The sequence below is a fragment of the Pseudomonas sp. LS2P72 genome, from assembly GCF_054897865.1.
The window spans coordinates 1,136,248-1,251,590 of the sequence record NZ_CM142708.1 but is presented as its reverse complement, the minus strand read 5'-3'; the positions used below and the strand labels follow the sequence as shown (position 1 = coordinate 1,251,590).

General features: G+C 57.5%; 107 protein-coding genes, 6 tRNA genes, 3 rRNA genes and 1 pseudogene (2 of these 117 only partly in view). 31 read left to right on the top strand and 86 right to left on the bottom strand.

Annotation, left to right across the window (positions count from 1 at the left end):
- Positions 1-698: the 5' portion of a sugar nucleotide-binding protein gene (locus ACYZUA_RS05720; RefSeq protein WP_046053235.1), read on the bottom strand. It extends 187 nt beyond the left edge of the window; 698 of the gene's 885 nt are visible here — the first part of the coding sequence; it begins with the start codon at positions 696-698; its stop codon lies off the left edge, out of view.
- A 329-nt stretch (positions 699-1,027) separates the two neighbouring features.
- Between ACYZUA_RS05720 and ACYZUA_RS05715 the strand changes: the two genes are divergently transcribed.
- Positions 1,028-5,344, top strand: a complete 4,317-nt coding sequence (locus tag ACYZUA_RS05715) for a DEAD/DEAH box helicase (RefSeq protein ID WP_461962351.1) — start codon at positions 1,028-1,030, stop codon at positions 5,342-5,344.
- A gap of 106 nt (positions 5,345-5,450) precedes the next feature.
- Here the strand turns inward: ACYZUA_RS05715 and ACYZUA_RS05710 are convergent, their stop codons facing one another.
- A complete protein-coding gene (locus ACYZUA_RS05710) occupies positions 5,451-7,574 on the bottom strand; it encodes a mechanosensitive ion channel family protein (RefSeq protein WP_461962350.1) in 2,124 nt (707 codons plus the stop codon).
- Between the two features lie 483 nt (positions 7,575-8,057).
- On the opposite strand from ACYZUA_RS05710, the gene ACYZUA_RS05705 reads away from it, so the two are divergent.
- The 4 genes from ACYZUA_RS05705 to ACYZUA_RS05690 are packed head-to-tail and all read left to right on the top strand — an operon-like array spanning position 8,058 to position 12,044.
- Positions 8,058-8,984 carry a DUF72 domain-containing protein gene (locus ACYZUA_RS05705; protein ID WP_461962349.1) on the top strand — a complete coding sequence of 309 codons (927 nt, stop codon included), beginning with the start codon at positions 8,058-8,060 and terminating at the stop codon, positions 8,982-8,984.
- Positions 8,981-9,778 carry an endonuclease/exonuclease/phosphatase family protein gene (locus tag ACYZUA_RS05700; RefSeq protein WP_461962348.1) on the top strand — a complete coding sequence of 266 codons (798 nt, stop codon included), beginning with the start codon at positions 8,981-8,983 and terminating at the stop codon, positions 9,776-9,778. The genes ACYZUA_RS05705 and ACYZUA_RS05700 overlap by 4 nt, the downstream gene beginning before the upstream one ends.
- Positions 9,775-11,058, top strand: a complete 1,284-nt coding sequence (gene clsB, locus ACYZUA_RS05695) for a cardiolipin synthase ClsB (protein ID WP_461962347.1) — start codon at positions 9,775-9,777, stop codon at positions 11,056-11,058. The genes ACYZUA_RS05700 and clsB overlap by 4 nt, the downstream gene beginning before the upstream one ends.
- Positions 11,058-12,044, top strand: a complete 987-nt coding sequence (locus ACYZUA_RS05690) for a lysylphosphatidylglycerol synthase domain-containing protein (protein ID WP_461962346.1) — start codon at positions 11,058-11,060, stop codon at positions 12,042-12,044. The genes clsB and ACYZUA_RS05690 overlap by 1 nt, the downstream gene beginning before the upstream one ends.
- A 127-nt stretch (positions 12,045-12,171) precedes the next feature.
- Here the strand turns inward: ACYZUA_RS05690 and ACYZUA_RS05685 are convergent, their stop codons facing one another.
- The 3 genes from ACYZUA_RS05685 to ACYZUA_RS05675 all read right to left on the bottom strand — a co-directional run bounded on the left by ACYZUA_RS05685 (position 12,172) and on the right by ACYZUA_RS05675 (position 15,331).
- Positions 12,172-12,939, bottom strand: a complete 768-nt coding sequence (locus tag ACYZUA_RS05685; protein WP_461962345.1) for an alpha/beta hydrolase family protein — start codon at positions 12,937-12,939, stop codon at positions 12,172-12,174.
- The gene (locus tag ACYZUA_RS05680) at positions 12,929-14,038 is read right to left on the bottom strand and encodes a DUF3182 family protein (RefSeq protein ID WP_461962344.1); all 1,110 of its coding nucleotides are present in this window, start codon (positions 14,036-14,038) and stop codon (positions 12,929-12,931) included. Before ACYZUA_RS05680 ends, ACYZUA_RS05685 begins: the two co-directional genes overlap by 11 nt.
- 300 nt (positions 14,039-14,338) lie before the next feature.
- A complete protein-coding gene (locus ACYZUA_RS05675; protein WP_461962343.1) occupies positions 14,339-15,331 on the bottom strand; it encodes a GlxA family transcriptional regulator in 993 nt (330 codons plus the stop codon).
- Between the two features lie 101 nt (positions 15,332-15,432).
- On the opposite strand from ACYZUA_RS05675, the gene ACYZUA_RS05670 reads away from it, so the two are divergent.
- Both ACYZUA_RS05670 and ACYZUA_RS05665 read left to right on the top strand, forming a co-directional pair.
- On the top strand, positions 15,433-15,987 hold the full coding sequence (locus ACYZUA_RS05670) for a cysteine hydrolase family protein (protein ID WP_461962342.1): 555 nt from the start codon (positions 15,433-15,435) through the stop codon (positions 15,985-15,987).
- A 153-nt stretch (positions 15,988-16,140) separates the two neighbouring features.
- A complete protein-coding gene (locus tag ACYZUA_RS05665; RefSeq protein WP_461962341.1) occupies positions 16,141-18,345 on the top strand; it encodes an OsmC domain/YcaO domain-containing protein in 2,205 nt (734 codons plus the stop codon).
- Between the two features lie 65 nt (positions 18,346-18,410).
- Here ACYZUA_RS05665 and ACYZUA_RS05660 read toward each other — a convergent pair whose 3' ends face one another.
- A complete protein-coding gene (locus ACYZUA_RS05660) occupies positions 18,411-18,941 on the bottom strand; it encodes a single-stranded DNA-binding protein (RefSeq protein ID WP_008145505.1) in 531 nt (176 codons plus the stop codon).
- A 9-nt stretch (positions 18,942-18,950) separates the two neighbouring features.
- On the bottom strand, positions 18,951-20,348 hold the full coding sequence (locus ACYZUA_RS05655; protein WP_461962340.1) for an MFS transporter: 1,398 nt from the start codon (positions 20,346-20,348) through the stop codon (positions 18,951-18,953).
- Positions 20,349-20,539: 191 nt separating this feature from the next.
- Between ACYZUA_RS05655 and uvrA the strand changes: the two genes are divergently transcribed.
- Positions 20,540-23,374 carry an excinuclease ABC subunit UvrA gene (gene uvrA / locus ACYZUA_RS05650; RefSeq protein WP_123365586.1) on the top strand — a complete coding sequence of 945 codons (2,835 nt, stop codon included), beginning with the start codon at positions 20,540-20,542 and terminating at the stop codon, positions 23,372-23,374.
- Positions 23,375-23,439: 65 nt separating this feature from the next.
- Here the strand turns inward: uvrA and bfr are convergent, their stop codons facing one another.
- The 56 genes from bfr to tyrS form a co-directional block, all read right to left on the bottom strand.
- The gene (gene bfr, locus ACYZUA_RS05645) at positions 23,440-23,904 is read right to left on the bottom strand and encodes a bacterioferritin (RefSeq protein WP_007943775.1); all 465 of its coding nucleotides are present in this window, start codon (positions 23,902-23,904) and stop codon (positions 23,440-23,442) included.
- Between the two features lie 149 nt (positions 23,905-24,053).
- On the bottom strand, positions 24,054-25,508 hold the full coding sequence (locus ACYZUA_RS05640; protein ID WP_461962339.1) for a catalase: 1,455 nt from the start codon (positions 25,506-25,508) through the stop codon (positions 24,054-24,056).
- A gap of 210 nt (positions 25,509-25,718) precedes the next feature.
- Positions 25,719-26,105: a 50S ribosomal protein L17 gene (rplQ, locus tag ACYZUA_RS05635; protein WP_008145500.1), complete on the bottom strand. Its 387-nt coding sequence runs from the start codon at positions 26,103-26,105 to the stop codon at positions 25,719-25,721.
- Between the two features lie 42 nt (positions 26,106-26,147).
- Positions 26,148-27,149 carry a DNA-directed RNA polymerase subunit alpha gene (locus tag ACYZUA_RS05630; protein ID WP_003186012.1) on the bottom strand — a complete coding sequence of 334 codons (1,002 nt, stop codon included), beginning with the start codon at positions 27,147-27,149 and terminating at the stop codon, positions 26,148-26,150.
- A 22-nt stretch (positions 27,150-27,171) separates the two neighbouring features.
- Positions 27,172-27,792: a 30S ribosomal protein S4 gene (gene rpsD, locus ACYZUA_RS05625; RefSeq protein WP_003210056.1), complete on the bottom strand. Its 621-nt coding sequence runs from the start codon at positions 27,790-27,792 to the stop codon at positions 27,172-27,174.
- 18 nt (positions 27,793-27,810) lie between these two features.
- On the bottom strand, positions 27,811-28,200 hold the full coding sequence (gene rpsK, locus ACYZUA_RS05620; RefSeq protein WP_002555466.1) for a 30S ribosomal protein S11: 390 nt from the start codon (positions 28,198-28,200) through the stop codon (positions 27,811-27,813).
- A gap of 30 nt (positions 28,201-28,230) precedes the next feature.
- Positions 28,231-28,587 (bottom strand): 30S ribosomal protein S13, encoded by a 357-nt coding sequence (gene rpsM / locus ACYZUA_RS05615; protein WP_003186020.1) that lies wholly within the window; start codon positions 28,585-28,587, stop codon positions 28,231-28,233.
- Between the two features lie 130 nt (positions 28,588-28,717).
- Positions 28,718-28,834, bottom strand: coding sequence for a 50S ribosomal protein L36 (gene rpmJ / locus ACYZUA_RS05610; RefSeq protein WP_002555468.1), 117 nt, complete (start codon positions 28,832-28,834; stop codon positions 28,718-28,720).
- Positions 28,835-28,861: 27 nt separating this feature from the next.
- Positions 28,862-30,190: a preprotein translocase subunit SecY gene (secY, locus tag ACYZUA_RS05605; RefSeq protein ID WP_008073883.1), complete on the bottom strand. Its 1,329-nt coding sequence runs from the start codon at positions 30,188-30,190 to the stop codon at positions 28,862-28,864.
- The gene (gene rplO / locus ACYZUA_RS05600) at positions 30,191-30,628 is read right to left on the bottom strand and encodes a 50S ribosomal protein L15 (RefSeq protein ID WP_007896782.1); all 438 of its coding nucleotides are present in this window, start codon (positions 30,626-30,628) and stop codon (positions 30,191-30,193) included.
- Between the two features lie 3 nt (positions 30,629-30,631).
- Positions 30,632-30,808 carry a 50S ribosomal protein L30 gene (rpmD, locus tag ACYZUA_RS05595; RefSeq protein ID WP_003186033.1) on the bottom strand — a complete coding sequence of 59 codons (177 nt, stop codon included), beginning with the start codon at positions 30,806-30,808 and terminating at the stop codon, positions 30,632-30,634.
- 2 nt (positions 30,809-30,810) lie between these two features.
- Entirely contained in the window at positions 30,811-31,311 is a 501-nt protein-coding gene (rpsE, locus tag ACYZUA_RS05590) for a 30S ribosomal protein S5 (RefSeq protein WP_007943782.1), read from the bottom strand.
- Between the two features lie 3 nt (positions 31,312-31,314).
- A complete protein-coding gene (rplR, locus tag ACYZUA_RS05585) occupies positions 31,315-31,665 on the bottom strand; it encodes a 50S ribosomal protein L18 (RefSeq protein ID WP_003186037.1) in 351 nt (116 codons plus the stop codon).
- A 10-nt stretch (positions 31,666-31,675) separates the two neighbouring features.
- Positions 31,676-32,209 carry a 50S ribosomal protein L6 gene (gene rplF / locus ACYZUA_RS05580; protein ID WP_003176412.1) on the bottom strand — a complete coding sequence of 178 codons (534 nt, stop codon included), beginning with the start codon at positions 32,207-32,209 and terminating at the stop codon, positions 31,676-31,678.
- A 12-nt stretch (positions 32,210-32,221) separates the two neighbouring features.
- A complete protein-coding gene (gene rpsH / locus ACYZUA_RS05575) occupies positions 32,222-32,614 on the bottom strand; it encodes a 30S ribosomal protein S8 (protein WP_003186040.1) in 393 nt (130 codons plus the stop codon).
- 209 nt (positions 32,615-32,823) lie between these two features.
- The gene (rpsN, locus tag ACYZUA_RS05570) at positions 32,824-33,129 is read right to left on the bottom strand and encodes a 30S ribosomal protein S14 (protein WP_003176414.1); all 306 of its coding nucleotides are present in this window, start codon (positions 33,127-33,129) and stop codon (positions 32,824-32,826) included.
- Between the two features lie 13 nt (positions 33,130-33,142).
- On the bottom strand, positions 33,143-33,682 hold the full coding sequence (rplE, locus tag ACYZUA_RS05565; protein ID WP_003176415.1) for a 50S ribosomal protein L5: 540 nt from the start codon (positions 33,680-33,682) through the stop codon (positions 33,143-33,145).
- 20 nt (positions 33,683-33,702) lie between these two features.
- Complete coding sequence (gene rplX, locus ACYZUA_RS05560; RefSeq protein WP_008145498.1) at positions 33,703-34,017, bottom strand: 50S ribosomal protein L24; 315 nt, start codon at positions 34,015-34,017, stop codon at positions 33,703-33,705.
- A gap of 11 nt (positions 34,018-34,028) precedes the next feature.
- Complete coding sequence (gene rplN, locus ACYZUA_RS05555; RefSeq protein WP_002555479.1) at positions 34,029-34,397, bottom strand: 50S ribosomal protein L14; 369 nt, start codon at positions 34,395-34,397, stop codon at positions 34,029-34,031.
- A gap of 23 nt (positions 34,398-34,420) precedes the next feature.
- Positions 34,421-34,687 (bottom strand): 30S ribosomal protein S17, encoded by a 267-nt coding sequence (gene rpsQ / locus ACYZUA_RS05550; RefSeq protein WP_003176419.1) that lies wholly within the window; start codon positions 34,685-34,687, stop codon positions 34,421-34,423.
- Between the two features lie 2 nt (positions 34,688-34,689).
- Complete coding sequence (rpmC, locus tag ACYZUA_RS05545; RefSeq protein WP_008030901.1) at positions 34,690-34,881, bottom strand: 50S ribosomal protein L29; 192 nt, start codon at positions 34,879-34,881, stop codon at positions 34,690-34,692.
- Positions 34,881-35,294 (bottom strand): 50S ribosomal protein L16, encoded by a 414-nt coding sequence (rplP, locus tag ACYZUA_RS05540; protein WP_008145497.1) that lies wholly within the window; start codon positions 35,292-35,294, stop codon positions 34,881-34,883. Before rplP ends, rpmC begins: the two co-directional genes overlap by 1 nt.
- A 12-nt stretch (positions 35,295-35,306) precedes the next feature.
- A complete protein-coding gene (gene rpsC, locus ACYZUA_RS05535; RefSeq protein ID WP_003176422.1) occupies positions 35,307-35,993 on the bottom strand; it encodes a 30S ribosomal protein S3 in 687 nt (228 codons plus the stop codon).
- A gap of 13 nt (positions 35,994-36,006) precedes the next feature.
- Positions 36,007-36,339: a 50S ribosomal protein L22 gene (gene rplV, locus ACYZUA_RS05530; RefSeq protein ID WP_003103908.1), complete on the bottom strand. Its 333-nt coding sequence runs from the start codon at positions 36,337-36,339 to the stop codon at positions 36,007-36,009.
- Between the two features lie 13 nt (positions 36,340-36,352).
- Positions 36,353-36,628 (bottom strand): 30S ribosomal protein S19, encoded by a 276-nt coding sequence (gene rpsS, locus ACYZUA_RS05525; RefSeq protein ID WP_002555486.1) that lies wholly within the window; start codon positions 36,626-36,628, stop codon positions 36,353-36,355.
- Between the two features lie 16 nt (positions 36,629-36,644).
- Complete coding sequence (gene rplB / locus ACYZUA_RS05520; protein ID WP_003176423.1) at positions 36,645-37,469, bottom strand: 50S ribosomal protein L2; 825 nt, start codon at positions 37,467-37,469, stop codon at positions 36,645-36,647.
- 14 nt (positions 37,470-37,483) lie between these two features.
- Positions 37,484-37,783 (bottom strand): 50S ribosomal protein L23, encoded by a 300-nt coding sequence (gene rplW / locus ACYZUA_RS05515; protein ID WP_002555488.1) that lies wholly within the window; start codon positions 37,781-37,783, stop codon positions 37,484-37,486.
- Positions 37,780-38,382 carry a 50S ribosomal protein L4 gene (gene rplD / locus ACYZUA_RS05510; RefSeq protein ID WP_007896707.1) on the bottom strand — a complete coding sequence of 201 codons (603 nt, stop codon included), beginning with the start codon at positions 38,380-38,382 and terminating at the stop codon, positions 37,780-37,782. The genes rplW and rplD overlap by 4 nt, the downstream gene beginning before the upstream one ends.
- 12 nt (positions 38,383-38,394) lie before the next feature.
- Positions 38,395-39,030, bottom strand: coding sequence for a 50S ribosomal protein L3 (gene rplC, locus ACYZUA_RS05505; protein WP_003186059.1), 636 nt, complete (start codon positions 39,028-39,030; stop codon positions 38,395-38,397).
- Positions 39,031-39,110: 80 nt separating this feature from the next.
- Positions 39,111-39,422, bottom strand: coding sequence for a 30S ribosomal protein S10 (rpsJ, locus tag ACYZUA_RS05500; RefSeq protein ID WP_003186070.1), 312 nt, complete (start codon positions 39,420-39,422; stop codon positions 39,111-39,113).
- 141 nt (positions 39,423-39,563) lie between these two features.
- Positions 39,564-40,757, bottom strand: coding sequence for an elongation factor Tu (gene tuf / locus ACYZUA_RS05495; protein WP_046047317.1), 1,194 nt, complete (start codon positions 40,755-40,757; stop codon positions 39,564-39,566).
- A gap of 31 nt (positions 40,758-40,788) precedes the next feature.
- Entirely contained in the window at positions 40,789-42,894 is a 2,106-nt protein-coding gene (gene fusA / locus ACYZUA_RS05490) for an elongation factor G (protein ID WP_046047316.1), read from the bottom strand.
- A gap of 30 nt (positions 42,895-42,924) precedes the next feature.
- The gene (rpsG, locus tag ACYZUA_RS05485) at positions 42,925-43,395 is read right to left on the bottom strand and encodes a 30S ribosomal protein S7 (protein WP_002555493.1); all 471 of its coding nucleotides are present in this window, start codon (positions 43,393-43,395) and stop codon (positions 42,925-42,927) included.
- 118 nt (positions 43,396-43,513) lie between these two features.
- Positions 43,514-43,885 (bottom strand): 30S ribosomal protein S12, encoded by a 372-nt coding sequence (gene rpsL / locus ACYZUA_RS05480; RefSeq protein WP_002555494.1) that lies wholly within the window; start codon positions 43,883-43,885, stop codon positions 43,514-43,516.
- 216 nt (positions 43,886-44,101) lie between these two features.
- Positions 44,102-48,301: a DNA-directed RNA polymerase subunit beta' gene (gene rpoC / locus ACYZUA_RS05475; RefSeq protein WP_046047315.1), complete on the bottom strand. Its 4,200-nt coding sequence runs from the start codon at positions 48,299-48,301 to the stop codon at positions 44,102-44,104.
- Between the two features lie 64 nt (positions 48,302-48,365).
- Positions 48,366-52,439, bottom strand: a complete 4,074-nt coding sequence (gene rpoB / locus ACYZUA_RS05470; RefSeq protein ID WP_461962338.1) for a DNA-directed RNA polymerase subunit beta — start codon at positions 52,437-52,439, stop codon at positions 48,366-48,368.
- 220 nt (positions 52,440-52,659) lie between these two features.
- Positions 52,660-53,025, bottom strand: a complete 366-nt coding sequence (gene rplL / locus ACYZUA_RS05465; protein ID WP_461962337.1) for a 50S ribosomal protein L7/L12 — start codon at positions 53,023-53,025, stop codon at positions 52,660-52,662.
- 74 nt (positions 53,026-53,099) lie between these two features.
- Entirely contained in the window at positions 53,100-53,600 is a 501-nt protein-coding gene (gene rplJ, locus ACYZUA_RS05460; RefSeq protein ID WP_038981297.1) for a 50S ribosomal protein L10, read from the bottom strand.
- A gap of 198 nt (positions 53,601-53,798) precedes the next feature.
- Positions 53,799-54,494 carry a 50S ribosomal protein L1 gene (gene rplA, locus ACYZUA_RS05455; protein ID WP_007896626.1) on the bottom strand — a complete coding sequence of 232 codons (696 nt, stop codon included), beginning with the start codon at positions 54,492-54,494 and terminating at the stop codon, positions 53,799-53,801.
- A complete protein-coding gene (gene rplK / locus ACYZUA_RS05450) occupies positions 54,494-54,925 on the bottom strand; it encodes a 50S ribosomal protein L11 (RefSeq protein WP_003210097.1) in 432 nt (143 codons plus the stop codon). Before rplK ends, rplA begins: the two co-directional genes overlap by 1 nt.
- A 116-nt stretch (positions 54,926-55,041) precedes the next feature.
- Positions 55,042-55,575: a transcription termination/antitermination protein NusG gene (gene nusG, locus ACYZUA_RS05445; protein WP_007896622.1), complete on the bottom strand. Its 534-nt coding sequence runs from the start codon at positions 55,573-55,575 to the stop codon at positions 55,042-55,044.
- Positions 55,576-55,584: 9 nt separating this feature from the next.
- Entirely contained in the window at positions 55,585-55,953 is a 369-nt protein-coding gene (gene secE / locus ACYZUA_RS05440) for a preprotein translocase subunit SecE (RefSeq protein ID WP_008145488.1), read from the bottom strand.
- A gap of 45 nt (positions 55,954-55,998) precedes the next feature.
- Positions 55,999-56,074, bottom strand: a tRNA-Trp gene (locus ACYZUA_RS05435).
- Between the two features lie 53 nt (positions 56,075-56,127).
- Positions 56,128-57,321 carry an elongation factor Tu gene (gene tuf, locus ACYZUA_RS05430; protein ID WP_461963886.1) on the bottom strand — a complete coding sequence of 398 codons (1,194 nt, stop codon included), beginning with the start codon at positions 57,319-57,321 and terminating at the stop codon, positions 56,128-56,130.
- Between the two features lie 84 nt (positions 57,322-57,405).
- Positions 57,406-57,481 (bottom strand) — tRNA-Thr (locus ACYZUA_RS05425).
- Positions 57,482-57,507: 26 nt separating this feature from the next.
- Positions 57,508-57,581: transfer RNA gene (locus tag ACYZUA_RS05420), tRNA-Gly, on the bottom strand.
- Between the two features lie 23 nt (positions 57,582-57,604).
- Positions 57,605-57,689: transfer RNA gene (locus tag ACYZUA_RS05415), tRNA-Tyr, on the bottom strand.
- Between the two features lie 142 nt (positions 57,690-57,831).
- Entirely contained in the window at positions 57,832-58,272 is a 441-nt protein-coding gene (locus ACYZUA_RS05410) for a hypothetical protein (RefSeq protein WP_461962336.1), read from the bottom strand.
- A 7-nt stretch (positions 58,273-58,279) separates the two neighbouring features.
- A complete protein-coding gene (locus ACYZUA_RS05405) occupies positions 58,280-59,029 on the bottom strand; it encodes a pantothenate kinase (RefSeq protein ID WP_461962335.1) in 750 nt (249 codons plus the stop codon).
- Positions 59,019-59,978, bottom strand: a complete 960-nt coding sequence (gene birA / locus ACYZUA_RS05400) for a bifunctional biotin--[acetyl-CoA-carboxylase] ligase/biotin operon repressor BirA (protein WP_461962334.1) — start codon at positions 59,976-59,978, stop codon at positions 59,019-59,021. Before birA ends, ACYZUA_RS05405 begins: the two co-directional genes overlap by 11 nt.
- Before the next feature lie 135 nt (positions 59,979-60,113).
- A 5S ribosomal RNA gene (rrf, locus tag ACYZUA_RS05395) occupies positions 60,114-60,229 on the bottom strand.
- Positions 60,230-60,379: 150 nt separating this feature from the next.
- Positions 60,380-63,271 (bottom strand): 23S ribosomal RNA (locus tag ACYZUA_RS05390).
- A gap of 248 nt (positions 63,272-63,519) precedes the next feature.
- Positions 63,520-63,595: transfer RNA gene (locus ACYZUA_RS05385), tRNA-Ala, on the bottom strand.
- A gap of 27 nt (positions 63,596-63,622) precedes the next feature.
- Positions 63,623-63,699 (bottom strand) — tRNA-Ile (locus ACYZUA_RS05380).
- Between the two features lie 161 nt (positions 63,700-63,860).
- A 16S ribosomal RNA gene (locus ACYZUA_RS05375) occupies positions 63,861-65,399 on the bottom strand.
- Together the 16S, 23S and 5S rRNA genes with 2 tRNA genes alongside form the textbook arrangement of a ribosomal RNA operon.
- Before the next feature lie 552 nt (positions 65,400-65,951).
- Positions 65,952-67,151: a tyrosine--tRNA ligase gene (tyrS, locus tag ACYZUA_RS05370; protein ID WP_461963884.1), complete on the bottom strand. Its 1,200-nt coding sequence runs from the start codon at positions 67,149-67,151 to the stop codon at positions 65,952-65,954.
- A 212-nt stretch (positions 67,152-67,363) separates the two neighbouring features.
- Here tyrS and ACYZUA_RS05365 point away from each other — a divergent pair, with 212 nt between their 5' ends.
- Both ACYZUA_RS05365 and ACYZUA_RS05360 read left to right on the top strand, forming a co-directional pair.
- Positions 67,364-68,788, top strand: coding sequence for a peptidoglycan DD-metalloendopeptidase family protein (locus ACYZUA_RS05365; RefSeq protein WP_461962333.1), 1,425 nt, complete (start codon positions 67,364-67,366; stop codon positions 68,786-68,788).
- Between the two features lie 3 nt (positions 68,789-68,791).
- Positions 68,792-69,883 (top strand): anhydro-N-acetylmuramic acid kinase, encoded by a 1,092-nt coding sequence (locus ACYZUA_RS05360; protein ID WP_461962332.1) that lies wholly within the window; start codon positions 68,792-68,794, stop codon positions 69,881-69,883.
- 65 nt (positions 69,884-69,948) lie between these two features.
- Here ACYZUA_RS05360 and erpA read toward each other — a convergent pair whose 3' ends face one another.
- Together erpA and argC are read right to left on the bottom strand one after the other, a co-directional pair.
- Positions 69,949-70,299: an iron-sulfur cluster insertion protein ErpA gene (gene erpA / locus ACYZUA_RS05355; RefSeq protein WP_007947969.1), complete on the bottom strand. Its 351-nt coding sequence runs from the start codon at positions 70,297-70,299 to the stop codon at positions 69,949-69,951.
- Positions 70,300-70,467: 168 nt separating this feature from the next.
- Complete coding sequence (gene argC, locus ACYZUA_RS05350; protein ID WP_046045401.1) at positions 70,468-71,502, bottom strand: N-acetyl-gamma-glutamyl-phosphate reductase; 1,035 nt, start codon at positions 71,500-71,502, stop codon at positions 70,468-70,470.
- Between the two features lie 135 nt (positions 71,503-71,637).
- Between argC and hemJ the strand changes: the two genes are divergently transcribed.
- The 6 genes from hemJ (at position 71,638) to coq7 (ending at position 76,180) form a co-directional block, all read left to right on the top strand.
- The gene (hemJ, locus tag ACYZUA_RS05345; RefSeq protein ID WP_046045400.1) at positions 71,638-72,066 is read left to right on the top strand and encodes a protoporphyrinogen oxidase HemJ; all 429 of its coding nucleotides are present in this window, start codon (positions 71,638-71,640) and stop codon (positions 72,064-72,066) included.
- Between the two features lie 33 nt (positions 72,067-72,099).
- Positions 72,100-73,068: an NAD(P)H-dependent flavin oxidoreductase gene (locus ACYZUA_RS05340; protein ID WP_461962331.1), complete on the top strand. Its 969-nt coding sequence runs from the start codon at positions 72,100-72,102 to the stop codon at positions 73,066-73,068.
- Between the two features lie 56 nt (positions 73,069-73,124).
- Positions 73,125-74,090, top strand: a complete 966-nt coding sequence (locus ACYZUA_RS05335; protein WP_461962330.1) for a DUF805 domain-containing protein — start codon at positions 73,125-73,127, stop codon at positions 74,088-74,090.
- A gap of 62 nt (positions 74,091-74,152) precedes the next feature.
- A complete protein-coding gene (locus ACYZUA_RS05330) occupies positions 74,153-74,941 on the top strand; it encodes an SDR family NAD(P)-dependent oxidoreductase (protein WP_461962329.1) in 789 nt (262 codons plus the stop codon).
- Positions 74,942-75,022: 81 nt separating this feature from the next.
- Positions 75,023-75,361, top strand: a complete 339-nt coding sequence (locus ACYZUA_RS05325) for a histidine triad nucleotide-binding protein (protein WP_008147240.1) — start codon at positions 75,023-75,025, stop codon at positions 75,359-75,361.
- A gap of 171 nt (positions 75,362-75,532) precedes the next feature.
- Positions 75,533-76,180: a 2-polyprenyl-3-methyl-6-methoxy-1,4-benzoquinone monooxygenase gene (gene coq7, locus ACYZUA_RS05320; protein WP_008147238.1), complete on the top strand. Its 648-nt coding sequence runs from the start codon at positions 75,533-75,535 to the stop codon at positions 76,178-76,180.
- A 62-nt stretch (positions 76,181-76,242) separates the two neighbouring features.
- Here the strand turns inward: coq7 and ACYZUA_RS05315 are convergent.
- Positions 76,243-76,326 (bottom strand): annotated as a pseudogene (locus tag ACYZUA_RS05315) (adenosylmethionine decarboxylase); the annotation flags it as partial.
- A gap of 8 nt (positions 76,327-76,334) precedes the next feature.
- Positions 76,335-76,757 carry an OsmC family protein gene (locus tag ACYZUA_RS05310; protein WP_008061600.1) on the bottom strand — a complete coding sequence of 141 codons (423 nt, stop codon included), beginning with the start codon at positions 76,755-76,757 and terminating at the stop codon, positions 76,335-76,337.
- A gap of 231 nt (positions 76,758-76,988) precedes the next feature.
- Here ACYZUA_RS05310 and crp point away from each other — a divergent pair, with 231 nt between their 5' ends.
- On the top strand, positions 76,989-77,633 hold the full coding sequence (crp, locus tag ACYZUA_RS05305) for a cAMP-activated global transcriptional regulator CRP (RefSeq protein ID WP_461962328.1): 645 nt from the start codon (positions 76,989-76,991) through the stop codon (positions 77,631-77,633).
- On the opposite strand, the gene ACYZUA_RS05300 is transcribed toward crp, so the two are convergent.
- From ACYZUA_RS05300 to ACYZUA_RS05285, 4 genes are all read right to left on the bottom strand, one after another.
- Positions 77,630-78,331 (bottom strand): lipoate--protein ligase family protein, encoded by a 702-nt coding sequence (locus ACYZUA_RS05300; RefSeq protein ID WP_223431297.1) that lies wholly within the window; start codon positions 78,329-78,331, stop codon positions 77,630-77,632. The genes crp and ACYZUA_RS05300 overlap by 4 nt on opposite strands.
- A gap of 67 nt (positions 78,332-78,398) precedes the next feature.
- Positions 78,399-79,235 (bottom strand): indole-3-glycerol phosphate synthase TrpC, encoded by an 837-nt coding sequence (trpC, locus tag ACYZUA_RS05295; RefSeq protein WP_461962327.1) that lies wholly within the window; start codon positions 79,233-79,235, stop codon positions 78,399-78,401.
- A complete protein-coding gene (trpD, locus tag ACYZUA_RS05290; RefSeq protein ID WP_046045390.1) occupies positions 79,232-80,281 on the bottom strand; it encodes an anthranilate phosphoribosyltransferase in 1,050 nt (349 codons plus the stop codon). Before trpD ends, trpC begins: the two co-directional genes overlap by 4 nt.
- A 9-nt stretch (positions 80,282-80,290) precedes the next feature.
- A complete protein-coding gene (locus ACYZUA_RS05285) occupies positions 80,291-80,884 on the bottom strand; it encodes an aminodeoxychorismate/anthranilate synthase component II (RefSeq protein WP_033056198.1) in 594 nt (197 codons plus the stop codon).
- Between the two features lie 405 nt (positions 80,885-81,289).
- Between ACYZUA_RS05285 and estP the strand changes: the two genes are divergently transcribed.
- Positions 81,290-83,197: an esterase EstP gene (gene estP / locus ACYZUA_RS05280; RefSeq protein WP_461962326.1), complete on the top strand. Its 1,908-nt coding sequence runs from the start codon at positions 81,290-81,292 to the stop codon at positions 83,195-83,197.
- A gap of 176 nt (positions 83,198-83,373) precedes the next feature.
- On the opposite strand, the gene trpE is transcribed toward estP, so the two are convergent.
- The 10 genes from trpE to ACYZUA_RS05230 form a co-directional block, all read right to left on the bottom strand.
- On the bottom strand, positions 83,374-84,855 hold the full coding sequence (gene trpE / locus ACYZUA_RS05275) for an anthranilate synthase component I (protein WP_461962325.1): 1,482 nt from the start codon (positions 84,853-84,855) through the stop codon (positions 83,374-83,376).
- Between the two features lie 71 nt (positions 84,856-84,926).
- Positions 84,927-85,745: a phosphoglycolate phosphatase gene (locus ACYZUA_RS05270; RefSeq protein WP_461962324.1), complete on the bottom strand. Its 819-nt coding sequence runs from the start codon at positions 85,743-85,745 to the stop codon at positions 84,927-84,929.
- Positions 85,742-86,416 (bottom strand): ribulose-phosphate 3-epimerase, encoded by a 675-nt coding sequence (gene rpe, locus ACYZUA_RS05265; RefSeq protein ID WP_461962323.1) that lies wholly within the window; start codon positions 86,414-86,416, stop codon positions 85,742-85,744. Before rpe ends, ACYZUA_RS05270 begins: the two co-directional genes overlap by 4 nt.
- 79 nt (positions 86,417-86,495) lie before the next feature.
- Positions 86,496-87,644, bottom strand: coding sequence for an iron-containing alcohol dehydrogenase (locus tag ACYZUA_RS05260; protein WP_461962322.1), 1,149 nt, complete (start codon positions 87,642-87,644; stop codon positions 86,496-86,498).
- Positions 87,645-87,966: 322 nt separating this feature from the next.
- Entirely contained in the window at positions 87,967-88,791 is an 825-nt protein-coding gene (locus tag ACYZUA_RS05255; protein ID WP_461962321.1) for an ABC transporter permease, read from the bottom strand.
- Positions 88,792-88,803: 12 nt separating this feature from the next.
- Entirely contained in the window at positions 88,804-90,051 is a 1,248-nt protein-coding gene (locus ACYZUA_RS05250; RefSeq protein ID WP_095127227.1) for an ABC transporter permease, read from the bottom strand.
- Positions 90,052-90,257: 206 nt separating this feature from the next.
- On the bottom strand, positions 90,258-91,301 hold the full coding sequence (locus tag ACYZUA_RS05245; protein WP_134104578.1) for an ABC transporter substrate-binding protein: 1,044 nt from the start codon (positions 91,299-91,301) through the stop codon (positions 90,258-90,260).
- 49 nt (positions 91,302-91,350) lie between these two features.
- Entirely contained in the window at positions 91,351-92,475 is a 1,125-nt protein-coding gene (locus tag ACYZUA_RS05240) for an ABC transporter ATP-binding protein (RefSeq protein WP_461962320.1), read from the bottom strand.
- A 366-nt stretch (positions 92,476-92,841) separates the two neighbouring features.
- Positions 92,842-93,471, bottom strand: a complete 630-nt coding sequence (locus tag ACYZUA_RS05235; protein ID WP_003210977.1) for a response regulator — start codon at positions 93,469-93,471, stop codon at positions 92,842-92,844.
- A complete protein-coding gene (locus ACYZUA_RS05230) occupies positions 93,472-95,871 on the bottom strand; it encodes a PAS domain-containing sensor histidine kinase (RefSeq protein ID WP_461962319.1) in 2,400 nt (799 codons plus the stop codon).
- Positions 95,872-95,944: 73 nt separating this feature from the next.
- On the opposite strand from ACYZUA_RS05230, the gene ACYZUA_RS05225 reads away from it, so the two are divergent.
- Complete coding sequence (locus ACYZUA_RS05225; protein WP_461962318.1) at positions 95,945-96,940, top strand: alpha/beta hydrolase family protein; 996 nt, start codon at positions 95,945-95,947, stop codon at positions 96,938-96,940.
- Positions 96,941-97,111: 171 nt separating this feature from the next.
- Here the strand turns inward: ACYZUA_RS05225 and ACYZUA_RS05220 are convergent, their stop codons facing one another.
- Genes ACYZUA_RS05220 through ACYZUA_RS05210 form a run of 3 tightly spaced genes read right to left on the bottom strand, consistent with a single transcriptional unit; the run spans position 97,112 to position 99,568 of the window.
- Positions 97,112-97,879: a TerB family tellurite resistance protein gene (locus tag ACYZUA_RS05220; protein WP_461962317.1), complete on the bottom strand. Its 768-nt coding sequence runs from the start codon at positions 97,877-97,879 to the stop codon at positions 97,112-97,114.
- Position 97,880: 1 nt separating this feature from the next.
- Entirely contained in the window at positions 97,881-98,552 is a 672-nt protein-coding gene (gene murU / locus ACYZUA_RS05215; RefSeq protein ID WP_461962316.1) for an N-acetylmuramate alpha-1-phosphate uridylyltransferase MurU, read from the bottom strand.
- A complete protein-coding gene (locus ACYZUA_RS05210) occupies positions 98,549-99,568 on the bottom strand; it encodes an aminoglycoside phosphotransferase family protein (RefSeq protein ID WP_461962315.1) in 1,020 nt (339 codons plus the stop codon). Before ACYZUA_RS05210 ends, murU begins: the two co-directional genes overlap by 4 nt.
- Before the next feature lie 130 nt (positions 99,569-99,698).
- Here ACYZUA_RS05210 and ACYZUA_RS05205 point away from each other — a divergent pair, with 130 nt between their 5' ends.
- From ACYZUA_RS05205 to ACYZUA_RS05155, 11 genes are all read left to right on the top strand, one after another.
- Complete coding sequence (locus ACYZUA_RS05205) at positions 99,699-102,515, top strand: LPS-assembly protein LptD (RefSeq protein ID WP_461962314.1); 2,817 nt, start codon at positions 99,699-99,701, stop codon at positions 102,513-102,515.
- Positions 102,496-103,812, top strand: coding sequence for a peptidylprolyl isomerase SurA (gene surA, locus ACYZUA_RS05200; RefSeq protein ID WP_461962313.1), 1,317 nt, complete (start codon positions 102,496-102,498; stop codon positions 103,810-103,812). Before ACYZUA_RS05205 ends, surA begins: the two co-directional genes overlap by 20 nt.
- Complete coding sequence (pdxA, locus tag ACYZUA_RS05195) at positions 103,809-104,798, top strand: 4-hydroxythreonine-4-phosphate dehydrogenase PdxA (RefSeq protein ID WP_461962312.1); 990 nt, start codon at positions 103,809-103,811, stop codon at positions 104,796-104,798. Before surA ends, pdxA begins: the two co-directional genes overlap by 4 nt.
- Positions 104,795-105,613, top strand: coding sequence for a 16S rRNA (adenine(1518)-N(6)/adenine(1519)-N(6))-dimethyltransferase RsmA (rsmA, locus tag ACYZUA_RS05190; protein WP_415758913.1), 819 nt, complete (start codon positions 104,795-104,797; stop codon positions 105,611-105,613). Before pdxA ends, rsmA begins: the two co-directional genes overlap by 4 nt.
- A 121-nt stretch (positions 105,614-105,734) precedes the next feature.
- Positions 105,735-106,115 (top strand): Co2+/Mg2+ efflux protein ApaG, encoded by a 381-nt coding sequence (gene apaG / locus ACYZUA_RS05185; RefSeq protein ID WP_008147202.1) that lies wholly within the window; start codon positions 105,735-105,737, stop codon positions 106,113-106,115.
- On the top strand, positions 106,115-106,996 hold the full coding sequence (locus ACYZUA_RS05180; protein WP_150658503.1) for a symmetrical bis(5'-nucleosyl)-tetraphosphatase: 882 nt from the start codon (positions 106,115-106,117) through the stop codon (positions 106,994-106,996). The genes apaG and ACYZUA_RS05180 overlap by 1 nt, the downstream gene beginning before the upstream one ends.
- Before the next feature lie 33 nt (positions 106,997-107,029).
- The gene (gene glpE, locus ACYZUA_RS05175) at positions 107,030-107,359 is read left to right on the top strand and encodes a thiosulfate sulfurtransferase GlpE (RefSeq protein ID WP_046045372.1); all 330 of its coding nucleotides are present in this window, start codon (positions 107,030-107,032) and stop codon (positions 107,357-107,359) included.
- 296 nt (positions 107,360-107,655) lie between these two features.
- A complete protein-coding gene (locus ACYZUA_RS05170) occupies positions 107,656-109,578 on the top strand; it encodes a PrkA family serine protein kinase (RefSeq protein ID WP_033056218.1) in 1,923 nt (640 codons plus the stop codon).
- Positions 109,579-109,780: 202 nt separating this feature from the next.
- Entirely contained in the window at positions 109,781-111,052 is a 1,272-nt protein-coding gene (locus ACYZUA_RS05165; RefSeq protein WP_095127215.1) for a YeaH/YhbH family protein, read from the top strand.
- Positions 111,049-112,611 (top strand): SpoVR family protein, encoded by a 1,563-nt coding sequence (locus ACYZUA_RS05160; protein ID WP_008147197.1) that lies wholly within the window; start codon positions 111,049-111,051, stop codon positions 112,609-112,611. The genes ACYZUA_RS05165 and ACYZUA_RS05160 overlap by 4 nt, the downstream gene beginning before the upstream one ends.
- A gap of 63 nt (positions 112,612-112,674) precedes the next feature.
- A complete protein-coding gene (locus ACYZUA_RS05155; protein WP_461962311.1) occupies positions 112,675-113,904 on the top strand; it encodes a multifunctional CCA addition/repair protein in 1,230 nt (409 codons plus the stop codon).
- 80 nt (positions 113,905-113,984) lie between these two features.
- Here ACYZUA_RS05155 and folK read toward each other — a convergent pair whose 3' ends face one another.
- Positions 113,985-114,503: a 2-amino-4-hydroxy-6-hydroxymethyldihydropteridine diphosphokinase gene (gene folK, locus ACYZUA_RS05150; protein WP_461962310.1), complete on the bottom strand. Its 519-nt coding sequence runs from the start codon at positions 114,501-114,503 to the stop codon at positions 113,985-113,987.
- Positions 114,494-114,850 carry a dihydroneopterin aldolase gene (gene folB / locus ACYZUA_RS05145; protein ID WP_008008297.1) on the bottom strand — a complete coding sequence of 119 codons (357 nt, stop codon included), beginning with the start codon at positions 114,848-114,850 and terminating at the stop codon, positions 114,494-114,496. Before folB ends, folK begins: the two co-directional genes overlap by 10 nt.
- Before the next feature lie 74 nt (positions 114,851-114,924).
- On the opposite strand from folB, the gene plsY reads away from it, so the two are divergent.
- Positions 114,925-115,343, top strand: the 5' portion of a protein-coding gene (plsY, locus tag ACYZUA_RS05140; RefSeq protein WP_461962309.1) for a glycerol-3-phosphate 1-O-acyltransferase PlsY. It continues 151 nt past the right edge of the window; 419 of the gene's 570 nt are visible here — the first part of the coding sequence; the start codon lies at positions 114,925-114,927; its stop codon lies beyond the right edge, outside the window.

Here is a 115,343-nt window from a genome sequence, read left to right as displayed (position 1 = left end):
CGTGCTTCGGTGAGGATCGCCTGCCCAAGCGCCAGCGGCGTGGTCGCCTCATGACCGGCGTAATGGTAGGTGCCCCACAGCGGCGCCGAGCAATCGAGTTGCTTGAGGACCGAGATGATCACCCGGGCGGCATCATCCACCGGCGTCGGATTGCCCCGACGATCGTCGGCCATCAGCAATTCTTCAGGCAGTTCGGCGCGGCCGAGGAAACGCCCGAGGGTGCCGTCGGGGCTGTCATCCAGCAGCCAGCCGAATCGCAGCAACACGTGTTGCGGGCAGGTGGCGCGCACGCTTTGTTCGATCCGCCACAAGGCCTGACCGCGCAGACCCAAGGGCACCGGTTCGTCTTTTTCGCTGTAGGCCGTCGCCCGGGAGCCATCGAACACCCGATAGCTCGACGGTTGCAGCAGCACAATGTTGTGATGCTGGCACAGTTCGGCCAGACGCTCGATCGCCCGTTCCTGCCCGGCCAGACGCTGTTCGCTGACCGTCTCCGCCTGAAACCAGTCGAAGTAATAGGCGAGGTTGATCAACGCGTCCGGACGGGTATCGTCGAGCAGTTGCGTCAGGGTCGCGGCGTCCCAGCCGTCTTGCGGTGGGCGGGGGGCGAGGAAGCCGATGTCTTCCTCCGCACCGAGGCGAATCAGCGCCTGCCCAAGGGCATTTCCGCCGCCCAGTAACATAAGGCGCATTCGCATAGAGTCAGCAGGCCCAGTCTGATTGAAACAATGGCTTTATCGACACCGCTCGCGGGCGATGCCGTCGATAGTTGCCGGAATCGTTGCATTTTGCGGGTTTAGTGCGCAACCGTCATCCGTAAAGTGTAGATACCTGAGAACGGCGGCGCCTGTTCCGGCCCTATCGCGAGCAAGCTCGGCTCCTACAGTTAATCTCTGTGAGATACAGATTTTGTGTACGACGCAAATCCACTGTAGGAGCTGAGCTTGCTCGCGAAGGGGCCCGAATGACCACCAGAGGGCTTGAGCGGTACTTGCATCTTCAGCCCTCCGCCCGCATAAATTACTGCATGAATCTGCCAATCCCGACGGACAGCGCCCTGGCAGGCTTCCACCCCGCCGTCAGCGCCTGGTTCAACAACACCTTCCCGACGGTCACCGCCGCCCAGGCCCGGGCGTGGCCGTTGATCCGCCAGCACCGTTCGACCCTGGTCGCCGCACCCACGGGCTCCGGCAAGACCCTCACCGCGTTCCTCGCGGTCATCGACGACCTGGTCCACCGCGCAATGGCCAACGGCGGCCATCTGCCGGATGAAACCCTGGTGGTCTACGTCTCGCCTCTTAAAGCCTTATCCAACGACATACAAATCAACCTGCAAAACCCGCTGGCCGGCATCACCGAGCAGTTACGCGAGATGGGCCTGCCGCAATTGCAGATCAACACCGCCGTGCGTACCGGCGATACCCCGCAAAAAGACCGCTCGGCGATGCGCAAGACCTCGCCGCATATCCTGGTGACCACACCGGAATCCCTTTACGTGCTGTTAGGTTCCGACTCCGGCCGACAAATGCTCAGCACTGCCCGTACGGTGATCGTCGACGAAATTCACGCGATCGCCGCCAGCAAGCGCGGCAGTCACCTGGCCCTGAGCCTCGAGCGGCTGCAAGCGTTATGCGCGCAACCGCTGATGCGGATCGGCCTGTCGGCCACACAAAAACCCATCGAAGCCGTCTCGCAATTTCTGGTGGGCCGTGGTCGCGTGTGCGAAATCATCGACATCGGCCACGCCCGCCCGCGGGATCTGGACATCGAAGTGCCGCCCGTGCCGTTGTCGGCGGTGATGGCCAACGACATCTGGGAACTGGTCTACGACCGCCTCGCCGCCCTCGCCCGCGAACACCGCACCACGCTGATTTTCGTCAACACCCGACGCCTCGCCGAACGCCTGAGCCGTCACTTGAGCGAACGCCTCGGCAAGGAGGCGGTAGCCGCCCACCACGGCAGTCTGGCCAAGGAGTTTCGTCTCGACGCCGAACAGCGGCTCAAGCGCGGCGAGCTGCAAGTGCTGATTGCCACGGCGTCCCTGGAACTGGGGATCGATATCGGCGATGTCGACCTGGTCTGTCAGATTGCTTCGCCGCGTTCGATTGCCGGGTTCCTGCAACGGGTCGGCCGCTCCGGGCACCAGGTCGGCGGCACGCCCAAGGGCCGTTTGTTCGCCACCACCCGCGACGACCTGATCGAATGCGCCGCCCTGCTCGACTGTGTGCGTCGCGGCGAACTCGACACGCTGCTGATCCCCAAGGCACCGCTGGACGTGCTGGCCCAGCAGATCATCGCCGAGGTCAGTTGCCAGGAATGGCACGAGCAGGCACTGCTGGAGATGTTCCGCAACGCCTCGCCCTACCGCGAACTCGACGACAAACACTATCAAGCGCTGCTGCAGATGCTCGCCGAAGGCTACAACGGACGCCTGGGCATCCGTAGCGCTTACCTGCACCGCGACGCCGTGACCCGCACCTTGCGCGGTCGCCGGGGCGCCAAACTGACGGCCGTGACCAGTGGCGGGACGATCCCGGACAACGCCGACTACAGCGTTTTACTCGAACCCCAAGGGCTGAACATCGGCAGCGTCAACGAAGACTTTGCGGTGGAAAGCATCGCCGGGGATGTCTTCCAGTTGGGCAACACCTCCTACCGGATTCTGCGGGTCGAAACCGGCAAGGTCCGGGTCGAAGACGCGCAGGGCCAACCGCCGACCATTCCATTCTGGCTCGGCGAAGCGCCGGGACGCAGCGCTGAACTGTCGTTCGCCGTGGCGCGCCTGCAAGCGCAACTCGATGAGCTGCTCGGCGCCACGCCCGGCAACCTGCAGCCTGCAATCGACTGGCTGACCGACACCCTCGGTCTGAACCTCGCCAGCGCAGAACAACTGGTCGATTACCTGGCCCGTGCGCGCCTGACATTGGGCGCCCTGCCGTCACAAGACACGCTGCTGATGGAGCGGTTTTTCGACGAGTCCGGCGGCACGCAATTGATCATTCACACGCCGTTCGGCAGCCGCATCAACCGCGCCTGGGGCCTGGCCCTGCGCAAGCGTTTCTGCCGCACCTTCAACTTCGAACTGCAGGCTGCCGCCAGCGAAGACGCCATCGTCCTGTCGCTGTCCACCAGCCACAGTTTTGAACTCGATGACGTCTGGCGCTATTTGCACAGCAACAGCGCCGAGCACACCCTGATTCAAGCCGTGCTCGATGCGCCGCTGTTCGGTGTGCGTTGGCGCTGGAATGCCGGGGTCGCGCTGGCGCTGCCGCGCTACAGTGGCGGCCGCAAAGTCCCGCCGCAGATCCAGCGGATGAAAAGCGAAGACCTGATCGCCTGCGTGTTTCCCGACCAGATCGCCTGCGTGGAAAACCTCGCCGGCGAGCGCGAAATTCCCGACCATCCGCTAGTGGAACAGACCCTCGACGATTGCCTGCACGAAGCCATGGACAGCGAAGGCTGGCTGGCGTTGTTACGGCGCATGGAACGTGGCGACATCCGCCTGATCAGCCGCGATTTACCAGCGCCCTCGCCGCTGGCAGCGGAAATTCTCAGTGCCCGGCCCTACACCTTTCTCGACGACGCGCCGCTGGAAGAGCGCCGCACTCAAGCGGTACTCAACCGTCGCTGGAGCGACCCGCAGTCCACCGACGACCTCGGTGCGCTGGATGCGGACGCGATTCAAGCCGTGCGCGAGGAAGCCTGGCCAACGCCGACGGGCGTCGATGAAATGCATGAGGCGTTGATGAGCCTTGCGTGCATCTCCGACGCCGAGGCCCAGGCCAATCCAGACTGGCTCGACTGGCTGAACGCCTTGGCCGGCAGCGGTCGCGCCAGCCGCTTGCAAGTCAATGCCGGGCACGCGCTGTGGTTGGCACTGGAGCGGCTGACCTGTTTGCGGGCGATTTATCCACAAGCGATTTTGCAGCCACCGCTGGAGGCGCTGCCCGGGTTCGATGAAGTCTGGGCGCCGGATGACGCGGTGCTGGAAGTGATTCGTGCGCGGCTCAGTGCGTTCGGTCCGTTGCCGCTGAACGCGATTGCCGAACCGCTCGGTTTACCGGCGACTCAAGTCACCCAGGCGTTGGCGCAACTGGAACGCGAAGGCTATGTGCTGCGCGGTCAATTCACGCCCGGCACAGCTGAAGAAGAATGGTGCGAGCGGCACCTGCTGGCGCGGATTCACCGCTACACCGTCAAGCGGCTGCGGCGGGAAATCGAACCCGTGGCGTTGCAGGATTTCATGCGCTTCCTGTTCGACTGGCAGCACCTGTCCGCCGCAACACAAGGACAAGGCAGCGCAGTGTTGCCCGCGATTGTCGGTCAGTTCGAAGGCTACCCCGCCGCCGCTTCAGCCTGGGACAGCGATATTTTGCCGGCGCGAATAAAAGACTATTCGGCCAGTTGGCTGGATGACCTGTGCCGCAGCGGCAAACTGGTGTGGACTCGCCTGACCGCGCGCAACAAGAGCGCCAGCACGGCGCTGCGCAGCACACCGATTCTGCTGTTGCCGCGCAGTCAGGTCGGGTTGTGGAGCGGGTTGACCGAGCAGACGCCGGTCAGCGAACTGTCGCCGAAGACGCAAAAAGTCTACGAAGCCCTGAGCCAACACGGCGCACTGTTTTTCGATGAGCTGTCTCACGAGGCTCATCTGCTGCGCTCGGAACTGGAAATCGCCTTGCAGGAATTGGTCGGCGCCGGGTTGGTCAATGCCGACAGCTTCGCTGGTCTGCGAGCGCTGATCACCCCGGCCAGCAAACGCCAGAATCGCAGCAGCCGACGCAGGCGCGGAGCGTTTGCCGGCGGGATGGACGATGCCGGGCGCTGGGCCTTGCTGCGACGCGGCGCGCAAACTCCGGTTGTGGACAATAAACGTCCGGCACCGACGCCGACCGACACCCTTGAACACATCGCCATGACCTTGCTCCGGCGCTACGGCGTGGTGTTCTGGCGCTTGCTGGAACGTGAAGCGGATTGGTTGCCGAGCTGGCGGGAATTGCTGCGCACTTTCCATCGCCTGGAAGCTCGCGGCGAGATTCGTGGCGGGCGGTTTGTCAGTGGTTTGGCCGGTGAACAGTTTGCGTTGCCCGAGGCTATTCCATTACTGCGCGAGGTGCGGCGACGGCCGCATGACGGAAGTTTGATTGCCGTGTGCGGGGTTGATCCGCTGAACCTCGCCGGGACGCTTTTACCCGGTGCGAAGGTGCCGGCGTTAGCGAGTAATCGATTGGTGTATCGCGATGGTCTGCCGGCCGCTGCCGAGATTGCCGGCAAGCAGCTTTTTTGGCTGGAGCTGGATCAGCAATCAACTGCCGAGCTGCACAACAAACTGATCCGGCATTGATGTTGTCGGCACTGGCCTCATCGCGAGCAGGCTCGCTCCCACAGGGGAATGCGATCAAATGTGGGAGCGAGCCTGCGCGCGATGAGGCCATCAGCCCCAACACAAATCATTGAGTGCGCGGCTGATCCGGCAGGAACACCGATGAATGCTCCGGTGCAAGTCCATCGTTTTGCATCGACTCGACAGCCTGTCTGGGCATCAACACCTGCTGTGGATAAGTCTGCGCGAAATGCACCCATGGGCTGTTATCCACAAGCTTTTTCAAACGCTGGTTGAACGCCCGACTCACTGCGTACTGTCCTCCTGACACGGTGCGGAACTGTGCCGTCAGCACCACGCCGTTGAGGTCCATCTTGTCGACACCAAACACATCCAGCGGCCCTTGCAGGTTGTACTTGAGGAACGCGTCTTCGCGGATGGAATCACCAGCCTCGCGGATCAACTCGATAGCCTTGTCGACATCGGTGTCGTAGGTGAATTGCACCGAAAAGAACGCATAGGCGAATTGCCGCGATTGATTGGTCACAGCCTTGATCTGACCGAACGGCACCGAGTGCACAAACCCCTTGCCGTCACGCAGGCGCAAGGTGCGGATGGTCAGGCCTTCGACAGTGCCGGCGTGGCCAGAATCGAGCACCACCCAATCGCCAATCGACAACGTGTCTTCGATGATGATGAACAACCCGGTGATCACGTCCTGCACCAGTTGCTGGGAACCGAAGCCGATCGCCAGCCCCACGACACCGGCACCGGCCAGAAAGGGAGCAACGTTGATCCCCAGGTTAGCCATGGTGGTGATCGCGCAGATCACCACCAGGATGATTTTGATCGCGTTGCGCAGCAGCGGCAGGATGGTTTTGACCCGGGTGCTGGGCTGGCGCGCCGAGCGTTTGCTGACGGGTGGTTTCAGGGCTTCCTGAATCGCCGTGTCCAACACCACCCAGACCATCCAGGTCACCAGGAAAATCAAACCGATACGGCTCAGGGAATCGCTGATCGCCCGGCCGACCGAATTGCTCACCGCAAACTCAAACAGCGACACACCCCAGATGCGCCCCAGGACATCGATGAACACAATCGCCAGAGCGATGCGCAGCAACGCGTGCGAAAGGCCGAGAAAGCGCTCTTTGTAGGCACTGCTGCGGCGCACGGCCAACTCATTGCGCGACTTGAACAGGTGATGAAGCGACGTGCTGAGAAACACCGTCGCAATCAGCAACACCGTGGTAAACAGCGCACAGCGCAGTACTTTCTGGTTGTCATCGCCGATGCCGATCAGGTTGATTACCGACACCAGCACCATCAACAGAATCGGCCAGTACCAGAGCCCGGAAAAGATCCGCAGCATTTCACGCAAGGCTGGCTGACTGAGGCGCTGGGGCAACGGCAAGATGCGGATCAGATGGGCGACCGGACGGCGCATCTTGATCACCAGAAGGCCAAAGGTGACCGAGGCCGCCACCCCGGTAAACACCGCGACACTGCTGGTGAGATTGCCGCCGAGCAGGCGGGCGATCTGCGGGCTGGTCAAGGCGTCGCTCAGGGCCACGAGGAAGCCGATGAAAAACAGCGGACGTGGGCTGTACTGACGAATAATCTGCACCGCCCGGCGTTTGTGGCCGGCGTTGAACAGCACCACCAGCGACAACAGCAACGACGCGGCGAAAATGCCGCTGCTGGTGGCATAGGCGAAACACAATGCCAGCGCCCGGCCGGCGGACACTTGCAGGAAGTGGCTGACATACAGCGTCAGCGGCAAGCTGATAAGCGCCGGAATCGTGTAGGGCAACACATAACCCAGCAAGGCCTGACCGCGCTCGCGAGTCAGCAGCAGGCGGTTCTGGCACAGACGTTTGGCGAGCAGCCCGCCAAACAACCAGAGCAGCGCGAAAACGCCAATCCATACGCCGGACAACAGCAGGAAATCCCCCGCCACGCTCCAGCTCGAGCGGGACGACGGATGATTGACCAGTTGATCCACCTCAACCGCCGCCCGGTCTGCACGCAGACGCCAGGCGTCCAGCAGGTCCTCGTTGAGATCGAGTTTTCCCTGGACCTCCTCAATGCTCGAACTGATCGCACCCAGCAAACCACCTTGTACCAGCGGTTCGGGGTGTGCCAGCGGTGTCGCGGCGGTGGCCGACACACCCGGCAGTGCGGCAGCCTCCAGCTCATTGCTGCCCAGAATCAGCAATGCCCCCAGTAGTATCGCGGTCTTGAACTTGAACAAACGCGGCGCTCCTGCGAAAGGGTCTGTAAGGAACTGATCGGGGAATTGTAGGCAAGTTCTGTTTTTGGGGTGAAATCAAGGGCTATCCCCTCACCCCAGCCCTCTCCCCAAGGGAGAGGGAGCCTACCGAGGTGCTCTTGGCGCTACATCGACCTGAAATATCGAGTCGCACTCAGGTTTGAAAACAACACAAATCTGCTCCCTTTCCCCCTCGCCCCTGGGGGAGAGGGCTGGGGTGAGGGGGTAGCTTTTGATCTTTGCGCGCAAGGCAAATATCCAATACCCATCTCTGTATTTTTCCACACACCCCAAACCCCCACACTGCGCTCCATCAATCAATCCGAACCCGCTGAAGCCTCGACCCGAGTGGTCGCCGGCCACTAACCGTCGCTCAACCGTCCGTAGTCCCGTCGAAACTTTCTCGCTCGCCCCGCAGTCATCAAAAGACAGCGGTAGTCCGAAGACCATTAGACGGGAGGCGACATGGCGGCGATCCACATCGGTATTTCAGGCTGGCGCTACACGCCCTGGCGGGGGGATTTCTACCCAAAGGGGCTGACCCACAAGCGCGAATTGCAATTCGCCTCACGGGCGGTCAACAGCATCGAAATCAATGGATCGTTTTACGCCCTGCAACGGCCCGAACGTTATGCCCAGTGGTACGCCGAAACCCCGAGGGGCTTCGTTTTCAGCGTCAAGGCCCCGCGTTTCATCACCCACATCAGGCGACTGCGGGAGATCCATAAACCCCTGGCGAATTTCTTTGCGTCCGGGGTGCTGGAACTCAAAGAAAAACTTGGCCCGATCCTCTGGCAATTCCCGCCCAATTTCAAATTCGATGCCGAGCTGTTCGAAACCTTTCTGGAGCAGTTGCCCCACAACACCGAAGAGGCCGCCGCCCTCGCCCGCCAGCATGATTCGCACGTGAACGGTCACGCCAGCCTGAAGGCCTACGGGAAAAAGCCGTTGCGCCATGCCGTAGAAATCAGAAACGAGAGCTTCGTCGACCCCGCCTTCATCCGCCTGCTCAAACGCCACAATGCTGCGCTGGTTATCGCCGACACCGCCGGCAAATGGCCGTACCGCGAAGACCTCACCAGCGACTTCGTTTACCTGCGCCTGCACGGTGCCGAAGAACTCTATGCCAGCGGTTACACCCCCGAGGCTCTGAAACGCTGGGGCGACCGGATCGAGGCCTGGTACCACGGCCAGCAACCGCCCGACCCGCAGCTGATCGCACCCCGGCAAAAGCCCAAGGCGCGCAAGTCCCGTGAGGTGTTTTGCTACTTCGACAACGACATCAAAGTCCGCGCGCCCTTCGATGCCCGCCGCTTGCTGGAGCGCTTTCATCTGGATAAAGACCTCGCCACCCGTCCCGGTGAACGGGCCGCCGAAGGAGTGCTGTCATGAGCATTTCCGAACCGGTCGGCACCACCGACGAACAGCAAACCATCATCACCTCCGTGCGCCGTTTTACCGTGCTGACGGTCAACACGCACAAGGGGTTCACCGCGCTCAATCGGCGTTTCATCCTGCCCGAATTGCGCGAAGCGGTGCGCAGCGTGTCCGCCGACGTGGTGTTTTTGCAGGAAGTCCACGGCACCCACGAGCATCATCCCCAGCGCTACAGCAATTGGCCGGCGATGCCGCAATACGAGTTCCTCGCCGACACACTGTGGCCGCAATTCGCCTATGGGCGCAACGCGGTCTATCCGGCGGGCGATCACGGAAATGCGCTGCTGTCGAAATTCCAGATTATTCGCCACGACAACCTCGACGTTTCCATCAGCGGTCACGAGACCCGCGGCATCCTGCATTGCGTGCTGCGCCTGCCCGGTGACGGCCGGGAAGTGCATGCCATTTGCGTGCATCTGGGACTTCGCGAAACCCACCGGACCGAGCAACTCCAGTTGCTGGCTCAGCGCCTCGAAGAACTGCCGCGCGATGCCCCGGTGATCGTTGCCGGTGACTTCAACGACTGGCGCCAGCGTGCCGATGCACTGCTCACACCCTGCGGTTTACGGGAAGTTTTCGCTGAACTGCACGGCAAACCGGCGCGCAGTTATCCAGCGCGATTGCCGGCGCTGCGCCTTGACCGCATCTACGTGCGCAACCTCAAGGCCAGTCATCCGCAAGTGCTAGCCGCGCGGCCCTGGTCACACCTTTCCGACCATGCACCGCTATCGGTGGAGATCGAGCTATGAGCAGCCCATCGATGGATAAAACCAACGTGGAGCACTTATCCACAACCCCGCCGATCCGTGAACCGGGCGTGGTCGACGTCGAATATGGCTGGCATGGCAACAACCGCGTAGAGCTGCTGGAAAACGGCGAAGCGTATTTCCCTCGGGTGTTCGAGGCCATGCGTCAGGCGAAGACTGAAATCCTGCTGGAAACCTTTATTGTGTTTGAGGACAAAGTCGGCAATGAGCTGCAGGAAGTACTGATCGCCGCCGCTCAACGCGGCGTGCGGATCAGCGCCAGTCTCGATGGCTTTGGCTGCGGTGAACTGAGCACGGGATACCTCTCCGCCCTGAGTGAGGCCGGCGTGCGCATCCAGATTTTCGACCCTGCGCCCAAACATCTGGGCATCCGCACCAACTGGTTCCGCCGCCTGCACCGCAAGATCGTGGTGGTCGACGGCACGATTGCGTTCATCGGCGGCATCAACTTTTCGGCCGACCATCTGGCTGACTTCGGCCCTGAGGCCAAGCAGGATTATTCCGTTGAAGTGCAAGGCCCGGCGGTGGCCGACATCCATCACTTCGCCTTGCTGCAAAGCGGTCGCCCGGCTCGCGCCAAATACTGGTGGCAACGCCGCAGGCAGCGGCGCTCGGAACTGGCATTCACCGATCATGACGGACAGGTTCGCCTGGTGCACCGCGACAACGGCGAGCATCCGACCGACATCGAAGAGGTTTACCGGGAGGTGCTGCGCAGTGCCCAGCGTCGAGTGGTGATCGCCAATGCCTACTTCTTCCCGGGCTATCGACTGCTGCGCGAGATCCGCAACGCAGCGCGCCGTGGCGTCGATGTGCGGCTGATCCTGCAAGGTCAGCCCGATATGCTGGTGGCCAAACTTGCCGCGCGCATGACCTATGACTACCTGCTCAAATCCGGCGTGCAGATTTACGAATATTGCGATCGTCCGCTGCACGGCAAGGTCGCGCTGGTGGATGAGGATTGGAGCACAGTCGGCTCGAGCAACCTCGACCCGTTGAGCCTGTCCTTGAACCTGGAAGCCAATGTGTTGATCCGCGATCGCGCCTTCAACCGCGACCTGTTCGAGCGCCTCGAAGACCTGAGTAACAACCATTGCAAGGTCATGTCCGCAGACAAGTCCCCGCGCGGGCGGGTCTGGCACATGACCGTCGGTTTTCTGGTGTTTCACTTCCTGCGGCACTTCCCCGCCTGGGCCGGTTGGCTGCCGGCGCATAAACCGCGCCTGAAACCTTTTTCCCATTCCGCCGGGAGCGACACCTGATGAGCCACTCTGAAACACAACCGGCGGCCCACGCCGACACCCCGCCCAAATCCCGCTGGAGTCGCTGGAAACGGCCGCTGACTATGCTGTTTTTCCTGGCGCTGATCGTGCTGTTCACGATGCTTGCCCAGCGCATTGAATGGGATGAAGTGTTCGACAACCTCGCAGATTTCAAGGTGCGCACACTGATCATCGCGTCCGGCCTGACCCTGGTGAGTTTTCTGGTCTACGCCTGCTTCGACCTGATCGGCCGTACCTACATTCGCCAGGACCTGACGTGGAAGCAGATCCTGCCGGTGGGAATTATCAGCTATGCCTTCAACCTCAATCTGAGCGCGTGGGTCGGCGGTGTTGCCATGCGTTATCGGCTGTATTCGCGACTCGGGGTGAGCAAGGGCAACATCGCGAAAATTCTCGGGTTGAGCCTGGCGACCAACTGGTTCGGTTACATGGTGATTGCCGGTGCGGTGTTCAGCAGTGGGCTGGTGCGAATGCCGCCAGGCTGGAAGCTGAGCACGGGTGCGTTGCAAGGTGTGGGCGTGTTGTTGCTGCTGGTGAGCGCGGGGTATCTGGTGGCGTGTCAGTTTTCCAGGCGGCGGGAATGGGCAATACGCGGGGTGGAAATCAACCTGCCGTCCCTGCGCATGGCAGTGCTGCAACTGGCCCTCGGGGCGCTGAACTGGTCGCTGATGGCGGCGGTGATTTTCACCTTGCTGCCGAACAAGCTGGATTACCCACTGGTGCTTGGGGTGTTGTTGATCAGCGCGATTGCTGGCGTCATCACGCACATTCCTGCCGGGCTTGGTGTGCTGGAGGCGGTGTTCGTGGCGCTGCTGCAACATCAAGCGTCTCGAGGAAGCCTGGTGGCCGGATTGCTGGCCTATCGGGCGATCTATTTCATCCTGCCGCTACTGATTACCCTGGTGATGTACCTGATCGTGGAAGCCAAGGCCAAGTCGTTGCGGATTGCGAAGAAACCTTCTTGAGAATGGTGGCAAGGCGGATGCCGCCTTCGCGAGCAGGCTCGCTCCCACATTGGACCGTGATCAAATGTGGGAGCGACGGTGCGACGATTCGACCTGCTCGCGAATGACCGCAAGAACACCGCAAATATTAACTGGATTGAATAATGCTCAACCGCTCGCCCACCACCATTTCGGTGATCCAGTCCACCAGGATCGAGGTGTACGCCTGTTGCGAAACAGGCTCGCTCAAGGCGTGATCGGCGCCGTCGATGATCCGGTGGGTCAGCGAATGAGTCTGCTGACACGCAGCTCGGTAACTCATGATGGTGGCGTGGGGCACATAGTCGTCCGTCTCTGATTCGACCAGCAGCACATCCCCGGTAAATTGCGAACAGGCATGCAGCGCACGATTGCTGTCGGCGCGCACTAACGTGCGCCGGTAATCACGTAAATCGAGCTTGTCCAGGTCCCGTTTGGGCGTGTGCCATTGATCATCGCGATACAGCGCCGGCACCCGCAGCGCCAGCCAGCGCACCGGACGCAATGACGTCAGGATCGAGGCCAGGTAACCACCATAACTGGTGCCGACCACGGCAATCGCCGATGTATCGAGCGCCGGGTGCGCGAGCAAGCGGTCATACGCCGCCAGCAGGTCGCGCAGGTTGTCTTCGCGCGTCACTCGGCTCAGCGCAATACCGGTGCCACCGGTCCCCCCGGTGTGCCCGCGCAAGTCGAACGTCAGGCACACGCAACCCAGACCGGCGATGCCTTTGGCCCGCTCCAGGTCCCGCTCCTGACTGCCGCCCCAACCGTGCACAAAGAGCACGCCGGGCACTTTCGATTTTGGACTGAGAAAAGTCCCGATCATCTGTTCATTGTCGATGTCGATTTGAATGGTTTCGCTTCTAGCCGTCATAGGATTTAACCGTTACGTACTTGAGGAGAAAGTCACTGTTTTGCGCCGGTCCGCGATACACCTCGATGGCGTCCGCCGGCAGCGGCTGGTCGATGTAGGTCTCGACCGACGACACGCGAATGACGCGCATCCCGGGGTCATTGACGAAGCTTTGCAAGGCGGCGACTTCGGCGCTGCTGGCACCGCCCATCCGCCATGACTGCTCGAGCACACCGCTGCGCTGTTTGCCGGTACTGTCCACGCCTTGGGCGATGTCGTAATTGCGCCGCGAGGCGTAGAAACCGGGATAAGCCTCATCCGCGGCACGGTCGAACACTTGCGCCTGACGGATCGCCAGCTGAACATCGTCCGGCAGTTTCAGTTCGAGCAAATCGTCGTAGTGACCCCGCACCACCAGCAGGTTGGACCCTCCATAAACCTGCTCGCCCTGACCGTCTTCGGTCAAGTATTGATCACCGCAATAACTCAGCACCGTGTCGCCGATAAAACTCTGACCGACGCTGTGGGTGATCACGTGGTCCAGGTCCTGCTCCAGCACCACGCCTTCGGTGAACAGCTTTTTGGCCTCGGGTCTGGCGAGGAAGGCATCGAACCGGTCGAGGCTTTTGATCACTTCCTGACCGCGTCCGGCGCAGGCATGAATAGGTTTGATGCGGATCGGGCCGCTGTAGAGCAGATGTTCCGCCGCAGGGCGCGCATCGTCCATGGAAAAAACACTGAGGCCGTCGAGCACCACGCTGCGCACGCGTTCGGAAAACAACGGTGACCAGCCTTCCGGGGCGTGAGCATTTTTGTTGCGCAACCCGTGACTGATGGCTTTGGTGCAGATGAAATCATGGTCGACGTAACCGCCCCACAAATCCTCCGGTCCCTTGACGCCCAATTGCCGGGCGGCATCGACGCCAACAAGCGTCTGGGTTGGCAGCAGATAAAGGTCTCGGCCGTTATGCAGTTTCGGGTCGTAACTGCCGCCGTATTTAAGTCCCAGGACCTGCGCCAGCCAACGCGCCAGCGCACGATTGGTTTCTACTTCGTGGATCGGAGCCTCGGGGCGCACTGAGTGGGCGACCACCAGTTTCTTGCGATTTGCTGGGGTCATGCGTCCCCCTTCAACTGCGCTTGATGAATGTAGTTGAAGGGGTGCAGAGATCAGGCCAAGGAGGGCAGAAGATAAACGTTTTTAAAATCAGCAAGTTACGGAAAGCGTGATGGCACCCTGCCTGTTTGATTCTGCACGACAGCCTTCAAGATTCCGGCATTTTGCACGACTCAAGCCTTCCACCGACCCAATGTGGGAGCGAGCCTGCTCGCGAATGCGTCCTGTCGGTCACTTCAGTGTTGGCTATATTGCCGCTTTCGCGAGCAGGCTCGCTCCCACAGGGGATTTGGAGTGATGCTTCTACCGGGTTGCCGCAGTCGGCGTCACCCCAAACCGTGTCCGGTAATCACTCGGCGCCAACCCGGTAATCTTCTTGAACGTCGCCCGAAAGGCACTCGGATCCTGATAACCCACGGTCCAGGCAATGTGATCGATGGTGCCGTTGGTGAATTCGAGCATTTCCCGGGCCTTGCCGACCCGCAGGTGCTGGCAGTACTCGGTGGGTTTAAGGCCGGTTGCCGCACGAAATCGACGCAGGAACGTGCGCTCTTCCAGCCCTGCCCGCTCGGCCATTGCCGCCAGCGACACATCGGTCGCTCCGGTGCTTTGCAGCCAATGCTGGACCTTGAGAATCGAAGCATCGCCATGGCTGAGAATGGGCGAAAAATTGCTGCCGCATTCACTCGCGCTGTCGCTGTGTTCCACCACCAGAAAACGCGCGGTACTGGTGGCGATGCTCGGCCCCAGCAGACGGTTGACCAATCGCAAGCCCAGTTCGGACCAAGCCATCAGCCCGGCAGTCGTGATCAAGTCGCCGTCGTCTACGATGGGGGTTTCGGCCTTGAGTTTGATCGCCGGGTAACGCTCGGCGAAGGCTTTGGCCGAGGTCCAGTGGGTGGTGGCGCTACGACCGTCGAGCAGGCCACTTTCGGCCAACAGAATCGACCCCACGCAAACCCCGCCGAGTGTCGCGCCATTCGCATGTTGCTGGCGCAGCCAGCGAAACAGCGCCTGCGGTGCCTGGCCTTCGGAAAATCCGGCAATCGACGGCGGGATCAGCACCGCCACCAACGCGCCGTCCGGAGCGGGATGACTGTCATAGACCCGCTTGGGCGCCTGATCGCCATCAACCTGCCAATGGCTGACCCGCAACAACGGCAACTGCGCCGCCCGATGCTCGGTGGCAATCCGGTTCGACACCCCGAACAAGTCCGTCAATCCATGCACCGCCGCCATCTGCGCACCGGGATAAATCAGCACGCCCAACTCGGCGATTGGCCTTTCTGCGTCCATTGTCAGTTTTCCCCCTTCTATTGTCGGTGCGGCCAATCCTCGGACGGCCTGCCAGACCCAATACTTCATTCCACACCAACAAGCACTTCAAGGAAACAGTCATGGCAAAGCAAGCACTCATCGTAGTCGATATCCAAAACGACTACTTCCCCCAAGGCAAGTGGCCGCTGGTCGGCGCCGACGCCGCCGTGGACAATGCCGTTCGTCTGCTCAAGGCCTTCCGCGATACCGGTGATTCGGTGGTACACATCCGCCACGAATTCACCTCCGACGAAGCGCCCTTTTTCACTCCGGGCTCCGAGGGCGCGAAGCTGCACCCTAAAGTCCTCAACCGCGCCGACGAACCGGTCGTGCTCAAACACTTCGTCAACTCCTTCCGCGACACCGAACTACAGTCAATCCTCGACGAGCAAGGCATCAAGGAACTGGTCATCGTCGGCAGCATGAGCCACATGTGTGTCGACGGTATCACCCGTGCGGCTGCGGATCTTGGCTACACCGTTACGGTGATTCATGACGCCTGCGCTACCCGTGATCTGGAGTTCAACGGCGTCACTGTCCCGGCAGCCCAAGTACACGCCGCCTTCATGTCGGCTTTGGGCTTCGCCTATGCAAGCGTGGTGTCCACTGACGAGTTCCTGGCGGCGCATCACTGACCAACGCTTCGGCCTCGGGTGCTGCTATCCGACGCTCCCGCAACAAAGAAGGCCAGTCGCGCGCGCACATGACTGGCCTTTTTTCTGAGACTTACGGCCGAAAAGCCGGATAATGGCGGCCAAATCGTCTAGCCGTTATTCTGGTAATCCCCCATGGAAATCAAGGTCAACTTTCTCGACAACCTTCGACTTGAAGCCAAGTTCGACGACTTCACGGTGGTGGCCGATCAACCTATCCGCTACAAGGGCGATGGCTCGGCACCGGGCCCGTTCGACTACTTCCTGGCTTCGTCGGCGTTGTGTGCGGCTTATTTCGTGAAGCTGTACTGCGACACTCGCAGTATTCCCACCGAAAACATTCGCCTGTCGCAGAACAACATTGTTGATCCGGAAAACCGCTACAACCAGATTTTCAAGATCCAGGTCGAGTTGCCGGCGGATATTTCCGACAAGGACCGCCAGGGCATCCTGCGTTCCATCGACCGGTGTACCGTGAAAAAAGTGGTCCAGGCCGGGCCTGAGTTTGTGATCGAAGAGGTGGAAAACCTCGACGCCGATGCCCAGGCGTTGCTGATGCCTGCGTCTAATTCAGAGGCGCACACCTATATCGCGGGCAAGGATCTGCCGCTGGAGCAGACCATCGCCAATATGTCGGCCATTCTGGCGGACCTGGGCATGAAAATTGAAATCGCCTCGTGGCGCAATATCGTTCCCAACGTGTGGTCGCTGCATATCCGCGATGCGCACTCGCCGATGTGTTTTACCAACGGCAAGGGCGCAACCAAGGAAGGCGCGCTGGCGTCGGCGTTGGGCGAGTTTATCGAGCGACTCAACTGCAACTTCTTCTACAACGATCAGTTCTGGGGCGAAGAGATCGCCAACGCGCCGTTTGTGCATTACCCGGACGAACGCTGGTTCAAGCCTGGCCGTAAAGATGAACTGCCGGCCGAAATCCTCGACGCGTACTGCCTGAAGATTTACAACCGCGACGGAGAGTTGCGTGGCTCCCACCTGATCGACACCAACTCGGGCAATGAAGAGCGCGGCATCTGCTCGCTGCCATACGTGCGCCAGTCGGACGGCGAAGTGGTGTATTTCCCGTCCAACCTGATTGAAAACCTGTTCCTGAGCAACGGCATGAGCGCCGGCAACACGCTGGCCGAAGCCCAGGTGCAATGCCTGTCGGAAATCTTCGAGCGTGCGGTAAAACGCGAAATCATCGAAGGTGAATTTGCACTGCCGGATGTGCCCGCCGATGTGCTGGCGAAATACCCCGGGATACTGGCCGGTATTCAGGCCCTGGAAGAGCAAGGGTTCCCCGTATTGGTGAAGGATGCATCCCTGGGCGGTGAATTCCCGGTGATGTGCGTCACGTTGATGAACCCGCGTACCGGCGGTGTGTTCGCCTCGTTCGGCGCGCACCCGAGCCTGGAAGTGGCGCTGGAGCGCAGCCTGACCGAACTGCTCCAGGGCCGCAGCTTCGAAGGCCTCAACGATTTGCCCCAGCCGACGTTTGAAGGCCATGCGGTGACCGAGCCGAATAACTTCGTCGAGCACTTCATCGATTCCAGCGGCGTGGTTTCGTGGCGTTTCTTCAGCTCCAGGTCCGATTACGAATTCGTGGAGTGGGACTTCTCCGGCCAGGGTGAAAATTCGAATGCTGAAGAAGCCGCGACCTTGTTCGGCATTCTCGAAGGCATGGGCAAGGAAGTGTACATGGCGGTCTACGAGCATATCGGCGCGACGGCATGCCGCATCCTGGTACCGGACTACTCGGAAATCTATCCCGTGGACGATCTGATCTGGGATAACACCAACAAAGCGCTTTTCTTCCGCGCCGATATCCTGAACCTGCATCGCCTGGACGACGACGAGCTGCAAGCGCTGGTTGAGCGCCTGGTGGAAAGTGAGCTGGATGACTACACCGACATCACCTCCTTGATCGGCATCGAATTTGACGACAATACGGCTTGGGGTCAGCTGACGATTCTGGAGTTGAAGCTGCTGATTTATCTCGCCTTGCAGCAATTTGAAGAGGCGAAAGAGGCAGTGGAGATGTTCCTGCAGTACAACGACAACACGGTCGAGCGCGGCTTGTTCTACCAAGCCGTCAACGCGGTGCTGGAGATGAAGCTGGACGAAGACCTGGAACTGGAAGACTACGAGGCCAATTTCCGCCGGATGTTTGGCAACGAACGGATGGATGCAGTGATCGGCTCGGTCGAGGGCAGCGTGCGCTTCCATGGTCTGACGCCGACCAGCATCAAACTGGAAGGGCTCGACAGACACCTGCGCCTGATCGATAGCTACAAGAAACTGCACTCGGCACGGGCCAATGTGACAGCGTTATCCAGTTAATAGCGTCAACAAAAAAGCGAAGCCAGATGGCTTCGCTTTTTTGTTACTGACTGGATAGCTGCTTTTTAGAACGGGATATCGTCATCAAAGCTGTCGAAATCCGGAGCCGGTTGCGGAGCAGCCTGCTGTGGAGCCGGAGCCTGACGCGACTGTTGCGGTGCTGCCGACTGCTGCGGACGCGGAGCCTGTTGGCGTGGGGCCGGGGCGGACTGCTGGTAGTTATTGCCCCCGCCTTGTTGGTCGCCCTGCTGTGGACGGCCGCCCAGCAGTTGCATGGTGCCTTGCATGTCGACCACGATTTCAGTGGTGTAACGCTTGATACCGTCTTTTTCCCACTCGCGAGTCTGCAGCTTGCCTTCGATGTAGACCTGCGAACCTTTACGCAGGTACTCGCCGGCGATTTCGGCAACCTTGCCGAACATCGACACACGGTGCCATTCGGTCTTCTCGACCTTCTGACCGGTTTGCTTGTCGGTCCACTGTTCGCTGGTCGCCAGACTCAGGTTGGTCACGGCGTTACCGTTAGGCAAGTAGCGAACTTCGGGATCCTGGCCGCAAGTGCCGACCAATATGACTTTGTTAACCCCACGGGCCATAACGTTCTCCTAGGCTACGCACGCTGCCCCGGCCGGGTTGTTCACCAGGCGTTCAAGGGTGGTGCGATCCAATAGTTCTGTGTCCAATTTGATGTAAATCGCCGCTTCTTCTTCGACGATCACTGCATCTGTTACCCCTACGACGGCCTTCAGGCGCTCGACCAGACCCGCTTCGCGGATCGCCTCGGGCGACAACGGCAAGCGCAGGCTCGTCACGTAGGGAGGTTCGCGCATGGTAACAGCAAAGGCCAGCCAGAGGGCAGCCAGACCGGCGCATCCAAGGAACACAACCGACAGACCGCCATGCTGAAACAGCCAGCCGCCGAGGATGCCGCCCAGTGCCGAACCGAGGAACTGGCTGGTGGAATAAACCCCCATCGCCGTGCCCTTGCCGCCTGCCGGTGAAACCTTGCTGATCAGCGATGGCAACGAAGCTTCCAGCAAGTTGAACGCGGTGAAGAACACCACCGTCCCGATCACCAGGGCCCGCAAGCTGTCGCCGAACTGCCAGAAGAATAGCTCAGTGAGCATCAGCGTCAGCACGGCGCCCAATAAAACTCGTTTCATTTTGCGTTTCTTCTCGCCGTAGATAATGAACGGGATCATGGCGAAGAAGGAAATCAGCAGCGCAGTCAGGTAGACCCACCAGTGCTGCTCTTTAGGCAGTCCGGCTTTTTCGACCAGCGCCAACGGCAACGCAACGAAGCTCGACATCAACATCGCGTGCAACACAAAAATGCCCAGGTCCAGGCGCAGCAAGTCTGGATGCTTGAGCGTCGGGATCAGCGCCTGGCGCGCAACGCCGGATTCGCGGTGCTGCAACGGCCCGGTAGAGCGCGGCACCATGAACATCACAATCACGATGCCGAACAGCGCCATTCCGCCCGTGGCGAGGAACAACCCGGACAGGCCAAAGGCGCGGGTCAGCAACGGTCCTACAACCATCGCGACAGCGAACGACAGACCAATCGTCATGCCGATCATGGCCATGGCTTTGGTCCGATGCTGTTCGCGGGTCAGGTCTGACAGCAATGCCATCACGGCCGCGGAAATCGCCCCGGCGCCTTGCAGGATTCGTCCGGCGATCACGCCCCAGATCGAATCGGCATTGGCCGCCAGTACGCTACCGAGGGCAAAGATGATCAGCCCGAGATAAATCACCGGACGGCGACCGATGCGGTCGGAAATGAAGCCGAAAGGAATTTGAAAGATCGCCTGGGTCAGGCCGTAAGCGCCAATCGCCAGCCCGATGAGGGCCGGGGTCGCTCCCGCCAGGTCCATCCCATAGGTCGCCAGTACCGGCAACACCATGAACATGCCAAGCATACGGAAGGCGAACACCAGGGCCAGACCGCTTGCTGCGCGGGTCTCACTGCCACTCATGCGTTCGCTGTGGGGATCGTGCATGGAAAAACCTCATGTGAACCGGCGGCGATTCTACCAGTCCCATCGATTGACGGGGTATATCGCGACGCTTTGACGCGCTCTGCTGACAGAGTCTTCATGCAAGGCTGCCACCCGCTCATTTGATAGTGTGCATCCATCCAGTATTTGGCCGTATACTCCTACGTTTTCGACGCCCGCCGAGCGAGGCCACTTTGGACAAGATCCTGATTCGTGGGGCCCGAACCCACAACCTGAAGAACATCGACCTGACCCTGCCCAGGGACAAACTGATCGTCATCACCGGCCTGTCCGGCTCCGGAAAATCATCCCTGGCATTCGACACGCTGTACGCCGAAGGTCAGCGCCGCTACGTCGAATCGCTATCGGCCTACGCGCGGCAATTTTTGTCGATGATGGAAAAGCCTGACGTCGACACCATCGAAGGTTTGTCGCCAGCCATTTCCATCGAGCAGAAATCGACCTCGCACAACCCGCGTTCGACGGTCGGCACCATCACCGAAATCTACGATTACCTGCGCCTGCTTTACGCTCGCGTGGGTATTCCGCGTTGCCCGGATCACGACATTCCGCTGGAAGCCCAGACCGTCAGCCAAATGGTCGACTTGGTGCTCGCCCAACCGGAGGGCAGCAAGCTTATGCTGTTAGCGCCGGTGATTCGCGAGCGTAAAGGCGAACACCTTTCGGTCTTCGAAGAACTGCGCGCCCAAGGTTTTGTGCGAGCCCGGGTCAACGGCCGGCTCTGCGAGCTGGACGAATTGCCGAAGCTGGATAAGCAGAAGAAGCACTCGATCGATGTGGTGGTCGACCGCTTCAAGGTGCGCGCCGACCTGCAACAGCGCCTGGCCGAGTCGTTCGAGACCGCTTTGAAGCTCGCGGACGGCATCGCCCTGGTCGCGCCGATGGACGACGAGCCCGGTGAAGAAATCATCTTCTCCGCACGCTTCGCCTGCCCAATCTGCGGTCATGCCATCAGTGAGCTGGAACCCAAGCTGTTCTCCTTCAACAACCCGGCCGGCGCTTGCCCGACGTGCGATGGCCTGGGGGTCAAGCAGTTCTTCGACATCAAGCGATTGGTCAATGGTGAACTGACGCTCGCGGAAGGCGCGATTCGTGGCTGGGACCGGCGCAACGTCTATTACTTCCAGATGCTTGGCTCGTTGGCATCCCACTACAAGTTCAGTCTGGAAGTACCGTTCAACGAACTGCCGGCCGATCAGCAGAAGTTCATCCTGCACGGCAGCGGCTCGCAGAACGTCGACTTCAAATACCTGAACGACCGCGGCGATATCGTCAAACGTTCGCACCCGTTCGAAGGCATCGTGCCGAATCTGGAACGTCGCTACCGTGAAACCGAGTCGGCTTCTGTGCGTGAAGAGCTGGCCAAGTTCCTCAGCACCCAGCCTTGCCCGGATTGCCGTGGTACTCGTCTGCGTCGTGAGGCGCGGCATGTTTGGGTGGGCGAGAAGACGCTGCCGGCGGTGACCAATCTGCCGATTGGCGATGCCTGTGAATATTTCGGCGTGCTGAAACTCACCGGCCGCCGTGGCGAAATTGCCGACAAGATTCTCAAGGAGATTCGCGAGCGACTGCAGTTCCTGGTCAACGTTGGCCTGGACTATTTGTCACTGGATCGCAGTGCGGACACGTTGTCCGGTGGTGAAGCGCAGCGTATCCGTCTGGCCAGCCAGATCGGCGCCGGCCTGGTGGGCGTTCTGTACATTCTCGACGAACCATCGATTGGCCTGCATCAACGAGACAACGATCGGTTGCTCGGCACCCTCAAGCACCTGCGGGATATCGGCAACACGGTGATCGTGGTCGAGCACGATGAAGATGCGATTCGCCTGGCTGACTACGTGGTGGATATCGGTCCTGGTGCGGGCGTGCATGGCGGGCATATCGTCGCCGAAGGTACGCCGGCTGAGGTCATGGCTCATCCAGACTCGTTGACCGGCAAGTACTTGTCGGGTCGGGTGAAGATCGCCGTTCCGGCCAAACGCACGCCGCGCAACAAGAAGCTGTCGCTGTCCCTCAAGGGCGCTCGTGGCAACAACTTGCGCGATGTCGATCTGGACATTCCGATCGGTTTGCTGACCTGCGTGACCGGCGTGTCTGGCTCGGGCAAGTCGACGCTGATCAACAACACCTTGTTCCCGCTTAGCGCTACCGCATTGAACGGCGCGACAACACTCGAAGCAGCCGCTCACGACAGCATCAAAGGTCTGGAGCATCTGGATAAAGTTGTCGACATCGATCAGAGCCCGATCGGTCGAACGCCGCGCTCCAACCCGGCGACCTACACCGGGTTGTTCACACCGATTCGCGAACTGTTCGCCGGTGTGCCGGAGTCCCGCTCCCGCGGTTATGGTCCTGGACGCTTCTCCTTCAACGTGAAGGGCGGACGTTGCGAAGCGTGTCAGGGCGATGGCCTGATCAAGGTGGAAATGCACTTTCTGCCGGACATCTATGTCCCGTGCGACGTCTGCAAGAGCAAGCGCTACAACCGCGAGACGCTGGAGATCAAGTACAAGGGCAAGAGCATCCACGAAACCCTCGAGATGACGATCGAGGAAGCGCGGGTGTTCTTCGACGCGGTTCCGGCCCTGGCGCGCAAGCTTCAGACGCTGATGGATGTCGGTCTGTCGTACATCAAGCTCGGCCAGTCAGCGACCACGCTGTCGGGTGGTGAAGCCCAACGGGTGAAACTGTCCCGCGAACTGTCCAAGCGCGATACTGGCAAGACGCTGTATATCCTCGATGAGCCGACGACCGGCCTGCACTTCGCGGATATTCAGCAGCTGCTTGACGTACTGCATCGATTGCGCGACCACGGCAACACCGTGGTAGTGATCGAACACAACCTTGATGTAATCAAAACAGCCGACTGGCTGGTGGACCTCGGGCCGGAAGGCGGTTCCAAGGGCGGCCAGATCATTGCAGTCGGTACGCCGGAGGAAGTGTCGGAGATGAAGCAATCTCATACAGGCTTCTACCTCAAGCCGCTGTTGGCACGCGACAAGGCCTGAATCACGGCCATGAAAAAGCCCCTGTCACTTTCTCGGTGACAGGGGCTTTTTTGTATCCGGTGCAATCAGGCATGCGATTGCAGGTAATTTTCCAGACCGATCAGCTTGATCAGGCCCATCTGCTTTTCAAGCCAGTAGGTGTGGTCTTCTTCGGTGTCATGCAATTGAACCCGCAGCATCTCGCGACTGACATAATCCTTGTGCTGTTCGCAGAGCTTTATGCCCTTGCAGAGCGCGGCGCGGACTTTGTATTCAAGTCGCAGATCAGCGGCAAGCATGTCCGGCACGGTAGTGCCGACATCAAGGTCGTCCGGGCGCATGCGCGGCGTACCTTCGAGCATCAGAATTCGGCGCATCAGGGCATCAGCGTGCCCGGCTTCTTCTTCCATCTCGTGGTTGATACGTTCGTAGAGCTTGGTGAAACCCCAGTCCTCATACATCCGCGAATGGACGAAATATTGATCACGCGCCGCCAGTTCGCCGGTCAGCAACGTGTTGAGGTAATCGATTACGTCTGGGTGGCCTTGCATCGCCCTACATCTCCCTGCTTGAAAGTCTGTAGTTTGAACCACGCAGACTGTTTGGTCACTCTGCTTGCGTGATAAAAGCGAAGATATTCTGAGAAAAGTGGTTTAAATAACGCAAAAACCGCCCAAATGAGGGCGGTTCTGCTTCTCGTTTAGACTTCGTTAAGCTGTACGTTGAGCAGCTTTGCGATTGCTTCTCCATACGCCGGATCGGCTTTGTAGAAATGCTGCAATTGGCGATCAACCACATCACTGGAGACCCCGGCCATTGCGCCTGCAATGTTGCTGACCAAGAGCGCTTTCTGCTCATCGCTCATCAAACGGAACAACGCACCGGCGTGGCTGTAGTAGTCGGTATCCTCACGGTGATCGTAGCGATCAGCCGCACCGCTCAGCGCCAGTGCTGGCTCTGCATAGCGAGGTGCTTGCTTCGGCGATTCGATGTAGCTGTTCGGCTCGTAGTTGGGTGTTGCACCGCCATTGCTGCCAAACGCCATCGAACCGTCGCGCTGATAGCTGTTCACCGGACTGCGAGGCGCGTTTACCGGCAGCTGCTGGTGATTGGTGCCAATGCGGTAGCGGTGAGCATCTGCGTAAGCGAACACTCGACCTTGCAGCATTCGGTCAGGCGACAAGCCGACACCCGGGACCATGTTGCTCGGACCGAAAGCGGCTTGCTCGACTTCAGCAAAATAGTTCTGCGGGTTGCGGTTGAGCTCCAATTCGCCCACTTCGATCAGCGGAAACTCTTTCTGCGACCAGGTCTTGGTCACGTCAAACGGGTTTTCGTAGTGCGCTGCGGCCTGAGCCTCAGTCATGATCTGGACGCACACGCGCCATTTCGGGAAATCACCGCGCTCGATCGCGCCGAACAGATCACGCTGTGCGTAATCCGGATCGGTACCAGCCAGGCGTGCCGCGTCTGCTGGCGCCAGGTTTTTAATCCCTTGCTTGGTTTTGTAGTGCCATTTCACCCAGTGACGTTCGCCATTGGCGTTAATCAGGCTGTAGGTGTGGCTGCCGAAGCCGTGCATGTGACGGTAGCCATCGGGGATGCCACGGTCCGAGAACAGAATGGTGACCTGATGCAGCGCCTCAGGTGAGTGGGACCAGAAGTCCCACATCATTTGCGCGCTTTTCAGATTGCTTTGTGGCAGACGTTTTTGGGTGTGAATAAAGTCGGGGAATTTCAAAGGATCGCGGATGAAGAACACTGGCGTGTTGTTGCCGACGATGTCCCAGTTACCTTCTTCGGTGTAGAACTTCAGGGCGAAACCACGAGGATCGCGCTCGGTGTCCGCCGAACCGCGCTCACCGCCAACGGTGGAAAACCGCAGGAAGGTTGGGGTTTGCTTGCCGACAGATTCGAACAGCTTGGCGCTGGTGTACTCGGTGATGTCCCGAGTTACGGTGAACGTACCGTAAGCACCAGAACCTTTGGCATGTACGCGACGCTCAGGGATGTTTTCACGGTTGAAGTGGGCAAGCTTCTCGATCAGGTGAAAGTCATCGAGCAGCAGCGGGCCACGAGGGCCGGCGGAACGGGAATTCTGGTTATCAGCGACAGGAGCGCCACTGGCGGTGGTAAGTGTTTTATTTTGGCTCATGCGATGTCTTCCTCTGTCAGTCTTTCCTACTGCCGGCTAATCGGCTGAAAAGGAGTATTGACCATCAACATGACACCATCAAATTCATTAAATTGTGAGAATCGATAGATAAATACTAATGAGGATTTATCGACTAGGCTTTTCGATACTTTTTCGAGCGCGCACAAAAAACCGGGCACTAGGCCCGGTTCTTCGTTTCAGACTGACGTCTTACTCAGCGGATACAGCTTCACCACCGGCAGGACGATCAACCAACTCGACGTACGCCATAGGCGCGTTGTCGCCAGTGCGGAAACCGCACTTGAGGATGCGCAGGTAGCCACCCTCACGGGTAGCGTAACGCTTGCCCAGGTCGTTGAAGAGCTTACCAACGATAGCTTTCGAACGAGTACGGTCGAAAGCCAGACGGCGGTTAGCCAGGCTGTCTGTCTTGGCCAAAGTGATCAGCGGCTCAGCAACGCGACGCAGTTCTTTAGCTTTCGGCAGTGTAGTTTTGATCAGCTCGTGCTCGAACAGCGACACTGCCATGTTTTGAAACATGGCCTTGCGGTGCGAGCTAGTGCGGCTCAGGTGACGACCACTTTTACGATGACGCATGGTTCATTCCTTACCAAACACAACGTTCGGTGATTACGACGATCAGGCAGTCGCCTTGTCGTCCTTCTTAAGACTTGCAGGCGGCCAGTTGTCGAGGCGCATGCCGAGGGACAGACCGCGGGAGGCCAGAACGTCCTTGATTTCAGTCAAGGATTTCTTGCCAAGGTTCGGAGTCTTCAACAGCTCTACTTCGGTACGCTGAATCAGGTCACCGATGTAGTAGATGTTTTCCGCCTTAAGGCAGTTAGCCGAACGTACAGTCAGTTCCAGATCGTCAACCGGGCGAAGCAGGATCGGATCGATCTCGTCTTCCTGCTCGACAACCACTGGCTCACTGTCACCTTTGAGGTCGACGAACGCAGCCAACTGCTGTTGCAGAATGGTTGCAGCGCGGCGAATTGCCTCTTCAGGATCCAGAGTACCGTTGGTTTCCAGATCAATAACCAGCTTGTCCAGGTTAGTACGCTGTTCGACACGGGCGTTTTCCACCACGTATGCGATACGGCGAACCGGGCTGAACGAAGAGTCAAGCTGCAAGCGACCGATGCTGCGGCTTTCGTCTTCATCGCTCTGACGCGAGTCTGCCGGTTCATAACCACGACCACGAGCTACGGTGAGCTTCATGTTCAGGGCGCCGTTAGACGCCAGGTTAGCGATTACGTGATCGGGGTTAACGATCTCGACATCATGATCCAGCTGAATATCGGCAGCGGTAACCACCCCCGAACCCTTCTTCGACAAGGTCAGCGTAACTTCGTCACGGCCATGCAGCTTGATAGCCAGACCTTTAAGGTTCAACAGGATTTCAATTACGTCTTCCTGTACACCTTCGATGGCGCTGTACTCATGGAGCACACCGTCAATCTCGGCCTCGACTACTGCGCAGCCGGGCATTGAGGACAACAGGATGCGTCGCAGCGCGTTGCCCAGGGTGTGGCCAAAACCACGCTCGAGAGGCTCGAGGGTGATCTTGGCGCGGGTTGGACTGACAACCTGCACATCAATATGGCGGGGTGTCAGGAACTCATTTACCGAAATCTGCATGGATGCACCTATTTTCTAGCCCTTACTTGGAGTAGAGCTCGACAATCAGGCTTTCGTTGATGTCGGCGGACAGATCACTGCGAGCTGGAACGTTCTTGAAAACGCCCGACTTCTTCTCAGTGTCTACTTCTACCCATTCTACGCGGCCACGTTGGGCACACAGATCGAGAGCTTGGACAATGCGAAGTTGGTTCTTTGCTTTCTCGCGAATCGCGACCACGTCACCAGCACGAACCTGGTACGACGGCACGTTTACGGTTTGACCGTTAACGCTTACGGATTTGTGCGATACCAGCTGACGGGATTCGGCACGAGTAGAGCCAAAACCCATACGGTATACAACGTTGTCCAGACGGCATTCGAGCAGTTGCAACAGGTTTTCGCCAGTTGCACCTTTCTTGCCAGCAGCTTCTTTGTAGTAGCCGCTGAATTGACGCTCGAGAACGCCGTAGATACGACGGACCTTCTGCTTTTCACGCAGTTGGGTGCCGTAATCGGACTGGCGACCGCGGCGTTGGCCGTGGATACCAGGTGCTGCTTCAATGTTGCACTTCGATTCGATCGCGCGCACGCCGCTCTTCAAGAAGAGATCGGTGCCTTCGCGACGAGCGAGTTTGCATTTTGGACCAATGTAACGAGCCATTCTTTACAATCTCCTGGATTACACGCGGCGCTTCTTCGGCGGACGGCACCCGTTGTGCGGGATTGGCGTCACGTCGGTGATGCTGGCGATCTTGTAGCCACAGCCGTTCAAAGCGCGGACTGCAGATTCACGACCTGGACCTGGACCTTTGACGTTAACGTCGAGGTTTTTCAGGCCGTATTCCAGCGCAGCTTGACCAGCACGTTCAGCAGCTACTTGAGCAGCAAACGGGGTGGACTTGCGGGAACCGCGGAAACCCGAACCACCGGAGGTAGCCCAGGAAAGAGCGTTGCCTTGACGGTCGGTGATGGTCACGATTGTGTTGTTAAAAGATGCATGGATGTGGGCAATGCCATCAACCACTGTCTTTTTAACTTTTTTACGAGGACGAGCAGCAGGTTTAGCCATGATTAATTTCCTGTCGATTCGCTGGGGCGATTACTTGCGGATCGGCTTACGCGGACCTTTACGGGTACGCGCGTTAGTCTTGGTACGCTGACCGCGCACTGGAAGACCACGACGATGACGCAGACCGCGATAGCAACCGAGGTCCATCAAACGCTTGATTTTCATGTTGATTTCGCGACGCAGGTCACCTTCAGTGGTGAACTTCGCCACTTCGCCACGCAGCTGTTCAATCTGCTCGTCGCTCAGATCTTTGATCTTTGCGGCTGGGTTTACCCCAGTCACTGCACAGATCTTCTGTGCAGTAGTGCGACCAACACCATAGATGTAGGTCAGCGAGATAACAGTATGCTTGTTATCTGGAATGTTAACGCCTGCAATACGGGCCATTCAGTGGGACTCCAATTGACAGCTACCTACGCCCCGGAAGCCAAGAAATAGGGCGCGAGATAATATCGCTGTAATAACAAATAATCAACCCGGCAGCGCACTAGCTGCCGGGCTTGAAGCACAATCACACTCAGCCTTGGCGCTGTTTGTGACGCGGTTCCGCGCTGCAAATTACTCGAACAACACCTTCGCGGCGAATAATCTTGCAGTTACGGCACAGCTTTTTCACCGATGCACGAACTTTCATCACCAACTCCTCGAACCTTATGGGTACTCAGCGCAACATGCCGCTGCCGTAACCCTTCAGGTTGGCTTTCTTCATCAGGGATTCGTACTGGTGCGAAACGAGGTGCGATTGTACTTGAGACATGAAGTCCATCACAACCACGACCACGATCAGCAACGAGGTCCCGCCAAGGTAGAACGGAACGTTTGCTGCAACCACCAGGAACTGGGGCAACAGGCACACGGCCGTCATATATAGAGCACCGAACAGGGTCAAACGAGTCAGAACGCCATCAATGTAGCGCGCAGACTGCTCACCTGGACGGATGCCCGGAATAAAGGCACCGGACTTCTTCAGGTTTTCCGCTACGTCTTTCGGATTGAACATCAACGCCGTATAGAAGAAGCAGAAGAAAATAATCCCTGCACTAAACAGCAGAATATTCAACGGCTGACCAGGAGCGATCGACTGCGAGATGTCCTGCAGCCAGCCCATACCTTCAGACTGACCAAACCAGGTACCCAACGAAGCCGGGAACAGCAAAATGCTGCTCGCGAAAATGGCTGGAATAACACCGGCCATGTTCACCTTCAACGGCAAGTGGCTGGTCTGCGCAGCAAAGACCTTACGGCCCTGCTGACGCTTGGCGTAATGAACAGCAATACGACGCTGACCACGCTCAATGAACACCACGAAACCGATAATCGCTACTGCCAGCAAACCGATGGCAACCAGGGCAAAAATGTTGATATCACCCTGACGCGCAGACTCGAAAGACTGCCCGATCGCTCTCGGAAGACCGGCGACGATACCTGCGAAAATCAACATCGAGATACCGTTGCCAACACCACGCTCAGTAATCTGCTCACCCAGCCACATCATGAACATCGCACCAGCCACAAAAGTGGATACCGCGACGAAATGGAAGCCAAAGTCACCAGTGAACGAAACGCCCTGCCCCGCCAGACCAATGGACATGCCAATTGCCTGAACGAGAGCGAGGACGACAGTGCCGTAGCGGGTGTACTGAGCAATCTTGCGACGCCCAGCTTCACCTTCCTTCTTCAACTGTTCCAACTGCGGGCTGACGGCGGTCATCAGCTGCATGATGATCGATGCCGAAATGTACGGCATGATCCCCAGTGCAAAGATGCTCATCCGTTCCAGCGCGCCGCCGGAAAACATGTTGAACAAGCTAAGAATGGTCCCCTCATTCTGTCGAAACAGGTCCGCGAGTCGGTCCGGGTTGATACCTGGAACCGGGATGTGTGCGCCTATTCGGTAGACGATAATCGCCAAGAATAGAAAACGCAGACGAGCCCAGAGTTCAGACATACCGCCTTTGCCGAGCGCAGAGAGAGCACCTTGCTTAGCCATTTATTCCTCGAACTTGCCGCCAGCTGCTTCGATAGCCGCACGCGCACCTTTGGTGGCGCCGATTCCCTTTCCGATGGTAACAGCGCGAGTAACTTCGCCGGACAGCATGATTTTCACACGCTGTACGTTGACGTTGATCACGTTGGCATCTTTCAGGGACTGCACGGTGACGATGTCGCCTTCCACTTTAGCCAGCTCGGACAAACGCACTTCTGCGCGGTCCATGGCTTTCAGGGAAACGAAACCGAACTTCGGCAGGCGACGATGCAGCGGCTGTTGACCGCCTTCAAAGCCTGGAGCAATGGTGCCACCGGAGCGGGAGGACTGACCTTTGTGGCCACGGCCACCGGTCTTGCCCAAACCACTACCGATACCACGGCCCGGACGATGCTTTTCGCGACGGGAACCCGGCGCTGGACTCAGATCATTGAGTTTCATCGATTAACCCTCGACACGCAGCATGTAGTAAGCCTTGTTGATCATCCCGCGATTCTCGGGAGTATCAAGTACTTCTACAGTGTGACCGATGCGACGCAGACCCAGACCCTTAACGCACAATTTGTGGTTAGGGATGCGGCCGGTCATGCTTTTGATCAGCGTAACTTTTACGGTAGCCATGATCAGAAGATCTCCTTGACGCTTTTGCCACGCTTGGCGGCAATGGATTCAGGAGACTGCATAGCTTTCAAACCTTTGAAAGTGGCGTGAACCACGTTTACCGGGTTAGTCGAGCCGTAGCACTTGGCCAGAACGTTCTGAACGCCAGCAACTTCGAGGACAGCACGCATAGCGCCGCCAGCGATGATACCGGTACCTTCAGAAGCAGGCTGCATGTACACCTTCGAAGCGCCGTGACCGGACTTCATTGCGTACTGCAGAGTGGTGCCGTTCAGGTCAACTTGGATCATGTTGCGGCGAGCAGCTTCCATTGCCTTCTGGATCGCAGCAGGCACTTCACGCGACTTGCCACGGCCGAAGCCAACACGCCCTTTACCATCACCCACCACGGTCAACGCGGTGAAAGTGAAGATACGGCCGCCTTTAACGGTTTTGGCTACGCGGTTAACTTGAACCAGCTTCTCGATGTAGCCTTCGTCGCGCTTTTGGTCGTTATTTGACATAACTTAGAACTCCAGCCCAGCTTCACGAGCAGCATCAGCCAGCGCCTTGACGCGGCCGTGGTACTTGAAGCCAGAGCGGTCGAAAGCCACCTGCGAGACGCCAGCGGCTTTAGCACGCGTAGCGACCAGCTGGCCAACCTTAGTGGCCGCGTCGATGTTGCCAGTGGCGCCATCACGCAGTTCTTTATCCAAAGTCGAGGCAGATGCCAGGACTTTGTTGCCGTCGGCCGAAATGACCTGGGCGTAGATGTGCTGCGACGAGCGGAACACGCAGAGACGCACGACTTCGAGTTCGTGCATTTTCAGGCGTGCTTTGCGAGCGCGACGCAGTCGAGTAACTTTTTTGTCGGTCATTTGCTATGCCCTACTTCTTCTTGGCTTCTTTACGACGGACGACTTCGTCCGCGTAGCGCACACCTTTGCCTTTGTACGGCTCTGGTGGACGGAAGTCGCGGATCTCGGCGGCCACTTGACCTACCAGCTGCTTATCGATGCCCTTGATCAGGATATCGGTCTGGCTAGGAGTCTCAGCGGTGATGCCTTCCGGCAGTTCATAATCCACTGGGTGCGAGAAGCCAAGAGCCAGGTTCAGCACTGTGCCTTTTGCTTGCGCTTTGTAACCAACACCGACCAGCTGGAGCTTACGCTCGAAGCCTTGGCTTACGCCTTGGACCATGTTGTTTACCAACGCACGAGTGGTACCAGCCATTGCGCGAGTTTGTTGATCGCCATTGCGAGCAGCGAAACGCAGCTCACCAGCTTCTTCAACAATCTCAACGGACGAATGGATGTTCAGTTCGAGAGTGCCCTTGGCACCCTTCACCGAAAGCTGTTGGCCTGCGAATTTGACTTCGACACCGGCTGGCAGCTTAACGGGGTTCTTAGCGACGCGTGACATGCTTATCCCCCCTTAGAACACAGTGCAAAGAACTTCGCCGCCGACACCGGCAGCGCGCGCAGCACGATCCGTCATCACACCTTTGTTGGTGGAGACGATAGACACACCGAGACCGCCACGAACTTTTGGCAGATCATCGACGGACTTGTACTGACGCAGGCCTGGACGGCTAACGCGCTTCACTTCTTCGATGACCGGACGGCCTTCGAAGTACTTCAGCTCGATGGACAGCAGTGGTTTGATTTCGCTGCTGATCTGATAACCCGCAATGTAACCTTCGTCTTTCAGGACTTTGGCAACAGCTACCTTCAAAGTAGAAGATGGCATGCTTACGACGGACTTTTCAGCCATCTGGGCATTACGGATTCGAGTTAGCATGTCCGCTAACGGGTCCTGCATACTCATGGGCTAGACGCTCCTAATACAAAAAAATTAGCCTTGCGGCTACTACTTGTCGCCGAGCTCATCCATGCGGAAAAAGCACGGGCTCAGGCGAGCCGGGTATTCTAGACACACCCCACAAATGAATCAAGCCCCAAAAGGGGCTTGATTCAAGTTCAAGGTCACCGGTGGTCAGGATCTTGCGACCCCTAACACCGAGACTTTGATAGTGCTTACCAGCTGGCTTTAACCAGACCAGGTACGTCACCACGCATTGCAGCTTCACGCAGTTTGTTACGGCCAAGGCCGAACTTGCGGTAAACGCCGTGTGGACGACCGGTCAGGCGGCAGCGGTTACGCATGCGCGAGGCGCTTGCGTCACGTGGCTGCTTCTGCAGAGCTACTGTAGCTTCCCAACGTGCTTCTGGACTTGCGTTCAGATCAACGATGATAGCTTTCAGTGCTGCACGCTTTTTGGCGTACTTGGCAACCGTGAGCTGACGCTTCAGCTCGCGGTTTTTCATGCTCATCTTGGCCATTTTCCTACTCCAATCAGTTGCGGAACGGGAATTTGAAAGCACGCAACAGGGCGCGACCTTCATCATCGTTCTTGGCAGTGGTGGTCAGGGTAATGTCCAGACCGCGGAGAGCATCGATCTTGTCGTAGTCGATTTCCGGGAAGATGATCTGCTCTTTAACGCCCATGCTGTAGTTACCACGACCATCGAAGGACTTGGCATTCAGGCCGCGGAAGTCGCGAACCCGAGGCAGGGAGATCGACAGCAGACGATCCAGGAACTCGTACATACGCTCACGGCGCAGGGTCACTTTGACGCCGATCGGCCAACCTTCACGGACTTTAAAGCCAGCGATGGATTTCCGAGCGTAGGTCACAACGACTTTCTGGCCGGTGATCTTTTCCAGGTCGGCAACAGCGTGCTCGATGACTTTTTTGTCACCGACCGCTTCGCCCAAACCCATGTTCAGGGTGATTTTTGTAACGCGTGGAACTTCCATCACGTTCGAAAGCTTAAGTTCTTCCTTAAGCTTCGGTGCGATTTCCTTCCAGTAAATCTCTTTTAGTCGTGCCATGGTCTTCTACCTAGCAGTGTTCAAGCATCAACCGCTTTTTGGGTCGACTTGAAGACACGAATTTTCTTGCCGTCTTCTACTTTGAAACCAACGCGGTCAGCCTTGTTGGTTTCGCCGTTGAAAATGGCGACGTTAGAAGCGTCCAGTGGAGCTTCTTTTTCGACGATACCGCCTTGTACGCCCGACGCCGGGTTAGGCTTGGTATGACGCTTAACCAGGTTCAGACCACCAATAACCAGACGGTTATTAGCGAGAACCTTAAGCACCTTACCGCGCTTACCTTTGTCTTTGCCGGCGATCACGATGATCTCGTCGTCACGACGAATCTTTTGCATGTCGGATCTCCTTACAGCACTTCTGGGGCGAGCGAGACGATCTTCATGAACTTCTCAGTACGAAGTTCACGGGTCACTGGCCCAAAGATACGGGTGCCGATCGGCTCTTGCTTGTTGTTCAGAAGAACAGCAGCGTTGCCATCAAAGCGGATAATGGAGCCATCAGCACGGCGTACGCCGTGACGAGTGCGGACTACAACAGCAGTCATCACTTGGCCTTTTTTCACTTTACCGCGAGGAATTGCTTCCTTCACGGTAACTTTGATGATGTCACCGATACCAGCGTAACGACGATGGGAGCCACCCAGCACCTTGATGCACATAACACGGCGAGCGCCGCTGTTATCGGCCACATCGAGCATGGATTGAGTCTGAATCATATAATTTCTCCGACCCCTAGTCCTTAGACTTCCACAGCGCGTTCGAGAACATCAACCAGCGCCCAAGACTTGGTCTTGGCCAAAGGACGAGTTTCACGAATAGTGACTTTGTCGCCGATGTGGCACTGATTGGTTTCGTCGTGCGCGTGCAGCTTAGTCGAACGCTTAACGTATTTACCGTAGATCGGGTGCTTAACGCGACGCTCGATCAGAACGGTGATGGTCTTGTCCATTTTGTCGCTGACAACACGGCCAGTCAGCGTACGGACGGTTTTTTCGGCTTCAGCCATGATTACTTACCTGCCTGCTGTTTGAGCACAGTCTTCACGCGAGCGATGTCACGCTTAACTTGCCGGAGCAGGTGAGACTGCCCCAACTGGCCAGTTGCCTTCTGCATGCGCAGATTGAACTGGTCGCGCAGCAGGCCGAGCAGTTGCTCGTTAAGCTGCGGCGCGTCTTTTTCACGAAGTTCGTTCGCTTTCATCACATCACCGTCCGTTTAACGAAGGCAGTGGCGAGCGGCAGCTTTGCAGCAGCCAAGGCAAAAGCCTCACGCGCCAGCTCTTCAGTAACACCCTCGATTTCATACAGGACTTTGCCTGGCTGAATCTGGGCAACCCAGTACTCCACACTACCCTTACCTTTACCCATCCGAACTTCGAGTGGCTTTTTGGAAATAGGCTTGTCCGGGAATACACGGATCCAGATCTTGCCGCCACGTTTAACGTGACGGGTCAGAGCACGACGCGCTGACTCGATCTGACGAGCGGTGAGACGACCACGAGCTACAGACTTCAGCGCGAACTCGCCGAAGCTGACTTTGCTACCGCGCTGTGCCAGACCACGGTTGTGGCCTGTCATCTGCTTGCGGAACTTCGTACGCTTTGGTTGCAACATTTGGCGTACCCCTTACTTAGCAGCTTTTTTACGAGGCGCTGGTGCTTGTGGTTTCAGTTCTTCTTGGCGACCACCAATTACTTCGCCTTTGAAGATCCAAACCTTTACACCGATCACACCGTAAGTGGTGTGAGCTTCGTAGTTGGCATAGTCGATGTCGGCACGCAGGGTGTGCAGTGGCACACGACCTTCGCGATACCATTCAGTACGTGCGATTTCAGCACCGCCGAGACGACCGCTCACTTGGATTTTGATGCCTTTGGCACCAATGCGCATGGCGTTCTGAACAGCGCGCTTCATAGCGCGACGGAACATTACACGACGCTCCAGCTGCTGAGCTACGCTCTGCGCAACCAGCATACCGTCGAGTTCCGGCTTGCGGATCTCTTCGATATTGATGTGCACAGGCACACCCATTTGCTTGGTCAGGTCCTGACGCAGTTTCTCAACATCTTCACCTTTCTTCCCGATAACGATACCTGGACGAGCGGTGTGGATGGTGATACGTGCAGTCTGAGCCGGACGATGGATATCGATACGGCTTACGGACGCGCTTTTTAGTTTGTCTTGGAGATACTCGCGCACCTTCAGATCAGCGAACAAATAGTCCGCATAAGTCCGACCGTCTGCGTACCAGACGGAGGTGTGCTCCTTGACGATTCCCAGGCGAATGCCAATGGGATGTACTTTCTGACCCATCTCTTCGACTCCGTTACTTGTCAGCAACCTTGACAGTGATATGGCAAGACCGCTTGACGATGCGATCAGCACGGCCTTTGGCACGTGGCATGATTCGCTTCAGCGAACGCCCTTCGTTGACGAAAACGGTGCTGACTTTAAGGTCATCAACGTCTGCGCCTTCGTTATGCTCGGCGTTGGCTACGGCCGACTCCAGCACTTTCTTCATGATCTCGGCGGCTTTCTTACTGCTGAAAGCCAACAGGTTGAGCGCTTCGCCCACCTTCTTCCCGCGGATCTGGTCGGCGACCAAGCGGGCTTTCTGGGCGGAGATTCGAGCGCCCGACAACTTAGCGGCTACTTCCATCGTTCCTTACCCCTTAACGCTTGGCTTTCTTGTCTGCCACGTGCCCACGATATGTGCGGGTACCGGCAAACTCGCCCAGTTTGTGGCCGACCATGTCTTCGTTCACGAGAACTGGAACATGTTGACGACCGTTATGAACTGCAATGGTCAAACCGACCATTTGTGGCAGGATCATCGAACGACGCGACCAGGTTTTAACTGGTTTGCGATCGTTCTTTTCCGCCGCCACTTCGATCTTCTTCAGTAGGTGAAGATCAATAAAAGGACCTTTTTTCAGAGAACGTGGCACTGTCGTATCCCTCTATTTACTTGCGACGACGGACGATCATTTTGTCGGTACGCTTATTACCACGAGTCTTCGCGCCCTTAGTCGGGAAGCCCCATGGCGATACCGGATGACGACCACCAGAGGTACGACCTTCACCACCACCATGTGGGTGGTCAACCGGGTTCATGGCAACACCACGAACGGTTGGGCGAACGCCACGCCAGCGTTTGGCACCAGCTTTACCCAGCGAACGCAGGCTGTGCTCGGAGTTCGAGACTTCACCCAGGGTCGCGCGGCATTCAGCCAGCACTTTACGCATCTCACCAGAACGCAGACGCAGGGTCACGTAGACACCTTCACGAGCGATCAGCTGAGCCGAAGCACCAGCGGAACGAGCGATTTGCGCGCCTTTACCTGGCTTCAATTCGATGCCGTGTACGGTGCTACCAACTGGAATGTTACGCAGTTGCAGAGCGTTGCCCGGCTTGATCGGTGCCAGAGCACCTGCGATCAGCTGGTCGCCAGCACTCACGCCTTTAGGGGCGATGATGTAGCGACGCTCGCCATCTGCGTACAGCAGCAGAGCGATGTGAGCAGTACGGTTTGGATCGTATTCAATACGCTCGACAGTGGCAGAGATGCCATCTTTGTCGTTGCGACGGAAATCGACCAGACGATAATGCTGCTTATGGCCACCACCGATGTGACGAGTGGTAATACGACCATTGTTGTTACGACCACCAGTCTTCGATTTTTTCTCGAGCAGCGGTGCGTGAGGAGCGCCTTTATGCAGCTCCTGGTTGACCACCTTGACCACAAAACGGCGGCCAGGGGAAGTCGGTTTGCATTTAACGATTGCCATGATGCACCCCTTCCTTACTCAGCACTGCTGCTGAAATCGAGATCTTGGCCTGGCTGAAGGGAGATAACTGCCTTCTTCCAGTCATTACGCTTGCCCAGACCGCGAGCAGTGCGCTTGCTCTTACCCAGAACATTCAGGGTAGTAACACGCTCTACTTTCACGCTGAACAGGCTTTCGACGGCCTTCTTGATTTCCAGCTTGGTTGCGTCAGTTGCAACCTTGAAAACGAACTGGCCTTTCTTGTCAGCCAGAACCGTAGCCTTCTCGGAAACGTGCGGGCCAAGCAGAACTTTAAATACGCGTTCCTGGTTCATCCCAGCAGCTCCTCGAATTTCTTCACGGCCGACACGGTGATCAACACCTTGTCGTATGCGATCAGACTAACTGGATCGGAACCTTGCACGTCACGTACATCAACGTGTGGCAGGTTACGAGCAGCCAGGTACAGGTTCTGATCAACTACTTCAGACACGATCAAGACGTCAGTCAGGCCCATGCCGGTCAGTTTGTTCAGCAGATCTTTGGTCTTCGGTGCATCAACAGCGAAGTCCTGAACCACAACCAGACGATCAGTACGCACCAGCTCAGCAAGGATGGAACGCATTGCTGCGCGATACATCTTCTTGTTCAGCTTCTGGGTGTGATCCTGAGGACGAGCTGCGAAAGTGGTACCGCCGCCACGCCAGATTGGGCTACGGATAGTACCCGCACGAGCACGGCCAGTACCTTTCTGACGCCATGGGCGCTTACCGCCACCACGAACGTCGGAACGGGTCTTTTGCTGCTTGCTACCTTGACGGCCGCCGGCCATGTAGGCCACGACTGCTTGGTGAACCAGCGTCTCGTTGAATTCGCCGCCAAATGTCAGTTCGGAAACTTCGATCGCTTGAGCGTCATTTACATTTAATTGCATGTCAGCTTCCCCTTAACCGCGAGCCTTGGCTGCTGGACGTACAACCAAGTTGCCGCCAGTAGCGCCAGGAACAGCGCCCTTGACCAACAACAGATTGCGTTCAGCGTCCACGCGCACTACTTCGAGGGACTGCACGGTCACGCGCTCAGCGCCCATATGACCGGACATTTTTTTGCCCTTGAATACACGACCAGGAGTCTGGCACTGGCCGATAGAGCCTGGAACGCGGTGGGATACGGAGTTACCGTGGGTATTATCTTGCCCGCGGAAATTCCAACGCTTGATCGTACCCTGGAAGCCTTTACCTTTGGACTGACCGGTTACATCAACCAGTTGACCAGCGGCGAAGATTTCAGCGTTGATCAGATCGCCGGCCTGGTACTCGCCTTCTTCAAGACGGAATTCCATTACGGTACGACCAGCGGCAACGTTCGCTTTAGCGAAGTGGCCAGCTTGAGCTGCTGTAACACGCGAAGCACGACGCTCGCCTACAGTGACTTGCACTGCACGATAGCCATCGGTCTCTTCAGTTTTGAACTGGGTGACGCGATTCGGTTCGATCTCAATGACCGTGACCGGAATGGAGACACCTTCTTCGGTGAAAATACGGGTCATACCGCATTTACGACCGACTACACCAATAGTCATGTTGTAAACCTCATGAGTGTACGGGGCTTTCACCCGCTATGGCCGCCCATTTCAGAGCGTTACACGACTAAGACCGAGTCTTAGCCGAGGCTGATCTGCACTTCCACACCGGCCGCAAGATCAAGCTTCATAAGAGCATCAACGGTTTTATCCGTTGGCTGGACGATGTCCAGAACGCGCTTATGAGTACGGATCTCATACTGGTCACGCGCGTCTTTGTTGACGTGCGGGGAGACCAGAACGGTGAACCGCTCTTTACGGGTAGGCAGTGGAATTGGACCACGCACTTGAGCACCAGTACGTTTCGCGGTTTCCACGATTTCCTGGGTGGATTGGTCGATCAGGCGATGGTCAAAAGCCTTCAACCTGATACGGATTTGCTGATTTTGCATTGGATTTCAGACTCCGGCTGCTATTCCCAGCGAGCGCAATACGCCCGTTAAAAGGAGGCGCAATTCTATAGACGGGCTACTACAGTGTCAACCCAATAAAAAAGCCCCCGCTAGGCGGGGGCTTTTTCAAGTCATCACTTATTAAGCGATGATTTTGGCTACGACGCCAGCGCCGACGGTACGACCGCCTTCACGAATAGCGAAACGCAGACCATCTTCCATTGCGATGGTTTTGATCAGGGTGACAACCATTTTGATGTTGTCGCCTGGCATTACCATTTCAACGCCTTCCGGCAGTTCGCAGTTACCGGTCACGTCAGTGGTCCGGAAGTAGAACTGTGGACGGTAGCCTTTGAAGAACGGAGTGTGGCGACCGCCTTCTTCTTTGCTCAACACGTACACTTCAGCTTCGAAGGTAGTGTGCGGCTTAACCGAACCTGGCTTGACCAGAACCTGGCCACGCTCAACGTCGTCACGCTTGGTGCCGCGCAGCAGCACGCCGCAGTTCTCGCCAGCACGACCTTCGTCGAGCAGCTTACGGAACATTTCAACACCGGTGCAGGTGGTGACGGTAGTGTCACGCAGACCAACGATTTCCAGTGGATCCTGAACCTTGACGATACCGCGCTCGATACGGCCAGTTACAACAGTACCGCGACCGGAGATCGAGAATACGTCTTCGATTGGCATCAGGAACGGCTTGTCGATAACACGAACTGGATCCGGGATGTAGCTGTCCAGAGTTTCTACCAGGCGCTTAACAGCGGTGGTACCCATTTCGTTGTCGTCTTGGCCGTTCAGAGCCATCAGAGCCGAACCGATGATGATCGGAGTGTCGTCACCTGGGAAGTCGTAAGTGCTCAGCAGATCGCGCACTTCCATCTCAACCAGTTCCAGCAGCTCAGCGTCGTCAACCATGTCAGCCTTGTTCAGGAAGACAACGATGTACGGAACGCCAACCTGACGGGACAGCAGGATGTGCTCACGGGTTTGTGGCATCGGACCATCAGCGGCCGAGCAAACCAGGATAGCGCCGTCCATTTGAGCAGCACCGGTGATCATGTTCTTCACATAGTCAGCGTGACCTGGGCAGTCAACGTGAGCGTAGTGACGGATCAGCGAGTTGTATTCAACGTGTGCGGTGTTGATGGTGATACCACGAGCCTTTTCTTCCGGAGCGCTGTCGATTTTGTCGAAAGCAACAACGGCCGAACCGAAAATTTCGGAGCAGACGCGAGTCAGAGCAGCGGTCAGCGTGGTTTTACCGTGGTCGACGTGACCGATGGTGCCAACGTTGACGTGCGGGAGGGTACGGTCAAATTTTTCTTTAGCCACGACAATTAACTCCTAGCCTAAAGGGGCTGAATCAGCCTTGTTTTTTGGTAACGGTTTCGACGATGTGCGACGGAGCCGTATTGTATTTTTTGAATTCCATAGAGTAGCTTGCGCGACCTTGGGACATGGAACGGACGTCGGTTGCGTAACCGAACATCTCACCCAGCGGAACTTCGGCGCGAATCACTTTGCCGGAGACCGTGTCTTCCATACCCAGGATCATGCCGCGGCGACGGTTAAGGTCGCCCATCACGTCACCCATATAGTCTTCAGGCGTAACAACCTCTACTGCCATGATCGGCTCAAGCAACTCACCACCGCCCTTCTGGGCCAGTTGCTTGGTCGCCATGGAAGCAGCCACCTTAAACGCCATCTCGTTGGAGTCGACGTCGTGGTAGGAACCATCAAACACGGTAGCCTTCAGGCCGATCAGCGGATAGCCGGCAACAACGCCGTTCTTCATCTGCTCTTCGATACCCTTCTGGATAGCCGGGATGTATTCCTTAGGAACCACACCACCCACTACTTCGTTCAGGAATTGCAGACCTTCCTGACCTTCGTCAGCAGGAGCAAAACGAATCCAGCAGTGACCGAACTGGCCACGGCCGCCGGATTGGCGAACGAACTTGCCTTCAATTTCGCAGCTCTTCGTGATGCGCTCACGGTACGAAACTTGAGGCTTACCGATGTTGGCTTCGACGTTGAACTCACGGCGCATCCGGTCAACCAGGATGTCCAGGTGCAACTCGCCCATGCCGGAGATGATCGTTTGACCAGTCTCTTCATCAGTCTTGACGCGGAAAGACGGGTCTTCCTGAGCAAGCTTGCCCAGAGCGATACCCATTTTTTCCTGGTCGTCCTTGGTCTTAGGCTCTACGGCAACCGAAATAACCGGCTCCGGGAAGTCCATGCGAACCAGGATGATTGGCTTGTCAGCGTTGCACAAAGTTTCACCAGTGGTGACGTCCTTCATGCCGATCAAGGCCGCGATGTCACCAGCGCGTACTTCCTTGATTTCTTCACGGGCGTTTGCGTGCATTTGCACCATACGACCCACGCGCTCTTTCTTGCCTTTAACCGAGTTGATCACGCCGTCGCCGGAGGCCAACACGCCCGAGTAAACTCGAACAAAGGTCAAGGTACCCACGAATGGGTCGGTAGCGATCTTGAACGCCAGAGCCGAGAACGGCTCGCTGTCGTCTGCGTGACGCTCCATTTCCTGGGTTTCGTCATCTGGGTCAGTACCCTTGATGGCAGGAATGTCGCTTGGAGCAGGCAGGTAGTCGATAACGGCGTCGAGAACCAGGGGAACACCCTTGTTCTTGAAGGAAGAACCGCAAACAGCCAGAACGATCTCACCAGCGATAGTACGCTGACGCAGAGCGGCCTTGATTTCCTCGTTGGTGAGCTCTTCGCCCTCGAGGTACTTGTTCATCAGCTCTTCGCTGGCTTCAGCCGCAGCTTCAACCATGTTGCCGCGCCATTCGTCAGCCAATTCCTGCAGTTCAGCAGGGATAGGCTTGCGAACTGGAACCATGCCTTTGTCAGAGTCATTCCAGTAAACAGCTTCCATAGCCATCAGATCGATCTGACCCTGGAAGTTGTCTTCGGAACCGATAGCCAATTGGATTGGCACCGGAGTGTGACCCAGACGCTGCTTGATCTGACCGATCACGCGCAGGAAGTTCGCACCAGCACGGTCCATCTTGTTTACGTAAACAAGACGTGGAACGCCGTATTTGTTGGCTTGACGCCATACGGTTTCCGACTGAGGCTCAACGCCCGAGGTGCCGCAGAACACAACGACCGCGCCATCGAGTACACGCAGGGAACGCTCAACTTCAATAGTGAAGTCAACGTGGCCCGGGGTATCAATAACGTTGAAGCGGTATTGGTCTTTATGCTGCTTCTCGGAACCCTGCCAGAAGGCGGTAATGGCAGCAGAAGTAATGGTAATACCACGCTCCTGCTCCTGCACCATCCAGTCTGTGGTCGCGGCGCCGTCATGCACCTCGCCCATTTTGTGACTTTTGCCAGTGTAAAAAAGGACGCGCTCGGTGGTGGTGGTTTTACCAGCATCCACGTGAGCAACGATACCAATGTTACGGTAGCGGTTAATCGGTGTAGTACGAGCCATAAAGCCCTCGCAAAATTAGTGACGCTAAAATTAGAAGCGGTAGTGCGAGAAAGCCTTGTTGGCTTCAGCCATACGGTGCACGTCTTCACGCTTCTTAACTGCAGCACCTTTGCCTTCGGCAGCGTCCAACAGTTCGCCAGCCAAACGCAGAGCCATAGACTTCTCGCCGCGCTTACGGGCGAAGTCTACCAACCAGCGCATTGCCAAGGCGTTACGACGGGACGGACGAACTTCGACCGGAACCTGGTAAGTAGCACCGCCTACACGGCGCGACTTCACTTCGACCAGCGGAGCGATGGCGTCGAGAGCTTTCTCGAAGATTTCCAGGGGATCGCTGTTCTTGCGTTCTTTAACCTTTTCCAGCGCGCCATAAACGATACGCTCGGCAACGGCTTTCTTGCCGCTTTCCATTACGTGGTTCATGAACTTGGCCAGGATCTGGCTGCCGTATTTTGGATCGTCAAGCACTTCGCGCTTGGCTGCTACGCGTCTTCTTGGCATGGATAAGCCCTCAAACGGTCTTCAGGTTCGCTCGGAATCGGTGCCCTTTCGGGACGCCTCCGACCTTACTCTTATCGACTCAGAAAAATAGAAAATCAGTTTTTACAAAAAGCCACTACTACTTAGGCTTCTTGGTACCGTACTTCGAACGACCCTGGTTACGACCTTTAACGCCGGAAGTATCCAAAGAACCGCGTACGGTGTGGTAACGAACACCTGGCAAGTCTTTTACACGACCGCCGCGGATCAGTACCACGCTGTGCTCTTGCAGGTTGTGGCCTTCACCGCCGATGTACGAGGAAACCTCGAAACCGTTGGTCAGACGCACACGGCATACTTTACGCAGTGCCGAGTTAGGTTTTTTCGGCGTGGTGGTATACACACGGGTGCATACGCCACGACGTTGCGGGCAGTTCTGCAGCGCAGGCACGTCGGATTTCTCGACGATACGCTTACGCGGCTGACGTACCAGCTGGTTGATAGTTGCCATCTACTAGCTCCACTGTTGTCTTGCGACGCTATTGTCTTGCAAGAAAAGCAAAATGGCAGGAACGAATTCCCGCCAAATTTAGGGGTACAAGAGTCTAAAGAGGATCTTGCCCCCAGTCAAGGCAAGGCCCCGACCTCCCCGCGCATCCAACCTCGACAAATTGTCTCGATTCGATGAACGGAATGGCCAGGGCCTTACGCTCATTTACCGCAGAACTCAGTTACCGCTCGAGTTCAGCGCTTCGGTCAGTGCAGCTTCCACTTCACTGGCGCTTACGCGCAACGGTTTGTCAGCATCACGGCGGCGCTTGCGCTCGCTGTGATAAGCCAGACCGGTACCCGCCGGGATCAGACGACCCACGACCACGTTTTCTTTTAGGCCGCGCAGGTAATCGCGCTTGCCGGTTACCGCCGCTTCGGTCAGTACGCGAGTGGTTTCCTGGAAGGAAGCCGCCGAGATGAACGATTCGGTGGACAACGACGCCTTGGTGATACCCAGCAGCACACGAGTGAACTTGGAAACGAATTTCTCGTCGCCAGCCAAACGCTCGTTCTCTACCAGAACGTGAGTCAACTCCATCTGGTCGCCCTTGATGAAAGTCGAGTCGCCGGATTCAGCGATTTCAACTTTACGCAGCATCTGACGCAGGATGGTCTCGATGTGCTTATCGTTGATCTTCACGCCTTGCAAACGATAAACGTCCTGGATCTCGTTCACGATGTACTTGGCCAGCGCACTCACACCCAGCAAACGCAGGATGTCGTGTGGATCGCTCGGGCCGTCGGAGATAACTTCGCCGCGGTTTACCTGTTCGCCTTCGAAGACGTTCAGGTGACGCCACTTAGGAATCAGCTCTTCGTACGGATCGGTACCGTCGTTCGGGGTGATGACCAGACGGCGCTTGCCTTTGGTCTCTTTACCGAACGCGATGGTGCCGCTGACTTCAGCCAGAATCGAGGCTTCTTTCGGACGACGCGCTTCGAACAAGTCGGCAACACGTGGCAGACCACCGGTGATGTCACGGGTCTTCGAAGTCTCTTGCGGGATACGAGCGATAACATCACCGATCGCAATCTTCGCACCATCCGCTACACCAACCAGGGCGTTAGCAGGCAGGAAGTACTGAGCAATTACGTCGGTACCCGGCAGCAAGAGATCCTTGCCGTTGTCATCAACCATCTTCACAGCAGGACGGATATCTTTACCGGCAGCTGGACGGTCTTTGGCGTCGAGTACTTCAATGTTGGTCATACCGGTCAATTCGTCAGTCTGACGCTTGATCGTGATGCCTTCTTCCATGCCCACGTAGGTCACGGTACCTTTCATTTCGGTAACGATTGGGTGAGTGTGCGGATCCCACTTGGCCACGATTGCGCCAGCGTCGACCTTGTCACCTTCTTTAACCGAAATCACAGCACCGTACGGCAGCTTGTAACGCTCGCGCTCACGACCGAAATCATCAGCGATTGCCAGCTCACCGGAACGGGACACAGCAACCAGGCAACCATCCACTCGCTCCACGTGCTTCAAATTGTGCAGACGAACGGTACCGCCATTCTTCACCTGGACGCTGTCCGCAGCGGAGGTCCGGCTTGCCGCACCACCGATGTGGAACGTACGCATGGTCAGCTGAGTACCCGGCTCACCGATGGACTGGGCAGCGATAACGCCGACCGCTTCACCGATGTTCACCTGGTGACCACGAGCCAAGTCACGGCCGTAGCACTTGGCGCAAATGCCGTAGCGGGTTTCGCAGCTGATCGGCGAACGCACGATCACTTCGTCGATGCTGTTCAGCTCGATGAACTCGACCCACTTCTCGTCTACCAGTGTGCCGGCAGGAACGATGATTTCTTCGGTACCTGGCTTGAACACGTCACGGGCAATAACACGACCCAATACGCGCTCACCCAGCGGCTCAACAACGTCACCGCCTTCAATGTGCGGAGTCATTACCAGGCCATGCTCGGTGCCGCAATCGATCTCGGTTACTACCAGATCCTGCGCCACGTCTACCAGACGCCGAGTCAGGTAACCGGAGTTCGCGGTTTTCAACGCGGTATCCGCCAAACCTTTACGAGCACCGTGAGTGGAGATGAAGTACTGAAGTACGCTCAAACCTTCACGGAAGTTCGCAGTAATCGGCGTTTCGATGATGGAACCGTCCGGCTTGGCCATCAGGCCACGCATACCGGCGAGCTGACGGATCTGCGCAGCAGAACCCCGTGCGCCCGAGTCGGCCATCATGTACATCGAGTTGAAGGATTCCTGGTCGACTTCGACGCCATGACGGTCGATGACTTTCTCTTTCGAGAGGTTGGCCATCATCGCCTTGGAAACTTCGTCGTTCGCCTTGGACCAAAGGTCGATCACTTTGTTGTACTTCTCGCCCTGGGTTACCAGGCCGGAGGCGTACTGACTTTCGATCTCTTTCACTTCATCAGTAGCAGCATTGATGATGCGGGCTTTTTCATCCGGGATAACGAAGTCGTTAACACCGATGGAAACGCCGGAAATGGTCGAATAGGCAAAACCGGTGTACATCAACTGGTCAGCGAAGATCACGGTCTCTTTCAAACCAACCACGCGGTAGCACTGGTTGATCAGTTTGGAGATCGCCTTTTTCTTCATCGGCTGGTTGACGACGTCGTACGACAGGCCAGGTGGAACAACCTGGAACAACAGCGCACGGCCGACAGTGGTGTCGACGATACGAGTGCCGCTCACGCTGCCGCCATCACGGTCGTTGACAGTTTCGTTGATCCGCACTTTGACTTTAGCGTGCAGTGCGGCTTCGCCAGCACGGAACACACGGTCAACTTCTTGCAGATCCGCGAACACACGACCTTCGCCTTTGGCGTTGATCGCTTCACGAGTCATGTAGTACAGACCCAATACAACGTCCTGCGACGGAACGATGATTGGCTCACCGTTGGCTGGCGACAGAATGTTGTTGGTCGACATCATCAACGCACGCGCTTCCAACTGGGCTTCCAGTGTCAGCGGTACGTGCACGGCCATTTGGTCGCCGTCGAAGTCGGCGTTGTACGCAGCACAGACCAGAGGGTGCAGCTGGATAGCCTTACCTTCGATCAGTACCGGTTCAAACGCCTGGATACCCAGACGGTGAAGGGTCGGTGCACGGTTGAGGAGAACCGGGTGTTCACGGATCACTTCAGCCAGAACGTCCCAAACCTCTGGCAGCTCGCGCTCAACCATCTTCTTGGCGGCTTTGATGGTGGTCGCGAGACCACGCATTTCCAGCTTGCCGAAAATGAACGGTTTGAACAGCTCGAGAGCCATCTTCTTCGGCAGACCGCACTGGTGCAGACGCAGGGTCGGACCTACGGTAATTACCGAACGACCGGAGTAGTCAACACGCTTACCGAGCAAGTTCTGACGGAAACGACCTTGTTTACCCTTGATCATGTCAGCCAGGGATTTCAGAGGACGCTTGTTGGAACCGGTGATAGCGCGGCCACGACGACCGTTATCGAGCAGTGCGTCGACAGCTTCCTGCAACATACGCTTTTCGTTGCGCACGATGATGTCCGGAGCGGACAGATCAAGCAGGCGCTTCAAGCGGTTGTTACGGTTGATCACTCGACGATACAGATCGTTGAGGTCGGAAGTCGCGAAGCGACCGCCATCCAGCGGGACCAGTGGACGCAGATCTGGCGGCAGAACCGGCAGAACGGTCAGCACCATCCATTCTGGAAGGTTGCCGGAACCCTGGAAGGCTTCCATCAACTTCAGACGCTTGGACAGCTTCTTGATTTTGGTTTCGGAGTTGGTTTGCGGAATTTCTTCACGCAGTCGGCCAATCTCGTGTTCCAGGTCGATAGCGTGCAGCAGTTCACGGACAGCTTCGGCACCCATGCGGGCATCGAAATCGTCGCCGAACTCTTCCAGCGCTTCGAAGTACTGCTCATCGTTGAGCAGCTGACCTTTTTCAAGGGTGGTCATGCCTGGATCGATAACGACATAGCTCTCGAAGTAGAGAACGCGTTCGATATCACGCAGGGTCATGTCCATCAGCAAGCCGATACGCGACGGCAGCGATTTCAGGAACCAGATGTGGGCAACCGGGGAAGCCAGTTCGATGTGCGCCATGCGCTCACGACGAACTTTGGCCAGCGCGACTTCAACGCCGCACTTCTCGCAGATCACACCGCGGTGCTTCAAGCGCTTGTACTTACCGCACAGGCACTCGTAATCCTTTACCGGGCCAAAGATCTTGGCGCAGAACAGGCCGTCACGCTCAGGTTTGAACGTACGGTAGTTGATGGTTTCCGGCTTTTTAACTTCACCGAACGACCACGAACGGATCATCTCAGGCGATGCCAATCCAATACGGATGGCGTCGAACTCTTCGACTTGACCCTGGTTTTTCAGCAAATTCAGTAGGTCTTTCAAGGCCTTTCCTCCTGGCGGAGCAGAGAGCGGGCAATCCTGCCCCGCTCTCGATTCGCGTCACGTGTTATTCGGTTTCCAGATCGATATCGATGCCGAGGGAACGAATTTCCTTGATCAACACGTTGAAAGACTCGGGCATGCCCGGCTCCATACGGTGATCGCCATCCACGATGTTTTTGTACATCTTGGTACGGCCGTTCACATCGTCCGACTTCACTGTGAGCATTTCTTGCAGAGTGTAAGCGGCACCGTATGCTTCCAGTGCCCAGACCTCCATCTCTCCGAAACGCTGACCACCGAACTGCGCCTTACCACCCAGCGGCTGCTGGGTAACCAGGCTGTACGAACCGGTAGAACGAGCGTGCATCTTGTCGTCTACCAAGTGGTTCAGCTTCAGCATGTACATGTAGCCAACAGTAACCGGGCGCTCGAACTTGTTGCCGGTACGGCCGTCGGTCAGCTGCATCTGGCCGCTTTCTGGCAGGTCTGCCAGTTTCAGCATGGCCTTGATTTCGCTTTCCTTGGCGCCGTCGAACACTGGAGTGGCCATTGGAACGCCGCCACGCAGGTTCTTCGCCAGATCCAGGATTTCCTGGTCGGAGAAGCTATCCAGATCTTCGTTACGACCGCCGATCTGGTTGTAGATCTCGTCGAGGAATTTACGAAGTTCGGCGACTTTGCGCTGTTCTTCGATCATCCGGTTGATCTTCTCGCCCAAGCCTTTAGCCGCGAGGCCCAGGTGGGTTTCAAGGATCTGACCAACGTTCATACGCGAAGGTACGCCCAACGGGTTGAGGACGACGTCGACCGGGGTGCCATTGGCATCGTGCGGCATGTCTTCAACCGGCATGATCACGGAGACCACACCTTTGTTACCGTGACGACCGGCCATCTTGTCGCCCGGCTGGATGCGGCGACGGATTGCCAGGTAAACCTTGACGATTTTCAGCACGCCTGGAGCCAGGTCATCGCCCTGCTGCAGTTTGCGCTTCTTGTCTTCGAACTTGTCGTCCAGCAGACGGCGGCGATCAACGATGTAGGCCTGAGCCTTCTCGAGCTGCTCGTTCAGAGCATCTTCAGCCATGCGCAGTTTGAACCACTGACCATGCTCAAGACCGTCGAGAATTTCGTCGGTGATTTCCTGACCTTTCTTCAGACCGGCGCCGCCTTCGGCTTTGTGGCCGACCAGAGCGGAACGCAGACGTTCGAAAGTGGCGCCTTCAACGATACGGAACTCTTCGTTCAGGTCCTTGCGGATCTCGTCGAGTTGAGTCTTCTCGATCGACAGTGCACGAGCATCACGCTCAACGCCGTCGCGGGTGAAGACCTGTACGTCGATAACAGTACCCTTGGTGCCGGTAGGCACGCGCAGGGAGGTGTCTTTAACGTCGCTGGCTTTTTCACCGAAGATGGCACGCAGCAGTTTTTCTTCCGGAGTCAGCTGGGTCTCGCCTTTCGGAGTGACCTTACCAACGAGGATGTCGCCTGCGCCAACTTCAGCACCTACGTAAACGATACCGGCTTCGTCCAGTTTGTTCAGTGCAGCCTCACCCACGTTCGGGATGTCTGCAGTGATTTCCTCTGGCCCAAGCTTGGTGTCACGTGCCACACAGGTCAGTTCCTGAATGTGGATCGTGGTAAAGCGGTCTTCTTGAACAACTCGTTCCGACAGGCAGATGGAGTCTTCGAAGTTGTAACCGTTCCAGGCCATGAACGCGATGCGCATGTTCTGACCCAGCGCCAGTTCACCCATGTCGGTGGACGGGCCGTCAGCCATGATGTCGCTACGCTGAACCCGATCACCTTTACGCACCAGCGGCCGCTGGTTGATGCAGGTGTTCTGGTTGGAGCGGGTGTATTTGGTCAGGTTGTAGATGTCGACACCAGCTTCACCGGTTTCAACTTCATCATCAGCAACACGAACCACGATACGGCTGGCGTCGACGGAATCGATAACGCCACCACGACGAGCCACGACGCAAACGCCGGAGTCACGAGCTACGTTACGCTCCATGCCAGTACCGACCAGCGGCTTGTCAGCGCGCAGGGTTGGTACAGCTTGACGCTGCATGTTCGAACCCATCAACGCACGGTTGGCGTCATCGTGCTCGAGGAACGGGATCAGCGACGCTGCAACCGAAACTACCTGCTTCGGAGAAACGTCCATCAAGGTGACGTCTTCCGGCGCCTTGACAGTGAACTCGTTCAAGTGACGAACAGCTACCAGCTCGTCGATCAGCATTTTCTTGTCGTTCATCGTGGCCGAAGCCTGAGCGATCACGTGATCAGCTTCTTCGATGGCGGACAGGAAAACGATCTCGTCGGTGACCAGAGCGTCTTTCACCACACGGTACGGGCTCTCAAGGAAGCCGTACTGGTTGGTGCGCGCATAAGCGGCCAGGGAGTTGATCAGACCGATGTTCGGACCTTCCGGCGTTTCAATCGGACATACACGACCGTAGTGAGTCGGGTGTACGTCACGAACTTCAAAGCCAGCACGCTCACGAGTCAAACCGCCAGGGCCGAGTGCAGAAACACGACGCTTGTGGGTGATCTCGGACAGCGGGTTGTTCTGGTCCATGAACTGGGAAAGCTGGCTGGAACCGAAGAACTCTTTCACCGCCGCAGCCACTGGCTTGGCGTTGATCAGGTCTTGCGGCATCAGGCCTTCGCTTTCAGCCATCGACAGACGCTCTTTGACCGCACGCTCAACACGTACCAGGCCAACGCGGAACTGGTTCTCAGCCATTTCGCCTACGCAGCGAACACGACGGTTACCCAAGTGGTCGATGTCATCGACGATGCCTTTACCGTTACGGATGTCGACCAGAGTCTTCAGTACCGCGACGATGTCTTCTTTGCACAGCACGCCCGAACCTTCGATCTCGGTACGACCGATACGACGGTTGAACTTCATCCGGCCGACCGCAGACAGGTCATAGCGCTCAGGGCTGAAGAACAGGTTGTTGAACAGAGTCTCGGCAGCGTCTTTGGTTGGCGGCTCGCCTGGACGCATCATGCGATAGATCTCGACCAGCGCTTCCAATTGGTTGCTGGTGGAGTCGATCTTCAGAGTGTCGGAGACGAACGGACCGCAGTCGATATCGTTGGTGTACAGAGTTTCGATGCGAACAACCTGGGCCTTGGCGATTTTTGCCAGGATCTCGGTGTTCAGCTCGGTGTTGCACTCTGCCAGGATTTCGCCGGTTGCCGGATGCACGATGGCCTTGGCGGTAGTGCGGCCCAGGACGTAGTCCAGAGGCACTTCCAAGGTCTTGAGACCGGCTTTTTCGATCTGGTTGATGTGGCGCGCAGTAATACGGCGACCAGCCTCAACGATGACCTTGCCCTTCTCGTCCTGAATATCAAGAACAGCGATTTCACCACGCAGACGCGAAGCAATCAGTTCCAGACTGAGGGTTTCGCCGCTCAGGTGGAAGACGTTGGTGGTGTAGAACGCGTCGAGCACTTCTTCAGTGGTATAGCCGAGCGCGCGCAGCAGTACCGATGCAGGCAGCTTGCGACGACGGTCGATACGCACGAATACGCAGTCTTTCGGGTCGAACTCGAAGTCCAGCCACGAACCGCGGTAAGGAATGATACGCGCCGAGTACAACAGTTTGCCGGAGCTGTGCGTCTTGCCACGGTCGTGGTCGAAGAACACGCCCGGGGAACGGTGCAGCTGGGAAACGATTACACGCTCGGTACCGTTGATTACAAAGGTACCGTTCTCAGTCATCAGGGGGATTTCACCCATGTAGACTTCTTGCTCTTTGATGTCCTTGATCGCTTTGTTCGACGATTCTTTGTCGAAAATGATCAGGCGCACTTTTACCCGCAAAGGTACGGCGTAAGTTACACCGCGCAATACGCATTCTTTGACATCAAATGCCGGTTCGCCCAGGCGATAACCGACGTACTCCAGCGCAGCATTGCCGGAGTAGCTGATGATCGGGAAAACGGATTTGAAGGCCGCATGCAGGCCCACGTCGCGGAACTGATCTTTAGTCGCTCCCGCTTGCAAGAATTCACGATACGAATCCAGCTGGATGGCCAGGAGGTACGGCACATCCATGACGTCCGGCAACTTGCTAAAGTCCTTGCGGATACGTTTTTTCTCAGTATATGAGTAAGCCATCAGCGTTCCCCAGCTTGGTCACCTGCTTGTTTGGCCCCTCCCGACGGGAGCAGCCAGAAAATCGTGCAAACCCCATGGTTTGCGCCACCGCATCGGGTGGTTACAGCTCGTTATCAGCACCGACCCAGTCGGCTGCCAATAACGGAAAAAGGCCGGTGGCAAGAGCCACCAGCCATCAGCCTTTCGCTTAACGCTCGGGCTGGAGACGCAAAGTCGATGCTTACTTCAGCTCGACTTTAGCGCCTGCTTCTTCCAGAGTGGCTTTTGCTTTGTCAGCCGCGTCTTTCGAAACAGCTTCCAGAACAACGCCAGGAGCGCCGTCAACTACAGCCTTGGCTTCTTTCAGGCCCAGACCGGTCAGTTCACGTACTGCCTTGATCACGTTAACTTTCTTCTCGCCAGCTTCCAGCAGCATGACGTTGAATTCAGTTTGTTCTTCAACAACGGCGGCAGCAGCAGCTGGACCAGCCGATGCAGCAGCAGCGGTAACACCGAAGGTTTCTTCCATCGATTTGATCAGCTCAACGATTTCCACTACGGATTTCTGGCCGATTGCTTCGATGATTTGTTCGTTAGTCAGAGACATGACTCAATTCCTGAATTGGGGGACGGCCTACGCGACCATCGAAATAAACAAAAAACGCGAGAAGTTGACGAGCCTTAGGCTGCAGCAGCTTCTTTCTGGTCGCGAATTGCCGCCAGAGTACGAGCCAATTTGCTGGTAGCGCCTTGAATCACGCTCATCAGCTGGGAAATTGCTTCGTCACGGGTCGGCAGAGTTGCCAGTACGTCGATCTGATTAGCTGCGAGGAACTTGCCCTCGAACGCAGCTGCCTTGATCTCGAACTTGTCCTGACCCTTGGCAAACTCTTTGAAGATGCGGGCAGCAGCGCCCGGATGTTCGTTCGAGAATGCAATCAGGGTCGGGCCGGTGAACACGTCGTTGAGAACACTGTATTCAGTGTCAGCAACAGCGCGCTTGAGCAGGGTGTTACGTACAACACGTACGTAAACGCCAGCTTCACGAGCCTCTTTACGGAGTCCGGTCATTGCGCCTACTGTTACGCCACGGGCATCAACCACGACAGCGGACAGAGCGACTTTGGCAGCCTCGTTGACTTCAGCGACGATGGCCTTCTTGTCTTCGAGTTTAATTGCCACGGGTTTAACTCCTGCTTGTTACCGTTTCATCCAACCGGAGCCGGATGTCGTTTTGGTGTCTGATTCGGTAAGGAACCGGGAGCACCATCTGCGTAGGCTTGTGGTTTAAGACTTGCGTCGCCTACGGTCTTGGATAGCCCCCGCCAGGCAGGGACCCCAATCTTTCAATTGGCGCAATCACTTGCGCCAACCTGTGTCTTACGCGTCGAGCGAGCCTTGGTCGATGACCAGACCTGGACCCATGGTGGTGCTCAGGGTAACGCGCTTGACGTAAATACCTTTCGAGGAAGCTGGTTTGATACGCTTCAGATCAGCGATCAGGGCTTCAACGTTTTCCTTCAGCTTGACGGCGTCGAAGCCAACCTTGCCAACGGAGGTGTGGATGATGCCGTTTTTGTCGGTGCGATAACGAACCTGACCAGCCTTGGCGTTCTTAACCGCGGTAGCTACGTCTGGCGTTACGGTGCCGACTTTAGGGTTAGGCATCAGGCCACGTGGGCCCAGGATCTGACCCAACTGACCAACAACGCGCATTGCATCCGGGGATGCGATAACTACGTCATAGTTCAGGTCGCCGCCTTTCATTTCGGCAGCCAGATCGTCCATACCTACACGGTCAGCGCCGGCAGCCAAAGCGGCCTCAGCAGCTGGACCCTGGGTGAACACAGCAACGCGAACGGTCTTGCCAGTGCCGTGTGGCAGCACAGTAGCGCTACGAACGACCTGGTCGGATTTACGCGGGTCAACACCCAGGTTTACAGCAACGTCGAACGACTCGCTGAACTTGACGGTCGACAGCTCAGCCAGCAGCGCAGCAGCGTCTACAAAGTTGTAGGACTTGCCTGCTTCGATTTTGCCGGCGATAGCCTTTTGACGCTTGGTCAACTTAGCCATTACACACCCTCCACGTTAAGGCCCATGCTACGAGCAGAACCGGCGATAGTACGCACGGCCGCGTCCATATCAGCTGCAGTCAGATCCGCGTTTTTGGTTTTCGCGATTTCTTCCAGCTGAGCACGGGTAACGGTGCCAACCTTAACTGTGTTCGGACGAGCGGAACCGCTAGTCAGGCCAGCAGCTTTCTTCAGCAGAACCGAAGCAGGTGTGGATTTGGTTTCGAAAGTGAAGCTACGGTCGCTGTAGACAGTGATGATCACTGGAGTCGGCAGACCTGGTTCAATACCCTGAGTACGGGCGTTGAAAGCCTTGCAGAACTCCATGATGTTCACGCCGTGCTGACCCAGAGCAGGACCAACAGGTGGGCTTGGGTTAGCCTGAGCGGCCTTCACTTGCAGCTTGATGTAAGCGGTAATCTTCTTGGCCATGAGGCACTCCAATTACGGGTTCGAACGCCTCGAAAGGCTCCCCGGTTACTTGCGCGTTTATCCCAGTGACGACAAAACCCCACAGCCTAGGCTGCGGGGTTGGGATGCTTGCTCAGCTAGACTTTTTCGACCTGGCTGAACTCTAGCTCTACCGGGGTAGAGCGACCGAAAATGAGCACCGCCACTTGGATCCGGCTCTTCTCGTAATTAACTTCTTCGACCGTGCCGGTAAAGTCGGCGAACGGGCCGTCATTGACACGTACCGACTCACCTGGCTCGAACAACGTCTTCGGCTTCGGCTTGTCGCTACCATCAGCAACGCGACGCAGAATCGCTTCTGCCTCTTTATCTGTGATAGGTGCAGGCTTATCAGCAGTACCGCCGATAAAACCCATCACCCGAGGAGTATCCTTGACCAAGTGCCAAGTACCCTCATTCATGTCCATCTGAACCAGCACATAACCTGGGAAGAACTTGCGCTCGCTTTTGCGTTTCTGGCCATTACGCATTTCAACCACTTCTTCAGTGGGAACCAGAATTTCGCCGAAGCCATCTTCCATGCCAGCCAGCTTTACGCGCTCTACCAACGAGCGCATGACATGCTTCTCGTAACCGGAGTAAGCATGCACAACGTACCAACGCTTAGCCACGGGACACCCTTAGCCGACAATCAAGGAAACAAGCCAGCCGAGCAGGGAATCAAGCCCCCACAACAGCAACGCCATAACCAGAACAACAGCCACAACAATCAACGTGGTCTGCGTGGTTTCTTGGCGAGTTGGCCATACGACTTTACGAATCTCGGTGCGAGCTTCCTTAACCAGTACAAAGAAAGACTTGCCCTTGACCGTCTGCAGGCCTACAAAGGCAGCTACAGCAGCAATGGCGAGCAAAGCAAGTACACGGTACAGGATCGGCGAAGCAGAGTAATACTGATTGCCAACAACGCCAACAACCACCAAAGCAACTACTACTAGCCACTTGAGCAGATCGAAGCGAGAGCCTTGAGCTTCAGCTTTAGGAGTCATCTATGAAGATCCTGTGAAAAGAAAGCCAGACACACCAAGTGAATCTGGCAGGTCAGGAGGGAATCGAACCCCCAACCTACGGTTTTGGAGACCGTCGCTCTGCCAATTGAGCTACTGACCTAAAACAAAATCAGGCCGACCATTATGCCGGCCCGAAAAAGACATTACAACAATTTACTCGATAACCTTAGCAACGACACCAGCGCCGACGGTACGACCGCCTTCACGAATGGCGAAACGCAGACCATCTTCCATTGCGATGGTTTTGATCAAAGTGACCGTCATTTGGACGTTATCACCTGGCATCACCATTTCAACGCCTTCCGGCAGCTCGCAGTTACCGGTCACGTCGGTGGTCCGGAAGTAGAACTGTGGACGGTAGCCTTTGAAGAATGGCGTATGACGACCACCCTCTTCCTTGCTCAAAACGTAAACTTCAGCGGTGAACTTGGTATGCGGCTTGACAGTGCCCGGCTTGACCAGAACCTGGCCACGCTCAACATCATCACGCTTGGTACCACGCAGCAATACGCCGCAGTTCTCGCCAGCACGACCTTCGTCGAGCAGCTTGCGGAACATCTCAACACCAGTGCAAGTAGTTTTGACAGTGTCACGAAGACCAACAATCTCGACTTCTTCCTGAATGCGGACAATGCCACGCTCAACACGACCAGTCACAACAGTACCGCGACCGGAGATCGAGAAAACATCCTCGATCGGCATCAGGAACGGCTTATCAATAGCACGCTCAGGCTGCGGAATGTAGCTATCCAGTGTCTCGACCAACTTCTTGACGGCGGTAGTGCCCATCTCGTTTTCGTCTTGACCATTCAGCGCCATCAGCGCCGAACCAATGATGATCGGAGTGTCATCACCTGGGAAATCATAAGTGCTCAGCAGGTCGCGCACTTCCATCTCAACCAGCTCCAGCAGCTCAGCATCATCAACCATGTCAGCCTTGTTCAGGAAGACAACGATGTACGGAACGCCAACCTGGCGAGACAGAAGGATGTGCTCACGGGTTTGCGGCATCGGACCATCAGCGGCCGAGCAAACCAGAATCGCACCATCCATCTGAGCCGCGCCGGTAATCATGTTTTTCACGTAGTCGGCGTGACCTGGACAGTCAACGTGTGCGTAGTGACGCACAGCCGAATCGTACTCAACATGAGCGGTGTTGATGGTGATACCACGAGCTTTTTCTTCAGGGGCGCTATCGATCTTGTCGAAGTCGACCTTTGCCGAACCGAAAACTTCGGAGCAGACGCGGGTCAAAGCAGCAGTCAGAGTAGTTTTACCGTGGTCGACGTGACCAATGGTGCCAACGTTGACGTGCGGCTTATTACGTTCGAACTTTTCCTTAGCCATCAAAATCACCCCTAGGAGAAGAATTGAGCAGGTCAAACTAGCCATTAAAACAAAGGCAGATATTTTCATATCTGCCTTGTTATATGGAGCTCTTGAGCGGATTTGAACCGCTGACCTCACCCTTACCAAGGGTGTGCTCTACCAACTGAGCTACAAGAGCGTAACACTATGCAGGATCTGCAAACTTGGAGCGGGTAGCGGGAATCGAACCCGCATCATCAGCTTGGAAGGCTGAGGTTCTACCACTAAACTATACCCGCGAGCTTGCAGCTCTCGCTAAAAATGGTGGAGGGGGAAGGATTCGAACCTTCGAAGTCGTAGACGTCAGATTTACAGTCTGATCCCTTTGGCCGCTCGGGAACCCCTCCTAAGCGAGCCGGCATTCTATATCATGCCAGCCTTCTGTCAAGCATTTTCTCATTAAAAACCTGAGGTTAGCTGCGTTGACATCACTTTGCGGTGTTAACCATTAAAGGTCTTCACTGCGAAGCGGGCGCCATTCTATGCAAACTAATCGGCGGGTGCAACCCCCTCGCACGGCATTATTTTATGTTTTAACTCATTGAATTCTCTAGAAAGGTTTTTCAGCTGCGAATCATCCAGCCAACGCCGGCTTTCGGGTGCCACACGCACCCAGTAACCATCAGACTCGGCGGGAGGCCTCAGTAAGGACTCAAACTTGATTTCCATGCCACTCAATCGCCGCTCAACCGCCTGAGCCACCTCCTGACGAGAAAAACCGCCAAGATAGAGGCATCCATCGTCAGCCTTGGTAGGCTTTCCTTTATCACGAGCCGCGTCAGTCGTTTCACTCAACAAGCGAATATCCTGCTGCGAACCCCTATACAAATTCAAAGGGGTTACATCCTTCGCACGCAGAGGAGCCTCTTGTTGGTGCCAGATGTAATAGAACACATTGAGAACAAGCAGCAGCAAAAACAACCAACGCATAAAAACCTCACGACAAGGGACACGCCATAGCCAAACCTACAAACACCAGATCAGGAACCACCCTGGCCTCAGGTACGATCTCGGAAACCAGGTCTGCATCTCCCCCAGTGAGGAACACAGCAAAATCATCCCCCCAATAGCTACGCGCCAACTCTAGCTGTGTCAGGACGAAGCCTCTCAGCATCAACGAACATCCCCGCTCGACCGCTTCGACAGTTGTCCGACCAGGAACAAGACTCTCCAGAGCGCGCTCAGCCGCTAGATCGCCATAACGAATTCTACGGGTGTGGGTACGCAATTGGTTTCGCATCAAAGGCATTCCCGGGCATATAAATCCTCCGAGGTGCTCTCCATCCCTAGAGATGAAGTCCGCAGTAACAGCCGTACCAAAATCAAGCACAAGGCACGCACCCGAAGCCAGCTGGAACCCCCCAAGCATCGCCAGCCAACGGTCGAGCCCTAACCGCTCAAACTCCTCATAACCATTACGAACCCCGGACATTTCGCGGGACGGCGCTGCACATGCCACCGACACACCAAAAACCCCTGTCAGCAGAGAAATCAATGCACTGGTCTCTTCTGCGGTCCTGACGCTGACCAACCGACAAAACTTGAGAGCGAGCCCCTTGAGCGTTTTCAAGCTCTCCAACAATGCGAGATCCGAATCAACGACGCCCTCGCCAACCACCCGCCGAATATCCGCGTCTAGCACACGCCACTTGATAAAACTGTTTCCGCAGTCGAGCTCAAGAATCATCACGCAGCCTCAGACTCAGCTCACCACCACTAAAGACTTTTTCCACACCACCCACCTTCAAGCGCAGAGCACCCTGATTATCAATACCCAGCACTTCGCCATCTATATGGTTAACACCTGCGATCAACGACACGGCCCGCCCCTGCCAGAGATGATTTTGCTCCCACTCTGCCTGGATAGCTGAAAATCCGTCGACTTGATGACGAGACAAATACGCTTGGAGCATCGCGCCCAACTCCCCGACCAAGTGATTTCGATCAAACACCTTACCCGACTCTAGCCGCATGGACGTCCACTGCTGATCTACCTCATCGGTAATCTGCATGTTCACATTAATTCCCACACCCAGCACAACGTGACACACATCAGCAGGATCTCCCACCAGCTCGAGCAATATCCCGGCGATCTTCTTCTGACCAACCAGAACATCGTTGGGCCACTTCAATCCAGCCCCCGAAATACCGAGTTCACGCAGGGCCTGCATGACGGCAAGCCCAACAACAAGACTCAAGCCTTCCAGCTGACGCATCCCACCTTCAATACGCAACACGAGGCTGTAATAGATGTTTTCCGCGAATGGACTCGCCCATTTACGTCCACGCCTCCCGCGCCCTGCAGTTTGCCGTTCGGCAAGCACCAGAAAGGGTGCCGCCTGCCCCCGCTCTATGGCGCGCAAAGCCTCGGCATTAGTGGAGTCAATTGAATCGAAAACCAGGATGGGCCAATCACAAGAAGGCGCCTGCTCTCTTATCTCGTCAGGATCAAGCAGCGTCAATGGCGCAGCCAGTTGATAGCCGCGACCCCGCACCTTATGAATGGATAACCCCAGCTCAGCTTCTAAATGCTGAAGCTGCTTCCAAATGGCACTACGACTGACACCCAAGGCGACGCCCAAGGCCTGACCCGAATGGAATCGGCCATCTTTAAGAAGCTTTAACAATGTCAGCATGCAAGTCTCGCCTCACAATGAGGCCCGCATGATAGCCATGCCCCGCGCCATTGCATAGAAACCCTACAGGGCAGTTTTCCTGCGGGCAAAACAAAACCCCTACCTGCATTCGCAGATAGGGGTTTCGGAATTTAATCTTGACGATGACCTACTCTCACATGGGGAAACCCCACACTACCATCGGCGATGCATCGTTTCACTGCTGAGTTCGGGATGGGATCAGGTGGTTCCAATGCTCTATGGTCGTCAAGAAATTCGGGTACCGAGTCGTGGCCAGTCGGCCTCGCTTCAGCAAATCGGGTATGTGACAGCGGGTGTTTTGTGAATCTCTCGAACTTTCGGTTCATTGCGTCTTCACACACCGCAATCTGGCCTTTCGACGCAAATTGCTTGGGTGTTATATGGTCAAGCCTCACGGGCAATTAGTATTGGTTAGCTCAACGCCTCACAGCGCTTACACACCCAACCTATCAACGTCGTAGTCTTCGACGGCCCTTCAGGGGACTCAAGGTCCCAGTGAGATCTCATCTTGAGGCTAGTTTCCCGCTTAGATGCTTTCAGCGGTTATCTATTCCGAACATAGCTACCCGGCAATGCCACTGGCGTGACAACCGGAACACCAGAGGTTCGTCCACTCCGGTCCTCTCGTACTAGGAGCAGCCCCTCTCAAATCTCAAACGTCCACGGCAGATAGGGACCGAACTGTCTCACGACGTTCTAAACCCAGCTCGCGTACCACTTTAAATGGCGAACAGCCATACCCTTGGGACCGGCTTCAGCCCCAGGATGTGATGAGCCGACATCGAGGTGCCAAACACCGCCGTCGATATGAACTCTTGGGCGGTATCAGCCTGTTATCCCCGGAGTACCTTTTATCCGTTGAGCGATGGCCCTTCCATACAGAACCACCGGATCACTAAGACCTACTTTCGTACCTGCTCGACGTGTCTGTCTCGCAGTCAAGCGCGCTTTTGCCTTTATACTCTACGACCGATTTCCGACCGGTCTGAGCGCACCTTCGTACTCCTCCGTTACTCTTTAGGAGGAGACCGCCCCAGTCAAACTACCCACCATACACTGTCCTCGATCCGGATAACGGACCTGAGTTAGAACCTCAAAGTTGCCAGGGTGGTATTTCAAGGTTGGCTCCACGCGAACTGGCGTCCACGCTTCAAAGCCTCCCACCTATCCTACACAAGCAAATTCAAAGTCCAGTGCAAAGCTATAGTAAAGGTTCACGGGGTCTTTCCGTCTAGCCGCGGATACACTGCATCTTCACAGCGATTTCAATTTCACTGAGTCTCGGGTGGAGACAGCGCCGCCATCGTTACGCCATTCGTGCAGGTCGGAACTTACCCGACAAGGAATTTCGCTACCTTAGGACCGTTATAGTTACGGCCGCCGTTTACCGGGGCTTCGATCAAGAGCTTCGCGTTAGCTAACCCCATCAATTAACCTTCCGGCACCGGGCAGGCGTCACACCCTATACGTCCACTTTCGTGTTTGCAGAGTGCTGTGTTTTTAATAAACAGTCGCAGCGGCCTGGTATCTTCGACCGGCATGGGCTTACGCAGTAAATGCTTCACCCTCACCGGCGCACCTTCTCCCGAAGTTACGGTGCCATTTTGCCTAGTTCCTTCACCCGAGTTCTCTCAAGCGCCTTGGTATTCTCTACCCAACCACCTGTGTCGGTTTGGGGTACGGTTCCTGGTTACCTGAAGCTTAGAAGCTTTTCTTGGAAGCATGGCATCAACCACTTCGTCACCCAAAGGGTAACTCGTCATCAGCTCTCGGCCTTGGAATCCCGGATTTACCTAAGATTCCAGCCTACCACCTTAAACTTGGACAACCAACGCCAAGCTGGCCTAGCCTTCTCCGTCCCTCCATCGCAATAACCAGAAGTACAGGAATATTAACCTGTTTTCCATCGACTACGCTTTTCAGCCTCGCCTTAGGGACCGACTAACCCTGCGTCGATTAACGTTGCGCAGGAAACCTTGGTCTTTCGGCGTGGGTGTTTTTCACACCCATTGTCGTTACTCATGTCAGCATTCGCACTTCTGATACCTCCAGCAAGCTTCTCAACTCACCTTCACAGGCTTACAGAACGCTCCTCTACCGCATCACCTAAGTGATACCCGTAGCTTCGGTGTATGGTTTGAGCCCCGTTACATCTTCCGCGCAGGCCGACTCGACTAGTGAGCTATTACGCTTTCTTTAAAGGGTGGCTGCTTCTAAGCCAACCTCCTAGCTGTCTAAGCCTTCCCACATCGTTTCCCACTTAACCATAACTTTGGGACCTTAGCTGACGGTCTGGGTTGTTTCCCTTTTCACGACGGACGTTAGCACCCGCCGTGTGTCTCCCATGCTCGGCACTTGTAGGTATTCGGAGTTTGCATCGGTTTGGTAAGTCGGGATGACCCCCTAGCCGAAACAGTGCTCTACCCCCTACAGTGATACATGAGGCGCTACCTAAATAGCTTTCGAGGAGAACCAGCTATCTCCGAGCTTGATTAGCCTTTCACTCCGATCCACAGGTCATCCGCTAACTTTTCAACGGTAGTCGGTTCGGTCCTCCAGTTAGTGTTACCCAACCTTCAACCTGCCCATGGATAGATCGCCCGGTTTCGGGTCTATTCCCAGCGACTAGACGCCCTATTAAGACTCGCTTTCGCTACGCCTCCCCTATTCGGTTAAGCTCGCCACTGAAAATAAGTCGCTGACCCATTATACAAAAGGTACGCAGTCACCCAACAAAGTGGGCTCCCACTGCTTGTACGCATACGGTTTCAGGATCTATTTCACTCCCCTCTCCGGGGTTCTTTTCGCCTTTCCCTCACGGTACTAGTTCACTATCGGTCAGTCAGTAGTATTTAGCCTTGGAGGATGGTCCCCCCATATTCAGACAAAGTTTCTCGTGCTCCGTCCTACTCGATTTCATGACCAAGAGATTTTCGCGTACAGGGCTATCACCCACTATGGCCGCACTTTCCAGAGCGTTCCGCTAATCTCAAAGCCACTTAAGGGCTAGTCCCCGTTCGCTCGCCACTACTAAGGGAATCTCGGTTGATTTCTTTTCCTCAGGGTACTTAGATGTTTCAGTTCCCCTGGTTCGCCTCTTAAGCCTATGTATTCAGCTTAAGATAACCATCTTATGATGGCTGGGTTCCCCCATTCAGACATCTCCGGATCAAAGTCTGTTTGCCGACTCCCCGAAGCTTTTCGCAGGCTACCACGTCTTTCATCGCCTCTGACTGCCAAGGCATCCACCGTATGCGCTTCTTCACTTGACCATATAACCCCAAGCAATCTGGTTATACTGTGAAGACGACATTCGCCGAAAATTCGATTCTTGCTCATACAGAGCAACTCACAAATTTTACCTTAGCCTGATCCGTTACCAGTGAAAGTAACGTTCAGTCTATCTTTCTATCACATACCCAAATTTTTAAAGAACGATCTAGCCAAAGACTAGAAATCAACATTCACCATCCTACGATGGAATGCTCATTTCTAAGCTTTCAACAAACAGAAGCAGTAGTGGTGGAGCCAAACGGGATCGAACCGTTGACCTCCTGCGTGCAAGGCAGGCGCTCTCCCAGCTGAGCTATGGCCCCGTATTGCTACAGGTTCCCACACAAAATTGGTGGGTCTGGGCAGATTCGAACTGCCGACCTCACCCTTATCAGGGGTGCGCTCTAACCAACTGAGCTACAGACCCAATTTCGAGCTTTAAGGCCGACCTCACCCTGCTCCTTACCTCAGAGCATGGGGTGCGTTCCAACCAACTAAGCTACAACCTGTTAGGGCTGCTTCTTATCGTCTTCTTCAATGAATCAAGCAATTCGTGTGGGAGCTTATGGAGCAGCTGATGTCGTCGATTAAGGAGGTGATCCAGCCGCAGGTTCCCCTACGGCTACCTTGTTACGACTTCACCCCAGTCATGAATCACACCGTGGTAACCGTCCTCCCGAAGGTTAGACTAGCTACTTCTGGTGCAACCCACTCCCATGGTGTGACGGGCGGTGTGTACAAGGCCCGGGAACGTATTCACCGCGACATTCTGATTCGCGATTACTAGCGATTCCGACTTCACGCAGTCGAGTTGCAGACTGCGATCCGGACTACGATCGGTTTTCTGGGATTAGCTCCACCTCGCGGCTTGGCAACCCTCTGTACCGACCATTGTAGCACGTGTGTAGCCCAGGCCGTAAGGGCCATGATGACTTGACGTCATCCCCACCTTCCTCCGGTTTGTCACCGGCAGTCTCCTTAGAGTGCCCACCATTACGTGCTGGTAACTAAGGACAAGGGTTGCGCTCGTTACGGGACTTAACCCAACATCTCACGACACGAGCTGACGACAGCCATGCAGCACCTGTCTCAATGCTCCCGAAGGCACTCCGCTATCTCTAGCAGATTCATTGGATGTCAAGGCCTGGTAAGGTTCTTCGCGTTGCTTCGAATTAAACCACATGCTCCACCGCTTGTGCGGGCCCCCGTCAATTCATTTGAGTTTTAACCTTGCGGCCGTACTCCCCAGGCGGTCAACTTAATGCGTTAGCTGCGCCACTAAGAGCTCAAGGCTCCCAACGGCTAGTTGACATCGTTTACGGCGTGGACTACCAGGGTATCTAATCCTGTTTGCTCCCCACGCTTTCGCACCTCAGTGTCAGTATCAGTCCAGGTGGTCGCCTTCGCCACTGGTGTTCCTTCCTATATCTACGCATTTCACCGCTACACAGGAAATTCCACCACCCTCTACCATACTCTAGCTTGTCAGTTTTGAATGCAGTTCCCAGGTTGAGCCCGGGGATTTCACATCCAACTTAACAAACCACCTACGCGCGCTTTACGCCCAGTAATTCCGATTAACGCTTGCACCCTCTGTATTACCGCGGCTGCTGGCACAGAGTTAGCCGGTGCTTATTCTGTCGGTAACGTCAAAACACTAACGTATTAGGTTAATGCCCTTCCTCCCAACTTAAAGTGCTTTACAATCCGAAGACCTTCTTCACACACGCGGCATGGCTGGATCAGGCTTTCGCCCATTGTCCAATATTCCCCACTGCTGCCTCCCGTAGGAGTCTGGACCGTGTCTCAGTTCCAGTGTGACTGATCATCCTCTCAGACCAGTTACGGATCGTCGCCTTGGTGAGCCATTACCTCACCAACTAGCTAATCCGACCTAGGCTCATCTGATAGCGCAAGGCCCGAAGGTCCCCTGCTTTCTCCCGTAGGACGTATGCGGTATTAGCGTCCGTTTCCGAGCGTTATCCCCCACTACCAGGCAGATTCCTAGGCATTACTCACCCGTCCGCCGCTCGCCACCAGGTACAAGTACCCGTGCTGCCGCTCGACTTGCATGTGTTAGGCCTGCCGCCAGCGTTCAATCTGAGCCATGATCAAACTCTTCAGTTCAAACATCTTTGGGTTTTTAAGAAACCCTAAACTTGGCTCAGCAATCGTTGGTTACATCTTTGATTTCTCGCGGAGTAACTTGTGATGCTGATAATCTTGTTGACTATCAGTCTGACTCCACAAGCACCCACACGAATTGCTTGATTCAGTTGTTAAAGAGCGGTTGGTTAAGATCTTTCGTCTCAACCGAGGCGCGTATTCTACAGCAGCCTCTGTTGCTGTCAAGCGGTTATTTTTCGAAGTTTTCAAAGTTTCCTTTGCAACTTCAACCACTTGCGCTTGCGATCTCTCGTTAGCGGGAGGCGAATTCTACAGCGTTACTCGCTGCTGTCAACACCTCTTTTGTTCCGCTTTCGACCGAGAAGATCGAATCGTCAAAAGAGCCAAACAACCTCGCTCAATCAACTCCTTCTGGGCTTCGATGACCTGAAGCAACTCACTGTCGAATACTGCGTAACTCATTGTTTACCAAGGAGTTTTCCGTTTCGACTGCGCCGGAAGTGGGGCGAATTATAGACTTCCAGAATCTGCCGTCAACACCTAATTCGAGCTTTATTCGGATTTGAGCGTAATACGCGCAAATGCCTTCTTCCCGGCCTGGCAAACATGGGTCGCGCCCAGTACGTATATAAAGGTGCGATCGACAACCTCACCATCTATACGCACACCACCAGAACCTAGAAGGTCCCGCGCGACAGCCGAGTTCTTGACCAGGCCTGCCTTATTAAGGACAGCAGCGATCGGCATGTCTTCAGTAGCAGTCAATTCGATCTCCGGCAGATCGTCCGGCAGCTCGCCTTCCTTCATCCGGTTACCCGCCGCACGGTGAGCATTGGCCGCAGCCTCTTCACCATGGAAACGCGCAACGATCTCTTCGGCCAGCTTGATCTTGATATCACGCGGATTGGCACCCGCCTCGACATCAGCACGGAACTCATTGATCTCATCCATGGAGCGGAAGCTGAGCAATTCGAAGTAGCGCCACATCAGCGCATCCGGAATGGATACCAGTTTGCCGTACATCACACCCGGCGCTTCCTGAATACCCACGTAGTTGCCCAAGGACTTGGACATCTTCTTCACGCCATCCAGACCTTCGAGCAGCGGCATGGTCAGAATGCACTGAGCCTCTTGACCATATCCACGCTGCAGTTCGCGCCCCATCAACAGGTTGAATTTCTGATCAGTGCCACCCAGCTCGACGTCCGCGCGCAAGGCGACCGAGTCATAACCCTGAACCAGCGGATAGAGGAATTCGTGAATGGCAATTGGCTGATTGGTTGTGTAGCGCTTATCGAAGTCATCGCGCTCAAGCATGCGAGCTACGGTGTACTGCGAAGTCAGGCGAATGAAGTCCGCCGGCCCCATCTGATCCATCCAGGTGGAGTTGAACGCAACTTCGGTTTTCGCCGGATCAAGAATCTTGAAAACCTGGGCCTTGTAGGTCTCGGCATTCTCGAGAACCTGCTCGCGGGTAAGAGGAGGACGCGTCGCACTCTTGCCACTCGGATCGCCGATCATCCCGGTGAAGTCACCTATAAGGAAGATCACCTGATGCCCCAGTTCCTGGAACTGGCGCAGCTTATTAATAAGCACGGTATGGCCCAGGTGCAAATCCGGCGCGGTCGGATCGAAGCCTGCCTTAATACGTAGCGGCTGGCCACGCTTGAGCTTTTCGATCAGCTCGGACTCGACCAACAGTTCTTCCGCACCACGTTTAATCAGCGCTAGCTGTTCTTCAACCGACTTCATAACAGACCCGCAAGGCTCGAATTCAAAGGGAACCAACCATACAAGATCGCGCGTCAAATACAAGTTTTGCCCGGCGCACGGACGTCAATCCACGGACACAGCGTTCGCGGACTTGCTTCAGAGATGATTTGGTTATATTTTATACAGTTATTTCATCTTCATCATGTCATTCATCTTTTCCAATTCATCTTTTTCAAAGTCAAAAATTACCTATGACCAAAGAATCGTCTAAAGCGCCGCCGCTTTACCCGAAGACCCACCTGCTCGCAGCAAGTGGCATCGCCGCCCTTCTGAGCCTGGCGCTTCTGGTATTTCCTTCCAGTGATGTTGAAGCCAAAAAGACAACCCTGAGTCTTGAACTGGAAAGCCCAGCTGAACAACTGACACAAGATCAAGACGCTGCCGAAGCGGTCCAAGCCACAAATGAGCCAGCAGCTTCCCCTTTCGCGCAGATCGAAAACGACGCCGAAGAACTCCAGGAAACCGCTCAGGCCGCGCCAGTGCCGGCGCCTGTGATCGAAGAAAAAAAGTCTCCAAACCACAGGGAAGTGATCGTTTCTAAAGGCGATACCCTCTCCACCCTGTTTGAAAAAGTCGGCCTTCCAGCAGCTTCGATGCATGAGGTACTGGCCAGCGACAAACAAGCCAGGCAGTTCAGCCAACTCAAACATGGCCAGAAACTCGAATTCGAACTGAGCCCCGATGGCCAGCTGACCAACCTGCACAGCAAGGTCAGCGACGTCGAAAGCATCACCTTGACCAAGAATGACAAGGGTTATGCATTCAACCGCATTACCGCCAAGCCGACCGTGCGCTCTGCCTACGTTCATGGCGTGATCAACAGCTCGCTGTCGCAGTCCGCTGCACGCGCCGGTTTGTCCCACAGCCTGACCATGGACATGGCCAGCGTGTTTGGCTATGACGTCGACTTCGCCCAGGATATTCGCCAGGGTGACCAATTCGATGTCATCTACGAACAGAAGGTCGTCAACGGCAAGGCTGTCGGCAACGGCCCTATCCTTTCCGCTCGCTTCACTAACCGCGGCAAGACCTACACCGCCGTGCGTTACACCAATAAACAAGGCAACAGCAGCTACTACACTGCTGACGGCAACAGCATGCGCAAGGCGTTTATCCGTACCCCGGTGGACTTCGCCCGCATCAGCTCGAAATTCTCGATGGGCCGCAAGCACCCGATCCTGAACAAGATCCGCGCTCACAAAGGCGTCGACTATGCAGCACCGCGCGGCACTCCAATCAAGGCAGCCGGTGACGGTAAAGTATTGTTGGCCGGTCGCCGTGGCGGCTACGGCAATACCGTGATCATCCAGCACGGCAATACCTACCGCACGCTGTACGGCCACATGCAGGGCTTTGCCAAAGGCGTGCGGACTGGCAGTAGCGTCAAACAAGGCCAGGTGATCGGCTACATCGGCACCACCGGACTTTCCACCGGACCGCATTTGCATTACGAGTTCCAGGTCAATGGCGTGCACGTCGACCCACTAGGCCAAAAGGTGGCGATGGCCGATCCGATCTCCAAAGCCGAGCGCGCACGTTTCCTCGCGCAGAGCCAACCGCTGATGGCGCGCATGGATCAAGAAAAATCCACGCAACTGGCTTCGAGCAAGCGCTAAGCCATGACGCTCTATATAGGTGTGATGTCCGGGACCAGCCTCGATGGCCTGGACATTGCGTTGATCGAGCTGACTCCGACGATCAACCTGATTGCCACGCACTACATCCCAATGCCTGAATCCCTGCGCACCAAGTTGCTTGGCTTGTGCGCCAGCGGCCCGGACGAGATTGCCCGCTCCGCCATCGCCCAGCAGAACTGGGTGAACCTGGCAGCAAAGGGCATTCATACCCTCCTCGACCAACAAAATCTGAAACCCGAAGACATTCGCGCGATTGGCAGCCACGGCCAGACCATTCGCCACGAGCCGGCGCGCGGCTTCACCGTGCAGATTGGCAACCCTGCCCTTCTGACCGAATTGACCGGCATCACCGTGGTCAGCGACTTTCGCAGCCGCGATGTTGCGGCTGGCGGACAAGGCGCCCCACTGGTCCCTGCCTTTCACGAAGCGTTGTTTGAAGAGCGCGCAGGCAATCGCGCGGTATTGAACGTTGGCGGATTCAGCAACCTCAGCCTGATTGAACCCGGCAAACCTGTTGCGGGTTTCGACTGCGGTCCAGGAAACGTTCTGCTGGATGCCTGGATTCACCAGCAACGCGGAGACAACTTTGATCGCGATGGCCAATGGGCTGCCAGCGGCAAAGTCGAACCGGTTCTGCTGAAAGAACTGCTGAGCGATCCATTTTTCGTGACCAAAGGCCCCAAGAGCACCGGCCGCGAAGTGTTCAACCTGCCATGGCTGACACAACATCTATCGAAACTGCCGAGCTTCGCCGCCGAAGATGTACAGGCCACCCTGCTCGAACTGACCGCCCTGACCATCGTCGAATCACTGCAAAGCGCTCAATCAGATACCCAGGAACTGTTGGTCTGCGGCGGCGGCGCCCACAACGCCACGCTGATGAACCGCTTGGCCAGCTTGCTGCCAAACACCAAGGTCAGCAGCACCGCGGCTTACGGTGTAGACCCGGACTGGGTCGAAGCCATGGCGTTCGCCTGGCTGGCCCATTGCTGCCTTGAAGGCATCGCTGCCAATCGCCCGAGCGTCACCGGCGCCCGTGGCCTGCGCGTACTTGGCGCCATTTACCCCGCTTAATCTGCACAGCAAAACGCCGCAGAGCCCTGAGGCCATGCGGCGCTTGGTGATGCGGTGACTTGCGATCAGATTGAGAACGAAGAGCCGCAACCACATGTGGTGCTGGCGTTCGGATTCTTGATCACGAAGCGCGATCCTTCCAGACCTTCCTGATAATCCACCTCGGCACCTGCCAGGTACTGGAAACTCATCGGATCAACAACCAGACTCACACCTTCGCGTTCGACGATGGTGTCATCATCGGCCACTTCTTCATCGAAGGTGAAGCCGTACTGAAAACCTGAACAACCGCCGCCCGTAACGAATACGCGCAGCTTCAAGCGATCATTCCCCTCTTCATCGACCAGGCTCTTCACCTTGTGCGCGGCACCGTGGGTGAATTGCAAAGCCGTGGGGGTGAAGGATTCGACGCTCATGCTAACTATCTCCCGGCGTTACGCCGCCATAATGCGTGATGACGCGCATTATCCGCTTCTCCTAGAAAATCGGTCAACTATTGTTACGGTATATCAATCAACCCAATCGTAAGCCCGGAATGCAAAAAGGCCCGTCGAACGGGCCTTTTTGCTGAGCAGGATAAAGCCTTACGGCAGCATGCCTGCATGGGACAGACCCAAGCGCTCATCCAGACCAAACAGGATGTTCAGGTTCTGCACCGCCTGACCCGACGCACCTTTGACCAGGTTGTCGATCACCGACAACACCACCACCAGATCACCATCCTGCGGACGATGCACGGCGATACGGCAAACGTTGGCACCGCGCACGCTGCGGGTTTCCGGATGGCTGCCAGCGGGCATGACATCGACGAACGGTTCGTTGGCATAACGCTTTTCAAACAGCGCCTGCAGATCCACGGAGCGATCCACGACAGTCGCGTAGAGCGTCGAGTGGATGCCTCGAATCATTGGCGTCAGGTGCGGAACGAACGTCAAACCGACGTCCTTGCCCGCAGCGCGACGCAGGCCCTGGCGGATTTCCGGCAAGTGACGGTGACCTTTGACGGCGTAAGCCTTCATGCTTTCCGACGTCTCGGAGTACAACGAACCTACAGACGCGCCACGACCGGCGCCACTGACGCCGGATTTGCAGTCGGCGATCAAACGCGTGGTGTCGGCCAGACCTGCTTCCAGCAATGGCAGGAAACCCAATTGCGTAGCAGTCGGGTAGCAACCCGGCACGGCGATCAGACGGGCCTGCTTGATTTGCTCGCGATTGACTTCCGGCAAGCCATAGACCGCCTCTTCCAGCAGTTCCGGCGCGCCGTGTGGCTGACCGTACCACTTGGCCCACTCATCGGCGTCTTGCAGACGGAAGTCCGCCGACAGGTCGATGACTTTGGTCCCGGCAGCCAGCAACTCGCCGGCCAGGGCATGAGCCACACCGTGAGGCGTGGCGAAGAACACCACGTCGCAAGCGCCCAGCGTCTTGATGTCCGGAACGCTGAACGCCAGGCCATCGTAATGACCGCGCAGGTTCGGATACATATCAGCCACGGCCAGACCGGCCTCGGATCGGGAAGTGATGACTGCCACTTCAGCTTGCGGATGTTGCGCCAACAGACGCAGCAGTTCGACACCGGTGTAACCCGTGCCGCCGACGATACCGACCTTGACCATAAACCTGCCCTCAACGAACCCACTGGAAAGCCGTCGATAATAGGGTGCGTATCGTCCTGCGACAACCGGCAAGGTGACGTGCGGAGCTCCAAGCCTCTACTATCCGGGCTACCGTGAACCTGGGAATAACTAAAAATGCTTTATCTGTGGCTCAAAGCGCTTCACATCGTCAGCATGGTCTGCTGGTTTGCCGGCCTGTTCTACCTGCCGCGCCTGTTCGTCTATCACGCCCAAAGCGAAGACACCGTCAGCAAGGAACGCTTCAGCATCATGGAGCGCAAGCTGTACCGCGGCATCATGGGGCCGGCGATGATCGCCACCTTGATTTTCGGCATCGCACTGATCGGCCTGAACCCAAGCATATTCAGTCAAGGTGCGTGGATTCACGCCAAGCTGACCCTGGTGGTGATCCTGATCGGCTACCACCATATGTGCGGCGCCCAGGTAAAACGTTTTGCCCGTGGCGAGAACACCCGCAGCCATGTCTTTTATCGCTGGTTCAATGAAGTGCCGGTTCTGATATTGCTGGCTATTGTAATTCTGGTCGTCGTTCGGCCGTTCTAACTCCAATAAGCACAACTCACCGGGGTACTTCCAATGTCGCTGCCCGCTCTGCTTGAACAACGCTTGCGTCTGCCTGTGGTGGCAGCGCCAATGTTCCTGATCTCCAACCCACAACTGGTGCTCGCCTGCTGCCGTAATGGCGTGGTGGGCAGCTTTCCTGCGCTGAACCAGCGCGAAAGCAGCGGGTTCAAGGCCTGGCTGGAAGAGATCGAAGCAGGATTGGCGACATTGGACAATCCAGCGCCTTATGCGGTGAACCTGATCGCCCACAACACCAACCCGCGACTGCAAGCGGACCTGGCGATCTGCATCGAGCACAAAGTGCCGATCGTGATCACCAGCCTCGGCGCCGTGAAAGAACTGGTCGATGCAGTGCACAGCTATGGCGGTCTGGTGTTCCATGACGTGACGACTCGTCGTCATGCAGAGAAAGCCGCCGAGGCCGGGGTCGACGGTTTGATCGCGGTGGCAGCAGGCGCCGGTGGACACGCCGGAACCTGGAGCCCGTTCTCGCTGATTGCCGAGATCCGCCAATTCTTCGACAAGACCCTGCTGCTGGCCGGTTGCCTCAACCACGGCCACGAGATTCTCGCGGCACAATTGCTTGGTGCGGATCTGGCCTACTTCGGCACGCGATTTATCGGCACCACCGAAAGTCATGCGTCTGACGCCTATAAAGAGATGCTGCTGACTTCCAGAGCCGCAGACATCGTCCATACTCCAGCGGTGTCGGGAGTACCGGCGAGCTTTATGCGTCAAAGCCTTGAGGCTGCGGGTTTCGACATGGCCGCACTGCAAGGCAAGGGCGAAGTGAACTTCGGCTCCAAACTCAAGCCAATAAGCGATGAAGCCAAAGCCTGGAAAACCGTCTGGTCCGCAGGCCAGGGTGTCGGTGAGATCGATGACCTGCCAAGTGTCGATCAATTGGTCGCTCGCCTTGATGCCGAGTACCGCAAAGCACTGGAGCTGGCGGCAGCGCTGCCCAAGCGCTGGCCACGCTGACAGGAAAACTTGGCCAGTCCATTCCGGCTGGCTTTACACGACAAGGATGCCTAGCAATGAGCGAAAACCGTTTCAAGATCGTGTTCGACGGCGCTCTACTGCCAGGTGTTGACGTCACCACCGCCAAGCTCAATCTCGCCGAGTTGTTCAAAAGCGATGTGGCTGCCATCGAGCGGCTGTTCAGTGGCAAGCCGGTTGCGCTCAAACGCGACCTGTCGCAAATCGATGCGCAGACTTATCTCCAGGCACTGACCAAAACCGGTATCGATGCCCGGATTGAATCCGAACCCTCGATCGAGCTGAACCTGTCCGACGTTCATGAACACGCCCCGGGCGTCGCGGCAGATCCCGAATCCCCTTACGCACCACCTCGGGCTACCGTTGGCGAAGCCTTGCCTGAATTTTCCAGACTCAAGCCGTTCAGCTTCGAGGGTCGGATCGGCCGCTTGCGTTATCTCGCCTGGACGATGTCGCTGACGCTGGTGACCCTTGGCGTTGGCGCTGTGCTTGCTGTTTTCGGCTTGGCCCTCATTACTACGGACACGACCGCCGGCCTGATTCTCGGTGGCTTGCTGGCCTTTATTCTCGTCGTGGCGCTCGCGTTCGTCAGCATTCAGTTCAGTGTCCAGCGCCTGCACGATATCGGCTGGTCTGGCTGGCTCTGGCTGCTGACTCTCGTGCCGTTCGTGGGCAGCGTTTTTCCGTTCGTGATGATGATCGCGCCAGGTAATAACACCGCCAATCGATACGGTCCGCCACCACCGCCCAACAGCACCGCGGTAAAGGTCCTGTCTTCATTGTGGCTGGTGTTTATCGCGATCCTGTTCATCGGAGGACTGACCGGAGGTCTTACTACCATTCAGAGTGAATACGAAAGCGCCACCCGGAACAGCTATGAAAGTGACTCGGTGACCACCGAAGAGATCGAAGATCAAACCGCCGTGGAAGCAGAGCCAGCGCCAAATTCGGCCGACGAAGCAGCCGAAGCAGCCCAGCCCCCTGTAGACTCTGCCAAAGAATGAACAGCGCTCCCCGTCCGTGACACCTGCGTCGCCGGCGCGGAGCTGTTGCGATGGAGAAATGCATGACCCGTTACGCTCTGATCACTGGCGCTTCCAGCGGCATCGGCCTGGCGATGGCCGAAGCGTTGGCCCGACGCGGCCGCAGCCTGATACTGGTGGCCCGTCAGCGTGATCAGCTGGAAACTATTGCTATTGAGTTGACCCAACGTTTTGGCGTGGAAGTGTTGTTCCGAGCCTGTGACCTCGGCGAGCCGCTACGGCTGTCCGGTTTTCTGCTGGAGCTGGAGGAAGGTGACCGGCAGATTGATTTGCTGGTCAACTGCGCCGGCATCGGTACCTGCGGCCCTTTTCTGGCTCAGGACTGGATGACCGAGCAGGACCTGATCGAAGTGAACATCCTCGCGCTCACTCGCCTGTGTCACGCGATCGGCAACAGCATGGCGCTGCAGGGCGGCGGGCAAATTTTGAATGTCGCCTCGGTGGCGGCGTTCCATCCAGGCCCGTGGATGAGTACTTATTACGCCAGCAAGGCTTATGTGCTGCACTTTTCCGAAGGGTTGCGCGTCGAACTGAAAAAATGCGCGGTCAAGGTGTCGGTGCTCTGCCCCGGCCCTACCCGCACGGCGTTTTTCCGCACCGCGCAATTGGACAACGGCAAACTGGTCGACAGCAAAATGCTGATGAGCCCCGAGGAAGTCGCGCTCTACACCGTGCGGGCCCTGGAGAAAAATCGCGCCATCATTATTCCGGGTCGACGCAACCGCTGGCGCGCCTTCCTGCCGCGGATCGGCTCGCGCTGGCTGACCCGGACAATCGCCGGCATGGTCAACAAGGCTTACTGCCCGCGCTGATCGCACCCTCAAGGTAAAAGGCTGGGCTCGGGCATAACCCATGGTTACACTCAGGCCAGCCCAAACAACGGAGAAAAAGCTGTGGATACTCTGTTCACCAAGATCATCAACCGGGAAATCCCGGCGAAGATCATTTACGAGGACGACCAGGTACTGGCCTTCCACGACATCGCCCCACAGGCACCGGTGCATTTTCTGGTGATCCCGAAAAAAGCGGTGCGCACGCTTAACGACCTGACCGAGGACGACAAGGCATTGGCTGGGCATATTCTGTTCACCGCCCAGCGTCTGGCCCTGGAACTGGGTTGCGAAGAGGGCTTTCGCGTGGTCATGAATTGCAATCCACTGGGTGGGCAGACCGTCTATCACATCCATATGCATGTATTGGGTCAGCGCCAGATGCATTGGCCGCCGGGCTGATTCATTACCCTCCGTTGTAGGAGCACAGCTTGCTGGCGATGGCGTCATTGAAATCGCCATCGCCAGCAAGCTGTGCTCCTACAGAAGAAGCCTGCGTCGCAATGACCCAGCGCAAACCTTCGCCGGCCGATTGGGTTAAACTGGCCGCCGAGATTCTTCCCGGAGGTCAGCATGACTACCCAACGTCACTACTCGCCGATTGACCGCCTTCTGCTGCAAGCGGATGCCGCGATGCGTACCTTGTTGCCCTTCAGTGGTCAGCCGTACCGTCCTTCACCCGCTATCGTTCAGCCGGATGCACAAATGAGCGACGAAGACACCCGGCACGTCGCCGGTCTGATGCGCATCAACCATACTGGCGAAGTCTGTGCCCAGGCGCTGTATCAGGGTCAGGCCCTGACCGCGAAGCTGCCGCAAGTGCGCGCCGCCATGGAGCATGCCGCCGAAGAAGAAATCGACCACCTGGTCTGGTGCGAACAACGCATAAAACAGTTGGGTAGCCACACCAGCATTCTCAATCCGCTGTTCTACGGCATGTCGTTCGGGATTGGCGCGGTGGCCGGGTTGATCAGCGATAAAGTCAGCCTGGGTTTCGTTGCCGCGACCGAGCATCAGGTGTGCAAACACCTCAACGAACACCTTGAGCAACTGCCAGCCGAGGACGAAAAGTCCCGGGCGATCCTCGAGCAGATGCGCATTGATGAAGAACACCACGCCGAAAGCGCGCTGGAGGCTGGGGGATTCCGCTTCCCGGCACCGGTGAAGTTCGGCATGAGCCTGATGGCCAAGGTCATGACCAAGAGTACTTATCGGATCTGATCCCAAACACTGAGCACAAAAAAGGCGCTTTTTCAGCGCCCTTTCTTTTTGCTCGCAGAAAATCAGTTCGGCATGTTGCGCGCGTAGAAGATTTCCAGCATTTCGTGTTTCACACGCTCGGTCACCTGAGCACGGTCATCTGGGGAATGTCGATTCAACCGAGCTCGATGATCTCGTAGTCGTGTGTGATCTCTACGCCCGCCGCACCCAGCATGATCGACGCCGAGCAATACTTCTCGGCAGACAGCTCGATGGCGCGTTTGACCTGGGCTTCTTTCAAGCCTCGGCCCTTGACCACAAAGTGCATGTGGATCTTGGTGAAAACCTTCGGATCTTCGGTGGCGCGCTCGGCTTCGAGGAAGGCTTCGCAGCTTTCAACAGCCTGACGAGACTTCTTGAGAATGCTGACCACGTCGAAATTGCTGCAACCGCCAACACCCAGCAGGAGCATTTCCATCGGCCGGACACCGAGGTTGCGACCGCCGGCATCGGGCGGACCGTCCATGACCACGACATGACCGCTGCCGGATTCGCCGAGGAACATGGCTTCGCCAGCCCATTGGATGCGTGCCTTCATCGCCAAGACTCCACTGTCTAAAAAAGGGTCGCCAGCTTAGCACAGGGGCCTTGATTGACGGCGTCTCGCCTTCCTACGACGCATGCCGCTGCGCTGTAGGTAAATTCTCGAATATTGCAGGAAGTGTCTGTTAAGCTGGCGCCAATTCACTGGCGCATGGCCAGTTTTGTAGCAACCTCAGCGACTCATAAGAAAACCAAACACACCGTGAAGTCTTTTCGGGATACAACCATGGTTGCTATTACCCCAACACCCAAAATCAAGAACCTCGACAAGCTGCTGATGCACTGCCAGCGCCGTCGTTATGCGGCCAAAAGCAACATCATTTGTGCCGGCGATCGTTCAGAAACCCTGTTCTTTATCATCAAGGGTTCGGTGACGATCCTGATCGAGGATGACGACGGCCGCGAAATGATCATCGCCTACCTGAACACCGGAGACTTTTTCGGCGAGTTGGGCCTGTTCGAACAGGCCGGCCTGGAACAGGAACGCAGCGCCTGGGTGCGCGCCAAGATCGAATGCGAAGTCGCGGAGATCAGTTACGCGAAATTCCGCGAACTGTCCCAACAGGATCCAGAGATTCTTTACGTACTCAGCGGACAAATCGCACAGCGCCTGCGCAATACCACCCGCAAAGTGGGTGACCTGGCGTTCTTCGACGTCACCGGCCGCGTCGCACGCTGCCTGCTGGAACTGTGTAAACAGCCAGATGCGATGACTCACCCGGACGGCATGCAGATCAAGGTGACCCGTCAGGAAATCGGGCGGATTGTCGGTTGTTCACGTGAGATGGTCGGACGCGTACTCAAGGATCTGGAAGAACGCAACCTGGTGGACGTCAAAGGCAAGACCATGGTGGTCTTCGGTACGCGCTAAACCCTGAACATGTCTGCCAGCAACTGGCGGTACAACGTGTCGAGTCGCCCCAACGCATCAGGTGCTGCATATTTTTCATGAAGAGCAATGTGGCTCTCGGCGCGAACTCGTTGCTCCAGGCCACAGGCTTCATTGAAACGGTTAACCGCCGCAACCATCGACTCACGCTCGTTATCGAGCAACAAAGCACCGTGCACCAACCCTACCGGACGCGTACCGCCCTTGCTCTGGCGCCAGCGTTGAGCCGTGCCGACCATCTTGCGCCCATCAAGGTTGACGTTGAAACGCCCATCACAGAACGCACCCTCTATTTCGCCCAAAGACGAAACGCCGCCCAGTTCATCGAGTAACTGACAAATCGGATCGCAAAGCCTGCGATAACCGGTTTCGATACGGTTCTGGTCACCCTCGCTACGCGGTGGCGCGTAGACCAGCGCGATGTTGATCGTTGAGGCCGATTGCGGCACCGGTTCACCGCCGGTTTCGCGCAACAGCACCGGCCAACCTGCCGCCGCCGACACTTCGCACGCGGCCTCGAACCCAGGCAGACGATTCAACCGTCGCGGCATGACCAGCGCCTTATCACTGGGCTGCCAGAACAGCAGGCCAAACTCCGAATCGCCGGTGCAAACATGGGCCAACAGATCCTGTTCGGCGAGCAGGCCGGCTTCGACGGTCAAGGCGATGGGCTGGGTCATGGCAGTAGACATCCTTTGTTTGGGGTATAAAAAAGCCGGCATCGCCGGCTTCTTCATTAGGTCACGTTCAGTCGAGTGTAGAACCGCTTACTGCGATACCACGCTCAGGAAAGAACAGACGCTGCAGTTCGGTGCCCGGGCTTTCGGCGCGCATGAACGCTTCGCCAACCAGGAACGCGTACACATCGCTGATTTCCATCAGCTCGACATCGGCCCGGTTGAGAATGCCACTTTCGGTGATCACCAAGCGGTCACGCGGGATACGCGGCAACAAATCGAGGGTGGTTTCCAGATTGACTTCGAAGGTGTGCAGGTTGCGGTTGTTCACGCCGACCAACGGAGTGTCGAGGGTTTTCAAGGCCCGCTCCAGCTCGGCGCCATCGTGAACTTCCACCAGCACATCGAGGCCGACGCTTTTGGCCACGGCAGCCAACTCGGCCATTTTCACGTCATCCAGTGCGGAGACGATCAACAGCACGCAGTCGGCGCCCAACGCTCGGGCTTCAATGATCTGGTACGGATCGATCATGAAGTCCTTGCGGATCACCGGCAGATTGCACGCTGCCCGCGCCTGTTGCAGATACGCATCGGCGCCCTGGAAGTAATCGATATCGGTGAGCACTGACAGACAGGTCGCGCCGCCCTTCTCGTAACTCTTGGCGATGTCGGCGGGAACGAAGTTCTCGCGGATAACGCCTTTGCTCGGTGAAGCTTTTTTGATTTCTGCAATGACCGCTGGCTGCTTGAGCTTGGCCTGAGCCAACAATGCCTTGGCAAAACCACGGGGTGCATCGGCCGCCTTGGCCAGACTTTCCAGCTCCGCCAGGCTTACGCGAGCGCTACGCTCGGCGACTTCCTGGACTTTACGGGCCAGAATGTTTTCCAGAACCGTCGGTACACTCATCCCTCATTCTCCACTTTGAATACCGCGGTAAAAGCACCCAACTCCTCCAGTTTTTCCCGAGCGAGGCCTGTGTGCAGCGCATCGTGCGCCAGGGCAACGCCTTCTTTCAAACTGCTGGCATGGTCGGCGGCGTACAGCGCGGCACCGGCATTGAGCATAATCATTTCCGCGGCTTTCTGGCCGTTCTCGGTCTTGCGCTTGCCCAGGGCATCGCGAATCAACTCCAGCGAGGCCGCCGGGCTATCCACTGCCAGACCGTGCAGGCTCTGGCTCTTCATGCCGAGGTCTTCCGGCTCGACCCAATACTCGGTGATCTGGTCATCCTTCAATTCCGCCACAAAGGTTGGTGCTGCCAGACTGAATTCGTCCAGGCCATCCTTCGAGTGCACCACCAGCACGTGCTTGCTGCCCATACGCTGCAAGACTTCGGCCAGCGGCCGGCACAACGCCTGATTGAACACGCCCACCACCTGATGCTTCACGCCGGCCGGATTCGTAAGCGGGCCGAGCATGTTGAACAGCGTGCGCAAGCCCAGCTCCCGGCGCGGGCCGGCGGCGTGCTTCATCGCGCTGTGATGGGTCTGGGCGAACATGAAACCGATGCCGACGTTGTCGATGCAGCGTGCTACCTGAACCGGCGTCAGGTTCAGGTAGATACCCGCCGCCTCCAGCAAATCGGCGCTGCCGCTTTTGCCCGAGACCGCACGGTTACCGTGCTTGGCCACCGTGCAACCCGCCGCCGCGACCACGAACGAGGAAGCGGTCGATACGTTGAAGATGTTCGCACCGTCGCCGCCGGTGCCCACCACATCGACCACGCCGTCGAGGGTCTTGAGTTCGACCTTGTCTGCCAGCTCGCGCATGACCGACACGGCGCCGACGATTTCGTCGATGCTTTCACTCTTCATGCGCATGGCCATCATGAACGCGCCGATCTGCGCGTCCGTGCATTGACCGGTCATGATTTCGCGCATGACATCGCGCATCTCTTCGGTGCTGAGGTCGAGCTGCTCGACGATACGGCTCAGGGCTGTCTTGATATTCATGAAAAGTCCTTAGCGCGTGCCGCCGGTTTGTTTGAGGAAATTGGCGAACAGCTCATGGCCCTGTTCGGTGAGGATCGACTCAGGGTGAAACTGGACGCCCTCGATATTCAGTGTCTTGTGGCGCAGGCCCATGATCTCGTCAACCGAGCCGTCTTCAAGCTGGGTCCAGGCGGTCAGTTCCAGGCAATCGGGCAGGGTTTCGCGTTTGACGATCAGTGAATGATAGCGGGTGACCGTCAGCGGATGGTTCAGGCCTTCGAAAACGCCTTTGTCCTCGTGGAACACCGGGCTGGTTTTGCCGTGCATAACCTGACGGGCGCGGACCACATCGCCACCAAAGGCCTGGCCGATCGACTGATGCCCCAGGCACACGCCGAGGATTGGCAATTTACCGCCAAAATGTTTGATCACATCAATCGACACGCCGGCTTCGTTCGGCGTGCAAGGGCCGGGTGAAACGACGATCCGCTCAGGGTTGAGGGCTTCGATTTCGGCAATGGTGAGCTCATCGTTGCGCACGACTTTGACCTGGGAGCCAAGCTCACCGAGGTATTGCACAACGTTGTAAGTAAAAGAGTCGTAGTTATCGATCATCAGCAACATGGCTTAAGAACCTCTTGAATTTACTGACTTTGAATACAGCCTTCGAATGATTTACCCGCAGCGTCCTGCACTTTGTCAGTCGCTGGAGTCGCGATGCAAAGCGGTTTGTCTTGCGGGTAAAGAAGGCAAAGCGGTAAAGATCCGGCCGGGCCGGCAGAAGGATTCAGGCGCGCCAACGCCAACGGGCGTGTGCCTTGATGACTTGATCCAGAAGTTTGCTGACGATCAACACGGGGAAGGTCTCATTTATACGTCTCGGCACAGTAACTTAGCTGGGCAGAGCGTGCAATATGGGGCGATCGAAGCTCTTGAAACAATTGGCGGGTTCGCGCCGAACGGCAATAGGCTCTATAGTTTTTGGCACTATCGTTTTGCTCACTACAACAATAACAAACGGACTTGCTCATGATCAGACAGACATTGGCTGTACCGCTTGCCGGCTGCTTGCTCGCCATGGCCTGCACCCAGGCGATCGCGGCGCCCAACCCTTATTCGAATTTCATCGTCTTCGGCGATAGCCTCAACGATGCCGGACAGTTTACCGACACGGGCGGTCCTCCCGGCTCGACCGTGCGTTTCACCAACCGGACCGGCCCGGTTTACCAGAACGGCAGCGGCGAAGTTTATTCCGCCAACTCGACCCAACTGCTGGGTGAAAGGCTCGGCTTTTCACCGGACCAGACGGCCGCTTCAACCTCGGCCGCACGCGCGAACCAGGGCCTGCCGGATGGTAACAACTGGGCCGTTGGCGGATATCGCACCGACCAGATCCTCACCTCGATCACTACCGCATCCGCCACGGGCGAACGCATACGCCCGGGCTATCTGCCGACAAACAATTTCAGCGCCGATCCGAATGCGCTGTATTACATTTCCGGGGGTGGTAACGATTTTCTTCAGGGACGTGTCCTAAGTGGCGCTCAAGCGAATGCCGCTGCAGATCGACTGGCCAACAGCGTCCAGGTTCTGCAAACCGCCGGTGCCCGATACATCGTGGTATGGCTGCTGCCCGACCTGGGTTTGACGCCCGCCATCAATGGCACGCCCCAGCAGACACCCACCTCACTACTGAGCTCTGCCTTCAACCGGCAACTGGTCACTCGACTGGCGGGGATCGATGCCGAAATCATCCCGTTGAACATTCCGCTGCTGTTGCAGGAAACCTTCGCCGATCCGGCACGATTCGGTTTTGCTACCGGCCAGAACCTGACGGCGACGTGTTTCAGCGGTAACAGCTGCACCGAAAACCCTACGTATGGCATCAACAGTGCCACCCCGGACCCCAGCAAGCTGATTTACAACGATGGGGTTCATCCGACCGAAGCCGGGCAGAAACTGATTTCCGACTACGCCTATTCCTTACTGGCAGCGCCCTGGGAGCTGACGTTGTTGCCGGAAATGGCCCACGCCACCTTGCGTGCGCACCAGGATGAACTGCGCAGCCAATGGCAATCGGACTGGGAGAACTGGCAGGCGGTCGGCCAATGGCGCGCGATTGTCGCCGGTGGCGGTCAGCATCTGGATGTCGATAGCCAAAGCAGCGGCGCCAGCGCCGACGGCGACGGTTACAACGTGAATGTCGGCGGCAGCTATCGTCTCAATGACGCCTGGCGCGTCGGTGTGGCGGCGGGGTTCTATCGTCAGAATCTGGAGGCAGGCAGCAACGATTCGGACTACAAACTCAACAGCTACCTGGCCACTGCCTTCGCCCAGTTCCAGCAGAATCGCTGGTGGGCCGATGCCGCGTTGACCGGCGGCAAGCTGGATTACGACAACCTCAAACGCAAATTCGATTTGGGTGCCGGCGAAGGCGCGGAGAAAGGCGATACCGATGGCGATCTCTGGGCCTTCAGCACTCGCCTTGGCTACGACATTGCGCAACCGGGCAGCGAGTGGCACCTGTCGCCGTTCATCAGCGCCGATTACGCCAAGGTGGAAGTCGACGGCTACTCGGAAAACAGCACTCGTTCCACCGCGCTGACCTTTGACGATCAGACTCGCGATTCAAAACGTCTGGGCGCCGGTCTGCAGGGTAAGTACCAGATCACCGCGCAGACTCAAGTGTTCGGCGAATACGCGTATGAGCATGAATACGAGGATGACACTCAGAAAGTAAACATCGCGCTCAACAGCCTGCCGTCCCTCGACTTCAAGCTGGATGGCTATACACCGCAAAGCCACTTGAATCGCGTGAGCCTGGGGGTCAGCCACAAGTTGACGGCCGATCTGGCGCTGCGTGGCGGATATACGTTCCGCAAGGATGATGACTTTACCCAGCAAGGGCTTACCGTTGGGGTTGCGCTGGATTTCTGATCCGGCAAACAGCAGGCATAAAAAAACGCGGCGCCCTGACAGGCACCGCGTTTTTTTATGCTGGGAGGCCCTTGTGGGAGCGAGCCTGCTCGCGATGACGGACTGACATTCAACATCTCTGTTGCCTGACATATCGCTATTGCGAGCAGGCTCGCTCCCACAGGTTCTGCGTGAACTCAGCTTGCCGGGGTTTGTTCAGCCAGGGCCACTGCACGGAACATCGCGCGGCGCTTGTTCAGGGTTTCTTCCCATTCCAGCGCCGGTACCGAGTCGGCAACGATGCCGCCACCGGCCTGCACGTGCAGTTCGCCGTTCTTGATCACTGCGGTGCGTATCGCGATTGCGGTGTCCATGTTGCCGTTCCAGGCGAAGTAGCCGACGGCGCCGCCGTAGACACCACGCTTGACCGGCTCCAGTTCGTCGATGATTTCCATCGCGCGAATCTTCGGTGCGCCAGACAAGGTGCCCGCCGGCAGAATCGCGCGCAGTGCGTCCATCGCCGTCAGCCCGGCCTTCAATTGACCGGTGACGTTGGACACGATGTGCATCACGTTGGAATAGCGCTCGATGACCATTTTTTCGGTGAGTTTCACCGAACCGATTTCCGAGACCCGACCGGTGTCGTTACGACCCAGGTCGATCAGCATCAAGTGCTCGGCAATTTCCTTGTCGTCGGACAGCAGGTCTTTTTCCAGTGCCAGGTCGGCCTCTTCGTTGGCGCCGCGCGGACGGGTGCCGGCGATCGGGCGCACGGTGATCAGGTTGTCTTCGACCCGCACCAGCACTTCCGGCGAACTGCCGACGACATGGAAGTCGCCGAAGTTGAAGAAGTACATATAAGGCGTCGGGTTGAAGCAACGCAGCGCCCGGTACAGATCGATCGGCGCAGCCTTGAAGTCGATCGACATGCGCTGGGACGGCACGACCTGCATGCAGTCACCGGCCAGGATGTATTCCTTGATGGTGTCGACGGCTTTTTCATAATCGTTCTGGGTGAAGCTCGAACGAAATATCGGATCAGCAGACTGTTGCTTGCTGAAATCCAGGCCACGGCGCGGGGTAATCGGCTGACGGAGTTTTTCCAGCAGCTCCTCCAGACGCGCCTGACCTTGCTCGAAAGCATCGTCCTGCGAGGGATCGGCCAGGACAATCGCGTGCATCTTGCCGGCGAGGTTGTCGAATACCACTACCGCGTCAGAAACCATCAGCAGAATGTCCGGCACGCCCAGTGGATCCGGGTTCGGGCATTTGCCCAGACGCTTCTCCACATAGCGCACGCAGTCGTAACCGAAATAACCCACCAGACCGCCATTGAAGCGCGGCAGGCCAGGAATGGTTGGCACGTTGTAGCGAGCTTTGAATGCTTCTACGAACGCCAGTGGATCTTCGGCTTCGTGGCTTTCGATCTCGATGCCGTCGTGGGTCACGCTGACGTGATGGTCGTGAACCCGCAGCACGGTGCGGCACGGCAGGCCGATGATCGAGTAACGGCCCCACTTTTCCCCGCCCTGCACCGATTCCAGCAGGTAGGAGTTGGGCTCGTCGGCCAGTTTCAGGTAGATCGACAGCGGCGTGTCGAAGTCGGCCAGGGTTTCGCAGGCAAGCGGGATGCGGTTGTAGCCGGCAGCGGCCAAACGCAGGAATTCTTCGCGGATCATGGGGTAGCCTCGTGGCTTGAGGGTCTAACAGTCAGGTATGCAAACGCGCCGGTATGCCGGCCAGGAACAAGTCAGGCGCGCCAACGCCAGCGGGCCAGGGCCTTGATGACTTTCATCCAGAGTTTGCGAGTGACCACCACGATGGCGTTTCCAGAAGGGGGTTGAACAGCGTCGGGCAACGTTATCTCAGCGGCCGGATCCAGGCAACCGCGAATTAACTTGCGCAGATCGTCGATCACCAGCGCCGGCGACTCTTCGGCAATCGGCCGGCCGTGGTTATAGCCGTAACTGAGCGCCACGCATTTGACCCCCGCCGCTTTCGCCGCCAGCACATCGCTGCGCGAATCGCCGACGAACAAGGATTGCGACGCCGGGATGTTGGTCATTTTCATCACGAAAAACAGCGCTGCCGGGTCCGGCTTTTTCTGTGGCAGGGTGTCGCCGCCGATGATCAAGCGGAAATAACGACCGATTTTCATCTGATCCAGCAGCGGCGCGACGAAGCGCTCCGGCTTGTTGGTGATCAGCGCCATCTCGACACCCTGCTTGTGCAGCCATTTCAGGGTGTCGCGCACGCCGGGGTAAACCACCGTCAGCTCGTGACCGTCCTCGTAAAAACCGTTGAACAGCTCCAGGGCATGCTCGGCCTCGACCTCATCGACACCCTCGGCGTCGATGTGGTTGGCCAAGGCCCGGCGCACCAGCGTGTGCACGCCATTGCCCACCCACTCACGCACCGATTCGATGCCGGCAGGTTGACGCCCGAGTTTGAGCAGCATGTTATCCACAGCCGCTGCGAGGTCAGGGACCGAATCGATCAACGTGCCATCCAGATCGAACATCACCAGCCGCGGCAGAGACCCCGGGAACAGCTGCTCAAAGCCACTCATGGGCGGGCCAGCGCCAATTCGGAACGCATCTTTTCAATCACATCCTGGTAATTCGGCGCATTGAAGATCGCCGAGCCGGCGACGAAGGTGTCAGCGCCAGCAGCCGCGATTTCACGAATGTTGTTCACGTTCACGCCGCCGTCGATTTCCAGGCGAATGTCACGCCCGGAAGCATCGATCAGCGCCCGCGCTTCACGCAGCTTGTCGAGAGTGCCGGGGATGAACTTCTGCCCGCCGAAACCCGGGTTGACGCTCATCAGCAGGATCATGTCGACCTTGTCCATCACGTACTTGAGCACGTCCAGCGGGGTCGCCGGGTTGAACACCAGGCCCGACTTGCAGCCACCTTCGCGGATCAGCTGCAGGGAACGGTCGACGTGCTGCGAGGCTTCCGGGTGAAAAGTGATGTAGGTCGCGCCGGCTTCGATGAAGTCACCGACGATGCGGTCCACCGGGCTGACCATCAGGTGCGCGTCGATCGGCGCAGTCACGCCGTACTTGCGCAGCGCGGCACACACCATCGGGCCGATGGTCAGGTTCGGCACGTAGTGGTTGTCCATGACATCGAAGTGCACGAAGTCGGCGCCAGCGGCCAGGACGTTATCCACTTCTTCACCCAGGCGGGCGAAGTCGGCGGAGAGAATCGACGGAGCAATTACGAAGGGCTGCATGACGCACCTTTTTTGAGCAAAATCACGATGGCGCGCATTGTATACCGCATGCTTTGAAGCGCGCACCGTGACGCGATAATCAGTAGGCCGCTCGGTAGATCTTCTCGATATCGACGGCACTCAGTTTGCGCGGATTGTTGCGCATCAGGCGCTCAGTTCCCGCCGCCTCCACCGCCATGGCCGGGATGGCGTCTTCCGGAACGCCGAAGCTGTGCAGGCCCGGCGGGATTTCCACCGCAGCGCACAACTCGGTCATCGCCTCTACGGCCTTGTCCGCCGCATCGTTGGCGCTCAGATGAGCGGTCTTCACCCCCATGGCCTCGGCGATATCTTGCATGCGCTCCACGCAGGCCATTTTGTTCCAGGTCATGACATACGGCAGCAGCAAGGCGTTGCTGACGCCATGGGCAATGTTGTAACGGCCGCCCAGCGGATACGCCAGCGCGTGCACCGCGCCGACCCCGGCATTGCCGAACGCCATACCGGCCATCAGGCTGGCGGTAGCCATGTCTTCGCGGGCCTGGAGATTGGACGGATTGGCGTAAGCCTTCGGCAGCGCCTTGGCGATGAGTTTGATGGCGCCGATGGCCAGAGCGTCGGTAATCGGTGAGGCGTTCAACGACAGATAGGATTCGATGGCGTGCACCAGTGCATCGACGCCACTGGCGGCAGTGACACTGCGCGGACAGGTCAGGGTCATTTGCGGGCTGACCAGCGCCACGTCCGGTAATAGATAGTCGCTGACGATGCCTTTCTTCAGCTGCGCGACCTTGTCGGAGAGGATCGCCACGTTAGTGACTTCCGAGCCGGTACCGGCAGTGGTCGGAATGGCGATCAGCGGCGGACCTTTGCGTGGCACCTGATCGATGCCGAACAGATCCTCCAGCGCCCCGTGATAACCGGCGTAGGCCGCGACACTTTTAGCGATATCGATGGCACTGCCGCCGCCCAGGCCGATCAGTCCATCGTGCCCGCCCTCGCGGTAGACCCGCATGCAGTCTTCGACGATGGCGATTTCCGGGTCTGGCAATACGCGGTCGAAAATTTCGTAGGTTCGGTCGCCCAGCTGCGCCAGCGCCAGCTGGACCGTGCCGGACTTGACCAGTGCGGCATCGGTGACGATCAGCGGGTTGTCGATGTCCAGGCGTGTCAGTTCAGCCGCCAGTTGCTCGATGGCACCGGCGCCGGTGATCAGTTTGTGAGCGATTTTGAAAGAGGAAAGACTCATGTGCGCAGCCTCTTATAGATAGGGGAGCTGGGCACAAGAGTAGCTGGGGATTGGAGTTTGTCTGCTATTTGGGGGTGAATGATTGGTAGGTTTTCGGTGGTGGATAAGTATGGGGTGGGTCAGTTGGATCAGCCCCTCACCCTAACCCCAAGGGGTATCGGGGACTGACCGAGGCGTTCTTTCGAGTTACATCGACCTGAAAATTCTGAGTCGAACTCAGGTTTTGAAAGCGATGGAGATCGGCTCCCTTTCCCCCTCTCCCCTGTGGGGCGGTCCGACGTTTCGGGAGGGTTGGGGTGAGGGGTGGCTCTCCAGCTTGCCACTAAACCTGGGCGGTCCGCAGTTTCTCGCTACGCCCACGCAGCCATTCCAGGGTCAGCAGCAGGATTACCGAGAAGACAATCAACAACGTCGCCGCCGCAGCAATTGTCGGGCTGAGGTTTTCGCGGATGCCGCTGAACATCTGCCGTGGCAGGGTCGCTTGCTCTGGGCCGGCGAGGAACAGCGTCACCACCACTTCGTCGAACGAAGTCGCGAAGGCAAACAGCGCACCGGAGATCACCCCAGGCGCAATCAGCGGCAAGGTCACCCGACGGAACGCCGTCAGTGGCGAAGCACCGAGGCTCGCAGCAGCACGCACCAGGTTTTGGTTAAACCCCTGCAACGTCGCCGATACCGTGATGATCACAAACGGCACGCCCAACACCGCATGCACCACGATCAGCGAGAAGAAGCTGTTACCCAGCCCCAGTGGCGCGAAAAACAGATAGCTCGCCACCCCAATGATCACCACCGGTACCACCATCGGCGAAATCACCAGCGCCATCACCAGCGCCTTGCCGCGGAAGTCGCCCCGTGTCAGGCCGATTGCCGCCAGCGTACCGAAGATCATCGCCAACACCGTCGCCGCCGGAGCAACGATGATGCTGTTCTTCAGCGCACGCATCCACTCGGCCGAAGCGAAGAAATCCTGGTACCAGTGCAGCGAAAAGCCTTGCAGCGGGTACACCAGAAAACTCCCGGAGTTGAACGACAGCGGAATGATCACCAGCACCGGCAGAATCAGGAACAACAAAATCAAGCCGCAGAGAATCCGCAAGCTGTAGAACCACACCCGTTCAATGGGCGACATATAAGGACTCAGCATTTCGTTCTCCCCTTAGCTCAGGCGCAGGCGACTGGCGCCCACCAGCCAGCTGTAAATCAGATAAAGCACCACGGTCGCCAACAGCAGCAGCCCACCGAGTGCGGTCGCCATGCCCCAGTTGATGCTGGTGTTGGTGTAGAAGGCGACGAAGTAACTGACCATCTGATCGTTCGGGCTGCCCAGCAACGCCGGGGTGATGTAGTAGCCAATGGCGAGGATGAACACCAACAGGCAACCGGCGCCGACACCGGCGTAAGTCTGCGGGAAATACACCCGCCAGAAACTGGCGAACGGGTGGCAGCCGAGGGAAATCGCGGCACGCATGTAGGTCGGCGAGATGCCTTTCATCACGCTGTAGATCGGCAGAATCATGAACGGCAGCAGGATGTGCACCATGGAGATGTAAACCCCGGTGCGGTTGAACACCAGCTCCAGCGGTTTATCGATGATGCCCATCGCCATCAGGCCGCTGTTGATCAAGCCGCCCGATTGCAGCAACACGATCCATGCGGCGACCCGCACCAGGATCGAGGTCCAGAACGGCAGCAGCACCAGAATCATCAGCAGGTTGCTTTGACGTGATGGCAAGTTCGCCAGCAAGTAGGCCAATGGATACGCCAGCAACAGGCAGATCACGGTGATGATCAGCCCCATCCAGAACGTCCGGGCAAAGATGTCGAGGTAGATCGCCTGATCGGGCGTGGCCGGGGCGATTTCGCCGAGGTCATCGATACGGTGATCGACCGCCGCCAGCAAGTAATAAGGTGTGATGTTGCTGGTGTTGCGGCGCACGGCTTGCCAGTAGGCCGGGTCACCCCAGCGCTCGTCGAGACCTTCCAGCGCTTCTTTATAAGAGGCCGGTTCGGTGGCGAACGGTAAGGCACGTGCAGTTTTGGTCAGCAAGCTGCGGTAGCCGGCCAACTCCATGTTCAAGCGCTTGGACAGGTCGCCCAAGGTCTGATTCTTGCGGGCTTCAGCGAGGTCTTCGCTGGCGGCCTTGTAAACCGGTTCAGCGGGCAGGCCTCGGCCATCCCAACTGGCGATAGCCGCCACGGTGCGCGGCATGCCGCCGACCACTTCCGGGTTACCAACGCTTTTGTAGAGCAGCGCCACGATGGGCACCAGGAACACCAGCAACAGAAACAGCACCAACGGCGCGATCAAGGCTTGTGCTTTCCAGCGGTTGATCCGCTCGGCGTGCTTGAGCCGCTGCTTCAAGGTGGGGTCGGTGCCCGCGTTCAGGGGAATGGCGGTGGCCATGGCGTACTCCGGAAATCTTTGATCGTTACAGAGGTGGCACTCCCTGTAAGGGAGGCCACCTCTGTTCTTGTTAGCTACACATCGCCCCTGTAGGAGCATGGCTTGCCCGCGAAAGCGTCGGCACATTCAACTTCAATGTTGACTGACACGCCGCCATCGCGGGCAAGCCTTACTCCTACAGGAGTGGATAAGCCCACGGGGTGGTCTTATTTTGCAGCCCAGGAATTGAAGCGCTGTTCCAGTTGCTCGCCGTTGTCAGCCCAGAAGCTGACGTCGATCTGCACCTGGTTGGCGATGTTTTCCGGGGTGGTCGGCATGTCTTTCAGGACATCCTTGGCCAGCAACGGTACGGCTTGAATGTTGGCCGGGCCGTAGGCGATGTTTTCCGAGTAGGTCTTCTGCTGCTGCGGCGCCACCGAGAACGCGATGAATTTCTTCGCCGCTTCGGCGCGCTTGGCGTCCAGACCTTTCGGAATGGCCCATGCGTCGAAGTCGTAAATACCGCCGTTCCACACGACTTTCAGGTTGCTTTCTTTCTGCACGGCAGCGATCCGGCCGTTGTAGGCCGAGCTCATGACCACGTCGCCGGAAGCGAGGTACTGCGGCGGTTGTGCGCCGGCTTCCCACCACTGGATGCTTGGTTTCAGCTCATCGAGTTTCTTGAACGCGCGGTCCTGACCATCCTTGCCGGCCAGCACTTTGTAGACGTCTTTCGGCGCAACGCCGTCGGCCATCAGAGCGAATTCCAAGGTGTACTTGGCGCCTTTACGCAGGCCACGTTTGCCCGGGAATTTCTTGGTGTCCCAGAAATCCACCCAACTGGTCGGCGCGGAAGCCAGTTTGTCGGCGTTATAGGCCAACACGGTCGACCACACGAAGAAGCCCACGCCGCATGGCTGGATGGCACCTTTGACGTAGTCTTCGGACTTGCCGAACAACTTCGGATCAAGTTGCTCGAACATGTCTTCGTCGCAACCACGGGACAGTTCTGGCGATTCAACTTCTACCAGGTCCCAGGACACGCTCTTGGTGTCGACCATGGCTTTGACCTTGGCCATCTCGCCGTTGTACTCGCCCGCCACGATCTTGCCGTTGCCTGCCGCTTCCCACGGTGCGTAGAAGGCTTTGACCTGCGCTGCCTTGTTCGCCCCGCCAAAGGACACCACGGTCAGGTCCGGGCCCGCCGCCATTGCGTGTGCCGCACCGATCATGCCCATGACCAAAGCGGTGAATTTCAGGGATCTCAACATTTATTGTTCTCTCCACGTGCAGGGTTGGTGTTGTTGAAGCAGGGGGCGATCAATGCGCCTCTAGAAGTGGGTCGAGCGCGCGAACGTGTTCGACCTGCCAGCCAAGCGGTACCACGTCGCCGACGGCCAGCGCGGGATCGAGCTCGGCAATCGGTTGTTTCACAAAAAAATCGGTCTTGCCGCAGACTTCCAGGCGAACCCGGACGTGGTCGCCCAGGTAGATGAATTCCGCCACCCTCCCCGAGAAGCGGTTGACGCATTGATCGCTTGCGCCGTTGAGGCTAATGCGCTCGGGGCGAATCGACAGCGTGACGGGCTCGCCGGTCTTGCCGACGTTGACCGCCAGGGCTTCAACCTTTTCACCGCGTCCCAACTCAACCACGCAGCGGTCGCCGGTATGGCTGTGCAAGCGGCCGTTGAGGCGGTTGTTCTCGCCGATGAAGTTGGCGACGAAGGTGTTTTTCGGCTCTTCGTAGAGGGTGCGCGGTGGCGCGATCTGCTGAATCTCGCCTTGGTGGAACACGGCCACGCGATCGGACATGGTCAGGGCTTCGCCCTGGTCGTGGGTCACGTAGACCACGGTCACGCCGAGGCGTTGGTGCAGGTGCTTGATTTCCATCTGCATGTGTTCGCGCAGCTGTTTGTCGAGTGCGCCGAGGGGTTCGTCCATCAGCACCAGTTGCGGTTCAAACACCAACGCACGGGCCAGGGCCACACGCTGCTGCTGACCGCCGGACAGTTGTGCCGGATAACGCTGGGCGAAGGTATCGAGCTGAACCATGCTCAGGACTTTTTTGACCTTGTCGCTGACATCGCTCTTGTTCAAGCCGCGCACGCTCAACGGGAACGCCAGGTTTTCGGCGACCGTCATGTGCGGGAACAATGCGTAGTTCTGGAACACCATGCCGATGTCGCGTTTGTGCGGCGGCACGTTATTGATGGAACGCCCGGCCAGCAGGATTTCGCCTGCGGTCGGTGTTTCGAAACCGGCGAGCATCATCAGGCTGGTGGTCTTGCCGGAGCCGGACGGGCCGAGCAAGGTGAGGAATTCGCCTTTGCGAATCTCCAGGTTGAGGTCTTTGACGATCAGGTTCTCGCCGTCGTAGCTTTTTTGTACTCCACGAAAGCTGACCAGAATATCGCTGGCCCCTGCGTTTGAATCGACCTGGCTCATACCCACACCTTTGTTATTGATGACTGCTGTGGACTAAGCCTAGTGGACGCTGCCAACCACGCAAATCGGGGCGCAGGAGAGAATGGCCTCAGCAGGATGGAAGGTTGGGGGTAGGGATTGCCCTACAAGGATGGCGGGAATGGGTATGTCGACGAGGGAGGGTGACAGATGTTGAGCTGCGAGCCTTACAGATCGGCAACAACAGTTTTATAGACATGTCGCAAATAGACATGCGACCCAGATCGGGTGGGAGCGAGCCTGCTCGCGATAGCAGTGGATCAGTCAAAGACATGTCGACTGACACGCCGCTATCGCGAGCAGGCTCGCTCCCACAGGGAATTGCAGTGAACCCGTCAGATTGGTGTGTTAGAGGAGTTTGTGCTCCATCGCGTACTTCACCAGTTCCGCCAGGGAGGTGATGTTGAGTTTCTGCATCAGCCGCGCCTTGTGGGTGCTGATGGTTTTGCTGCTCAAGGCCAGTTGCTGGGCGATGTCGTTGACGTTGGCGCCCTGGGCCAGGCGCTCGAACACCGAGAACTCGCGCTCGGACAGCAACGAGTGCAACGGCCGCGAATCGGTCAGGCCGACTTCGAAGACCATGCGGTCGGCCAGGTCCGGGTCGATGTAGCGTCCGCCCGCCGCAACCTTGCGAATCGCCGTCAGCAGCAGCGCAGGATCGCTGTCCTTGGTCGCATAACCGGCGGCGCCGACTTTCAGCGCACGAGCGGCCATTTGCGCTTCGTCGTGCATCGACAACACAAGAATCGCCGGCGGATTGTTCAGCGCGCGAATCCGCGGAATCGCCTCCAGGCCATTAACCCCGGGCATGGAGATGTCCAGCAAGACCACTTCGCAGGGAACATGACGCAAGGTCTCGAGCAACTGCTCACCATTGCTCGCCTCCCCTACCACCAGCAAATCCTTGGCCAGGCCGATCAATTGCTTGATGCCTTCGCGGACGATGGTGTGGTCTTCGGCTACCAGTACACGGATCACTTACTTCTCCTCATCCAGCGGCACTCGCACGCTCAGGGTCGTGCCTTCACCCGGTTCACTCTCAAGCGACAACTGCCCGCCCATGATCAACACTCGCTCGCGCATGCCGACCACCCCGAAGGAGGTTGACCTACCGGCGGCGGGGACAAATCCTACGCCATCATCGCTGACGGTCAGACACAACTCGTCGCCTTCCAGCGCCAACGTCAGTTCGACAGTATGCGCCTGGGCATGGCGCATGACATTGGTCAGCGCTTCTTGAAGGATCCGGAACAGGCCAATCGCCTTGGCATCACTGAGCACCGGCAGGTTCTCCGGCACCTGCACCAGACACGGAATCTGCGTGCGCGCCTCGAATCGGCGGGCCTGCCACTCGATGGCCGAGGCGATCCCGGCGTCGAGAATCGGTGGCCGCAGTGCCGTGGCGACATCGCGCACCAATTGGAACAGCTGCGCTATCAGTCGCTTCATGCTGTTCAAGCGTTCGTTCAGACCGGGATCGAGCTGGGCGTAGGCCAATTCGCACATGGATGTTTCCAGTTTGAGCACAGTCAACATCTGACCCAATTCATCGTGAACTTCCCGGGCGATGCGGGCCTTTTCCTCTTCCCGCACGCTTTCCAGGTGCGCGGACAATTCACGCAACTGTTCGCGAGAGCTGGCCAGTTCCAGTTCGATGCGTTTGCTCTCGCTGATGTCCCAGACGATCCCGTCCCAGACATAGGCGCCGTCTTCGAGTCGGCGGGTGATGGCCTTGATCTCGGCCCAGCGCTGTTCGCCGGAGCGGGTGAGAATCCGTCCCTGCCACGACCAGTCACTGTCGGTGTCCAGCGCATGGTCCTGGGTTTGGTGATAACTGGCCTTGTCGTCCGGGTGCACCAGGCTGCGCAGGCCTTTGTCGCGATGGGCCAGGGTGGCCGGTGAGTAACCGACCAGGCTCTCGCTGCCTTCACTGATATAAGCAAAATCGATCTGCCCGGTCACCGGCGCCCGTTCCAGTCGAAATACCAGTCCTGGAACGTTGGCGGCGATCCCTTGCAGACGCGCCTCGCTTTCCTGCAACGCGGCCAATGCACGACGGCGCTCGGTGACGTCGTTGAGGTAAACCACCAGGTATTCACCGTCGCGAAACCGCAAAAAGCTCAGCGAAACATCCGCCGGCAGATTGCTGCCATCCGCCCGTATGCAGTTGGTTTCGAAACTTTGCGGGCCATCCTCACTGGCCCGGGCGCGTTTCCACAAATTCAGCCAGCGGTCCATGTGCAAGCCGGGCTCGAAGTCGATCAACGGCCGATCAATGATCCCGCCCGCCGGATAACCCAGCATGGTTTCGGCCGCGCGATTGGCGTAGCGCACATGGCTGTCCCAGTTGACCCAAAGGATGCCGACGGTGCTCTGATCGATGGAAAACTGGGTGAGGCGCAACGCTTCTTCGCTGGCGGCACGCAGGGCAATGTCCTCGCGCGCGGCCAGCAAACGATGTTCAAGACTGTGCTGCTGCCGACGCTGCCAGAACACGATGGCCATGCTGCTCAGCATCAATACCGCCAGCAGCAGGCAGAGGTTTTGCCAGAACCCCGGGGACTCGGTCAGCCTCGGGTATTTGGGTTGCAGCCACTGGTTGTGCAGTTGCTCCAGGTCCTTGGCCGGGATCGCCCGCAACGCGCTTTCGACGATGCCGGCCAGTTCCGGCCAATCCCGGCGCGTGGCCACCCGCAATAGTTGCGGCAAGCCGATATCACCGACCACCACCAGCCCGGCGAATTCAGGCTCGGCGGACAGGCGTCCCAGCTGCGCTTCGTCGACCACGGCGTAACTGGCCTGCTGACTCAACAACAGTTGCAGTGCCTGGCGCTCGATCGGTACGCCTTGAAGGTTCAGGTGCGGGTAATTGCTGCGCAGGTAATCGGCGGTGGCGCCGGGCATGCGCACGGCAACGCGGGTCTGGCTGTCGAGTTTTTCCAGCTCTACCACGCCGGTGCTTTTCTGGTCGCTGACCACCAGTTGCGGCACCCGCATATACGGGTCGGAAAACTGCCAGAGCCGCAGGCCACCGGGTGTTTGGGTCAGCCCTGGAGCGATGTCGATTTCACCCTCGCGCGCCGCAGCTTCCAGTTGCGCCAGGTCGGGAAAGTTACGCCAGCTCAGCTCGACTTTAAGCGCCTTGGCCAGCCACTTCATCAGCTCGACATTGACCCCGGACAAACGCTGCAAGCGGCGATCGTATTGGGCGTAGGGCACTTGCAACACCAGCCCCACGCGCAACTCTCCATGTTGCGCCAGCCATTGCTGCTGGCCCGCGGACAATTGCGCGACATGCGCTGGTGGCGCGGGAGCCGCCCAGCCCATCAAGGGAAACCACAAACAGCCGATAACCCACAGGCAGCGAAAACGCATCATCGAAGTCTCACACACTGACAAATACTGACCAACCCATTAGGCTGCCGGAATAACTTCTGGCCTGGAATATCCGATGCCCCCTGTCTACCGCCTGGCACTGCCAGCATTGTGCCTGTCGCTGATCCTGCCTTGCGCCTTTTCTGTCGAGGCCGCCGACCCGGTACCTGCCGCAACGGAAACACCCGCTGAAGAAAAACCGGTCGAGCGCCAGCCGCTGCTTGAGCGTAGTCAGGAAGAAGCCTCTGCACTTGAGCGACAGATCCCTGCCGAGGAACAGCAGCAACTGCAAGCGGGCAGCGACACGTTTCTGGCCTTGTGGAAACCAGCCAATACCGGCGACCCCAAAGGCGCGGTGATTATCATCCCGGGCGCCGGCGAAACCGCTGACTGGCCGCAAGCAATCGGTCCATTGCGACGTAAATTGCCGGACGCCGAGTGGAGCAGCCTGAGTATCACCTTGCCGGACCTGCAAAGCGATGCCATTGCGCCGCGTGTCGTAGAAGTCGCTCCCAGCACACCAAAAGCCCCTGACGCCAGCAGCAAAGACTCGACCACTGCAGCGCCCATCGAACAGGCGGCGGGCGGTGAAGCGGAGGTGGCGGACAAGGCGATCGCCGAAACCAGCGAGGAACAGGCCAAAGCCGACGCCGAACGAATCTTCGCCCGCATCGACGCCGCCATTGCCTACGCCGAACAGCAAAGCGCTCGCAGCATTGTCGTGCTGGGACATGGCACTGGCGCTTACTGGGCCGCGCGCTACCTGAGCGAGAAGCAGCCCTCGCAAGTGGAGAAGTTTGTGATGGTCGCCGCTCAGATGCCGGCGAAAGCCAAACCAGAGTTGGTCGAACTGACACCGGCCCTGAAGCTGCCCACCGCAGACATCTTCTATATGGACAAGCCGCTGGACCGCAACCTGGCGCTGGAACGCTTGCAGGCCAGCAAACGTTTGAAGACTTCGGGGTTCAGTCAGGTTTCGCTCAAGGCATTGCCGGGTAATTCCAAGGCAGAGCAAGAGCAACTGTTCCGTCGGGTGCGGGGCTGGTTGAGTCCACAGAACGCGGTGAACTGATAGACCGCGCCGCCCCATTCGCGAGCAGGTCGAATCGTCGCACCGTCGCTCCCACAGTTGATCTTGGTCGTACACACATTCTGTGTCCACTGAAGATTCAATGTGGGAGCGACGGTGCGACGATTCGACCTGCTCGCGATGGCGGCTTCAGAAACAACACAATCTGTTGCCCTACCGAAAATCCCGCCGCTCGCGAATCAATGTGTAGGCGCTATGCAGTTCGCGAGTCTTGTCAGTGGCTTCGCGAACTTGCAGCGCCGTCGCACCGCTGCCGGCGATCTTGTCCGGGTGATGGCGACTCAGCAGGCGTCGATAAGCACGCTTGATCTGCGCCGGCTCACTGGTCGCCGAAACGCCCAAAAGCCGCAGGGCATCTTGATAGGTCAGCGCGCTGCTGGCCTGTGCAAACTTGTGCTGCTCGTAATCGGTCGACAGCGCCTGCACCTGCCGCGACGTCCAGCCCAGCCACTTACCCCACTGCCTGATCAGCTCTCGCTCAGCGCTACCGGCACGGCCATCCGCCCAGATCATCCGCCAACAGGCGCGCAAGACGCCTTCGGCGGCATGAGGTTGATGACTCAAGCGGCGAAGGTAACCGCGCAACCGGTCATCTCCGGACTTGCCGCGATTGAACGCGGCAATTGCCCGGAGCTGGGCCGACTCGGTCATGTCCAGCAAGCGCATTTCCTGACGGGCCTGCTGGATGTGGCCTTCCACCACCCGCCCATCGCACTTGGCCAACCGTCCCAACAACACAAACAGCAGTTCATCGTTGCGCAGCACCGAGCGGCCACCGAGCTTTTCTCGCAAGTGTGCCCAGCCCTGTATGTGCAAGTGCCGATCCAGCACCTGCCCCAACAAAGCGCCCAGCATGGCCCCCGGAATGCTGGCGATGTAAAAGCCCGCTCCGGCTCCGATCAGAGTCCCTGGCCACAACATGTCAGCGTCTCGCTTCTAACAGGGTTTCGACTTCAGCCAGACGCTCGTGAGTGCCAACATCCACCCAATGCCCATTCAAGTGCTCGCCGGTGACTTGTCCATCGGCCATGGCCTTGCGCAGCAGCGGCGCAAGCTTGAAGGCGCCGTCGGAGCAACCGTCGAACAGCTGCGGGTGCAGCACCGCGATGCCGCTATAGGTCAGGGTTGCAGCGTCCGGTTGACCGTCGCGTACTTGCCCGTCGATCAGACTGAAATCGCCGGTCGGATGATGGGCAGGGTTATCCGCCAACACCAAATGCGCCAGCCCGGTGATGGGTTGGTGCAACACGCTGAAGTCGTAGTCGGTCCAGATGTCACCGTTGACGACCATAAAGGCCTCGTCGCCCAGCAACGGCAGCGCGCGGAATATCCCGCCTCCGGTTTCCAGCGGCTCACCTTCCGGCGAGTACTGAATACGTACGCCGTATTGCGAGCCATCACCCAGGTAGTTTTCGATCAGCTGGCCGAGCCAGGCATGGTTGATCACCACCTCGGTAAACCCTGCCACCGCCAGGGCTTTCAAGTGATACTCGATCAACGGAATACCGCCAGCGCGAACCAGCGGTTTCGGCGTGGTCAAGGTCAGCGGGCGCATGCGCTCGCCTTTCCCTGCCGCCAGAATCATTGCCTTCATGCATTCACTCCAGCACGCAGACTCAGCAGCAACACATCCAGCTCGGCCAGTTCAGGACGGCGGGCGATCACGGCGTCTATATAAGCAAAGAAGCGCGGTACATCACCAAGATAGCGCGGCTTGCCGTCGCGGTGGCAGATGCGGGCAAAGATGCCGATCACTTTCAGGTGCCGCTGCACACCCATCAGGTCGCTGGCACGCAGGAAATCTTCGAAGTCGGGCTGAACCGGGATCCCGAGATCGCCCGCTTGCTGCCAGTACGCTTGCAGCCAACCGCGCACACGCTCCTCGGGCCAACTGAGGAACGCATCCTTGAACAGGCAGGTCACATCGTAGGTCACGGGACCATAAACGGCGTCCTGGAAATCCAGCACGCCGGGATTGGGCTCGCTGAGCATCAGGTTGCGCGGCATGTAGTCGCGGTGCACCAGCACTTGGGGCTGGGCCAGTGCGCTGTCGATCAATAGCTCGGTCACGTTCTGCCAGAGCATTTGCTGCGCCGAGTCGAACTCGATACCCAACTCGCGCTTCACGTACCACTCGGGGAACAATTCCAGCTCGCGACGCAGCAGCGCCACGTCATAACTTGGCAACGGTGCAACCATCGGCAACTGCTGAAAAGCCAGCAGCGCTTGCAGGGCATCCTTGAACAAAACGTCGGCATTTTCGCTGTCGATCACGTCCAGGTAAGTCTTGTTGCCCAGGTCATTGAGCAAAAGAAAACCACGTTCGAGGTCTTCGGCATAAATTTCCGGAACATTTATTCCGGATTTCGCCAGCAAAAAAGCGATATCCACGAAGGGTTTACAGTTTTCCTGGGGCGGCGGCGCGTCCATCACGACGAAGCTTCTGCCCTCGCCTTCCCAGCGAAAATAACGTCGAAAACTCGCATCGCTACTGGCCGCGGTCAACGTGGCCGGGGGTACGACGCCCCAACCCTGTTCTGCAAAGAGGACAGCCAATTGCTCATCGAGCCAAACTTTCAGGTGTTGCAAACGTACATCTTGGTCAGGCATTGCAAGGGTCTCCGACGGCGCTAGCCGTCAAGCGGGTCATGCTTTATTATCCAGCATCTTTTTCAGACCATCGAGAGGCGTGCGGCCCACACCGCGGGCAGATGGCACGCAGGAAGCCCGGACTAATAAGATGGCATTGAAATCCCCCGCGTTTCGTAAAAAATTTCCGTTGTTGGTTACCGGCAGTCTGCTGGCCCTGCAACCTCTAGCCACTTCGTTCGTGGTCGCCGCGGAACAGTATGACTGCTCAGTCTCTGCTTCGGGTGCCTGGAACTGTGCGCCAAAATCTCCAGCAGCTGCGCTGCCACCTCGCCCCGTCCATGACGGCAGTGCGGCGGTAAGCACAAGCGGTGAGATTCCGGCCGACAGCGGTTCCAGTCAAGACACCGGCGCCAAGACTGTGCTGGTAACCGAGTCCAAGGGCCGCGGCCTGAAGTCGCGTAGCGAAGACTACAGTCACCTCGATTGGGTTCCACGCGAGAAGCTCACTGCAGCGCAATTGGCCGAAACCGGACCTTACTGCGCTGGTTCCTATATCGAACCGATTCGTCCTGGCATGAATGACAAGACGAATAAAAGTGACGCTCCGACCTTTCTCGGCGCCAAAGCCTCTCGCTATAAGCAGGATGAGCAGATCGCAACCCTGGCGGGTGACGTGGTCATGCGTCAGGGCAGCATGCAGGTCGAAGCCGACGAAGCGAACCTCTACCAGGCCGAAAGCCGTGGCGAACTGAGCGGCAACGTCCGTGTTCGCGACAACGGCGCGCTGATCGTGGGCGACCACGCCGACGTGCAGCTCGACACCGGTGAAGCCAAGGTCGACAACGCTGAATACGTGATGCACAAATCCCGTATTCGCGGTAGCGCGCTGTACGCCAAACGTGCCGAGAACGCAATCATCCGCCTCAAGGATGGTACGTACACCACGTGCGAACCGGACAGCAACGCCTGGCAGCTCAAGGGCAACAACATCACCTTGAACCCGGCCACCGGTTTCGGTACCGCGACCAACGTGACGCTACGGGTCAAGGACATTCCGGTCCTGTACACGCCATACATCTATTTCCCGATCGACGACCGTCGCCAGTCCGGCTTCCTGCCGCCGACCATCGGCACCGGCACCGATACCGGCTTCATGCTGGTCACACCGTATTACTTCAACCTGGCACCGAACTACGATGCCACGTTGTACCCGCGCTACATGAGCAAGCACGGGCTGTTGATGGAAGGCGAATTCCGTTACCTGACCCCGTCCAGCGAAGGTCAGTTCGGCGCCGCGTACCTCAACGACGAAGACACCGATCGCAGTGGTCAGACCGATTACCAGAAAAACCGCTACATGTATAACTGGCAGCACAAGGGCGGTCTCGACTCGCGTGTTCTGACACAAGTCGATTACACCAAGATCAGCGATCCGTATTACTTCCAGGATCTGGAAACCGATCAGATCGGGGTAAAAAGCGCTGACTTCGTGAACCAGCAGGGTTCTGTCACCTATCGTGGCGACAGCTACACCGCTCGCTTGAATGCACAGGCTTATCAGCTCGCGACCGTTTCGGACATTACGCCGTACGACCGCTTGCCGCAGATCACGTTCAATGGTCAGCTGCCGACTCATCCTGGTGGTCTGAATTTCGACTACGAGACAGAAGTCGTACGGTTTGACCGTGACTTGAAGGACGGTGACTTCGTAAACGAAGATGGCACTGCTGAACCGCGCCTTGATAGAAACGTTCAAGGCCTGGCACGTGCCAACGGCGACCGTTTGAATCTCAAACCGGGTGTCAGCCTGCCGCTGGACTGGACTTATGGCTTCGTGAAGCCATCGCTCAAGTACCAATACACCCAGTACCAACTGGATCTGGACGGCACCGGCAAGAGCCAGATCGAGGCCCAGGATCAAGCCGCAGCTGCAGCCGGGACTGAAAACGTCAATGGTCATTTCAGCAGCAGCCAGAACCGTGGCGTGCCGATTGCAAGCATCGACAGCGGCCTGTACTTCGATCGCAACACCCAATGGTTCGGCAAGAACTATCGCCAGACCCTCGAACCGCGCCTGTTCTACCTGTACGTCCCTGAAACGGATCAGGAGGACATTCCGGTATTCGACACCAGCGAATACACCTTCAACTACGCGTCGCTGTTCCGTGACAACCGCTTCTCCGGCGCCGACCGCGTCGGCGACGAGAACAAACTGTCCCTGGGCGTCACCAACCGCTGGATTGAAGACAATGGCTTCGAACGTCAACGCATCAGCGTTGGCCAGGCCGTGTACTTCAAGGATCGTGAAGTTCAGTTGCCGGGTATCGATGCAAAAACCCGCGACGATGCGCAGGCTAATGTCTCGCCTTATGCGCTGGAATACGAATATCGCTGGAACCGCGATTGGCGCACCACGGCCGATTACAACTGGGACCCGGACAGCCGCAGCCCTCGCTCGGGCAGCGCGATGTTCCACTACCAGCCTGAAGACAACCCGAACAAGGTCATCAACGCCGGCTATCGCTATCGCAATGACCAGGTCCGTTACGACCAGAACACCGGTAAATGGCAAGTGGGCGGTGGCGACTACGGCACCCCGGGCCAACCTGGCTACGTGAAGGACTACTACAAGATTCAGCAGCACGACTTCTCGGTGATCTGGCCGATCGTGCCGCAATGGAACGCCATCAGCCGCTGGCAGTATGACTACAACCGTAACCGTACCCTGGAAGCTTTCGGTGGTTTCGAGTACGACAACTGCTGCTGGAAACTGCGCCTGATCAACCGTTACTGGGTCAGCTATGACGAATTCAGTCAGAACGCCCCGGAAAACGAAAAAGGCGACCACGGCATCTTCCTACAAATTGTTCTGAAGGGACTCGGCGGCCTCACCGGCGCCAAAGTAGAGAGCTTCCTCGACAAAGGCATCCAAGGTTATCGTGAACGTGAAGACCAAGCTTTCTGATTGTCTGCGCCCGCTGATGCTGGGCGCGCTGTTCCTGGGTACCGCGGCGAACGCCGCGGTGCAGTCCATCGATAAAGTGGTGGCCATTGTCGACAACGACGTGGTCATGCAGAGCCAACTGGACCAACGCGTTCATGAAGTTCAGCAAACCATCGCCAAACGCGGTGCTGCCGTACCGCCGGCCGGCGTGCTGGATCAGCAGGTACTTGAACGTCTGATCGTCGAAAACCTGCAACTGCAGATCGGCGAACGCTCCGGTATCCGCATTACCGATGAAGAGCTGAACCAGGCTGTCGGCACCATTGCCCAGCGCAATAACATGTCGATTGATCAATTCCGCGCCGCCCTGACTCGCGACGGTCTGTCTTACGACGACGCCCGTGACCAGATTCGCCGCGAGATGGTCATCAGCCGTGTGCGTCAGCGTCGTGTGGCCGAGCGTATCCAGGTTTCCGAACAGGAAGTGAAGAACTTCCTCGCTTCCGACCTTGGCAAAATGCAGCTGTCCGAAGAATTCCGTCTGGCCAACATCCTGATTCCTACGCCGGAAAGCGCCAACTCCGACGCTATTCAGAATGCGGCCAAACAGGCAGACGCGGTTTACCAGCAGCTCAAGCAAGGCGCTGACTTCGGTCAGCTGGCAATCGCCAAATCCGCCAGCGAAACCGCACTGGAAGGTGGCGATATGGGCTGGCGTAAAGCCGGTCAACTGCCACCTCCTTTCGATCGCATGCTGAGCACCATGGCTGTCGGCGACATTACCCAGCCAATGCGCACCCCGGGCGGCTTCATCATCCTGAAGATCCTCGACAAGCGTGGCGGTGAGACCCAGGTCCGTGATGAAGTGCACGTACGTCACATCCTGGTCAAACCTAGCCCGATCCGCGACGAAGCAAAAACCAAGGCGCTGGCTGAGTCGCTCTACACCCGCATCGAAGCGGGCGAAGATTTCGGCGAATTGGCAAAAAGCTTCTCGGAAGATCCGGGTTCCGCCCTCAACGGTGGCGACCTGAACTGGATCGACCCGAATGCACTGGTTCCCGAGTTCCGCGAAGTGATGGCCAAGACTCCACAAGGTCAGCTGTCCAAGCCGTTCCAGACCCAATATGGCTGGCACGTTCTGGAAGTCCTTGGCCGTCGTGCCACTGACAGCACCACCCAGGCCCGCGAGCAGCAAGCAATGACCGTATTGCGTAACCGCAAATACGACGAAGAGCTGCAAACCTGGCTACGTCAGATCCGTGACGAAGCGTACGTAGAGATCAAACTCCCTGGTGCAGACCAGGCAGCGCAGTGAAACCCAAACGTTTCGCGCTGACACCCGGCGAACCGGCCGGCATAGGTCCCGACCTGTGCCTGCTGCTCGCCTCGCAACCCCAGCCACATCCCCTGATTGCCATTACCAGCCGCGACCTGCTCCTTGAGCGGGCCGTGCAGCTGGGTGTGGTTGTCGATTTGCTGCCGGTCACCCCGGACAGCTGGCCGGATGTACCCGCGCCAGCCAACAGCCTGTATGTCTGGGATACGCCGCTCAACGCCAAGGTCACCGCCGGGCAACTGGACAAGGCCAACGCGGCTTTCGTTCTCGAAACCCTGACCCGAGCGGGCCAAGGCTGCCTGGACGGGCATTTTGCCGGGATGATCACGGCCCCTGTGCACAAGGGCGTGATCAATGAATCCGGAATCGCCTTTTCCGGGCACACAGAATTTCTCGCCGACCTGACCCATACCACCCAAGTGGTGATGATGCTCGCCACTCGCGGATTGCGCGTGGCGCTGGTCACCACTCACCTGCCTCTTCGCGAGATTGCCGATGCGATCACGCCGGAGCGTCTGGAACGGGTCACGCGAATCCTGCACGCCGATCTACAAGAAAAATTCGGCATTGCCCAGCCACGCATCCTTGTCTGTGGGCTCAACCCCCACGCCGGCGAAGGCGGACACCTGGGCCATGAAGAAATCGACATCATCGAACCTACATTAGAGCGCCTGCGCGGCGAAGGAATGGACCTTCGTGGCCCCCTGCCCGCCGACACTCTGTTTACCCCCAAATATCTGGAGCACTGCGATGCGGTGCTGGCGATGTACCACGACCAGGGCCTGCCCGTGCTGAAATACAAAGGCTTCGGCGCGGCAGTCAACGTGACCCTCGGCTTGCCGATCATCCGTACATCGGTCGACCACGGCACTGCCCTGGATCTGGCCGGCAGCGGCAAAATCGATACCGGCAGCCTGCAAGTCGCCCTGGAAACCGCCTACCAGATGGCCGAGACCCGTTTATGACCGAGCATTACCAACACCGTGCGCGCAAGCGCTTCGGCCAGAACTTCCTGCACGATGCCGGCGTTATCGACCGCATCCTGCGCGCCATCCGCGCCAAACCCGAAGACCATTTGCTGGAAATCGGCCCAGGCCAGGGTGCGCTGACTGAGGGCCTGCTTAACAGCGGTGCCCAGTTGGACGTGGTGGAACTGGACAAGGATCTGATTCCGATCCTTAACCAGCAATTTGCCAGCAAAAGCAATTTCAACCTGCATCAGGGCGACGCGCTGAAGTTCGACTTCAACAGCCTGAACGCAGCGCCGAACAGCCTTCGGGTGGTCGGCAACCTGCCGTACAACATCTCTACGCCGCTGATTTTTCACCTGCTGCATAACGCCAGCCTGATTCGCGACATGCACTTCATGCTGCAAAAAGAAGTGGTCGAGCGCCTGGCAGCAGGCCCTGGCGGTGGTGACTGGGGTCGCTTGTCGATCATGGTTCAGTATCACTGCCGGGTTGAGCATCTGTTCAACGTTGGCCCGGGCGCGTTCAATCCGCCGCCCAAAGTCGATTCGGCTATCGTGCGCCTGGTGCCTCACGCGGTGCTGCCGCACCCGGCCAAGGATCACAAGCTGTTGGAGCGTGTCGTGCGCGAAGCCTTTAACCAGCGCCGCAAGACCCTGCGCAACACCCTCAAGCTGCTGCTGAGCAACGCTGAAATCGAAGCCGCCGGCGTTGATGGCAGCCTGCGCCCCGAACAGCTCGATCTGGCAGCCTTCGTGCGCCTGGCCGACAAGCTCAGCGAACAAGTCCTACAGACGCCCGCCGCCGACTGACAGGCAATGAGCGTTATCGGGTAGGACACCAGCCTTCATGTCTGGTTTACTACCCGATACTTGGCCTAGACTGATCTCCATCAGCTACGCCCCGCGTTCCGCTTCGTTTAAGGCCTCTTGCATGTCCGATCCTCGTTATCAGGTCGACGTCAGCGTCGTCACCCGCTATCTGGCAGAACAATCGCAACCCGAGCAAAACCGCTTTGCCTTCGCCTACACCATCACCGTGCACAACAATGGCGAGCTACCGGCCAAGCTGTTGTCGCGGCACTGGGTGATCACCGACGGTGACGGGCATGTCGAAGAGGTTCGCGGCGCGGGCGTTGTTGGCCAGCAACCGTTGATCGAGGTGGGCGAGAGCCACACCTACAGCAGCGGCACCGTCATGACCTCCAAGGTCGGCACGATGCAGGGCACTTATGAAATGGTTGCCGATGACGGCAAACACTTCGACGCCATCATCGCCCCATTCCGTCTGGCGGTGCCCGGAGCCCTGCACTGATGGCAACGTATGCCGTCGGCGATCTGCAAGGCTGCCTTCAAGCATTGCAATGCCTGCTCAAACAGGTCGCCTTCGACCCGACACGGGATCGTCTGTGGCTGGTCGGCGATCTGGTCAACCGTGGCCCGCAGTCGCTGGACACCTTGCGCTTCCTCTATAGCATCCGCGAATCGCTGGTGTGCGTGCTCGGCAACCACGACCTGCACTTGCTGGCTGCCGGGAAAAACATCGAACGCCTGAAGAAGTCCGACACCCTGCTCGAGATTCTCGCAGCGCCCGATTCCGCGGAACTGCTGGAGTGGCTGCGTCAGCAAAAGCTCATGCACTACGACGAACAGCGCGATGTCGCCCTGGTACATGCTGGCATTCCGCCGCAGTGGTCACTGCGCAAGGCCTTGAAGTATGCCGCCGAAGTCGAGACGGCATTGCGCGATGACAACCTGTTGCCGCCCTACCTCGATGGCATGTACGGCAACGATCCGGCGAAATGGGACAACGACCTCAAAGGCGTGACGCGCCTGCGGGTGATCACCAACTATTTCACCCGCATGCGGTTTTGTACCGCTGAGGGCAAGCTTGACCTCAAAAGCAAGGAAGGCCTCGACAATGCGCCACCGGGCTACAAGCCCTGGTTTCAGCACAAAGAGCGCAAGACCAAGGGCCTGAAGATCATCTTCGGCCACTGGGCCGCTCTGGAAGGCCGATGCAATGAGCCGGGCATCTCAGCCCTCGACACCGGTTGTGTCTGGGGTGGCGCCCTGACCCTCATGAATGTCGACAGCGGTGAACGCCTGTCTTGCAAATGCGACGAGCATGGCCTTGCCCTGCCGCCAGTCGCCGCACTCATCCCCGAACCATCGTCAGCAAGCGCCCCGCGCTAAACTGCGCTTTCAGCCGAGCCACAGGAGCCCGCCATGAGCGAATTCAAACGTATCCCCCCGGAACAGGCCCAGGCCCTGCGCGAACAAGGCGCAGTGGTGGTCGATGTTCGCGACCCAGCGACCTTTGCTGCGCTGCACATTGCCGGATCCAAGCATCTGGACAACGTTTCCATCTCGGATTTCATCCGCGCTGCCGACCTCGACGCACCGACAGTGGTGGTCTGCTACCACGGCAACTCCAGCCAGAGCGCTGCTGCGTACCTCATTAGTCAAGGCTTCTCCGACGTCTACAGCATGGATGGCGGTTTTGAGCTGTGGCGTACGACCTATCCTTCGGAAACGGCGCAAGGCACTTCCGAATAATTTTTTTGTAACGCGCAAGCCCCGGTCCCCGCGGGCTCGCGCGGTGGCAGACGAACGGTCTGCCACAACTAATTACGTATCTCGCCTTTACCTCCCGAATTCCCAACTATCCTTAAGCGCAGGCCATCCAAAACAGGGGAGAGCCGGTACACCGGCGCGCGGGTCATCGGGAGTAGCTTTCGGGGTAGTCAGCTTCGAAAGAGTTCTGGGGGGTAAACAGCGACTGCATATTCGGTCGCTGCCAGCATCGACTGAATGATCCGGCGTCGGCTCCACGTATCGAGCGAGGTGACGTCATGAGTATCTTTAGCCACTTCCAACAACGCTTCGAGTCCACACGCCAGGAAGAACTCTCGCTGCAAGAGTATCTTGAGCTGTGCAAAAGCGACCGCAGCGCCTACGCCTCCGCCGCCGAGCGTCTGTTGCTGGCCATCGGGGAGCCGGAGCTGCTCGACACCTCGGCCAACTCGAGGCTGTCGCGAATTTTTTCCAATAAGGTGATCCGCCGCTATCCGGCCTTTGAAGACTTCCACGGGATGGAAGAATGCATCGACCAGATCGTGTCGTATTTCCGCCATGCCGCTCAGGGCCTGGAAGAGAAGAAACAGATTCTCTATTTGCTCGGCCCTGTGGGTGGCGGTAAATCGTCCCTGGCCGAGAAGCTGAAACAGCTGATCGAAAAAGTGCCCTTCTACGCGATCAAGGGCTCGCCGGTATTCGAGTCACCTCTGGGTCTGTTCAACGCCACCGAAGATGGCGCGATCCTCGAGGAAGACTTCGGCATTCCACGGCGCTACCTCAATACCATCATGTCGCCATGGGCTACCAAACGCCTCGCCGAATTCGGCGGCGATATCAGCCAGTTCCGTGTGGTGAAGCTGTATCCGTCGATCCTCAACCAGATCGCCGTGGCCAAAACCGAGCCGGGAGATGAAAACAACCAGGACATCTCGGCGCTGGTGGGCAAGGTCGATATCCGCAAACTCGAAGAATTCCCGCAGAACGACGCCGACGCCTATAGCTACTCGGGCGCACTGTGCCGGGCCAACCAGGGCCTGATGGAATTCGTCGAAATGTTCAAGGCACCAATCAAGGTGCTGCACCCACTGCTGACCGCCACTCAGGAAGGCAACTACAACAGTACCGAAGGTCTGGGGGCGATTCCGTTTACCGGGATCCTGCTGGCCCACTCCAACGAATCGGAATGGCACACCTTCCGCAACAACAAGAACAACGAAGCCTTCATCGACCGGATCTATATCGTCAAAGTGCCGTACTGCCTGCGGGTCAGCGACGAAGTGAAGATCTACGACAAGCTCTTGTTCAACAGCTCCCTGGCCAAGGCTCACTGCGCGCCAGACACCCTGAAAATGCTTGCCCAGTTCACCGTACTCTCGCGCCTCAAGGAGCCGGAAAACTCCAATATCTACTCCAAGATGCGCGTTTATGACGGCGAAAACCTCAAGGACACCGATCCGAAGGCCAAGTCGATCCAGGAATACCGCGACAACGCGGGTGTCGACGAAGGCATGAACGGCCTGTCGACCCGCTTCGCGTTCAAGATCCTGTCGAAAGTGTTCAACTTCGATCCGCACGAAATCGCCGCCAACCCGGTGCACTTGCTCTACGTGCTGGAACAACAGATCGAGCAGGAACAATTCCAGGCGGAAACCCGCGAACGCTATCTGCGCTTCCTCAAGGAGTACCTGGCACCGCGCTATATCGAGTTCATCGGCAAGGAAATCCAGACCGCCTACCTCGAGTCTTACAGCGAGTATGGCCAGAACATCTTCGATCGATATGTGCTGTACGCCGACTTCTGGATCCAGGACCAGGAATACCGCGACCCGGAAACCGGCGAGATCCTCAACCGCGTAGCCCTGAACGAAGAACTGGAGAAAATCGAAAAACCGGCCGGCATCAGCAATCCGAAGGATTTCCGCAACGAAATCGTCAACTTCGTACTGCGCGCCCGGGCCAACAACAACGGCAAGAACCCGACCTGGCTCAGCTACGAAAAACTGCGGGTGGTCATCGAGAAGAAAATGTTCTCCAACACCGAGGACCTCCTGCCAGTCATCAGCTTCAACGCCAAGGCCAGCAAAGAGGACCAGCAGAAGCACAACGACTTCGTCACACGGATGGTCGAGCGGGGCTACACCGACAAACAGGTACGACTGCTGTCCGAGTGGTACCTGCGGGTCAGAAAATCACAATAACCCGCTGCCGGTCAGACCGGTTGTCGTCAGCCAGAGGCCTGTGTACGCATTTTCTGTTACACAGACCTCTGGAAGGTGTTCGAAAGTCGGTAGCGAGGTTCAGGCAGCGTCCAAAAGCGCTTGGGGGAGCGTGAACATCCCTTGGCTCGGTCGATGCTGCATAACCGCTCGCCCCTTTCAGGACAGCTTCTAAGGAGCAGTCATGAGCTATGTGATCGACCGACGTCTCAATGGCAAGAACAAGAGCACGGTGAACCGTCAGCGGTTTCTGCGGCGTTACCGTGATCACATCAAAAAGGCTGTCGAAGAGGCGGTCAGCCGGCGCTCCATTACCGATATGGAGCACGGCGAACAGATCAGCATCCCCGGTCGCGACATTGACGAGCCGGTGCTTCACCACGGCCGCGGCGGCAAACAGACTGTCGTGCACCCGGGCAACAAGGAATTCACCAGCGGCGAGCACATTGCCCGCCCGCCCGGAGGTGGCGGTGGCAGAGGCCCCGGCAAGGCCGGCAACTCGGGCGAAGGGATGGACGAATTCGTCTTCCAGATCACCCAGGAGGAATTCCTAGAGTTCATGTTCGAGGATCTTGAACTGCCGAACCTGGTCAAGCGCAACCTGACCGGCACTGACACGTTCAAGACCGTTCGTGCCGGGATCAGTAACGAGGGCAATCCGTCGCGGATCAACATCATCCGCACCTTGCGTTCGGCCCATGCACGACGAATCGCCCTGTCAGGCAGCAGCCGGGCAAAATTACGCGAAGCCAAGGAAGAACTGCTGCGATTGAAGCGGGATGAACCGGACAACTTCGGCGATATTCAGAAAATCGAAGCAGAAATCGAAAAACTCAGTGCACGCATTCATCGCGTACCGTTCCTCGATACCTTTGACCTCAAGTACAACCTGCTCATCAAGCAACCCAACCCCAGTTCCAAAGCGGTGATGTTCTGCCTGATGGACGTGTCCGGCTCCATGACCCAAGCGACCAAAGACATCGCCAAGCGTTTCTTCATCCTGCTGTACCTGTTTCTCAAGCGTAACTACGACAAGATCGACGTTGTATTCATCCGCCACCACACCAGCGCCCGGGAAGTGGATGAGGAAGAGTTTTTCTATTCTCGCGAAACCGGCGGCACCATCGTTTCCAGCGCCTTGAAACTGATGCAGGAAATCATGGCCGAACGCTATCCGAGCAATGAATGGAACATCTATGCCGCCCAGGCCTCCGACGGCGATAACTGGAACGACGACTCACCGATCTGCCGCGACATACTGATCAACCAGATCATGCCGTTCGTGCAGTACTACACTTACGTTGAGATTACCCCGCGCGAACATCAGGCCCTGTGGTTCGAGTACGAACGCATCGCCGAAGCCTTCTCTGACACTTTTGCCCAGCAACAACTGGTCTCGGCCGGCGATATCTATCCGGTCTTCCGTGAACTCTTCCAGCGCAGGTTAGTGACATGACCGCCAAAGAGCAGAAGCGCCAACCCATTTCCACCGGCTCCGAATGGACGTTCGAGCTGATTCAGGCCTACGACAAAGAAATCAGTCGTCTGGCGGCTCGCTACGCGCTCGATACTTACCCTAACCAGATCGAAGTGATCACCGCCGAGCAGATGATGGACGCCTACGCCTCCGTCGGCATGCCGTTGGGCTATCACCATTGGTCCTACGGCAAACACTTCCTCAGCACCGAAAAATCCTACTCTCGCGGCCAGATGGGGCTGGCGTACGAGATCGTGATCAACTCGGACCCGTGCATCGCCTACTTGATGGAAGAAAACACCATCTGCATGCAAGCGTTGGTCGTCGCCCATGCCTGCTACGGGCATAACAGTTTTTTCAAAGGCAACTACCTGTTCCGCACCTGGACTGACGCCAGTTCGATCATCGATTACCTGGTTTTCGCCAAGCAATACATCATGCAGTGCGAAGAGCGCCACGGTATCGACGCAGTCGAGGACCTGCTGGATTCCTGCCACGCCCTGATGAACTATGGGGTCGATCGCTACAAACGCCCGTATCCGATTTCCGCCGAAGAAGAACGTCGCCGGCAAAAGGATCGGGAAGAGCATTTGCAGAAACAGATCAACGACCTGTGGCGGACCATTCCAAAAGGTGCTGACAAGTACAGCGACAAGGACAACGCGCGCTTCCCCGCCGAACCTCAGGAAAATATCCTCTACTTCATCGAAAAACACGCACCGTTGCTGGAGCCATGGCAGCGGGAAATCGTGCGGATCGTGCGCAAGATCGCTCAGTATTTCTACCCGCAACGTCAGACTCAGGTGATGAACGAGGGTTGGGCCACGTTCTGGCATTACACCTTGATGAACGACCTGTATGACGAAGGGCTGGTGACCGACGGCTTCATGATGGAGTTTTTGACGTCCCACACCAGCGTGGTCTACCAACCCGGCTTCGACAGTCCCTACTACAACGGCATCAACCCCTACACCCTGGGCTTTGCCATGTACCGGGACATTCGCCGCATGTGTGAACACCCGACCGAAGAGGACTACCGCTGGTTCCCTGAGATTGCCGGTACCGACTGGCTGTCGAGCATCAAGTTCGCCATGAGCAGCTTCAAGGATGAAAGCTTCATCCTGCAATATCTGTCACCCCAGGTGATCCGCGACCTGAAGTTATTCAGCATCCTTGATGACGACCAGAAGGAGGATCTGCTGGTCCCGGCCATTCATGACGAAGGTGGCTACCGCATCATCCGTGAAACCCTGGCGGCGCAGTACAACCTCGGCAATCGCGAACCCAACGTGCAGATCTACAGCATCGACCGGCGTGGTGACCGCTCGCTGACCTTGCGTCACCAGCAACACGACCGCAAACCGCTAGGCGAGTCCACCGAGGAAGTGCTCAAACACCTGCATCGCCTCTGGGGCTTCGACATTCATCTGGAAACCCTGCAAGGCGACCAGGTGATGAAAACCCATCATGTTCCGCCCAGAGGTGAACACAGCGAAGGGGATTACGGCCGGCTGGACCTGGCTGTCATCCATCTTTGATCCTGTTTGTGCCTCCGAAGGTTCGACGCAAAGGTTATTCTGTCGGGCTAACGGAGGTTTTTTATGCAGATTTATAAAGTCGGCGGCGCGGTACGTGATCGCCTGCTGGGCAAGCCTGTCACCGACATCGACTGGGTTGTGGTTGGCGCCACCACTGAAGAAATGCTCGCCAAGGGCTTTCGCCCGGTGGGTGCGGATTTCCCGGTATTTCTTCACCCCAAAAGCGGTGAGGAATACGCCCTCGCCCGGACCGAGCGCAAAAGCGGACGCGGTTACGGCGGCTTTACTTTTCACGCCAGCCCGGAAGTTACCCTCGAAGAAGACCTGATTCGCCGTGACTTGACCATCAATGCCATGGCCGAAGACGATCAGCAGAACCTGACCGACCCATACCACGGCCAGCGCGATCTTGAGGCGCGCTTGCTTCGTCACGTTTCCCCCGCGTTCGCCGAAGATCCGCTCAGGGTTCTGCGTGTTGCTCGCTTCGCTGCTCGTTATTCGGGGCTCGGTTTCACCGTCGCGCCGGAGACACTGGAACTGATGCGCCAACTCAGCGAATCAGGCGAACTGGAAGTGTTGACAGCTGAACGCAGCTGGAAGGAAATTTCCCGCGCCCTGATGGAAGATCAGCCACAGGTATTCATCGAGGTGCTTCGTGAGTGTGGCGCGCTCAAGGTATTGATGCCAGAAGTCGATGCCCTGTTCGGCGTACCGCAACCGGAAGCCCACCACCCGGAAATCGACACGGGCGTGCACACCTTGAGCGTGCTGGAGCAAGCGGCGCGACACAAACAACCACTCACCGTGCGCTGGGCCTGCCTACTGCACGACCTCGGAAAGGGACTGACACCTGAGGAGGAATGGCCGCGACACATTGCTCATGAGCACAAGGGCTTGAAGCTGATCAAAGCGGTCAACGAACGCTTCAAGGCGCCGAAGGACTGTCAGGAGCTGGCATTACTGGTGGGCAAATATCACACCCACGGCCATCGCGCCCTGGAGCTGAAGCCGTCGACTTTGCTGGAGTTGCTGCAGAGTTTTGACGTTTACCGTCGGCCGCAGCGGTTCGAGGAATTTATCGCGGCGTGCGAGATGGACGCGCGCGGACGCAAAGGCCTGGAACAGCGAAGTTATCCACAGGCGGAATATTTGCGGGGAGCGGCGAATGCTGCCCGGAGCGTGGCGGCTCAGCCGTTGCTGGAGAAGGGGTTCAAGGGGCCGGAGCTGGGCGAGGCGATCAAGCGCGAACGGCTCAAGGCGCTGAAGGCTTACAAAGAGGCGGCGCCTGCCTGAAAGCACGCGGGGAAGCCTTGTTCCTACGGGTCAGCGTAGATCCTGTAGGAGCAAAGCTTGCTCGCGATGCGCTCGCAAGATCACGACAAATCTGAAGGCGTCAACTGCTCACCGCGCCATTCAAACGCCACCGGCGCCAACACCTGATCAATCTGCGCCTCACGCCACAACGTCGCAAAGGTCTTGCCTACACCCGGATGCACGCGATCGGGCGCAATCAGCGACAACGGCCATAGCACGAAGGCATTTTTCAGAATTTCTGCCCGCGGCAGGATCAAGCCATCGAAGTTACCCACCAGATCGCCGAACAGCAGCACGTCGATATCCAGCGGCAAACCCTTGCGGTCCGGCGCATAACGGCCATTGTCTGCCTCGATGAATTTCAGCCGGCGATCCAGTTCGATCAGCGGCAGATCGGTATACGCCGACACCACAAAATTGAAGAATGGCCCGCTCTTGATCCCCACCGGCTGGCTTTCGAACACCGCCGAGCAGCGTATATCCACCAGAAAACCTGCCAAGGCTTCCAGGCCAGCCTGCAAATGGGATTCGCGCTCGATATTACTACCGAGCCCGAGAAACACCTGAGTCAGCGACATCCGCGCTCGATCTCCACGCCCACACCACCCGTGGCAGCCGGGATGGCGCCTGGCTTGGTCAGCTTGAGGCGCATCCAGGTGATGTTGAATTCGCTCATCAGGACTTCAGCCAGACGCTCGGCGAAGGTCTCGACCAGCTGGAATTGCGCCTGCTCGGCAAAGGCCTGGATGCGCGACGACACACTGGCGTAATCGAGCGCCAGCGTCAGGTCATCACCGGCGGCGGCCGGGCGATTATCCCAGGCGAAGCTCAGATCAAGACGCAAGCACTGTCGGATGCCTCGCTCCCAGTCGTAGGCACCAATCACGGTGTCGACTTCCAGGCCCTCGATAAACACTCTGTCCAAGCACTTTTCTCCGCTGCACGACAAGGGCGCAATGCGCCGTTAGAATCAGGGCGTCCTCGCCCGGAATAGTTAGCATGTTTTGGTTACTGGCGACCCTCGCCTACCTGCTCGGCTCTCTGTCCTTCGCCATTTTGCTCAGCCGCCTGACCGGTAACCCCGATCCGCGAATGAGTGGCTCAGGCAATGCCGGTGCCACCAACATGTTGCGCCTGGCCGGCAAAAAGCTCGCCGTCCTGACTTTGATCGGGGACCTCTTAAAAGGCCTGCTACCCGTACTGATCGCCGGCGTTGCAGGCCTTTCGCTGCAAGAACAGGCCTGGATCGGCGTCTCTGCCGTCATCGGTCACCTGTTCCCGCTGTACTTTCGCTTCCGCGGCGGCAAGGGTGTCGCCACCTCTGCCGGCATGCTGCTGGGGCTTTACCCACCCGCTGCACTGCTGGCGGTCTGCGCCTGGCTGCTGACGTTCTACCTGACTCGCACCAGCTCACTGGC

Bases quoted from the DNA above. Each gene is read 5' to 3' on its own strand.
- ACYZUA_RS05715 (WP_461962351.1), top strand. From the start codon at position 1,028: ATGAATCTGCCAATCCCGACGGACAGCGCCCTGGCAGGCTTCCACCCC.
- ACYZUA_RS05705 (WP_461962349.1), top strand. From the start codon at position 8,058: ATGGCGGCGATCCACATCGGTATTTCAGGCTGGCGCTACACGCCCTGG.
- ACYZUA_RS05700 (WP_461962348.1), top strand. From the start codon at position 8,981: ATGAGCATTTCCGAACCGGTCGGCACCACCGACGAACAGCAAACCATC.
- clsB (WP_461962347.1), top strand. From the start codon at position 9,775: ATGAGCAGCCCATCGATGGATAAAACCAACGTGGAGCACTTATCCACA.
- ACYZUA_RS05690 (WP_461962346.1), top strand. From the start codon at position 11,058: ATGAGCCACTCTGAAACACAACCGGCGGCCCACGCCGACACCCCGCCC.
- ACYZUA_RS05685 (WP_461962345.1), bottom strand. From the start codon at position 12,939: ATGACGGCTAGAAGCGAAACCATTCAAATCGACATCGACAATGAACAG.
- ACYZUA_RS05680 (WP_461962344.1), bottom strand. From the start codon at position 14,038: ATGACCCCAGCAAATCGCAAGAAACTGGTGGTCGCCCACTCAGTGCGC.
- ACYZUA_RS05675 (WP_461962343.1), bottom strand. From the start codon at position 15,331: ATGGACGCAGAAAGGCCAATCGCCGAGTTGGGCGTGCTGATTTATCCC.
- ACYZUA_RS05670 (WP_461962342.1), top strand. From the start codon at position 15,433: ATGGCAAAGCAAGCACTCATCGTAGTCGATATCCAAAACGACTACTTC.
- ACYZUA_RS05665 (WP_461962341.1), top strand. From the start codon at position 16,141: ATGGAAATCAAGGTCAACTTTCTCGACAACCTTCGACTTGAAGCCAAG.
- ACYZUA_RS05660 (WP_008145505.1), bottom strand. From the start codon at position 18,941: ATGGCCCGTGGGGTTAACAAAGTCATATTGGTCGGCACTTGCGGCCAG.
- ACYZUA_RS05655 (WP_461962340.1), bottom strand. From the start codon at position 20,348: ATGCACGATCCCCACAGCGAACGCATGAGTGGCAGTGAGACCCGCGCA.
- bfr (WP_007943775.1), bottom strand. From the start codon at position 23,904: ATGCAAGGCCACCCAGACGTAATCGATTACCTCAACACGTTGCTGACC.
- ACYZUA_RS05640 (WP_461962339.1), bottom strand. From the start codon at position 25,508: ATGAGCCAAAATAAAACACTTACCACCGCCAGTGGCGCTCCTGTCGCT.
- rplQ (WP_008145500.1), bottom strand. From the start codon at position 26,105: ATGCGTCATCGTAAAAGTGGTCGTCACCTGAGCCGCACTAGCTCGCAC.
- ACYZUA_RS05630 (WP_003186012.1), bottom strand. From the start codon at position 27,149: ATGCAGATTTCGGTAAATGAGTTCCTGACACCCCGCCATATTGATGTG.
- rpsD (WP_003210056.1), bottom strand. From the start codon at position 27,792: ATGGCTCGTTACATTGGTCCAAAATGCAAACTCGCTCGTCGCGAAGGC.
- rpsK (WP_002555466.1), bottom strand. From the start codon at position 28,200: ATGGCTAAACCTGCTGCTCGTCCTCGTAAAAAAGTTAAAAAGACAGTG.
- rpsM (WP_003186020.1), bottom strand. From the start codon at position 28,587: ATGGCCCGTATTGCAGGCGTTAACATTCCAGATAACAAGCATACTGTT.
- rpmJ (WP_002555468.1), bottom strand. From the start codon at position 28,834: ATGAAAGTTCGTGCATCGGTGAAAAAGCTGTGCCGTAACTGCAAGATT.
- secY (WP_008073883.1), bottom strand. From the start codon at position 30,190: ATGGCTAAGCAAGGTGCTCTCTCTGCGCTCGGCAAAGGCGGTATGTCT.
- rplO (WP_007896782.1), bottom strand. From the start codon at position 30,628: ATGAAACTCAATGATCTGAGTCCAGCGCCGGGTTCCCGTCGCGAAAAG.
- rpmD (WP_003186033.1), bottom strand. From the start codon at position 30,808: ATGGCTACCGTAAAAGTTACGCTGATCAAAAGCATGACCGGCCGCATC.
- rpsE (WP_007943782.1), bottom strand. From the start codon at position 31,311: ATGTCAAATAACGACCAAAAGCGCGACGAAGGCTACATCGAGAAGCTG.
- rplR (WP_003186037.1), bottom strand. From the start codon at position 31,665: ATGACCGACAAAAAAGTTACTCGACTGCGTCGCGCTCGCAAAGCACGC.
- rplF (WP_003176412.1), bottom strand. From the start codon at position 32,209: ATGTCACGCGTCGCTAAGAACCCCGTTAAGCTGCCAGCCGGTGTCGAA.
- rpsH (WP_003186040.1), bottom strand. From the start codon at position 32,614: ATGAGTATGCAGGACCCGTTAGCGGACATGCTAACTCGAATCCGTAAT.
- rpsN (WP_003176414.1), bottom strand. From the start codon at position 33,129: ATGGCCAAGATGAGCATGAAAAACCGCGAGCTGAAGCGTCAGCTCACG.
- rplE (WP_003176415.1), bottom strand. From the start codon at position 33,682: ATGGCACGACTAAAAGAGATTTACTGGAAGGAAATCGCACCGAAGCTT.
- rplX (WP_008145498.1), bottom strand. From the start codon at position 34,017: ATGCAAAAGATTCGTCGTGACGACGAGATCATCGTGATCGCCGGCAAA.
- rplN (WP_002555479.1), bottom strand. From the start codon at position 34,397: ATGATTCAGACTCAATCCATGCTCGATGTGGCCGATAACAGCGGCGCT.
- rpsQ (WP_003176419.1), bottom strand. From the start codon at position 34,687: ATGGCTGAAGCCGAAAAAACCGTCCGTACGCTGACTGGCCGTGTTGTC.
- rpmC (WP_008030901.1), bottom strand. From the start codon at position 34,881: ATGAAAGCGAACGAACTTCGTGAAAAAGACGCGCCGCAGCTTAACGAG.
- rplP (WP_008145497.1), bottom strand. From the start codon at position 35,294: ATGTTGCAACCAAAGCGTACGAAGTTCCGCAAGCAGATGACAGGCCAC.
- rpsC (WP_003176422.1), bottom strand. From the start codon at position 35,993: ATGGGTCAGAAAGTACATCCCATTGGCATTCGCCTGGGAATCGTCAAG.
- rplV (WP_003103908.1), bottom strand. From the start codon at position 36,339: ATGGAAGTAGCCGCTAAGTTGTCGGGCGCTCGAATCTCCGCCCAGAAA.
- rplB (WP_003176423.1), bottom strand. From the start codon at position 37,469: ATGGCAATCGTTAAATGCAAACCGACTTCCCCTGGCCGCCGTTTTGTG.
- rplW (WP_002555488.1), bottom strand. From the start codon at position 37,783: ATGAACCAGGAACGCGTATTTAAAGTTCTGCTTGGCCCGCACGTTTCC.
- rplD (WP_007896707.1), bottom strand. From the start codon at position 38,382: ATGCAATTAAATGTAAATGACGCTCAAGCGATCGAAGTTTCCGAACTG.
- rplC (WP_003186059.1), bottom strand. From the start codon at position 39,030: ATGACTATTGGTGTAGTCGGTCGTAAATGCGGTATGACCCGTATTTTC.
- rpsJ (WP_003186070.1), bottom strand. From the start codon at position 39,422: ATGCAAAATCAGCAAATCCGTATCAGGTTGAAGGCTTTTGACCATCGC.
- fusA (WP_046047316.1), bottom strand. From the start codon at position 42,894: ATGGCTCGTACTACACCGATTAACCGCTACCGTAACATTGGTATCGTT.
- rpsG (WP_002555493.1), bottom strand. From the start codon at position 43,395: ATGCCAAGAAGACGCGTAGCAGCCAAGCGCGAAGTGCTTGACGATCCA.
- rpsL (WP_002555494.1), bottom strand. From the start codon at position 43,885: ATGGCAACTATCAACCAGCTGGTACGTCAGCCGCGTAAGCGTATCGTC.
- rpoB (WP_461962338.1), bottom strand. From the start codon at position 52,439: ATGGCTTACTCATATACTGAGAAAAAACGTATCCGCAAGGACTTTAGC.
- rplL (WP_461962337.1), bottom strand. From the start codon at position 53,025: ATGTCTCTGACTAACGAACAAATCATCGAAGCAATCGGCCAGAAATCC.
- rplA (WP_007896626.1), bottom strand. From the start codon at position 54,494: ATGGCTAAGTTGACCAAGCGTCAAAAGGCTATCGCCGGCAAAATCGAA.
- rplK (WP_003210097.1), bottom strand. From the start codon at position 54,925: ATGGCCAAGAAGATTACCGCTTACATCAAGCTGCAAGTGAAGGCCGCT.
- secE (WP_008145488.1), bottom strand. From the start codon at position 55,953: ATGACTCCTAAAGCTGAAGCTCAAGGCTCTCGCTTCGATCTGCTCAAG.
- tuf (WP_461963886.1), bottom strand. From the start codon at position 57,321: ATGGCTAAGGAAAAGTTCGAACGTAATAAGCCGCACGTCAACGTTGGC.
- ACYZUA_RS05410 (WP_461962336.1), bottom strand. From the start codon at position 58,272: ATGCGTTGGTTGTTTTTGCTGCTGCTTGTTCTCAATGTGTTCTATTAC.
- ACYZUA_RS05405 (WP_461962335.1), bottom strand. From the start codon at position 59,029: ATGATTCTTGAGCTCGACTGCGGAAACAGTTTTATCAAGTGGCGTGTG.
- birA (WP_461962334.1), bottom strand. From the start codon at position 59,978: ATGCTGACATTGTTAAAGCTTCTTAAAGATGGCCGATTCCATTCGGGT.
- tyrS (WP_461963884.1), bottom strand. From the start codon at position 67,151: ATGAAGTCGGTTGAAGAACAGCTAGCGCTGATTAAACGTGGTGCGGAA.
- ACYZUA_RS05365 (WP_461962333.1), top strand. From the start codon at position 67,364: ATGACCAAAGAATCGTCTAAAGCGCCGCCGCTTTACCCGAAGACCCAC.
- ACYZUA_RS05360 (WP_461962332.1), top strand. From the start codon at position 68,792: ATGACGCTCTATATAGGTGTGATGTCCGGGACCAGCCTCGATGGCCTG.
- erpA (WP_007947969.1), bottom strand. From the start codon at position 70,299: ATGAGCGTCGAATCCTTCACCCCCACGGCTTTGCAATTCACCCACGGT.
- argC (WP_046045401.1), bottom strand. From the start codon at position 71,502: ATGGTCAAGGTCGGTATCGTCGGCGGCACGGGTTACACCGGTGTCGAA.
- hemJ (WP_046045400.1), top strand. From the start codon at position 71,638: ATGCTTTATCTGTGGCTCAAAGCGCTTCACATCGTCAGCATGGTCTGC.
- ACYZUA_RS05340 (WP_461962331.1), top strand. From the start codon at position 72,100: ATGTCGCTGCCCGCTCTGCTTGAACAACGCTTGCGTCTGCCTGTGGTG.
- ACYZUA_RS05335 (WP_461962330.1), top strand. From the start codon at position 73,125: ATGAGCGAAAACCGTTTCAAGATCGTGTTCGACGGCGCTCTACTGCCA.
- ACYZUA_RS05330 (WP_461962329.1), top strand. From the start codon at position 74,153: ATGACCCGTTACGCTCTGATCACTGGCGCTTCCAGCGGCATCGGCCTG.
- coq7 (WP_008147238.1), top strand. From the start codon at position 75,533: ATGACTACCCAACGTCACTACTCGCCGATTGACCGCCTTCTGCTGCAA.
- ACYZUA_RS05310 (WP_008061600.1), bottom strand. From the start codon at position 76,757: ATGAAGGCACGCATCCAATGGGCTGGCGAAGCCATGTTCCTCGGCGAA.
- crp (WP_461962328.1), top strand. From the start codon at position 76,989: ATGGTTGCTATTACCCCAACACCCAAAATCAAGAACCTCGACAAGCTG.
- ACYZUA_RS05300 (WP_223431297.1), bottom strand. From the start codon at position 78,331: ATGACCCAGCCCATCGCCTTGACCGTCGAAGCCGGCCTGCTCGCCGAA.
- trpC (WP_461962327.1), bottom strand. From the start codon at position 79,235: ATGAGTGTACCGACGGTTCTGGAAAACATTCTGGCCCGTAAAGTCCAG.
- trpD (WP_046045390.1), bottom strand. From the start codon at position 80,281: ATGAATATCAAGACAGCCCTGAGCCGTATCGTCGAGCAGCTCGACCTC.
- ACYZUA_RS05285 (WP_033056198.1), bottom strand. From the start codon at position 80,884: ATGTTGCTGATGATCGATAACTACGACTCTTTTACTTACAACGTTGTG.
- estP (WP_461962326.1), top strand. From the start codon at position 81,290: ATGATCAGACAGACATTGGCTGTACCGCTTGCCGGCTGCTTGCTCGCC.
- trpE (WP_461962325.1), bottom strand. From the start codon at position 84,855: ATGATCCGCGAAGAATTCCTGCGTTTGGCCGCTGCCGGCTACAACCGC.
- ACYZUA_RS05270 (WP_461962324.1), bottom strand. From the start codon at position 85,745: ATGAGTGGCTTTGAGCAGCTGTTCCCGGGGTCTCTGCCGCGGCTGGTG.
- rpe (WP_461962323.1), bottom strand. From the start codon at position 86,416: ATGCAGCCCTTCGTAATTGCTCCGTCGATTCTCTCCGCCGACTTCGCC.
- ACYZUA_RS05260 (WP_461962322.1), bottom strand. From the start codon at position 87,644: ATGAGTCTTTCCTCTTTCAAAATCGCTCACAAACTGATCACCGGCGCC.
- ACYZUA_RS05255 (WP_461962321.1), bottom strand. From the start codon at position 88,791: ATGCTGAGTCCTTATATGTCGCCCATTGAACGGGTGTGGTTCTACAGC.
- ACYZUA_RS05250 (WP_095127227.1), bottom strand. From the start codon at position 90,051: ATGGCCACCGCCATTCCCCTGAACGCGGGCACCGACCCCACCTTGAAG.
- ACYZUA_RS05245 (WP_134104578.1), bottom strand. From the start codon at position 91,301: ATGTTGAGATCCCTGAAATTCACCGCTTTGGTCATGGGCATGATCGGT.
- ACYZUA_RS05240 (WP_461962320.1), bottom strand. From the start codon at position 92,475: ATGAGCCAGGTCGATTCAAACGCAGGGGCCAGCGATATTCTGGTCAGC.
- ACYZUA_RS05230 (WP_461962319.1), bottom strand. From the start codon at position 95,871: ATGATGCGTTTTCGCTGCCTGTGGGTTATCGGCTGTTTGTGGTTTCCC.
- ACYZUA_RS05225 (WP_461962318.1), top strand. From the start codon at position 95,945: ATGCCCCCTGTCTACCGCCTGGCACTGCCAGCATTGTGCCTGTCGCTG.
- ACYZUA_RS05220 (WP_461962317.1), bottom strand. From the start codon at position 97,879: ATGTTGTGGCCAGGGACTCTGATCGGAGCCGGAGCGGGCTTTTACATC.
- murU (WP_461962316.1), bottom strand. From the start codon at position 98,552: ATGAAGGCAATGATTCTGGCGGCAGGGAAAGGCGAGCGCATGCGCCCG.
- ACYZUA_RS05210 (WP_461962315.1), bottom strand. From the start codon at position 99,568: ATGCCTGACCAAGATGTACGTTTGCAACACCTGAAAGTTTGGCTCGAT.
- ACYZUA_RS05205 (WP_461962314.1), top strand. From the start codon at position 99,699: ATGGCATTGAAATCCCCCGCGTTTCGTAAAAAATTTCCGTTGTTGGTT.
- rsmA (WP_415758913.1), top strand. From the start codon at position 104,795: ATGACCGAGCATTACCAACACCGTGCGCGCAAGCGCTTCGGCCAGAAC.
- apaG (WP_008147202.1), top strand. From the start codon at position 105,735: ATGTCCGATCCTCGTTATCAGGTCGACGTCAGCGTCGTCACCCGCTAT.
- ACYZUA_RS05180 (WP_150658503.1), top strand. From the start codon at position 106,115: ATGGCAACGTATGCCGTCGGCGATCTGCAAGGCTGCCTTCAAGCATTG.
- glpE (WP_046045372.1), top strand. From the start codon at position 107,030: ATGAGCGAATTCAAACGTATCCCCCCGGAACAGGCCCAGGCCCTGCGC.
- ACYZUA_RS05170 (WP_033056218.1), top strand. From the start codon at position 107,656: ATGAGTATCTTTAGCCACTTCCAACAACGCTTCGAGTCCACACGCCAG.
- ACYZUA_RS05165 (WP_095127215.1), top strand. From the start codon at position 109,781: ATGAGCTATGTGATCGACCGACGTCTCAATGGCAAGAACAAGAGCACG.
- ACYZUA_RS05160 (WP_008147197.1), top strand. From the start codon at position 111,049: ATGACCGCCAAAGAGCAGAAGCGCCAACCCATTTCCACCGGCTCCGAA.
- ACYZUA_RS05155 (WP_461962311.1), top strand. From the start codon at position 112,675: ATGCAGATTTATAAAGTCGGCGGCGCGGTACGTGATCGCCTGCTGGGC.
- folK (WP_461962310.1), bottom strand. From the start codon at position 114,503: ATGTCGCTGACTCAGGTGTTTCTCGGGCTCGGTAGTAATATCGAGCGC.